Source organism: Amycolatopsis sp. WAC 01376 (assembly GCF_003947415.1).
Lineage (GTDB): Bacteria > Actinomycetota > Actinomycetes > Mycobacteriales > Pseudonocardiaceae > Amycolatopsis.
The window spans coordinates 393,769-508,059 of the sequence record NZ_QHKL01000002.1 but is presented as its reverse complement, the minus strand read 5'-3'; the positions used below and the strand labels follow the sequence as shown (position 1 = coordinate 508,059).

At 68.8% G+C, this 114,291-nt stretch carries 104 protein-coding genes (2 of these 104 cut by a window edge); 43 read left to right on the top strand and 61 right to left on the bottom strand.

Going from position 1 to position 114,291, the window contains the following annotated elements:
• Positions 1 to 263 carry the end of an acyl-CoA dehydrogenase family protein gene (locus DMH03_RS11655; RefSeq protein ID WP_125792016.1) on the top strand. The gene continues 946 nt to the left of window position 1, outside the view, so the window shows 263 of its 1,209 coding nt (coding positions 947–1,209); its start codon lies off the left edge, out of view; it ends in the stop codon at positions 261 to 263.
• A 210-nt stretch (positions 264 to 473) separates the two neighbouring features.
• A complete protein-coding gene (locus DMH03_RS11650; protein WP_233611447.1) occupies positions 474 to 1,442 on the top strand; it encodes an MASE1 domain-containing protein in 969 nt (322 codons plus the stop codon).
• A gap of 3 nt (positions 1,443 to 1,445) precedes the next feature.
• Here the strand turns inward: DMH03_RS11650 and DMH03_RS11645 are convergent, their stop codons facing one another.
• From DMH03_RS11645 to DMH03_RS11615, 7 genes are all read right to left on the bottom strand, one after another.
• Positions 1,446 to 2,501 (bottom strand): alpha/beta fold hydrolase, encoded by a 1,056-nt coding sequence (locus DMH03_RS11645; protein ID WP_125792014.1) that lies wholly within the window; start codon positions 2,499 to 2,501, stop codon positions 1,446 to 1,448.
• Positions 2,502 to 2,618: 117 nt separating this feature from the next.
• A complete protein-coding gene (locus tag DMH03_RS11640; protein ID WP_125792013.1) occupies positions 2,619 to 3,482 on the bottom strand; it encodes an SDR family oxidoreductase in 864 nt (287 codons plus the stop codon).
• A gap of 86 nt (positions 3,483 to 3,568) precedes the next feature.
• Entirely contained in the window at positions 3,569 to 4,075 is a 507-nt protein-coding gene (locus tag DMH03_RS11635) for a GNAT family N-acetyltransferase (protein ID WP_125792012.1), read from the bottom strand.
• A gap of 46 nt (positions 4,076 to 4,121) precedes the next feature.
• Positions 4,122 to 5,276 carry an acyl-CoA dehydrogenase family protein gene (locus tag DMH03_RS11630; protein ID WP_125792011.1) on the bottom strand — a complete coding sequence of 385 codons (1,155 nt, stop codon included), beginning with the start codon at positions 5,274 to 5,276 and terminating at the stop codon, positions 4,122 to 4,124.
• Positions 5,273 to 7,258: a biotin carboxylase N-terminal domain-containing protein gene (locus DMH03_RS11625; RefSeq protein ID WP_125792010.1), complete on the bottom strand. Its 1,986-nt coding sequence runs from the start codon at positions 7,256 to 7,258 to the stop codon at positions 5,273 to 5,275. Before DMH03_RS11625 ends, DMH03_RS11630 begins: the two co-directional genes overlap by 4 nt.
• A 2-nt stretch (positions 7,259 to 7,260) precedes the next feature.
• Positions 7,261 to 8,874: a carboxyl transferase domain-containing protein gene (locus tag DMH03_RS11620; protein ID WP_125792009.1), complete on the bottom strand. Its 1,614-nt coding sequence runs from the start codon at positions 8,872 to 8,874 to the stop codon at positions 7,261 to 7,263.
• 148 nt (positions 8,875 to 9,022) lie between these two features.
• The gene (locus tag DMH03_RS11615; protein ID WP_125792008.1) at positions 9,023 to 9,832 is read right to left on the bottom strand and encodes an SGNH/GDSL hydrolase family protein; all 810 of its coding nucleotides are present in this window, start codon (positions 9,830 to 9,832) and stop codon (positions 9,023 to 9,025) included.
• A gap of 151 nt (positions 9,833 to 9,983) precedes the next feature.
• On the opposite strand from DMH03_RS11615, the gene DMH03_RS11610 reads away from it, so the two are divergent.
• Complete coding sequence (locus tag DMH03_RS11610) at positions 9,984 to 10,574, top strand: TetR/AcrR family transcriptional regulator (RefSeq protein WP_199748836.1); 591 nt, start codon at positions 9,984 to 9,986, stop codon at positions 10,572 to 10,574.
• Positions 10,575 to 10,631: 57 nt separating this feature from the next.
• Entirely contained in the window at positions 10,632 to 11,129 is a 498-nt protein-coding gene (locus tag DMH03_RS11605; RefSeq protein WP_125792007.1) for a hypothetical protein, read from the top strand.
• Between the two features lie 181 nt (positions 11,130 to 11,310).
• Here DMH03_RS11605 and DMH03_RS11600 read toward each other — a convergent pair whose 3' ends face one another.
• From DMH03_RS11600 to DMH03_RS11590, 3 genes are all read right to left on the bottom strand, one after another.
• The gene (locus DMH03_RS11600; RefSeq protein WP_199748834.1) at positions 11,311 to 12,405 is read right to left on the bottom strand and encodes a homoserine O-acetyltransferase; all 1,095 of its coding nucleotides are present in this window, start codon (positions 12,403 to 12,405) and stop codon (positions 11,311 to 11,313) included.
• Entirely contained in the window at positions 12,402 to 13,703 is a 1,302-nt protein-coding gene (locus DMH03_RS11595) for a bifunctional o-acetylhomoserine/o-acetylserine sulfhydrylase (protein WP_125792006.1), read from the bottom strand. Before DMH03_RS11595 ends, DMH03_RS11600 begins: the two co-directional genes overlap by 4 nt.
• Positions 13,704 to 13,781: 78 nt before the next feature.
• On the bottom strand, positions 13,782 to 14,180 hold the full coding sequence (locus tag DMH03_RS11590) for a VOC family protein (RefSeq protein WP_125792005.1): 399 nt from the start codon (positions 14,178 to 14,180) through the stop codon (positions 13,782 to 13,784).
• Between the two features lie 57 nt (positions 14,181 to 14,237).
• Here DMH03_RS11590 and DMH03_RS11585 point away from each other — a divergent pair, with 57 nt between their 5' ends.
• The 3 genes from DMH03_RS11585 to DMH03_RS11575 all read left to right on the top strand — a co-directional run bounded on the left by DMH03_RS11585 (position 14,238) and on the right by DMH03_RS11575 (position 16,768).
• A complete protein-coding gene (locus DMH03_RS11585) occupies positions 14,238 to 14,588 on the top strand; it encodes a PadR family transcriptional regulator (protein WP_125792004.1) in 351 nt (116 codons plus the stop codon).
• Complete coding sequence (locus tag DMH03_RS11580; protein WP_125792003.1) at positions 14,585 to 15,022, top strand: VOC family protein; 438 nt, start codon at positions 14,585 to 14,587, stop codon at positions 15,020 to 15,022. Before DMH03_RS11585 ends, DMH03_RS11580 begins: the two co-directional genes overlap by 4 nt.
• Before the next feature lie 192 nt (positions 15,023 to 15,214).
• The gene (locus tag DMH03_RS11575) at positions 15,215 to 16,768 is read left to right on the top strand and encodes a CdaR family transcriptional regulator (RefSeq protein WP_125792002.1); all 1,554 of its coding nucleotides are present in this window, start codon (positions 15,215 to 15,217) and stop codon (positions 16,766 to 16,768) included.
• Between the two features lie 122 nt (positions 16,769 to 16,890).
• Here the strand turns inward: DMH03_RS11575 and DMH03_RS11570 are convergent, their stop codons facing one another.
• From DMH03_RS11570 to DMH03_RS11560, 3 genes are all read right to left on the bottom strand, one after another.
• A complete protein-coding gene (locus DMH03_RS11570; RefSeq protein ID WP_007033850.1) occupies positions 16,891 to 17,118 on the bottom strand; it encodes a hypothetical protein in 228 nt (75 codons plus the stop codon).
• A 117-nt stretch (positions 17,119 to 17,235) separates the two neighbouring features.
• Complete coding sequence (locus tag DMH03_RS11565; protein ID WP_125792001.1) at positions 17,236 to 17,655, bottom strand: pyridoxamine 5'-phosphate oxidase family protein; 420 nt, start codon at positions 17,653 to 17,655, stop codon at positions 17,236 to 17,238.
• Positions 17,655 to 18,596 (bottom strand): zinc-binding dehydrogenase, encoded by a 942-nt coding sequence (locus DMH03_RS11560; protein ID WP_125792000.1) that lies wholly within the window; start codon positions 18,594 to 18,596, stop codon positions 17,655 to 17,657. The genes DMH03_RS11565 and DMH03_RS11560 overlap by 1 nt, the downstream gene beginning before the upstream one ends.
• Positions 18,597 to 18,761: 165 nt before the next feature.
• Here DMH03_RS11560 and ald point away from each other — a divergent pair, with 165 nt between their 5' ends.
• From ald to DMH03_RS11540, 4 genes are all read left to right on the top strand, one after another.
• The gene (gene ald / locus DMH03_RS11555; RefSeq protein WP_125791999.1) at positions 18,762 to 19,877 is read left to right on the top strand and encodes an alanine dehydrogenase; all 1,116 of its coding nucleotides are present in this window, start codon (positions 18,762 to 18,764) and stop codon (positions 19,875 to 19,877) included.
• Between the two features lie 777 nt (positions 19,878 to 20,654).
• Positions 20,655 to 21,818 (top strand): ABC transporter ATP-binding protein, encoded by a 1,164-nt coding sequence (locus DMH03_RS11550; protein ID WP_125791998.1) that lies wholly within the window; start codon positions 20,655 to 20,657, stop codon positions 21,816 to 21,818.
• Positions 21,818 to 22,702: an ABC transporter permease subunit gene (locus DMH03_RS11545; RefSeq protein ID WP_125788415.1), complete on the top strand. Its 885-nt coding sequence runs from the start codon at positions 21,818 to 21,820 to the stop codon at positions 22,700 to 22,702. The genes DMH03_RS11550 and DMH03_RS11545 overlap by 1 nt, the downstream gene beginning before the upstream one ends.
• A gap of 125 nt (positions 22,703 to 22,827) precedes the next feature.
• The gene (locus DMH03_RS11540) at positions 22,828 to 26,550 is read left to right on the top strand and encodes an ABC transporter ATP-binding protein (protein ID WP_125791997.1); all 3,723 of its coding nucleotides are present in this window, start codon (positions 22,828 to 22,830) and stop codon (positions 26,548 to 26,550) included.
• Positions 26,551 to 26,840: 290 nt separating this feature from the next.
• On the opposite strand, the gene DMH03_RS11535 is transcribed toward DMH03_RS11540, so the two are convergent.
• Positions 26,841 to 27,029, bottom strand: a complete 189-nt coding sequence (locus DMH03_RS11535; protein ID WP_125791996.1) for a hypothetical protein — start codon at positions 27,027 to 27,029, stop codon at positions 26,841 to 26,843.
• A 141-nt stretch (positions 27,030 to 27,170) separates the two neighbouring features.
• Between DMH03_RS11535 and DMH03_RS11530 the strand changes: the two genes are divergently transcribed.
• On the top strand, positions 27,171 to 27,740 hold the full coding sequence (locus DMH03_RS11530; RefSeq protein ID WP_125791995.1) for a DUF4291 domain-containing protein: 570 nt from the start codon (positions 27,171 to 27,173) through the stop codon (positions 27,738 to 27,740).
• On the opposite strand, the gene DMH03_RS11525 is transcribed toward DMH03_RS11530, so the two are convergent.
• The gene (locus tag DMH03_RS11525) at positions 27,737 to 28,003 is read right to left on the bottom strand and encodes a hypothetical protein (RefSeq protein WP_125673926.1); all 267 of its coding nucleotides are present in this window, start codon (positions 28,001 to 28,003) and stop codon (positions 27,737 to 27,739) included. The two genes, DMH03_RS11530 and DMH03_RS11525, sit on opposite strands and share 4 nt — an antisense overlap.
• Before the next feature lie 373 nt (positions 28,004 to 28,376).
• On the opposite strand from DMH03_RS11525, the gene DMH03_RS11520 reads away from it, so the two are divergent.
• The gene (locus DMH03_RS11520) at positions 28,377 to 32,129 is read left to right on the top strand and encodes a multifunctional oxoglutarate decarboxylase/oxoglutarate dehydrogenase thiamine pyrophosphate-binding subunit/dihydrolipoyllysine-residue succinyltransferase subunit (protein ID WP_125791994.1); all 3,753 of its coding nucleotides are present in this window, start codon (positions 28,377 to 28,379) and stop codon (positions 32,127 to 32,129) included.
• A gap of 420 nt (positions 32,130 to 32,549) precedes the next feature.
• Here the strand turns inward: DMH03_RS11520 and DMH03_RS11515 are convergent, their stop codons facing one another.
• Together DMH03_RS11515 and DMH03_RS11510 are read right to left on the bottom strand one after the other, a co-directional pair.
• Positions 32,550 to 33,269: a hypothetical protein gene (locus DMH03_RS11515; RefSeq protein ID WP_125791993.1), complete on the bottom strand. Its 720-nt coding sequence runs from the start codon at positions 33,267 to 33,269 to the stop codon at positions 32,550 to 32,552.
• Positions 33,270 to 33,401: 132 nt separating this feature from the next.
• Positions 33,402 to 34,964, bottom strand: a complete 1,563-nt coding sequence (locus DMH03_RS11510; RefSeq protein WP_125791992.1) for a S8 family peptidase — start codon at positions 34,962 to 34,964, stop codon at positions 33,402 to 33,404.
• A 393-nt stretch (positions 34,965 to 35,357) separates the two neighbouring features.
• Between DMH03_RS11510 and DMH03_RS11505 the strand changes: the two genes are divergently transcribed.
• Positions 35,358 to 35,873 carry a GNAT family N-acetyltransferase gene (locus tag DMH03_RS11505; protein ID WP_125791991.1) on the top strand — a complete coding sequence of 172 codons (516 nt, stop codon included), beginning with the start codon at positions 35,358 to 35,360 and terminating at the stop codon, positions 35,871 to 35,873.
• A 78-nt stretch (positions 35,874 to 35,951) separates the two neighbouring features.
• Here DMH03_RS11505 and DMH03_RS11500 read toward each other — a convergent pair whose 3' ends face one another.
• The 4 genes from DMH03_RS11500 to DMH03_RS11485 are packed head-to-tail and all read right to left on the bottom strand — an operon-like array spanning position 35,952 to position 39,305.
• Entirely contained in the window at positions 35,952 to 36,851 is a 900-nt protein-coding gene (locus DMH03_RS11500) for an ABC transporter substrate-binding protein (RefSeq protein ID WP_125791990.1), read from the bottom strand.
• Positions 36,848 to 37,537: an ABC transporter permease gene (locus tag DMH03_RS11495; RefSeq protein WP_125791989.1), complete on the bottom strand. Its 690-nt coding sequence runs from the start codon at positions 37,535 to 37,537 to the stop codon at positions 36,848 to 36,850. Before DMH03_RS11495 ends, DMH03_RS11500 begins: the two co-directional genes overlap by 4 nt.
• Positions 37,534 to 38,217, bottom strand: a complete 684-nt coding sequence (locus DMH03_RS11490; RefSeq protein ID WP_125791988.1) for an ABC transporter permease — start codon at positions 38,215 to 38,217, stop codon at positions 37,534 to 37,536. The genes DMH03_RS11495 and DMH03_RS11490 overlap by 4 nt, the downstream gene beginning before the upstream one ends.
• Positions 38,217 to 39,305: an ABC transporter ATP-binding protein gene (locus tag DMH03_RS11485; protein WP_125791987.1), complete on the bottom strand. Its 1,089-nt coding sequence runs from the start codon at positions 39,303 to 39,305 to the stop codon at positions 38,217 to 38,219. The genes DMH03_RS11490 and DMH03_RS11485 overlap by 1 nt, the downstream gene beginning before the upstream one ends.
• Positions 39,306 to 39,396: 91 nt before the next feature.
• Here DMH03_RS11485 and DMH03_RS11480 point away from each other — a divergent pair, with 91 nt between their 5' ends.
• Together DMH03_RS11480 and DMH03_RS11475 are read left to right on the top strand one after the other, a co-directional pair.
• The gene (locus tag DMH03_RS11480; protein WP_125791986.1) at positions 39,397 to 40,800 is read left to right on the top strand and encodes a bis-aminopropyl spermidine synthase family protein; all 1,404 of its coding nucleotides are present in this window, start codon (positions 39,397 to 39,399) and stop codon (positions 40,798 to 40,800) included.
• 55 nt (positions 40,801 to 40,855) lie between these two features.
• Entirely contained in the window at positions 40,856 to 41,602 is a 747-nt protein-coding gene (locus tag DMH03_RS11475; RefSeq protein WP_125791985.1) for a DUF4190 domain-containing protein, read from the top strand.
• A gap of 96 nt (positions 41,603 to 41,698) precedes the next feature.
• On the opposite strand, the gene DMH03_RS11470 is transcribed toward DMH03_RS11475, so the two are convergent.
• Positions 41,699 to 42,859 carry an NADP-dependent malic enzyme gene (locus DMH03_RS11470; RefSeq protein ID WP_233611442.1) on the bottom strand — a complete coding sequence of 387 codons (1,161 nt, stop codon included), beginning with the start codon at positions 42,857 to 42,859 and terminating at the stop codon, positions 41,699 to 41,701.
• Between the two features lie 390 nt (positions 42,860 to 43,249).
• On the opposite strand from DMH03_RS11470, the gene DMH03_RS11465 reads away from it, so the two are divergent.
• Positions 43,250 to 43,855, top strand: coding sequence for a dTDP-4-dehydrorhamnose 3,5-epimerase family protein (locus tag DMH03_RS11465; protein ID WP_125791983.1), 606 nt, complete (start codon positions 43,250 to 43,252; stop codon positions 43,853 to 43,855).
• A gap of 1 nt (position 43,856) precedes the next feature.
• On the opposite strand, the gene DMH03_RS11460 is transcribed toward DMH03_RS11465, so the two are convergent.
• Entirely contained in the window at positions 43,857 to 45,464 is a 1,608-nt protein-coding gene (locus DMH03_RS11460; RefSeq protein ID WP_125791982.1) for a GMC oxidoreductase, read from the bottom strand.
• A 921-nt stretch (positions 45,465 to 46,385) separates the two neighbouring features.
• On the opposite strand from DMH03_RS11460, the gene DMH03_RS11455 reads away from it, so the two are divergent.
• A complete protein-coding gene (locus tag DMH03_RS11455; RefSeq protein WP_125791981.1) occupies positions 46,386 to 47,063 on the top strand; it encodes a hypothetical protein in 678 nt (225 codons plus the stop codon).
• A gap of 76 nt (positions 47,064 to 47,139) precedes the next feature.
• Here DMH03_RS11455 and DMH03_RS11450 read toward each other — a convergent pair whose 3' ends face one another.
• Positions 47,140 to 47,610, bottom strand: a complete 471-nt coding sequence (locus DMH03_RS11450) for a hotdog fold domain-containing protein (protein ID WP_125788396.1) — start codon at positions 47,608 to 47,610, stop codon at positions 47,140 to 47,142.
• A 62-nt stretch (positions 47,611 to 47,672) separates the two neighbouring features.
• Between DMH03_RS11450 and DMH03_RS11445 the strand changes: the two genes are divergently transcribed.
• Both DMH03_RS11445 and DMH03_RS11440 read left to right on the top strand, forming a co-directional pair.
• Complete coding sequence (locus tag DMH03_RS11445; protein WP_125791980.1) at positions 47,673 to 48,266, top strand: acid phosphatase; 594 nt, start codon at positions 47,673 to 47,675, stop codon at positions 48,264 to 48,266.
• Positions 48,266 to 48,745 carry a GNAT family N-acetyltransferase gene (locus tag DMH03_RS11440; protein ID WP_125791979.1) on the top strand — a complete coding sequence of 160 codons (480 nt, stop codon included), beginning with the start codon at positions 48,266 to 48,268 and terminating at the stop codon, positions 48,743 to 48,745. The genes DMH03_RS11445 and DMH03_RS11440 overlap by 1 nt, the downstream gene beginning before the upstream one ends.
• 68 nt (positions 48,746 to 48,813) lie before the next feature.
• Here DMH03_RS11440 and DMH03_RS11435 read toward each other — a convergent pair whose 3' ends face one another.
• Complete coding sequence (locus DMH03_RS11435) at positions 48,814 to 49,317, bottom strand: hypothetical protein (protein WP_199748831.1); 504 nt, start codon at positions 49,315 to 49,317, stop codon at positions 48,814 to 48,816.
• A 282-nt stretch (positions 49,318 to 49,599) separates the two neighbouring features.
• On the opposite strand from DMH03_RS11435, the gene DMH03_RS11430 reads away from it, so the two are divergent.
• Together DMH03_RS11430 and DMH03_RS11425 are read left to right on the top strand one after the other, a co-directional pair.
• The gene (locus DMH03_RS11430) at positions 49,600 to 50,526 is read left to right on the top strand and encodes a diacylglycerol kinase family protein (protein WP_125791978.1); all 927 of its coding nucleotides are present in this window, start codon (positions 49,600 to 49,602) and stop codon (positions 50,524 to 50,526) included.
• Positions 50,527 to 50,799: 273 nt separating this feature from the next.
• Positions 50,800 to 51,054 (top strand): WhiB family transcriptional regulator, encoded by a 255-nt coding sequence (locus DMH03_RS11425; RefSeq protein WP_026466945.1) that lies wholly within the window; start codon positions 50,800 to 50,802, stop codon positions 51,052 to 51,054.
• A 319-nt stretch (positions 51,055 to 51,373) separates the two neighbouring features.
• Here DMH03_RS11425 and DMH03_RS11420 read toward each other — a convergent pair whose 3' ends face one another.
• Positions 51,374 to 52,897, bottom strand: a complete 1,524-nt coding sequence (locus DMH03_RS11420; RefSeq protein ID WP_125791977.1) for a sensor histidine kinase — start codon at positions 52,895 to 52,897, stop codon at positions 51,374 to 51,376.
• A 106-nt stretch (positions 52,898 to 53,003) separates the two neighbouring features.
• Between DMH03_RS11420 and DMH03_RS43035 the strand changes: the two genes are divergently transcribed.
• Positions 53,004 to 53,078 (top strand): 50S ribosomal protein bL37, encoded by a 75-nt coding sequence (locus DMH03_RS43035; protein WP_369299112.1) that lies wholly within the window; start codon positions 53,004 to 53,006, stop codon positions 53,076 to 53,078.
• An 80-nt stretch (positions 53,079 to 53,158) separates the two neighbouring features.
• Here DMH03_RS43035 and rsrA read toward each other — a convergent pair whose 3' ends face one another.
• Together rsrA and DMH03_RS11410 are read right to left on the bottom strand one after the other, a co-directional pair.
• The gene (gene rsrA, locus DMH03_RS11415) at positions 53,159 to 53,482 is read right to left on the bottom strand and encodes a mycothiol system anti-sigma-R factor (protein WP_125791976.1); all 324 of its coding nucleotides are present in this window, start codon (positions 53,480 to 53,482) and stop codon (positions 53,159 to 53,161) included.
• Positions 53,479 to 54,117: a sigma-70 family RNA polymerase sigma factor gene (locus tag DMH03_RS11410; RefSeq protein WP_125792889.1), complete on the bottom strand. Its 639-nt coding sequence runs from the start codon at positions 54,115 to 54,117 to the stop codon at positions 53,479 to 53,481. Before DMH03_RS11410 ends, rsrA begins: the two co-directional genes overlap by 4 nt.
• Positions 54,118 to 54,307: 190 nt before the next feature.
• On the opposite strand from DMH03_RS11410, the gene ybaK reads away from it, so the two are divergent.
• Complete coding sequence (gene ybaK, locus DMH03_RS11405) at positions 54,308 to 54,784, top strand: Cys-tRNA(Pro) deacylase (protein WP_125791975.1); 477 nt, start codon at positions 54,308 to 54,310, stop codon at positions 54,782 to 54,784.
• 183 nt (positions 54,785 to 54,967) lie between these two features.
• A complete protein-coding gene (locus tag DMH03_RS11400) occupies positions 54,968 to 55,531 on the top strand; it encodes a hypothetical protein (RefSeq protein WP_125791974.1) in 564 nt (187 codons plus the stop codon).
• On the opposite strand, the gene DMH03_RS11395 is transcribed toward DMH03_RS11400, so the two are convergent.
• On the bottom strand, positions 55,481 to 56,089 hold the full coding sequence (locus DMH03_RS11395; RefSeq protein WP_125791973.1) for an alpha/beta family hydrolase: 609 nt from the start codon (positions 56,087 to 56,089) through the stop codon (positions 55,481 to 55,483). The two genes, DMH03_RS11400 and DMH03_RS11395, sit on opposite strands and share 51 nt — an antisense overlap.
• Complete coding sequence (locus DMH03_RS11390; protein WP_125791972.1) at positions 56,086 to 56,844, bottom strand: SOS response-associated peptidase; 759 nt, start codon at positions 56,842 to 56,844, stop codon at positions 56,086 to 56,088. The genes DMH03_RS11395 and DMH03_RS11390 overlap by 4 nt, the downstream gene beginning before the upstream one ends.
• Before the next feature lie 101 nt (positions 56,845 to 56,945).
• Between DMH03_RS11390 and rsgA the strand changes: the two genes are divergently transcribed.
• The 6 genes from rsgA (at position 56,946) to DMH03_RS11360 (ending at position 62,751) form a co-directional block, all read left to right on the top strand.
• The gene (rsgA, locus tag DMH03_RS11385; protein WP_125788387.1) at positions 56,946 to 57,956 is read left to right on the top strand and encodes a ribosome small subunit-dependent GTPase A; all 1,011 of its coding nucleotides are present in this window, start codon (positions 56,946 to 56,948) and stop codon (positions 57,954 to 57,956) included.
• Positions 57,957 to 58,017: 61 nt separating this feature from the next.
• A complete protein-coding gene (locus DMH03_RS11380; RefSeq protein ID WP_125791971.1) occupies positions 58,018 to 58,914 on the top strand; it encodes a hypothetical protein in 897 nt (298 codons plus the stop codon).
• Positions 58,915 to 58,940: 26 nt separating this feature from the next.
• Complete coding sequence (locus DMH03_RS11375; RefSeq protein WP_233611437.1) at positions 58,941 to 59,789, top strand: hypothetical protein; 849 nt, start codon at positions 58,941 to 58,943, stop codon at positions 59,787 to 59,789.
• A 467-nt stretch (positions 59,790 to 60,256) separates the two neighbouring features.
• A complete protein-coding gene (locus DMH03_RS11370) occupies positions 60,257 to 60,937 on the top strand; it encodes a hypothetical protein (protein WP_125791969.1) in 681 nt (226 codons plus the stop codon).
• A gap of 74 nt (positions 60,938 to 61,011) precedes the next feature.
• The gene (locus tag DMH03_RS11365; RefSeq protein ID WP_125791968.1) at positions 61,012 to 61,806 is read left to right on the top strand and encodes a hypothetical protein; all 795 of its coding nucleotides are present in this window, start codon (positions 61,012 to 61,014) and stop codon (positions 61,804 to 61,806) included.
• A gap of 60 nt (positions 61,807 to 61,866) precedes the next feature.
• Positions 61,867 to 62,751, top strand: coding sequence for an NAD(P)-dependent oxidoreductase (locus tag DMH03_RS11360; protein WP_125791967.1), 885 nt, complete (start codon positions 61,867 to 61,869; stop codon positions 62,749 to 62,751).
• A gap of 70 nt (positions 62,752 to 62,821) precedes the next feature.
• On the opposite strand, the gene DMH03_RS11355 is transcribed toward DMH03_RS11360, so the two are convergent.
• The gene (locus DMH03_RS11355; protein WP_125791966.1) at positions 62,822 to 63,313 is read right to left on the bottom strand and encodes a hypothetical protein; all 492 of its coding nucleotides are present in this window, start codon (positions 63,311 to 63,313) and stop codon (positions 62,822 to 62,824) included.
• A complete protein-coding gene (locus tag DMH03_RS11350) occupies positions 63,310 to 64,716 on the bottom strand; it encodes a wax ester/triacylglycerol synthase family O-acyltransferase (RefSeq protein ID WP_125791965.1) in 1,407 nt (468 codons plus the stop codon). Before DMH03_RS11350 ends, DMH03_RS11355 begins: the two co-directional genes overlap by 4 nt.
• 34 nt (positions 64,717 to 64,750) lie before the next feature.
• Between DMH03_RS11350 and DMH03_RS11345 the strand changes: the two genes are divergently transcribed.
• The gene (locus tag DMH03_RS11345; protein WP_125791964.1) at positions 64,751 to 65,530 is read left to right on the top strand and encodes an RNA methyltransferase; all 780 of its coding nucleotides are present in this window, start codon (positions 64,751 to 64,753) and stop codon (positions 65,528 to 65,530) included.
• Here the strand turns inward: DMH03_RS11345 and DMH03_RS11340 are convergent.
• A complete protein-coding gene (locus DMH03_RS11340) occupies positions 65,505 to 65,909 on the bottom strand; it encodes an HAD-IA family hydrolase (protein WP_125791963.1) in 405 nt (134 codons plus the stop codon). The two genes, DMH03_RS11345 and DMH03_RS11340, sit on opposite strands and share 26 nt — an antisense overlap.
• Before the next feature lie 112 nt (positions 65,910 to 66,021).
• Between DMH03_RS11340 and DMH03_RS11335 the strand changes: the two genes are divergently transcribed.
• Complete coding sequence (locus DMH03_RS11335) at positions 66,022 to 66,525, top strand: Rv3235 family protein (RefSeq protein WP_125791962.1); 504 nt, start codon at positions 66,022 to 66,024, stop codon at positions 66,523 to 66,525.
• Positions 66,526 to 66,593: 68 nt separating this feature from the next.
• On the opposite strand, the gene secA is transcribed toward DMH03_RS11335, so the two are convergent.
• The 8 genes from secA to DMH03_RS11295 all read right to left on the bottom strand — a co-directional run bounded on the left by secA (position 66,594) and on the right by DMH03_RS11295 (position 77,673).
• On the bottom strand, positions 66,594 to 69,425 hold the full coding sequence (secA, locus tag DMH03_RS11330; RefSeq protein WP_125791961.1) for a preprotein translocase subunit SecA: 2,832 nt from the start codon (positions 69,423 to 69,425) through the stop codon (positions 66,594 to 66,596).
• 235 nt (positions 69,426 to 69,660) lie between these two features.
• Positions 69,661 to 70,350, bottom strand: a complete 690-nt coding sequence (hpf, locus tag DMH03_RS11325; protein ID WP_125788376.1) for a ribosome hibernation-promoting factor, HPF/YfiA family — start codon at positions 70,348 to 70,350, stop codon at positions 69,661 to 69,663.
• A 543-nt stretch (positions 70,351 to 70,893) separates the two neighbouring features.
• The gene (locus tag DMH03_RS11320) at positions 70,894 to 71,532 is read right to left on the bottom strand and encodes a ComF family protein (RefSeq protein WP_125791960.1); all 639 of its coding nucleotides are present in this window, start codon (positions 71,530 to 71,532) and stop codon (positions 70,894 to 70,896) included.
• A 448-nt stretch (positions 71,533 to 71,980) separates the two neighbouring features.
• Positions 71,981 to 73,711, bottom strand: coding sequence for an LpqB family beta-propeller domain-containing protein (locus tag DMH03_RS11315; protein WP_125791959.1), 1,731 nt, complete (start codon positions 73,709 to 73,711; stop codon positions 71,981 to 71,983).
• Positions 73,708 to 75,390, bottom strand: a complete 1,683-nt coding sequence (mtrB, locus tag DMH03_RS11310; protein ID WP_125791958.1) for an MtrAB system histidine kinase MtrB — start codon at positions 75,388 to 75,390, stop codon at positions 73,708 to 73,710. The genes DMH03_RS11315 and mtrB overlap by 4 nt, the downstream gene beginning before the upstream one ends.
• Positions 75,391 to 75,433: 43 nt before the next feature.
• Positions 75,434 to 76,111 carry an MtrAB system response regulator MtrA gene (gene mtrA, locus DMH03_RS11305; RefSeq protein WP_005150760.1) on the bottom strand — a complete coding sequence of 226 codons (678 nt, stop codon included), beginning with the start codon at positions 76,109 to 76,111 and terminating at the stop codon, positions 75,434 to 75,436.
• 111 nt (positions 76,112 to 76,222) lie between these two features.
• A complete protein-coding gene (locus DMH03_RS11300) occupies positions 76,223 to 77,359 on the bottom strand; it encodes an NAD(P)/FAD-dependent oxidoreductase (protein ID WP_125791957.1) in 1,137 nt (378 codons plus the stop codon).
• Positions 77,356 to 77,673, bottom strand: a complete 318-nt coding sequence (locus DMH03_RS11295) for a bifunctional 3-phenylpropionate/cinnamic acid dioxygenase ferredoxin subunit (protein WP_125791956.1) — start codon at positions 77,671 to 77,673, stop codon at positions 77,356 to 77,358. Before DMH03_RS11295 ends, DMH03_RS11300 begins: the two co-directional genes overlap by 4 nt.
• A 153-nt stretch (positions 77,674 to 77,826) precedes the next feature.
• Here DMH03_RS11295 and DMH03_RS11290 point away from each other — a divergent pair, with 153 nt between their 5' ends.
• From DMH03_RS11290 to DMH03_RS11275, 4 genes are all read left to right on the top strand, one after another.
• The gene (locus tag DMH03_RS11290; protein ID WP_125791955.1) at positions 77,827 to 78,612 is read left to right on the top strand and encodes an IclR family transcriptional regulator; all 786 of its coding nucleotides are present in this window, start codon (positions 77,827 to 77,829) and stop codon (positions 78,610 to 78,612) included.
• A 251-nt stretch (positions 78,613 to 78,863) separates the two neighbouring features.
• A complete protein-coding gene (locus DMH03_RS11285; RefSeq protein WP_125791954.1) occupies positions 78,864 to 81,302 on the top strand; it encodes an FAD-dependent oxidoreductase in 2,439 nt (812 codons plus the stop codon).
• Entirely contained in the window at positions 81,299 to 82,444 is a 1,146-nt protein-coding gene (solA, locus tag DMH03_RS11280) for an N-methyl-L-tryptophan oxidase (protein WP_125791953.1), read from the top strand. Before DMH03_RS11285 ends, solA begins: the two co-directional genes overlap by 4 nt.
• Positions 82,441 to 83,553 (top strand): aromatic ring-hydroxylating dioxygenase subunit alpha, encoded by a 1,113-nt coding sequence (locus tag DMH03_RS11275; RefSeq protein WP_125791952.1) that lies wholly within the window; start codon positions 82,441 to 82,443, stop codon positions 83,551 to 83,553. Before solA ends, DMH03_RS11275 begins: the two co-directional genes overlap by 4 nt.
• A gap of 29 nt (positions 83,554 to 83,582) precedes the next feature.
• On the opposite strand, the gene DMH03_RS11270 is transcribed toward DMH03_RS11275, so the two are convergent.
• The 3 genes from DMH03_RS11270 to DMH03_RS11260 all read right to left on the bottom strand — a co-directional run bounded on the left by DMH03_RS11270 (position 83,583) and on the right by DMH03_RS11260 (position 85,633).
• Positions 83,583 to 84,215 carry a dTMP kinase gene (locus DMH03_RS11270; protein ID WP_199748893.1) on the bottom strand — a complete coding sequence of 211 codons (633 nt, stop codon included), beginning with the start codon at positions 84,213 to 84,215 and terminating at the stop codon, positions 83,583 to 83,585.
• An 84-nt stretch (positions 84,216 to 84,299) separates the two neighbouring features.
• Positions 84,300 to 85,067, bottom strand: coding sequence for a hypothetical protein (locus DMH03_RS11265; RefSeq protein ID WP_125791950.1), 768 nt, complete (start codon positions 85,065 to 85,067; stop codon positions 84,300 to 84,302).
• A complete protein-coding gene (locus tag DMH03_RS11260) occupies positions 85,064 to 85,633 on the bottom strand; it encodes a papain-like cysteine protease family protein (protein WP_125792888.1) in 570 nt (189 codons plus the stop codon). Before DMH03_RS11260 ends, DMH03_RS11265 begins: the two co-directional genes overlap by 4 nt.
• A gap of 250 nt (positions 85,634 to 85,883) precedes the next feature.
• Between DMH03_RS11260 and DMH03_RS11255 the strand changes: the two genes are divergently transcribed.
• Positions 85,884 to 86,921 carry a hypothetical protein gene (locus tag DMH03_RS11255; RefSeq protein ID WP_125791949.1) on the top strand — a complete coding sequence of 346 codons (1,038 nt, stop codon included), beginning with the start codon at positions 85,884 to 85,886 and terminating at the stop codon, positions 86,919 to 86,921.
• 63 nt (positions 86,922 to 86,984) lie between these two features.
• Here the strand turns inward: DMH03_RS11255 and ahcY are convergent, their stop codons facing one another.
• Positions 86,985 to 88,457, bottom strand: coding sequence for an adenosylhomocysteinase (gene ahcY / locus DMH03_RS11250; RefSeq protein ID WP_125791948.1), 1,473 nt, complete (start codon positions 88,455 to 88,457; stop codon positions 86,985 to 86,987).
• Between the two features lie 91 nt (positions 88,458 to 88,548).
• Here ahcY and DMH03_RS11245 point away from each other — a divergent pair, with 91 nt between their 5' ends.
• Positions 88,549 to 90,843 carry a hypothetical protein gene (locus DMH03_RS11245; RefSeq protein WP_233611435.1) on the top strand — a complete coding sequence of 765 codons (2,295 nt, stop codon included), beginning with the start codon at positions 88,549 to 88,551 and terminating at the stop codon, positions 90,841 to 90,843.
• Between the two features lie 44 nt (positions 90,844 to 90,887).
• Here the strand turns inward: DMH03_RS11245 and DMH03_RS11240 are convergent, their stop codons facing one another.
• The 3 genes from DMH03_RS11240 to DMH03_RS11230 all read right to left on the bottom strand — a co-directional run bounded on the left by DMH03_RS11240 (position 90,888) and on the right by DMH03_RS11230 (position 94,496).
• On the bottom strand, positions 90,888 to 91,592 hold the full coding sequence (locus DMH03_RS11240; protein ID WP_125791947.1) for an LPXTG cell wall anchor domain-containing protein: 705 nt from the start codon (positions 91,590 to 91,592) through the stop codon (positions 90,888 to 90,890).
• A 222-nt stretch (positions 91,593 to 91,814) separates the two neighbouring features.
• Positions 91,815 to 93,335, bottom strand: a complete 1,521-nt coding sequence (locus tag DMH03_RS11235) for an amino acid permease (RefSeq protein ID WP_125791946.1) — start codon at positions 93,333 to 93,335, stop codon at positions 91,815 to 91,817.
• Between the two features lie 246 nt (positions 93,336 to 93,581).
• Positions 93,582 to 94,496: a cation diffusion facilitator family transporter gene (locus tag DMH03_RS11230; RefSeq protein WP_125791945.1), complete on the bottom strand. Its 915-nt coding sequence runs from the start codon at positions 94,494 to 94,496 to the stop codon at positions 93,582 to 93,584.
• Between the two features lie 143 nt (positions 94,497 to 94,639).
• Here DMH03_RS11230 and DMH03_RS11225 point away from each other — a divergent pair, with 143 nt between their 5' ends.
• A complete protein-coding gene (locus DMH03_RS11225; protein WP_125792886.1) occupies positions 94,640 to 97,639 on the top strand; it encodes a BTAD domain-containing putative transcriptional regulator in 3,000 nt (999 codons plus the stop codon).
• A 73-nt stretch (positions 97,640 to 97,712) separates the two neighbouring features.
• Here DMH03_RS11225 and DMH03_RS11220 read toward each other — a convergent pair whose 3' ends face one another.
• The 6 genes from DMH03_RS11220 to DMH03_RS11195 form a co-directional block, all read right to left on the bottom strand.
• Positions 97,713 to 98,222, bottom strand: coding sequence for a hypothetical protein (locus DMH03_RS11220; RefSeq protein ID WP_125791944.1), 510 nt, complete (start codon positions 98,220 to 98,222; stop codon positions 97,713 to 97,715).
• 189 nt (positions 98,223 to 98,411) lie between these two features.
• Complete coding sequence (gene manA, locus DMH03_RS11215) at positions 98,412 to 99,665, bottom strand: mannose-6-phosphate isomerase, class I (RefSeq protein ID WP_125792885.1); 1,254 nt, start codon at positions 99,663 to 99,665, stop codon at positions 98,412 to 98,414.
• A gap of 66 nt (positions 99,666 to 99,731) precedes the next feature.
• Positions 99,732 to 100,823, bottom strand: coding sequence for a hypothetical protein (locus tag DMH03_RS11210; protein ID WP_125791943.1), 1,092 nt, complete (start codon positions 100,821 to 100,823; stop codon positions 99,732 to 99,734).
• Entirely contained in the window at positions 100,807 to 101,028 is a 222-nt protein-coding gene (locus DMH03_RS11205) for a Trm112 family protein (protein ID WP_125673982.1), read from the bottom strand. Before DMH03_RS11205 ends, DMH03_RS11210 begins: the two co-directional genes overlap by 17 nt.
• 52 nt (positions 101,029 to 101,080) lie before the next feature.
• A complete protein-coding gene (locus DMH03_RS11200; protein ID WP_125791942.1) occupies positions 101,081 to 102,436 on the bottom strand; it encodes a phosphomannomutase/phosphoglucomutase in 1,356 nt (451 codons plus the stop codon).
• Positions 102,437 to 102,508: 72 nt separating this feature from the next.
• A complete protein-coding gene (locus DMH03_RS11195) occupies positions 102,509 to 102,862 on the bottom strand; it encodes a DUF3499 domain-containing protein (RefSeq protein WP_073848429.1) in 354 nt (117 codons plus the stop codon).
• A gap of 116 nt (positions 102,863 to 102,978) precedes the next feature.
• On the opposite strand from DMH03_RS11195, the gene DMH03_RS11190 reads away from it, so the two are divergent.
• The gene (locus tag DMH03_RS11190; protein ID WP_125792884.1) at positions 102,979 to 103,410 is read left to right on the top strand and encodes a metallopeptidase family protein; all 432 of its coding nucleotides are present in this window, start codon (positions 102,979 to 102,981) and stop codon (positions 103,408 to 103,410) included.
• Between the two features lie 360 nt (positions 103,411 to 103,770).
• Here DMH03_RS11190 and DMH03_RS11185 read toward each other — a convergent pair whose 3' ends face one another.
• Positions 103,771 to 107,034, bottom strand: coding sequence for a glycosyltransferase family 2 protein (locus DMH03_RS11185; protein WP_233611432.1), 3,264 nt, complete (start codon positions 107,032 to 107,034; stop codon positions 103,771 to 103,773).
• A gap of 133 nt (positions 107,035 to 107,167) precedes the next feature.
• Complete coding sequence (locus DMH03_RS11180; protein ID WP_007028952.1) at positions 107,168 to 107,551, bottom strand: WhiB family transcriptional regulator; 384 nt, start codon at positions 107,549 to 107,551, stop codon at positions 107,168 to 107,170.
• A gap of 171 nt (positions 107,552 to 107,722) precedes the next feature.
• Here DMH03_RS11180 and DMH03_RS11175 point away from each other — a divergent pair, with 171 nt between their 5' ends.
• Positions 107,723 to 108,484, top strand: a complete 762-nt coding sequence (locus DMH03_RS11175; RefSeq protein WP_125792882.1) for a site-2 protease family protein — start codon at positions 107,723 to 107,725, stop codon at positions 108,482 to 108,484.
• A 4-nt stretch (positions 108,485 to 108,488) separates the two neighbouring features.
• Here the strand turns inward: DMH03_RS11175 and DMH03_RS11170 are convergent, their stop codons facing one another.
• From DMH03_RS11170 to mshB, 3 genes are read right to left on the bottom strand one after another with little or no spacing between them, the layout of a single operon-like run.
• Positions 108,489 to 109,280 (bottom strand): hypothetical protein, encoded by a 792-nt coding sequence (locus DMH03_RS11170; RefSeq protein ID WP_125791941.1) that lies wholly within the window; start codon positions 109,278 to 109,280, stop codon positions 108,489 to 108,491.
• The gene (locus DMH03_RS11165) at positions 109,273 to 109,698 is read right to left on the bottom strand and encodes a hypothetical protein (protein ID WP_125791940.1); all 426 of its coding nucleotides are present in this window, start codon (positions 109,696 to 109,698) and stop codon (positions 109,273 to 109,275) included. The genes DMH03_RS11170 and DMH03_RS11165 overlap by 8 nt, the downstream gene beginning before the upstream one ends.
• Positions 109,695 to 110,528, bottom strand: a complete 834-nt coding sequence (gene mshB / locus DMH03_RS11160; protein WP_233611431.1) for an N-acetyl-1-D-myo-inositol-2-amino-2-deoxy-alpha-D-glucopyranoside deacetylase — start codon at positions 110,526 to 110,528, stop codon at positions 109,695 to 109,697. Before mshB ends, DMH03_RS11165 begins: the two co-directional genes overlap by 4 nt.
• Positions 110,529 to 110,685: 157 nt before the next feature.
• On the opposite strand from mshB, the gene DMH03_RS11155 reads away from it, so the two are divergent.
• Positions 110,686 to 112,467 carry an ABC transporter ATP-binding protein gene (locus tag DMH03_RS11155; RefSeq protein WP_199748829.1) on the top strand — a complete coding sequence of 594 codons (1,782 nt, stop codon included), beginning with the start codon at positions 110,686 to 110,688 and terminating at the stop codon, positions 112,465 to 112,467.
• A gap of 224 nt (positions 112,468 to 112,691) precedes the next feature.
• Here DMH03_RS11155 and DMH03_RS11150 read toward each other — a convergent pair whose 3' ends face one another.
• Both DMH03_RS11150 and DMH03_RS11145 read right to left on the bottom strand, forming a co-directional pair.
• A complete protein-coding gene (locus DMH03_RS11150) occupies positions 112,692 to 113,624 on the bottom strand; it encodes an ABC transporter permease (RefSeq protein WP_125791939.1) in 933 nt (310 codons plus the stop codon).
• On the bottom strand, positions 113,617 to 114,291 hold the 3' portion of the coding sequence (locus DMH03_RS11145; RefSeq protein ID WP_125792879.1) for an ABC transporter permease. Its footprint extends 342 nt past the window's final position; 675 of the gene's 1,017 nt are visible here — the last part of the coding sequence; its start codon lies beyond the right edge, outside the window; it ends in the stop codon at positions 113,617 to 113,619. The genes DMH03_RS11150 and DMH03_RS11145 overlap by 8 nt, the downstream gene beginning before the upstream one ends.

Sequence of the window (114,291 nt, the reverse complement as noted above, 5' to 3'; positions counted from 1 at the left end):
TGGAGTCGGCGTGGATGGCCGACAACCGCAAGCCGAACTCGTTGCAGGCCTCGATGGCCAAGGCGAAGGCGGGCCGGTCGGTCGTCGAGATCACGCTGAAATGCGTCGAGCTCACCGGAACGTTGGGTTACACCGAGGAATCGCTGCTGGAGAAGTGGAGCCGGGACGCGAAGATCCTGGACATTTTCGAAGGCACGCAACAGATCCAGCAGCTGATCGTGGCGCGCCGGATCCTGGGCAAGACGAGCGCCGAGCTCAAGTAGCCTCCGTCCTGGACCGGGTCGCGCGGGGTCGTGAGTGGTAAGTGTCGTTCTAACGACACTTACCACTCACGACCCCCCGGCGCCCGTGCAGCTGCACGGGCCCTTTTTTCGTTTATTCCCAACAGAATGACAACACCATCAAGTGAACGGCCTTGGCGGCCGGACAGCGGTACTCTCTTAGCTTCCCAGCCCGCCAAGGCCGGAGTCGCGATGAGACAGCTCTCCCCTGCCGCACGCTGGCTTCTCATCGTCCTCGCCGTGACGATCTGCTACTTCGCGACCGCCCGGATCGGGATCCAGTGGGCGATCGTGCGCGAGCAGATCTCGCCGTTGTGGCCCGCCGCGGGGGTCGCGCTGGCGGTGCCGATGCTGCTGGGGCCGCGGTACTGGCCGGGGATCTTCCTCGGGGCCCTCCTGACGAACGTCGCCTTCGGCCCCTCGCCTGCCGCGGTCTTGGTGATCTCGTCGGGGAACACGATCGGCCCGATGCTGGCCTACGCGGTGATGCGGCGGCTGGGTGGCCGCAACCGGCTCGACCGGCTTCCCGACGCCGTCCTCCTGGTGGTGGTCGGGGCGATCGGCGGCACCGCCGTCAGCGCCGTGCTGGGCACCGGCGTACTGGTCCTCGACGGCGCACTGGTTTCCGGGGAGTTCTGGGCGACGGCGCTCGTGTGGTGGACCGGCGACGCGATGGGCGTCCTCACGATCACGCCGTTGCTGCTCCTGGCGCCGAGGTTCCGCCTGCCGAAGCGGGTTTCGCTCGCCCGCTGGGGAGAGGCGGCGGCGCTCGCGCTGGTCGGGCTCGGCACGGCGCTCCTCGCGTCCACCACCGTGTCCAAACTGTTCGTGGTCTTCCCGGTGCTCGTCTGGGCGGCGCTGCGGTTCCGGCAGGCAGGGGCGCTGATGTGCTCCTTGTGCGTCTGCACCTTCACGATCTTCGCCGCCATACACGGGCTCGGCCCCTACGGTTCCTACGAGCTGGCCGCCCGGATGCTGCACGTCCAGGCCTTCGACGCCACGGTCGGGCTGACGGCGCTCGTGTTGTCCACGATCGTCCTGCAACGCGATCGCGCGACCGCCGAGATCACCGACGCGTGGCACCGGATCACCGAAATGGTCGACCTGATCGAGCCGCGTCAGTCCTTGCGCAGCGCCATGACCCAGCGCAAGGACGACTGAGGCTCAGGCGACCTGTTCGTCGAGGAAGCGGTCGAGGTAGCGCCACGTGGTCCCGCGCGCCTTCCGGCCGGTCAGCACGCCCAGGTGCCCGCCGGGCGCGGTCTCGAAGGTCACCGACGGCGAGTTGTCCAGCAGTTCGGTGAGCCGTTCGACGGCCGCGCGAGGGGCGATCGTGTCGTTCTGCCCGGCGATGACGAGCGTCGGCACCTTGACCCCGGACAGCGCGATGATGCGGCCGTTGAGGTCGACCGTGCCCTCGGCGAGGTCGTTGGCGCGGAAGAACCGGTGGTAGATCTGGCCGAACGTCCGCCCGGGGTAGGCGATCATGTTGTCCATGAAGTGGTCGACGGCCTCGATCTGCGCCAGATAGTCCCGGTCGTCGAGATTCTTCAGGATGGCAAGGGGTTTGGTGATCTCCTTGCTGATCCCGGTCGCCCGGAAGACCCGGCTGACCAAATAGGACGGTGCGCCGCCGAGCGCCCGGTAGAACGGGGTCAGCAGGTGGCCGCCGGTGAGGTCCACCAGCGGGCGGAACGGGGCGATCAGCGGGATCGCGGTGAAGTCGAACGGCGACGCGATGGTCGCGATCGACTCGATCGGCAGATCGGGCTGGTCCGCGGCGGTCAGCAGGGAGAAGATCCCGCCGAGGCACCAGGCGACGACGTGCACGCCCTGGCCGCCGGAGTCCTCACTGACCTTGCGGATCGCGCGCGGGAGCACTTCCTCGATCCAGTGCTCGATGCCGAGGCGCCGGTCGGAGAAGGCGACGTTCCCGTAGTCGACCAGGTACGTGTTGCGGCCGCCGTCGACAAGGTGCTCGGCGAGGCTGCACCCGCGGCGCAGGTCGAAGCACAGCGCGGGCGCGGCCAGCGGCGGCACCAGCAGCACCGGCGGGCCCGACGCCGGGGCCTTGCCGTTCGTCAGCCGGTACAGCGAACGGTTCGGGCCCTGGTCGATCAGGACACGCGGCACCGGGCGAAGATCGGCGACCCCACCGTGCAGCACCTTCCCGACGACGTTCGACGCGGCGGCGGCGAGCCGTGCCGGGGGTGTGGCCATGGTGTGCCTCCTGAGGAATCAACGCGGTAAGACGTAATCTTGCCGCTTGGGAGCGCACGACTCAACACCCCGGCCGCCACAGGGCGTCCATTTCGGACAGTTGCTAGGCCGTACGAGTTAAGAATCGGCGTCCTTTTCCGCCGCCGGAGCACTCCGCGCGGCACGCGATTCGTACTCCGCGCGAGCACTGGAATGCGTTGCGGAGGACAGGATCTTGTCGCCGCCGAGCGCGCGGAGCAGTCCCTCGCCGAGGCGGCGTGGAAGCAGCCGTGTGATCCTGCCCATGGCGTCCAGCGATGCGGGAACGAAGACGTCGAACTTGGGACGGCGTAACGCATCGACAATGGCGTGCGCCACATCTTCCGGCTGCACCGACTTGAAGAACTTCGCCTCGCCGAGCCCGCTGGCCAGTTCCGTGCGGACCACCGCGGGCATCACGCAGGAGACCAGCACGCCCGTTCCGTGCAATTCCAGATGTACCGATTCCGACAACCCGACGACGGCGTGTTTCGTCGCGCAGTAGGTGGCGGCGCCGGGGAAGCCTGCCTTGCCCGCCATCGACGCGATGTTGACGATGTGGCCGGTGCCACGCGGGCGCATCCGCTTCACGGCTTCCCTGGTGCCGTGGATGACCGCGTGCAGGTTGATCTCGAGCAGCCTGCGGGTCGCCGCGTCGTCCTCTTCTTCGAGCGGCGCGAGCGGCATGATGCCCGCGTTGTTGATCAGCACGTCGATCGGGCCGACGCGCCGCCCGTCCTCGTCGAGGAACTCGGTGAAACCGCGCGTGTCGGTGACGTCGAGCGGCAGCGCCTCCGCGCCCAGTTCGGCGGCGGTCTTCTCGGCGAGGACCTGGTCCAGGTCGCCGATGACCACCTTGGCGCCGAGCCGGGACAGCGCCGTCGCGGTACTGGCCCCGATGCCCTGCGCCGCTCCGGTGATCACGACGACCTTGCCTGCCAGGGAACGTTCACGCTTGGCCATGCCGGTCTCCTCTGCGACTTCGCTGTCCGGGGCACTGTTGGCGATGTGTCAACTATGGTGCACCGGAAGCCGCGCGGACGCCAGTCCTACGGGCGCTGCTCGAACACCTGCCCGATCCAGCCCTTGACGTCGAAACGTTCCGTCGGCTTGAAGCCCTGGCTCTCGTAGTAACGCTGAAGGTCGCCGTCGCCGCCGGCCCAGCAGTCGACCCGCACCAGCCCGATGCCGCGTTCCCGCGCCTCGGCCAGCGCGAACTCGATCAGCCGCGAGCCGACCCGGTGACCCGCGAACCGGCGCGAGGTCAACAGCAGGCCGAGGTAGATCTCCGGCTCGTCGACCGGCGAAACGTGCGGAAAACGGTCACCGAAGATGGTCGCCCCGGCCGCCTGGCCGTCGACCTCGGCGATGTACAGCCCGGGCCCGTCGGCCATCCCGCGCACCCGCTCGATCCGCTTCGGGATCGTGGACCACGGCTCGGTCCCCCACTGCCCCGCGCTGCCGCGTTCGGCCAGCCACGCGACAGCCTCGTCGAACATGTCCAGCAGCGTTTGGAAATCCCCAGAACCACCCTTGCGGATGACGAAATCGCTCATGCTTCCGTTCTACAACATCATGAGGACGCGCGGGTGTTCTGTCGGGTCAGACGACGCCGAGGTGCCGTGCGATCAGCATCCGCTGCACCTCCGAAGTCCCCTCCCCGATCTCCAGGATCTTCGCGTCCCGGTAGAACCGGCTCACCGGGAACTCGTTCATGAAGCCGTACCCGCCGAAGATCTGCGTCGCCTCGCGCGCGTTGTCCATGGCGGCGTTCGACGCGACGAGCTTCGCGATCGATGCCTCCTTCTTGAAGGGCTCACCGCGCAGCATCTTCGACGCCGCCGCGTAATACGCCAGCCTCGCGGTGTGCGTGCGCACCTCCATGTCGGCGATCTTGAACTGGATCGCCTGGTATTCACCGATCTTGTGCCCGAACGCCTCGCGTTCCTTGACATACCGCAGGCATTCGTCGACGCAGCCCTGCGCGAGCCCGACGCTCAGCGCGGCGATCGCGACCCGGCCTTCGTCCAAAATGGACAGGAACTGGGCGTAACCGCGGCCGCGTTCCCCGACCAGGTTCTCGGCCGGGACGCGGACGTCGTCGAACGAGAGCTCGTGCGTGTCCGAGCAGTTCCAGCCGACCTTGGAGTACTTCGGCGCGACGGCGAAGCCCGGTGTGCCGGACGGCACGATGATCGCCGAGATCTCCTTGCGGCCGTTCTCCTTCACGTCGGTGACGGCGGTGACCGTGACCAGTTTCGTGATGTCGGTGCCGGAGTTGGTGATGAACGACTTGCTGCCGTTGATCACCCAGGTGTCGCCGTCGAGTTTCGCGCGCGTGCGGGTGGCGCCCGCGTCCGAACCGCCGCCGGGTTCGGTGAGCCCGAAGGCGCCGAGCGCGGTGCCGGCACACAACTCCGGGAGCCACTTCTGCTTCTGCTCCTCGGTGCCGAACCGGTGGATCGGCATGGCGCCGAGGGAAACACCGGCCTCGACGGTGATCGCGACCGAGGAATCGACGCGCGCCAGTTCCTCCAAGGTCAGGCAGAGCGCGAAGTAGTCGCCGCCCATGCCGCCGTACTCCTCGGGGAAGGGCAGGCCGAACAGGCCCATCTCGGCCATCTTCGCGACGATCTCGTACGGGAATTCCTCCCGCTCGTAGAGGTCGCCGATGACCGGGGCGACCTCGGAGCGCGCGAATTCCTCGACCGTCTTGCGCAGCGCCTCGTACTCGTCATCCAGTCGGAAGTCGATCATTGTCCATCCTTTTGGGGTGTCACAACGGCTACCGTCTCGTCCAGCGCGACCTGTTGGCCCACCCGGACGGGGAGTTCGCTGACCACGCCGTCGATCGGCGCGGTGATCGTGTGCTCCATCTTCATCGCCTCGACGACCACGAGCGGCGTCCCGGCGCTCACCACGTCACCGGCCGCGGCCTTGACCACCAGCACGGTTCCGGGCATCGGGCTGGTGACCGGTCCGGCGCCACCCGCGGCGCCGGCGGCCGAACGCAGCCTTTCGCGCTCGCCGATCGCGAAGCTGTGACCGTCACGCGCGAGCCACACGGTCCTTCCGGTCCCGACGGCGTGCCGGTACCGGTGGAAACCGGTGGGATGCCGGACTTCCAGCAGATCCCCCTCGCGTCGCGCGGAAACCCGCATGGGCTCGCCTCCGTCAACACTGACGAGCGCGTTCGCCGGAGTGCCCTGCACCCGCACGACGACTTCGGAGCTTCCCGACTTCAGCGCGAAGTCGATACCGCCGGAGGCGCCGAGCCGCCAGCCGTCGGGAACATCCCACGGATCGACGACGGAACCCTGCGGCTGCAAGGAAAGCAGCCTGTCGAGCGCCGCCGCCACGAAGAATTCCGGCGGTACTTCTTCGGAGACCAAAGTGGACAGCTGGCGATCGACGAGACCGGTGTCGAGCTTGCCGTCGCGGACGTCGCCGTCGGCGAGGAGCCCGCGGAGGAAGGCGATGTTCGTGCCGACGCCGAGCAACGCGGTGTCCGCGAGCGCCAGGTCGAGCCGGTGCAACGCGGCCGCGCGGTCCGGGCCCCAGGCGATGACCTTGGCCAGCATCGGGTCGTAGTTCGAGCCGATGACCGCGCCTTCGTTCATCCACGAGTCGACGCGCACGCCCTCGCCGGACGGTTCGCGGACCGCGAGCACGGTCCCACCCGTCGGGATGAAGCCGCGAGCGGGGTCTTCGGCGTAGACGCGGGCTTCGATGGCGTGGCCGTCGAGCCGGACGTCGTCCTGCGACACGGTGAGCACGGCACCGGCGGCGATCTTGACCTGCCACTCGACGAGGTCGAGCCCGGTCACGAGTTCGGTCACCGGATGCTCGACCTGCAGGCGGGTGTTCATCTCCATGAAGAAGAACTCGTCGGGCGCGGTGGCCGACACGATGAACTCGACCGTCCCCGCGCCGACATAGCCCACCGAGCGCGCGGCCTCGACCGCGGACGCGCCCATCTTCGCGCGCGTGGCTTCGTCGAGGAGCACGGACGGCGCTTCTTCGATGATCTTCTGGTGCCGCCGTTGCAGGCTGCATTCACGCTCACCGAGGTGGATCACGTTGCCGTGAGTGTCGGCGAGCACCTGGATCTCGATATGGCGCGGCGTGGTGACGAACCGCTCCATGAGCAGCGTGTCGTCACCGAAGGAACCCTTGGCCTCACGGCGGGCGGATTCGACGGCCGCGTCCACTTCGGACAGTTCGTTGACCAGCCGCATCCCCTTGCCGCCTCCACCGGCGGACGGCTTGATCAGCAGCGGGAACCCGACCTTCTCCGCGGCGGCGGCGAAACCGCCTTCCGGAATGTCCATATCGGACGCTCCGGGCACCACCGGGACACCGGCCTCGGACACCGTCGCCTTGGCGCGGATCTTGTCGCCCATGGCGTCGATCGCCGCGACCGGAGGGCCGATGAAGACCAGACCCGCCTCGGCGCAGGCGCGGGCGAATTCCGCGTTCTCCGCGAGGAAGCCGTAGCCGGGATGGACCGCCTGCGCGCCCGTGTCGAGCGCCGCCCGGACGATCGCCGGGATGGACAGATAGCTTTTCGCCGCTTCGGCCGGGCCGATGCGGACCGCGGTGTGCGCCTCCCGGACATGCCGGGCGTCGGCGTCCGCGTCGCTGTACACCGCGACCGAACGGATGCCGAGCCCCTGCAGCGAGCGGATCACGCGGACGGCGATCTCCCCGCGGTTGGCGACCAGAACCGTGTCGAACATGCTCACATCCTGAAGACGCCGTAGTTGACATCGGACAAGGGCGCGTTGGCCGCCGCGGACAGCGCGAGGCCGAGCACCGTGCGGGTGTCCGCCGGATCGATCACGCCGTCGTCCCACAGCCGCGCCGTCGAGTAGTACGGGCTGCCCTGCGCCTCGTACTGCTCGCGGATCGGATCCTTGAACGCCTCTTCGTCCTCGGCGGACCAGTCGCCGCCGCGGGCCTCGATGGCGTCCCGCCGGACGGTGGACAGCACCGACGCCGCCTGCTCGCCGCCCATCACCGAGATCCGCGCGTTCGGCCACATCCACAGGAACCGCGGCGAGTACGCGCGACCGCACATCGAATAGTTGCCGGCGCCGAACGAGCCGCCGATGACGACGGTCAGCTTCGGCACGCGCGCGCACGCCACCGCGGTGACCATTTTCGCGCCGTGTTTGGCGATGCCGCCCGCCTCGTAGGCGCGGCCGACCATGAAGCCGCTGATGTTCTGCAGGAACAGCAGCGGGATCGAGCGTTTGTCGCACAGCTCGATGAAGTGCGCGCCCTTCATCGCGGACTCGGCGAACAGCACGCCGTTGTTCGCGATGATGCCGACGGGGTGGCCGTGGATTCTGGCGAACCCGGTGACCAGCGTCGAGCCGTACTCCTTCTTGAACTCGCCGAACCGGCTGCCGTCGACGATCCTCGCGATGACCTCGCGGACGTCGTAGGGCAGGCGCGGGTCGGTCGGGACGACGCCGTACAACTCGTTCGGGTCGGCGGCCGGGGCCTCCGTCGGGAGGACGTCCCACGGGCGTGGCGTCCGCGGGCCCAAAGTCGACACGATCGAGCGAACGATGCGCAGGGCATCGGCGTCGTCCTCGGCCAGGTGGTCGGTGACGCCGGACTGGCGCGAGTGGACGTCGCCGCCGCCGAGTTCCTCGGCCGTGACGACCTCACCGGTCGCGGCCTTCACCAGCGGCGGGCCGCCGAGGAAGATGGTGCCCTGGTTCCGCACGATGACCGCTTCGTCGCTCATCGCGGGGACGTACGCGCCGCCCGCCGTGCAGGAGCCGAGCACCGCGGCGATCTGCGGGATGCCGCGGGCGGACATCGTGGCCTGGTTGTAGAAGATCCGGCCGAAGTGCTCACGATCCGGGAAGACCTCGTCCTGCCTCGGCAGGAACGCGCCGCCGGAGTCCACCAGGTAGACGCACGGCAGATTGTTGTGGAGCGCGACCTCTTGCGCGCGCAGGTGCTTCTTGACGGTCATCGGGTAGTAGGTGCCGCCCTTGACCGTGGCGTCGTTGGCGACGATCACGCATTCGCGGCCGGAGACCCGCCCGATCCCGGTGATGATCCCGGCCGAAGGCGCTTCGTCGTCGTACAGTCCGGTGGCGGCCAGCGGGGACAGCTCCAGGAACGGCGAACCCGGGTCGAGGAGGGTGTCGACCCGGTCGCGTGGCAGGAGTTTGCCCCGCTCGACGTGGCGGGTGCGGGATTTCTCCGTGCCCCCGAGCCGGGCGGCGGCGAGCCGCTTGCGCAGGTCTTCGACCAGCTCGGCGTGGGAGGTGACGCTGCGGGCGTACTCGTCGCTGCCCGGATCGGCCGAAGTGCTCAGTACGGGTGTGTCCATGGCTCCTCGTCGCCAAGTTAGCCGTCGTTAACTTGCCCTCGTAGGTTAACGCCTGCTAACCCGCTCTGTCCACCGCACTCCTCGAAGCGCGTGAAGGCCCCCTTCCCTCGGCTGACCCGAGGGAAGGGGGCCTTCACGCGCGAAACGATCAGCCGATCGCGGAGACCAGCGGGTTGTAGTAGCCGCCCCGCTGACCGGTGGCCGTCGGGTGGTACGAGTTCACGATCGGCCAGGTGAGGCTGTGCAGGTAATCGTTGGCCGACGAGCAGATGTTGTGCCCGGTGAAGGCAGGCCGCACGTCGACGAACTTCGCGCCGTTCGCGGCGGCGCGGGCAGAGAGCACCGACGCGAGCGTGTCGGAGCCCGAGTTGATCGCCGTGCGCTTGGTGTCGCTCAGCCCGACCGAGCACGAACCCGGCACCGTGTAGAAGCGCGGGTATCCGAGCACGACCAGCTGCGCGCCGGGCGCCTTGGCCTTGATCTTGCTGTAGACGTTGTTCAGCAGCCCGGGAAGTGTGTTGTTCACGTAGGTCTTCGCGGTGTTGACCCGGTTGATGCAGGTCTGGTCGCTGCCGGTGGTGCAGGTGGTCATGACGTCGGCGAACCCGGCGTCGTTGCCGCCGACCGAGACCGTCACCAGCGTGGTGCTGGAGGTGACGTTCGCGATCTGGTTGAGGACGTCGCCGGTGCGCGCCCCCGAGCACGCGGCGAACTTGAACGTGGTCCCGGCGTGGGCGTTGGCCCACAGCTGGGGATAGGCGTTGGCACTGCGCATGCAGTCGCCCGAGTTCCCGTAGCTGCCGGCACCGACGCCGGACGAGTACGAGTCACCGAGCGCCACGTAGTTGGTCGCCGCTTGGGCGGTGCCCGCGAGACCGAAGGTGGCAAGGACAGCGACCCCCAGGGCCGCGACTGAACGAGTGAAGGAAAGAGCTTTGATCCGAGCAGGGACGGCCATGGTCACTCCTTCGTGACAAGTTAACGAGACACAGCATTACCAGGTGGTAGCCACACGCAAAAGGGTCATTTCCCCAGGTAACCCGCTTGGCCCAGGCTGGAAGTACGGCCACGTGTTAGCGCTCGCTAACACGCGGCCTTAATATGGCCAGATGCCGGCGAACCCCACCCCACTCGTGAACGGCGAGAAGGCGAACAGGCGCGAACAGATCATGTCCGCCGCCGCCGAACTCTTCGCCCACCACGGGTTCCACGGCGTCGGCATCGACGACATCGGCGCGGCCGTCGGCATCTCCGGCCCGGCGCTGTACCGGCATTTCCGCAGCAAGGACGCCATTCTCGGCGAGATGCTGAACTCGATCAGCCGCTATCTTCTCGACGGCGGGACGGCGAGGGCGAGCCAGCGGGACGAGCCGGGCGAGGTTCTCGATGCACTGGTGAATTTTCACGTCGACTTCGCGCTCGCGCATCCCGCGTTGATCACCGTGCAGGAACGCAACCTCGCCAACCTCACCGACAGTGACCGCAAACAGGTCCGCGCCCTGCAGCGCCAGTACGTCGAGGTCTGGGTGCGCGCGATCAGCGACGCCGTCCCCGGGATCGGCGAGCGTCAGGCGCGCTCGGCGGCACACGCGGTCTTCGGGTTGATCAACTCGACGCCGTACAACCGCCATCTCGGTGACAGCGAACTGGCCGAGATGCTCTGCCGTCTCGCGCTGGGTGCACTGCACGCCGCGAAGTGACCACGTCCGGGTTTCGGCCTATCCCCACTTTTCCGTCCTCTGGTGTTTGATAGGCACGTGGAGCCGGACAGGAGCGAGTACGAGCGGAGGCTCGTCGAAAAGGCGCAGCGTGCGCTCGTGGCGATCAGCCTCGGGGAGGACGCCGAGGCGCTCGACGAGCTCTCGCCGACCGCCGTCGAGCCTCAGGCCCGCTCCGAAGAGACCAAAGAGCTCGTGATGATGCTGTTCGGCGAATGCAGCGCCATGGTGTCCACTCTCGGCGACGGCGGGAGCGCGCCGGTCAAGGTGCAGGTGTTCGACGAGGACGGTGAAGAGGTCTCGATCGACCAGGCCGACCCGCCCGTGCGGACGGCGGTGCGCACGCTGCTCGCCGAGGTGCACGGCAACAGCGAGGCCGCGCAGGAACAGGTCGAGATCGCGCTCGCCAACGCCGCGCCGGACGAGGTCGACAGCCTGGTGCTGCAGGCGCTGCGCTGGACGATCCGGTTGTCGGCGGAATGCCTGGACCGGGACCTGCCGGTGGCACCGTGGATCTCGGACGCCGTCGCGGACTAGGGCTTGGCTCCGCCGGGTGTCGCGAAAGCCACTCTCGCGACGTCTGATGTCCCCAAAGTGGCTTTCGCGACATGCTTGCCGACGGCTTGGGGCGACTGGTCGCCGAGCTTGAGCGGCTTCGGGAGCCGGCCAGGTTCCCGATGTCGCATTCGGGACGCTGAGCATCGCGAGTCACCGCGGCCTAATCGAGCAGGAGTTTCACCAGCCGCCCGATCTGCTCGGTCTCGATCAGGAACGAGTCGTGCCCGTAAGGCGAGGCGATGACGGCGAACTCCGCCCCGTCGATCCCGTCCGCGATGGCCCGCGACTGGTACAGCGGGTAGAGCCGGTCACTGTCCACCCCGGCCGCGACGGTGCGCGCGGTGATCCGGCCGAGCCCGAGCGCGGCGCCGAACCGCCCGCGGCCGACGTCGTGCGTGTTCATCGATTCGGTGAGCACCACGTAACTGCCGGCGTCGAACCGGCGGGAAAGCTTCCCGGCGTGATGATCCAAATAGGACTCGACGGCGAACCGCCCTCCGCGCAAGGGGTCTTCACCGTCTTGGTGGCGACGTCCGAAGCGCTGCGACAGTTCGGTTTCGCTGCGGTAGGTCGCGTGCGCGATGCGGCGTGCGATGCCGAGACCGGCGTCCGGGCCGCCGCCCGGGACGTCGTGATAGTCGCCGCCGTGCCAGCCCGGATCGGCGCGGATGGCGTGCAGTTGCGGCGCCGCCCAGGCGATCTGGTCGGCCGACGCCTGCGCCGTCGACGCGAGGACGAGCAGCGCCTCGACCCGGTCCGGCGCGCTCACCGCCCATTCCAGCGCGCGCATCCCGCCCATGGATCCGCCTGCCACCGCGGCCCACCGGCCGATGCCCAGCGTGTCGGCGAGGACGGTTTCGGCGCCGACCTGGTCCCGCACGGTCACGCCGGGAAACCTGCTACCCCAAGGCTTTCCGTCCGGATGCGGCGAAGAAGGACCGGTCGATCCCTGGCAGCCGCCGAGCACGTTCGGGACCACGACGAAGAACGCGTCCGTGTCGATCGCCTTGCCCGGCCCGATCAGGCCGTCCCACCAGCCGGGGCTGACGTGGCCTTCCTCCGCGGGACCGACGGCGTGGCTGTCCCCGGTCAGCGCGTGCTCGACGAGGATCGCGTTGGAGGCACTGGCATTCAGCGTTCCCCAGGTCTCGTACGCGAGCGTGAAAGGCAGCGTCCCGCCGGTTTCGAGCGGCTGGACGCCGGTGACGAACCGGCGACGGCCAGGCGGATCTCCCGCTCGCCACGCACCGGTCACAGAGCCGCCTTGGCCGCCCGGAATCCGGCCTCGAGATCGGCCTTGAGGTCCTCGAGCCCTTCCAGCCCGACGGCGAGCCGCACGAGACCCGGCGTGACCCCGCTGGACGCCTGCTCCTCGGGCGTGAGCTGGCTGTGCGTCGTCGAGGCCGGGTGCACAATGAGACTGCGCACGTCGCCGATGTTGACCAGTTGGCTGTGCAGTTCCGTACCGTCCACAAAGGCCCGTCCCGCTTCGGCACCGCCACGCAGGTCGAACGACAGCACCGCGCCGGCCCCCTTCGGCAGGTACTTCTTCGCGGCCTCGTGGTACGGGCTCGACGGCAGCCCGGCGTAGTACACCTTCTCGACCTCGTCGCGCTGCTCCAGCCACTCGGCCAGCGCCTGCGCGTTGGAAACGTGCCGCTCCAGTCGCAGCGAAAGCGTCTCGATCCCTTGCAGGATCAGGAAACTGTTCAGCGGCGCGATCGCGGCGCCGGTGTCACGCAGGATCTGGACGCGGGCCTTGGCGGCGTACGCGCCCGGGCCGAGGGCCTCCCAGTATTTGAGGCCGTGGTAGCTCGGGTCGGCCTCGTTGAAGCCCGGGAAGCGCTCCGGGTCCTTGCCGAAGTCGAAGGTGCCGCCGTCGACCAGCACCCCGGCGACCGTGGTGCCGTGGCCGCCGAGGTACTTGGTCGCCGAGTGGACCACGATGTCGGCGCCGTGCTCGATCGGGCGCACGAGGTACGGCGTCGGCACGGTGTTGTCCACGACCAGCGGGACACCGAATTCGTGCGCGGCGTCGGCGACCGCGCGGATGTCGAGCACGTTGCTGCCAGGGTTGGCCAGCGTCTCGGCGAAGAACAGCTTGGTGTTGGGCCGGACGGCCGTCTTCCACTGCTCGATGTCGTCCTGGTCCTCGACGAACGAGACCTCGATGCCGAGTTTCGGCAGTGTGTAGTGGAAGAGGTTGTAGGTGCCGCCGTAGAGCGCCGGGCTGGAGACGAAGTGGTCGCCCGCGTTCGCGAGGTTGAGGATGGCCGCCGTCGTGGCCGCGCTCCCGGAGGCGAACGCCAGCGCCGCGACGCCGCCTTCGAGCGCGGCAAGGCGCTGCTCCAGCACGTCCTGCGTGGGGTTGTTGATCCGGGTGTAGATGTTGCCGGGCTCGGCGAGGCTGAAGAGATCGGCGCCGTGCTGGCTGTCGCGGAACACGTACGAGGTGGTCTGGTAGATCGGGGTCGCCCGCGCGCCGGTGGCGGTGTCCGGCGCCGCACCCGCGTGGATCTGCTTGGTCTCGAACGACCATCCGTCCGCGCTCATCGCGATTCTCCTAGCGGTTCAAGGGTTTCGGCTGTTGTCACCGAAGCTAGCTCCGCCGAACGGAGCACCCAACTACTCTCAGGACGTGGGATTCTTTTCCTGAAGAGCGAACCTGTTGCCCTCCGAGTCGGTGAACATCGCCCACCAGCCCCACGGCTGCTTCTCCGGCCGCGCCGGGAATTCGACGCCCTTCGCCGAAAGCTCCTCATACGTCTTTTCGATGTCGTCGGCGTAGAAGAAGAAATTGCCCGTCGGGAGTTCGTCCCGCACTGCGAACCGCTTGAGGTCCTCCGGCGCCGTACTCAGGACGAGCGCCGTCGCACCATCGGCCGACGTCACCTCGACCCACCGGTTCCCCTTGTCGTCGTACGGCACGTCGGTGGTGACCTCGAATCCGACGACCTCGGACCAGAACCGCTTCGCCCGCTCCTGGTCGGTCACCCCGACGACGATCTTGTGCACACCCTGAATCGCCATGTCCGGCTCCCTTGTATCCATCATGGATATAACGAGATCGGAGTGTATGCTTCCCGGATGGCCGACGGCAACCCGCAGCTCACCCCCGCGGCGTTCCAGACCCTGCTGGCGCTGGCGAAAGGTCGCGCGCACGGCTACGCGATCATGGGTTTCGTCGACGAAGTGAGCGGCGGTACCGCCCAGCTCGGCCCCGGCACGCTGTACCGGACACTGGCCCGGCTCGTCGCCGACGGCCTGGTCGAAGAGGCCCCGGGCGCGAGCGAGGACCAGCCGCACGACTCGCGACGCCGTTACTACCGGCTGACCCGCGCCGGCCGCGACGTCGCCGCCCGCGAGGCGGAGTTCCTGAGCAGGCTCGTCGCCGTGGCCGGACAAGCCGGGCTGCTGAAGCGGGCGGAGTCGGCGTGAGCCGGGCGCTCGGGTTGGTGCCGCATCTGTTCGTCAAGGACGTCGACGCGTCGCTTCCCTTCTACGCCAAGGCGTTCGGTGCCGTGGAGCTGTTCCGCAACGTGCTGCCGAACGGCGTCGTGCTGTTCGTGGAACTCGCCGTCGGCGACGCGCGGCTACTGGTGAGCCAGGAGATCCCTCAGCTGGACGCGCTCTCGCCGTCGACCCTCGGCGGCACGCCGATGCTCCTGACCTTGGAGACCGAGGACCCCGACGACCTTCTGCGGCGCGCGGTGTTCGCGGGCGCGCGGGTGGAGGCGCCGGTCGAGGAGATGTTCTTCGGCGAGCGCTACGGCCGCATCGTCGATCCCGACGGGCATCGATGGGCGCTGACGACCAAACGGGAGCGGTTCACCCCCGAAGACATCGACGCGAGGACCCCACGCGAGGTCTGACGTGTGCGGTCAGGTGACCGGCGGACGTCTCCTCGGGTAGCGCGGCAGCGCGACGAGGAGACTTCACCGCGCCCGCCTCTTTGGGGCCGGAGGCCCACGAAAACGTGATGAAGGGGCACCTCGGCGCGCGACGGGAGCGATCTTCGAGACGGCCCCTGCGGCGCGTTTTCGTCAGCGGGCGCAAAATAAAGCATGGTTTCCGTGCGAAGCGTGGTCGATCGGGTCGGTCCGACGCTGTTGCACGCCCTCCAGATCCCCGAGGAGTCCCCCGCCGTCGGTGACGTCGTCATCGCCGAACCCGGCAACACCCTCGCCGCGGGCGACCTCGTCCTCGGCGTCGCGATCACCGAGACGTCGGACGCGGCCGAGCTCGTCAAGGTCAGCGCGTCGAAAGGTGCCGCCGCGGTCCTGCTGAAGCCGCCGCTCGCGGCGAAACCCTCGGTGAAGCGGGCGGCGAAGTCGGCGGACATCGCGTTGATCGAAGTGCGCTCGGCGACGTCGTGGGCTCAGCTCGTCTGGCTGCTCAGGACGGTCCTCGACGCGCTGGCCGACGAGTCGGACGCGCTGGAGGACGGCGGCGGCCCTGGTTCCGGCGACCTGTTTCGCCTCGCGGACGCCGTCGCTTCGGTGGTCGACGCGCCCGTGACCATCGAGGACACCAACTCTCGGGTGCTCGCGTACTCGGCCCGGCAGGATCTGACCGACTCGGCGCGCGTGTCCACGATCATGGGTCGCCGCATCCCCGACGACGTCCTCGCGCGGTTCCGGTCGCGAGGGGTGTTCCGCGAGCTTTCCCGTGGGCGGCAAACGATCTTCGTGCCCGCGCAGCGCGACGGCACGCTGCCCCGGCTCATCGTGCCGATCCGGATGGGCGGCGAACTGCTGGGCTCGATGTGGGCGGTCGTCGCGGGCCCGGTCTCCGACGAACGCGCGGCCGCCTTCGCCGACGCGGCGCCCGTCGTCGCACTGCACCTGCTGCGCCGCCGCGCGCACACCGATTCACAACGCCGGGTCTCGGCCGAGCTCCTGCGCGCGGTACTCGAAGGGAACGCCAGCCCGCGCAAGGCGATCGCGGAACTCGACCTGTCCGAAGAACCGCACCGCGTCGTGGTCGTGGAGGTCGCCGGCGGCGACGGCCGCGACGACGAGGGCCTGCGGCTCGCCCTCCTCGAACGGATCTCACAGGGCGTCGGCAGGCGGCCGGTGGCCACGGAACTCGGCGGCATGCTCTACGCGGTCGTCCCGGACGGGGACGGCTGGGCCGAACTCCGGGCCGCGCTCGAAGCCCTGCCGTCGTCGAGGAAGGGCGGGACACCACGGGCCGCGGCGGGATCGGCCTGCGAAATCGGCGAGCTCGCGAGGTCGCGTGTCCAGGCCGACGAGGCCCTGGGGCTGCTTCGCGCGAAGCTCGTCCCCGGCCGCGTCGTGGTCTTCGACGAGGCGTGGACGGCCCTTTCGCTGCACCGCGGAGCGACGGCGGCGAGCAGCGCGAAGGTCGCCGAACTCGGTCCGCTCGGCTTGTTGCGCGCGCACGACGAAGCCCACGAGAGCGGCTACGTCGACACGCTGTACCAATGGCTACGGCATCCCGGAGACCCGCGCGCGGCCGCGAAGGAACTCCGGATCCATCCCAACACCCTGCGGTACCGGATGCGGCGGCTGCTCGACCTCGTCCCGCTGGATCTCGACGATCCCGACGTCCGGCTGGCGCTGATCACGCAACTCGTTTCCCTGCGCTGGAGTTGAGTCCACTACAAACTGCTCAATACCGAACACTTTGTAGTGCGACAAAATCGTCTCCAGACGTCAGGAAAGGGTCTTTCAGGACGTAAAACGTCTTGAAAGACCCTTTCCTGACATCCGACGGTTCAGTGCGCGCTGGCGCGATATCCGTCCTCAATGGTCTGCCGTACCGCGGCGAGCAGATCGGCACCGGGGTAAAGCGGCAAAAGGACACCGGGGCCACCGTCGACCCGCAACGCGGCTTCGTAACCGTGCCCCGGGGTTTCGACCAGGCCCACGATGACATCGGCCGGATTGCCTTCGGTATCGACGGTGCGGACACGCCGCTCCCGCCGCCAATCCTGATTTGTCATGCGGAACAGAATGGCAGCTTACCGGCCAGTAAGATCAACATCTTGACTCGATCGTGCTGCATTTACCGTTTCGCAGGTTGCACGGCCGCGCCCACCCCCAGCGAACGCGGCCGTGCTTCACACCCGATAACCGAGGTCTTCGGCGACGAATCGCTTCGGCACCATCCGGATCCAGACGGTCCCTTTCACCTCGGGATCATCGTGCAGGTACGAACGAAAACGCGCATCCCATTTGCGTTCGTCTGGCCCGAGGTACCGGCTCAGCAGCCGCTGTCCACGGGGGACGTCGAAGGGGAGGATCTCCGCTTCGCCGCGCGCGAGCACTTGCCGCACCAGGCCCGTGCCGACGTCGCACACGTCGACGGTCACCGCGATCGACGGCGAATCGCGGACGAGGCGGGCCAGCCGCGCCCACGGTCCGGTGAGGATCCAGAAAGCCCGCTTCTCCCAGAGGTACCAGGTCGGGCGCACGGTCGGCCCGGCCGCGGCGACCCTGGCGGTGAGCGGCCCGGCGAGGAATTCGTCGACGTCGAACATCAGACCTCGAGCAACGTCTTGCCGATCGCGCCACGCGACTGCATGACCGCGTGCGCGTCCGCCGCCCGTTCGAGCGGGAACCGTTGACCGATCACGGGTTCCAGCCGTCCGGCGGCGGCTTCGGCTAGCGCGGACTCGGTGAACGCCCGCATCTCGGCCGGACCGCCGAGGCCCTGGATCACCGTGACCCCGCGCGCGGCGGCGTCCTCTTCGGACACCTCCGTCCACGAACCACTCGAAAGCCCGTAGATCAGCATTCGGCCACCGGGCTTGAGCAACCCGAACGACGTCGCCCCGATGTCGCCGCCGACCCCGTCGAACACGACGTCGACCTCGCCCGCCTTCGCCGCCCAGTCCGGCTCTCGGTAGTCGACCGCCAGATCGGCGCCGCGTTCCCGGACGTGCCCGGCCTTCTCCGGACCACCCGCCGCACCGACGACCTCGGCGCCCGCGGCCTTGGCGAGCTGCACGACCAGCCCGCCGACCCCGCCCGCCGCGGCCTCCACCAGCACCCGCTCACCGGGCCGGATACCCGCGGCGGTCACCAGCGCGGTCGCCGTGCGACCGTCGGCGAGGATCGCGACCGCCGCGTCGAGCGCCAGGCCGTCCGGCACCTCGAAGACGGACTCGGCGGCGACCGCGACCCGTTCCGCGTACGCCCCGGAACCGCCCGTCGAGGTCACGACGCGCTTGCCGACCAGGCCGAGGTCGGCCCCTTCGCCGACCGCGCTGATCACGCCACCGACGCCGTTGCCCGGGATCATCGGCAGCTCGCCTCGGAACGGCCCGCTCCCACCGGCGCGGAACTGCGTCTCGACGAAGGTGATGTTGGCGAACGCCACCTCGATCAGGACCTGGCCCGCTGCGGGCACCGGATCCGGGGCCTCGCCCGCGACGAGCACTTCGGGCCCGCCGAACTCTTTCAACCACACGGCTCTCATGAGCCCAAGGTGCAAGCTCCAGTTCACTGGAGGTCAAGCGATTGTGCTCGGAAAACCATGATCGGTGTCCAACCTTGTCGTGCGCACACGATGACACCGCCGTCCGGGTGGCTCACCGTGAGTGGCAGCACCTTTGTTCGCAGACCCGCCGCCAGGAGGCATCCCGTGCGTATCGCCGTCCCCCGTGAGATCAAGAAGCACGAATACCGGGTGGCGCTCACCCCGGCGGGCGTGCACGAACTGACCGGGCGGGGCCACGACGTCTTCGTGGAGGCAGGCGCCGGCTTCGGCTCCTCCATCACCGACGAGGAGTACGTCGCCGCGGGCGCGAAGATCCTCGCGACGGCGGAGGAGACCTGGGCCGAGGGCGAACTCGTGCTCAAGGTCAAGGAGCCGATCGCGGAGGAGTACCCGCGGCTGCGCGCCGACCAGGTGCTGTTCACCTACCTGCACATCGCCGCGGACCGGCCGCTGACCGACGCGCTGCTGGCCGCGGGCACCACCGCGATCGCGTACGAGACGGTGCAGACCCCGAACCGCGCGCTGCCGCTGCTCGCGCCGATGTCCGAGGTCGCCGGACGGCTGGCGCCGCAGGTGGGCGCGTACTCCCTGATGAAGCCGAGCGGTGGCCGCGGCGTGCTGCCCGGCGGCATCCCCGGCGTCCACCCGGCGCGCGTGGTCGTGATCGGCGGCGGGGTCGCCGGCCTCAACGCGGCGCGGGTCGCGCTCGGCCTCGGCTCCGATGTCGAGATCCTCGACACCAACGTCGACCGCCTCCGCCAGATCGACAACGACTTCGGCGGCCGCATCCGCACGGTGACCTCGAACGCGCTGTCGGTCGAGCAGTCCGTGCTGGAGGCGGACATGGTCATCGGCGCGGTGCTCGTTCCCGGCGCGAAGGCGCCGAAGCTGGTCTCGAACGACCTCGTCTCGCGGATGCGCCCGGGCAGTGTGCTGGTGGACATCGCGATCGACCAGGGCGGCTGCTTCGCCGACTCGCGGCCGACCACGCACGACGAGCCGACCTACAAGGTCCACGAGTCGGTGTTCTACTGCGTCGCGAACATGCCGGGCGCGGTGCCCCGGACGTCGACCTACGGGCTGACCAACGTGACGCTGCCGTACGCGGTCCAGCTGGCGGAGCACGGCTGGCACAAGGCGCTGCAGGCCGACGCTTCGCTGGCGAAGGGCCTCAACACGCACGCGGGCGCACTGACCAACGCCCCGGTCGCGGCCGCGCACGGGCTGCGCGCCGCGGACCTGGCCGACGTGCTGGCCTGACCCTCAAGCCACTCTCCCACGCGGGGGACCTTTGCCACCCCAGTGCGCAAAGGTCCCTCGCTCCTTTTGCGCCAGCCCGCGAGCCCAGTCCAGCCGCCCCCAATGCCACATCGGGGACACTCAGCGTCCCCAATGCCACATTGGGAGCACCGAACGCGCCGCCGGTACGCCACCTTCGCCTGCCCCAGCCCACGGTGCCCCGCACCACAGACAACTCACCAGCCACGGCGCACCTTGCCGCAGGCCACTCACCAGGCCACGGCGCCCCGCGCCCCAGGCCACCCACCAGGCCACGGCGCTCTGCGCCGTAGGCCACCCACCCGCCAACCGCAGCCGGACGCACCGTGGGGGTCCGGGGGGCTCGGCCCCCCCGGGTGATACGACGAAGCCCCACCTCGGGGAAGGTGCGCAAGCACCGACCAAGGTGGGGCAAAGGGGCTGAGGGCGGCCCGCTCGACCAGCCTGGGGGTCACTGGGAGCGGGCCGCCTCCTTCATCGTAGGTAATAAGTCGCCGTCGCGCTGCATGGGGTTGCCATGTCTTCGGAATTATTTCCTCACGAGACGCCGTCGTTGTCGGTGAATTTCCGCGCTTCTCGGCGCATATCCGGTAGTCAGCGGCCATTCGGCCCAGTGTCGGCTGCGCCGGAGGACGGAGTCGTCACCGCACGGAACGTGACGAAGGTCGCTTTCGCTGGATTGACCCCTTCCGCGAGTGCGGACCCACCCCGTGAGGCAGGATGTCGCGTGATCGGCCTTCGTCAACAAAAGGGGACGGTATGCACGACGGCAGTGGCCGCATCGCGGTGCAGAATTTGAGCAAGCAGTTCGGTGCGGTCAACGCGGTCCAGAATCTGAGCTTCACGGTGGAGCCCGGTTCGGTGACCGGCTTCCTCGGCCCGAACGGCGCAGGGAAGACGACGACGCTCCGGATGCTGCTCGGGCTGGTGACGCCCACGAACGGCACGGCGACCATCAACGGGCGCCCGCACGACCAGCTGGGGAATCCGGCTCGGGTCGTCGGTTCGGTGCTGGAGAACGAGGGTTTCCACCCGGGGCGTACCGCGCGTAATCACCTGCGGGTGTACTCGGCGGCGATCGGGATGCCGGATCAGCGGGTGGACGAGGTGCTGGGGCTGGTCGGCCTTTCGTCGGCCGCGGACCGCAAGGCGGGCGGGTTCTCGCTCGGTATGCGGCAGCGGCTGGCGCTGGCGACGGCGTTGCTGGGAAACCCGCAGGTGCTGGTGCTGGACGAGCCGACGAACGGTCTCGACCCCGAGGGCATCCTGTGGCTGCGGAACTTCCTGCGCGCGTATGCGCGTGAGGGGCGCACGGTGCTGGTCTCGAGCCACCTTCTGAACGAGGTGGAGCAGACGATCGACCAGGTCGTGATCATCAGCCAGGGCATGACCCGGTACAACGGCTCGCTGGACCAATTGCGCAAGAGCAACCAGTCCCGGGTGCTGGTGCAGTCGGCCGACGCGAGCGGCCTCGTCGCCGCGATGCAGGAGGCGGGCATCACGCAGGTCTCGCCGATGCCGGACGGCCGTGTCGCGGTGTCGGGTGCGACGGTGCAGCAGATCGGTGACATCTCCGCCAAGGCGAGCATCGCGGTCTACGGCATGCAGGAGGAGACCGCGGATCTGGAGCGGATGTTCTTCCAGCTGACGCAGGGCCAGTACGCCGCGCCGCCGCCCGGTTTCCAGCAGGGCCCGCCCCCGGGCTACCAGGGTCCGCCTCCGGGTTACCAGGGCCCGCCGCCCGGTTACCAGGGTCCGCCTCCCGGCTACGCGCCGCAGAACACGCCGCCGCCCGGTTTCGCGCCGCCGCAGCAGTTGCAGCAGCAGGGCCAGCCGCCGCAACAGCAGCAGTACCAGCAGGCGCCGCCTCAGCAGCAGGCGCAGCAGCAGGGCCAGAACGAGGGCTGGGGAGGCCAGGGCTGATGGGCAACCTGATCAAGGCGGAGTTCCGCAAGACGCTCACGCTCAAGGCGTGGTGGGCGCTGATGATCCCCGCGGTGGTCTTCGCTTTCGCGTTCGCCCTGTTCTGGGGCATGATCACCAACGATTTCAGTGACTTCCTCGGCCGTTCCGACACCCGTGAGCTGACCGAGGCGCTCGGCATCTCGACCGGCGAACTGCCCGTCGGCCTGCTGGCGCTCGGGCACGGCATCAACATCGGCACGATGATCCCGATCATCTTCGGTGTCTTCGCCCTCGCCGGCGAGTACACGAAGAAGACGATCACCACGACGTTCCTCACCGCCCCGAACCGCGTTTCGGCGTTGAGCGCGAAGATGATCACCTACATCGCCTGGGGCGCGATCTACGGCGTGATCATCGTGGGCGCGGCGAGCCTCGGCACCGTGATCACGGTCGACAGCGCACGCCTGCCGACGGCGGGCCAGTGGCTCGGCGTGCTCGGGGCGGGTGTCCTCGCGACCATCCTGGCGACGCTGTTCGGCATCGGGGTCGGCGCGGTCTGGCGCAGCGTGGTCGGCAGCATCATCACGCTGACCATCTGGATGCTCGTGGTCGAGAACGTCCTCGTGTTCGTCATGTTCGGTGCCGCCGACATCACCTGGCTGGGCGGCGTCCTGCCGAACGGCACGGTCAACGGCATCGTGGGCGCCATCGGCGCGGAGGCGTTCGGCGCCGCCGGCGTGAAGGTCCCCGGCCTGCAGGACGAGACGGCGTGGGCACTGCAGTACGCGGCGGGCGCTCCCGGCGCGTTCTCGTGGTGGGCCTCGGCGCTCATCTTCTTCGGCTGGACGATGGCGTTCTTCCTCGCCGGCTGGGCCGTGAACCAGAAGAAGGACATCACGTAAGTCACCGTCCACAAGCGCCATGAACGGTCCGTTACTTGCAAAATTTGCAAGTAACGGACCGTTCATGGCGTTCGGCCCTGCGCGAACCGGCCGGTCCTGTCGGTGGGGCCGCATAGGCTTGCGGGGTGACTACTGCTCCACCTCGTCCGCGTCAAGCGAGCCCGGCACGTGAGACGGCCCCGGCACCCACCGGAGGCTGGATCCGCCGCCTGGCCGCTTCGTGCTGGAAACATCCTTGGCTCGTCGTGCTTTCGCTGGGTGCGGCCATCATCGGCGTCGGGTTGCAGGCCGCCGGTCCGCTGCTGATCCGCGAGGCCCTCGACGACGCCGTCGCGGGCGACACCTCCCGTCTCGGCCTGCTCGCCGCCGTGATGGCGGTACTGCAGGTGCTGACCTTCGGCAACGCCTTCGCCCGCCGGTACGTCGGCGGACGGCTGGCCCTCGACGTCCAGCACGATCTGCGCCGCCAGGTGTTCAACGCGGTCTCCCGGCTCGACGGCGGCAAGCAGGACGCGCTGCGCACCGGCCAGGTCGCCTCCCGCGCGATCTCGGATCTGCAGCTGGTCACGTCGGTCCTGATGCAGGTGCCGCTTTCGGCGGGTTCGGTGATCTTCGCGCTCCTGTCGCTCGGCGCGATGCTGTGGATGTCGCCGACGCTGACCCTGATCGCGATGGTGGTCGCGCCCGCGATCGCGATCATCATGGCGGTGAGCCGGAAGCGGCTCTTCCCCGCGACCTGGGCGGCCCAGCAGCGCGCGGCCGACGTCGCGCAGCAGGTCGAGGAAACCGTCACCGGCGTACGCGTTGTGAAGGGCTTCGGCCAGGAAACGCGAGAAGTCGCGAAGCTTGAGAAGACGGCGAAGAAGCTCTTCGCGGAACGCATGCGGTCGGCGCGGCTGTCGTGCTCGCCGACGGCCACGACGGCGGCGCTGCCCGCGGCCGGCCAGGTCGCGGTGCTGGCCGTCGGCGGCGTCCTCGCGCTGAAAGGCGAGGTCAGCCTCGGCACCTTCCTGGCGTTCGCCACCTATCTGTCCATCCTGATCGGCCCGGCACGGATGATTTCGAGCCTCGTCGTACAGGCCCAGCTGACCAGGGCCGGCGCGGAACGGGTCAACGAACTGATCGACGCGCAGCCGGACGTCGTCGACAGCCCGGACGCGCGGCCACTGCCCGAAGGCCCGCTCGGCGTCCGCCTGGAGGACGTCTCCTTCGGCTACACGCGGTCGGATCCCGTGCTCGACGGGCTCACCCTGGAGGCCCGGCCGGGCGAAACACTCGCGCTCGTCGGCACCGCCGGTTCGGGCAAGTCGACGATCTCCTTGCTGCTGCCCCGGTTCTACGACGTGCACAGCGGTTCGGTCCAGGTCGGCGATCTCGACGTCCGCGACGTCCGGCAGCACGACCTGCGCAGCGTGATCGGCGTGGTCTTCGAGGAGGCGTTCCTCTTCTCCTCGTCGGTGCGCGACAACATCGCCTACGGCAGGCCGGACGCGAGCGACGAGGAGATCCGCGCGGCCGCCCGGGCGGCGGAGGCGGACGAGTTCATCCAGCGCCTCCCGGACGGATACGACACGCTCGTCGGCGAGCGCGGCCTCACGCTTTCGGGAGGTCAGCGGCAGCGGCTCGGCCTCGCCAGGGCGCTGATGACCGATCCGCGCGTGCTGGTCCTCGACGACGCGACGTCCGCCATCGACACGGTCACCGAGGCGGCGATCCACGACACGCTGCGTTCGGTCACCGCGAGCCGGACGACCCTGCTGATCGCCCACCGCCGCTCCACCCTCGCCCTCGCCGACCGGATCGCCGTGCTGGACAAGGGCCGCGTCGTCGACGTCGGCACCGAGGAGGAACTGCTGGCGCGCTGCCCGCTGTTCCGCGAACTCGTCGCGGGGCCGGGTGACGACGTCGAGGAACCGCACCGCTGTGAGGGCCTCGACTGCGGCCCCTCGGGAATCACCCCCGCCCTGTGGCCGGAGCAGGACAAGACCGACGAACTGGCGGGCGAACGCAAGGGCGCCGGCGGCGAATGGGACGTCGACCTGCCGCCGAGCGGGGAACTCCTCGAAGGCGTCCGGAAACTGCCGCCCGCCACGGACGTCCCGCGGCTGCCGGGCACCGACGTCACCGCGCCCGAACCGAAGTTCCGTCTCGGCCGCCTGCTGAAACCGGTGCGCGGCCCGCTCGCCGTGGTGATCGGGCTGGTCGCGGCGGACGCGCTGGCCACCATCGCGATGCCCGCGCTGTACCAGTACGGCATCGACAGCGGGGTGCGCGCCGGAGCGGAGGCGGTGATCTGGCTCGCCGCCGGGATCGGCGCTTTGGTGATCCTCACGGACTGGCTGGTGGTCTACCTCCAGACCAGGATGACGGCGCGGGTCGGCGAAACGGTGCTGTATTCGCTGCGCGTCCGCAGTTACGCCCATCTGCAACGGCTCGGGCTCGACTTCTACGAACGCGAACTGTCCGGGAAGATCATGACCCGGATGACGACCGACGTCGACGCGCTCTCGACGTTTCTGCAGACCGGTGTCGCGCAGGCCGTGGTGAGCGCGCTGACCTTGGTCGGGATCGCGGCGGCGCTGATGATCACCGACATCGGGCTGGCGGCGTACGCGCTCGCGGTGCTGCCGATCCTCGTCGTGGCGACGGTGATCTTCCGCCGGGCGTCGTCCAAGGCGTACACCGAAGCCCGGGAACGGGTGAGCGTCGTCAACGCGGACATGCAGGAGAACGTGAACGGGCTGCGGGTCGCGCAGGCGTACACCCGCGAGGAGCGGACGGCGGAGAAGTTCGCTTCCCGCAGCGACGAGTACCGGCGTTCGCGGCTGCGCGCCCAACGCTATGTCGCGACGTACTTCCCTTTCGCGGCAATGCTTTCCGGATTGGCCGAGGTCGTCGTGCTGATCGTCGGCGCGAACCGGGTCGCGGCGGGCACGCTGTCGGCCGGTGTGCTGGTGGCGTTCCTGTTGTACCTCGGCCAGTTCTTCTCGCCGATCCAGCAACTGTCCTCGGTCTTCGACGGCTATCAGCAGGCGCGAGTCGGCCTGACGCGCATCGGCGACCTCCTGCGCACGCCGACTTCCGTTCCCGCGGCGGAAAACCCGGTCCCGGTTCCGGAGCGGCTACGGGGCGAAGTCTCCTTCAAGGACGTCGATTTCGCTTACACCTCAACGGATGACCCCGCTCTGAAGCAGCTGACGCTGGAGGTCGCCGCCGGAGAGACCGTCGCCTTGGTCGGTGCGACGGGCGCCGGCAAGTCGACAGCGGTGAAGCTCGTCGCGCGCTTCTACGACGCGACAGGCGGCGTCGTCCGGATCGACGGAACCGACATCCGCGAGTACGACCTGGGCGCCCTGCGCACGCGGATGGGCGTGGTACCGCAGGAAGCGCATCTGTTCTCGGGGACCGTCGCGGACAATGTGCGCTACGGCAGGCCTTCCGCGACGGACGCGGAGGTCGAGGAGGCGGTCCGGTCCGTCGGCGCACTCGACGGTGTCGCCGCGCTCCCCGCCGGTTTCCACCAGCCCGTCGGTGAACGCGGACGCTCGCTTTCGGCCGGGCAGCGGCAACTCGTCGCCCTCGCCCGCGCCGAACTCGTGGACCCGGACGTCCTCCTGCTCGACGAGGCGACCGCGGCCCTCGACCCGTCCACCGAAGCCGCCGTCCTGCGCGCGACGGAACAACTCGCTCGCCGCCGCACGACGTTCGTGGTCGCGCACCGCCTCGCCACCGCCGCCAAAGCGGACCGGATCGTGGTGCTGGCCCACGGCCGGATCATCGAACAGGGCACCCACGCGGAACTGGTCGCCGCGGATGGCCACTACGCACGCCTGTGGTCACTGGGCTGACTCGGACCTCGTGAGTGGTACGGGCGTCTCTCGTGGCGGAACCCCGGCCGCGCGTCGTGTCGTCCATCCAGTCACGCGTGTCGTCCGCCGGATCACGCGTGTCGTCCGGTCAGTCACGCGAACTCGCCGGTACTGATCAAGTCGGTCGAGAGGGGAGGATTTGGGACGTCCAACGTCCCAAATCCTCCCCTCTTGCCGTCTACCACTCACGACATCCGCCGCCGCTCACCAGGAACGCGGCTCCGGCGATCACGTCGCGAAAGCCACTTTCGCGACGCGCGCCCGCCCTCTCACCCAGCCGGCAGATCCAGCTGGAATTGCGCCCCCGGAGCCGACGGCTCCCACCCCCGCGCGAGCGCCAGCTGGATCGCGCGTTCGACGTCCGCAGGCAGCAAGGCCTTCGACGGCACCCCCATGTAGTTCAACGGACGCGCGTGATCCGTCCGGACCACCAGCACCGCACCCCGCACCCCCTCCAATTCCACCCCGTACGAAAGGAAGTACCCGCCGTCCGATCCGTCGCGACCCCCTGCGCAGCAATGCCATGAAGCCAGCATGACTCCACGGGCAAGGGAATTCCGGTCGCGCGTGCACCCCCGCACCTGTCATCCTCACGACAAATGAACGAAGAGATCCCGGCGCGGCAGATCCGCGCCGTGCACACCGAAACCACGATCCGCGTCTATCAGGCGTACTCGCCGGCCATCGCCGGCGCCGCCGTGAAGGCGGGCACGTTCGTGCCGCCGTTCAAACGCGAACGCATGACCTGGATCAAGCCGTCCTTCCTCTGGATGGCGTATCGCTGCGGCTGGGCCGCGAAGCCCGGCCAAGAACGCGTACTCGCCCTCGACATCACTCGCGAGGGTTTCGCGTGGGCGCTCGAACACGCGGCGCTCAGCCACTACGACCCGGACGTCCACTCCGACCGGAAGACGTGGCAGGACGAGGTCAAGACCAGCCCGGTCCGCATCCAGTGGGATCCGGAGCGCGGCATCCGGCTCGGCGCGCTCAAGCACCGCTCGCTCCAGATGGGGCTGAGCGGCGAGGCCGTCGATCGCTATGTCGACAACTGGATCACGGCGGTCACCGACGTCACCTCGACCATGCGCGAGATCGGTGCCCTGGTCGCGGCGAACCGCATCGAAGACGCCGAAGCGCTGCTACCCGCGGAGCGCCCGTACCCCGGCTAAGGCCGCCACTTGAGGCCGCTCATCCCGGCGACCTCGAGGTCCTGAGCCGAAGCCCACCGGACGGTCCCCGGCCGGACGTGCACCCCGGCCGTCACCGCCCAGTCCGGCTCGTCGGGCTCGACGTGCTCCATCTCCTTGAAGTCGGCGAGCGTCGGCCAGACCGCCGAGCACGAGTCGCACATCAGCACGACCTTGCCGGACTCGGTGACCAGCGGGCGCACACGCCCCTCGTCCCAGAACGACGGGCACTCGTCGAGCCACATCGGCTGCCACCACCTCGCGGGCGATCGGCGGCCGGCACGACACCGGCCGCATCGTCCACCCAGCGAAGCCCCCTGACGTGAACTACAGGCTGTCCGGGCACGACCAGCGGGCCAACCTTCACCGACGAAACAGTGACCTGACCTGCACGGACGGTGAAAACGACAGCAAAGGTCCCTTGCTCCGCCGAACGGCCGAGCGCCCGGACGGCACGCCACATATTTTCGGTCTCTTGATCGAGACAGTGACCCATCACCTAGTGCGCCACGCCTCACACAGGCCAGTTCCATCACACGGCCGCGACCGAGGGGGTTAGCCTGGTAGGCGCATCAGCGGTGTTCAAGATCTCGAGACGGATAGAGGCGAGTCCAAGCCGTGTCCAGCAGCAGCCCTGCGTCACAATTCGGCCCCAACGAGTGGGTCGTCGAGGAAATGTACGACCAGTTCCTCGCCGACCCCAGCTCAGTCGATGCCGCCTGGCACGACTTCTTCGCGGACTTCAAGCCAACGCAGGCCGCGCAGACCAAGGCCGACGACGCGCGTCAGAACTCCGGAGACCCCGGCAATGAAGGTCCTGGCGCCAACGGCCAGGTCGCCAACCCGTCGCCCCAGACAGTCCGCAACGCCGAGTCCACCGCGAAGCAGACCGCGCCGAAGAACGCCCCCGCGAAGCCCGCACCGAAGACCGAGGCGAAGGCCACCGCGCCCGCGAAGGCCCCAGCGCCTGCGAAGGCGGCTGCGCCCAAGGCGGCTGAGAAGGCCCCGGCCAAGCCCGCCGAGAAGGACGCCGAGCCGGAGTCGAAGCAGCTCCGTGGCGCCGCGGCGGCGATCGCGAAGAACATGGACGCCTCGCTGTCCGTGCCGACGGCCACGAGTGTGCGTGCCGTTCCGGCGAAGCTGATGGCCGACAACCGCATCGTCATCAACAACCACCTCAAGCGCACGCGTGGCGGCAAGATCTCCTTCACGCACCTCATCGGGTACGCGATGGTCCGTGCGCTGAAGAACTTCCCGAACATGAACCGGCACTACCAGCTGATCGACGGGAAGCCGTTCGCGATCACGCCGGAGCACGTGAACTTCGGTCTCGCGATCGACATGAAGGGCAAGGAAGGCTCCCGCACGCTCGTCGTGGCCTCCATCAAGGCCACCGAGAACATGACCTTCATGCAGTTCTGGCAGGCCTACGAGGAGATCGTCAAGAAGGCCCGCAACGGCAAGCTGACCGCCGACGACTTCGCCGGCACCACGATCTCGCTGACCAACCCCGGCGGCATCGGCACCAACCACTCGGTGCCGCGGTTGCAGGCGGGCCAGGGCGCGATCATCGGCGTCGGCGCCATGCAGTACCCGGCGCACTTCGAGGGCACCAGCGAGAAGGCACTGGTCGACCTCGGCGTCTCGAAGATCATGACGCTGACCTCGACCTATGACCACCGCATCATCCAGGGCGCGGAGTCGGGCGAGTTCCTCAAGCGCATCCACGAGCTTCTGCTCGGCGAAGACGGCTTCTATGACGACGTCTTCACCAGCCTGCGCCTGCCCTATGAGCCGATCCGCTGGGTCGCCGACATCCCGGACGGCCCGGTCGACAAGACCGCGCGCGTGATCGAGCTGATCGACGCCTTCCGCATGCGCGGTCACCTGATGGCCGACACCGACCCACTGAACTACCGGCAGCGCAGCCACGCCGACCTCGACGTCCTCTCCCACGGCCTGACCCTGTGGGACCTGGACCGCGAGTTCCCGGTCGGCGGCTTCGCCGGCCAGGAGCGGATGAAGCTGCGCGACATCCTCGGCGTGCTGCGCAACTCCTACTGCCGCACCGTCGGCATCGAGTACACGCACATCCTCGACCCCGAGGAGCGCCGCTGGATCCAGGACCGCATCGAGGTCCCGCACGAGAAGCCGGACCCCGCGGTCCAGAAGTACGTGCTCTCGAAGCTGAACGCCGCCGAGGCGTTCGAGACCTTCCTGCAGACCAAGTACGTCGGCCAGAAGCGGTTCTCCCTCGAAGGCGGCGAGACGGCGATCCCGCTGCTCGACACGCTGCTGGACAAGGCCGCCGAGCACGAACTCGACGAGGTCGTCATCGGCATGCCGCACCGCGGCCGCCTGAACGTGCTGGCGAACATCGTCGGCAAGCCGATCGCGCAGATCTTCCAGGAGTTCGAGGGCAACCTCGACCCGGGCCAGGCGCACGGTTCCGGTGACGTGAAGTACCACCTCGGCGCCGAGGGCAAGTACTTCCGCATGTTCGGCGACGGCGAGACCAAGGTGTCGCTGACCGCGAACCCGTCGCACCTGGAGACCGTCGACCCGGTCCTCGAGGGCATCGTCCGCGCGAAGCAGGACATCCTCGACAAGGGTGGCGAGGGCTTCACCGTCCTCCCTGTCCTGATGCACGGCGACGCGGCCTTCGCGGGCCAGGGTGTCGTGGCCGAGACGCTGAACCTGGCGCTGCTGCGCGGTTACCGCACCGGCGGCACCGTGCACGTCATCGTCAACAACCAGGTCGGCTTCACCACCGCGCCCGAGCACTCGCGTTCGAGCCAGTACGCCACCGACGTCGCGAAGATGATCGGCTCGCCGATCTTCCACGTGAACGGCGACGACCCCGAGGCCGCGCACTGGGTGGCCAAGCTGGCCGTCGACTACCGCCAGGCGTTCCACAAGGACGTCGTGATCGACCTGATCTGCTACCGCCGCCGCGGCCACAACGAGGGCGACGACCCCTCGATGACGCAGCCGGCGATGTACGACATCATCGACACGAAGCGTTCGGTCCGGAAGACCTACACCGAATCGCTGATCGGCCGTGGCGACATCTCCGTCGAAGAGGCCGAGGCCGCGTTGCGCGACTTCTCCAGCCAGCTGGAGCACGTGTTCAACGAGGTCCGCGAGCTGGAGAAGCACCCGGCGAAGGCCAGCCCCTCGGTCGAGGAGGAGCAGCAGGTCCCGGCCAAGGTGCCCACCGCGACCACCGCCGAGGTCATCGAGCACATCGGCGACGCGTTCCTCAACGTGCCCGAGGGCTTCACCCCGCACCCGCGGGTCAAGCCGGTCATGGAGCGCCGCCACAAGATGTCCCGCGAAGGCGGCATCGACTGGGCGTTCGGTGAGCTGCTCGCCTTCGGTTCGCTGGCGATGGAAGGCCGCCTGGTGCGGCTGTCCGGCCAGGACTCCCGCCGCGGCACCTTCACCCAGCGCCACTCGGTGCTGATCGACCGCAAGACCGGCCAGGAATACTCGCCGCTGGCCAGCCTGGCCGACGGCCAGGGCCGCGTGATGATCTACGACTCGGCGCTGTCCGAGTACGCGGCGGTCGGCTTCGAGTACGGCTACTCGGTGGCCAACTCCGAAGCGCTGGTCATGTGGGAAGCGCAGTTCGGTGACTTCGTCAACGGCGCGCAGACCGTCATCGACGAGTACATCTCCTCCGGTGAGGCCAAGTGGGGCCAGCTCTCCGACGTCGTGCTGCTGCTGCCGCACGGCCACGAAGGCCAGGGCCCGGACCACACCTCCGGCCGCATCGAGCGTTTCCTCTCGCTGTGCGCGGAAGGCTCGATGACCGTCTCGGTGCCGTCGACCCCGGCGAACTACTTCCACCTCCTCCGCCGTCACGCGCTCGACGGAGTCAACCGGCCGCTGGTGGTCTTCACCCCCAAGTCGATGCTGCGCAACAAGGCGGCGACTTCGCAGGTCGAGGACTTCACCGGCCAGTCGAAGTTCATGTCGGTCATCGACGACGCCGTCGTCGACCCGTCGAAGGTGCGCAAGGTGCTCCTGACCTCGGGCAAGCTCTACTGGGAGCTGGTGGCCGAGCGGACGAAGCGCGAAGCGAACGACATCGCGATCGTGCGGGTCGAGCAGTACTACCCGTTGCCGAAGAAGAAGCTGCTGGCGGCGCTCGAGCGCTACAACGGCGCTCCCGCGGTCTGGGTCCAGGAAGAGCCGGAGAACCAGGGTGCGTGGCCGTTCTTCGGCCTGAACCTGCCGCGGAAGCTCCCGGAGGTGTTCGCCAGCCTGGATGTCGTGTCGCGTCGTCCGATGGCGGCACCGTCGGCGGGTTCGTCCAAGGTGCACGAGGTCGAGCAGAAGGCGCTGATCGCGCGGGCCTTCGACTGATCGCCTGACGTGAGCTGAAGGGGCCCTTCACCGCATCCCATGCGGTGAAGGGCCCCTTCGCTGCGTCTGATGCGCAAAAGGAGCCTCACCCGGCCCTTGACTGTCCACAAGGGACCCTTTTACGACACAGAGGTGCCCGATTTGGGTGACTTGCACGGTTTCGCGAGGGGGTCGTGAGTGATTTTTGTCGTTCTAACCCTCATTGCCACTCACGACCCCCCGCAGAACCGCACATAGCGGCATCAATCGGACACTCAATCGTCCGGTGGTGTCCCTTGTGGACACTGAAGCCCCGCCAGCGTCCAGAATCAAGCTCCACTACCGGCACCGTGCGGCCCCGCGACAGTGCAGGAATAGTCGCCTGACCTGCAAGATCTCGACTTTGCCGGGACCCTGCGTCTGACGCTGGGAAAACGTCCTTCAGCCGATCGCCTCGGAGGTCGCCTTGGCCAACTTAAGCGCGTTCTCCTTGCACACCGTCTGGTTGACCGTGCCGGACGGGTCGGGGCCGGTCACGATGATCTCGCCCTCGGCGTTGCCCTGATAGAACTTGATCTGGCACTGGCTCGGCGAGTCGAGCTTGGTGTGCACGGCTTTGGTCGACTTCGCCATGGTGGGGATGAGCACGCCGCCGTCCGTCACGGCGTTCTCGACACTCGCCTTGGCCCAGGCCTCACCGGCGCCCGACCCCGGCTCCTTCGACTTCGACAGGTACATCACGACGGTCGCCGAAGGCGCGTTGGGCTCACGCCAGCTGCAGGACGAGCGGGTGTAGGTGATGTCGTCGTTCGACGTGCTCGCCGGCTCCTCGCCCTTCGGCGTTTCGAGCGGCGGCAGGTTCCGTATCTTGCTCCCGATCCGCTCGCAGCCGGGCATGGAGGTGTACTTGTCCGGCGGACCGGTCTTCTTGGACGACGTCGGCGCCGCGGTCGGCGACGAGCGCGAGTCGTCGGACAGCAGCAGGAAGGCCGCGACCCCGCCACCGCCGAGCAGCACCACCGCGCCGACGACGAGCCCGACGATGAGTCCGGTGTTCGACTTCTTGGGCGGCGGCCCGTATCCGGGTGGCGGATACCCCGGATATCCCTGCGGCGGATACGGCTGCTGAGGTCCCTGCTGATAGGGCGGTCCGGGCTGCATGCGGAGAGGGTAAAGCCTCGCGAAGGTCCTTAGTGGACGAACGCCGCAACTGGGCGCCGAATCACTCTCCGGATACGGGAAGGCCCCCTTCCCAGCAGGAGGAAGGGGGCCTTCACGTACTCCGGATGTGGATCAGACGGTCAGCGACCAGCTGTTGAGCGAGCCGGTGTCGACCCGGTAGACGTCCTGCACCTTCAACTTCCAGGCGCCGTTGGCGGCCTCGGTCGAGACGTTGGCGGTGTAGGTGGTGTTGATGTTGTCGGACGAGTCGTTGCTCGAACCCTTCAGGCGGTACGAGCTGCCGTCCGGCGCGACCAGGTCGATGACGAGGTCACCGACGTAGGTGTGCGTGATGTTCACCGCGACCTTGGTGGTGGCCGAGGCGTTGCGGGCGCAGTTCGCGACGGTGATCGTGCTGGTCACCGCGGCACCGGCGTCGGGGATGGCGACGACGCCGCTGTTGGTCTGCGTGCCGCAGGGGGTCGGCTCGGGGCCGGGGCCACCGGTGCCGGTGTAGAGCAGCACGTTCGGCGAACCGGTGCCCGGGTTGGTCACCTTGTCCTTGGTGCCGTTGGCGACCAGGGCGTCACGGACCTGCTTCGGCGTGGCCGTCGGGTTGGCGGAGGCGTACAGGGCCGCCGCGCCCACGACGTGCGGGGTCGCCATCGAGGTACCGCTGATGGTGTTGGTGCCGTTGTTCAGCCACGTCGACGTGATGCCGCTGCCCGGCGCGAAGATGTCGAGGCAGGTGCCGATGTTGGAGAAGCTGGACCGCGCGTCCGTGTTCGTCGTCGAGCCGACGGTGATCGCTTCCGGCGTACGGGCGGGCGAGACGTTGCAGGCGTTGGCGCCCGTGTCGTTACCGGCCGCGACACCATAGGTGATGCCCGCCGCGATCGACCGCTGGACGGCCTGGTCGAGGGTGGTCGACGCGCCGCCGCCGAGGCTCATGTTCGCGACGGCGGGCTTGACCGCGTTCGCGGTCACCCAGTCGACACCGGCGATGACGCCGGCGGTCGTCCCGGAACCGGAGCAGTTCAGCACGCGGACGGCGACGAGCTTGACGCCCTTGGCCAGACCGTGCGCGGTACCGCCGATGGTGCCGGCGACGTGGGTGCCGTGACCCTGGCAGTCCGTGGCGTCGTTGTCGTTGTCGACGGTGTCACGGCCGTGGGTCGCGCGCCCGCCGAAGTCGGGGTGCGTGGTGAGGATGCCGGTGTCGACGACGTACGCGGTGACGTTCGACGCCGTGGTGCTGTAGCTGTACTTCTGGTTGAGCGGAAGGCTCTGCTGGTCGACCCGGTCCAGGCCCCACGACGGCGGGTTCAGCTGGTCCGCCGAGATCGAGACGGTCTGGTTCTGCTCCACGTAGGCGACCGCGGGGTCCGCGGCGACCCGCTTCGCCTGCTTTTCGGTCAGCGCACCGGAGAAGCCGCGGACCGAAGACGCGAAGGTCTTCTCGACCGTGCCGCCGTGGCGCTGGGTCACGCTCTTCGCGGTGGCTTCGACCGACGAGCCGTCCTTCAGCACGACGATGTAGCTGTCCTTGATCGCCTTGTCGCTACCCGCGTTGACGATCGAACCCTCCGCCGCCGACGCGACGGTGGTACCGCCCAGCGCCGTCAGCACGGCGACGGCCGCGGCCACACCGAAGGCGGGCAGTCGTCTCTTCAAGGTTCCCAGGGAATTGTTCAAGATATTCCTCCCAGGCAGGGTCGACCCACGGGCGTGAAATGGCCCGCCGGATCGTTGGGGTGACTCAGAGGTGAAGCGCGTTCCACTTAGGAGCGCAGGCTGAGACTAAGTCGCCGATTCACCCTAAGGAAGACCTTGCATTACGGACATCCCGGTAGTAGTGGACACGTCATCGACGCAGCTCGGGCACCGTTCAGCCCCCGCCTTTAGTCGCGTTTTGCGCCCGTACGGCCCACGAAGAATTGGGGATCCGCACATCCCGTGGTCGCTTTCCCGCCCACCGGCCGTTTCAGTGGCGTGAAAGTACACACGGATGGCCGCCTACTAAAGTCGCGACCTCGCCGGGCGGAAATCGATTTCCACCCTACCTTCGGATGGAGCACACTCGGGAGCATGCTGCTCCGACAGGAAATCCCGGCCGACCGCGAGGCGATCCACGCGGTACATCTGGCCGCGTTCGCGAAACACAGTGTCCCGGTGGTCGAGGCGAAACTCGTCGACGAACTACGGGAGGACGGCGACCTGATCGGCGCACTGTCCATCGTGGCCGAACGCGAGGGGAAGGTCGCCGGGCATGTCTGCTGCAGCCCGGCGAAACTCGGCTCCGACGAGAAGTCGACGGTGGGCCTCGGTCCGCTCGGTGTGCTGCCCGAGTACCACGTCTCCGGCATCGGCTCCGCGCTCGTGCACGCGGTTCTCGGCGCGGCGGACGCCCTCGGCTACGGCGCCGTCGTCCTGCTGGGCGACCCGAATTACTACTCCCGCTTCGGCTTCGTACTCGCCGCACAGCACGGGATCACGCCGCCGGTCGCGGAATGGGCGCCGCACTTCCAGGTCCGCACCCTTCGCGCGTACACGCCCGATCTCCAGGGCGAGTTCCGCTACTCCCCCGCCTTCGACCGCCTCTAGCCCCCGCCGCGTTTAGTCCTCTGGATGCGGTCCTTGCGCGTGCAACCACCGCATGCAGAGGACTGAACGCGTGGGGGGTCAGGCGGGCGCGAGGAGGTTGTTCCGGCGCAGGAACTCCTCGGCGACGTCGAGCGGGTTGCGCTTCTCCTCGCTGAACTGGACGTTCAACTCGGTCAATTGATCGGTCGTGAGCGCCGCCGAAACCCGGTTCAGCGCGTCGATCTCCTTCGGCGACAACGTCCCCTTCGCCGCGAGGGGCACGATGTTCTGCGCGGGGAACATGTTCTTGTCGTCCACCAGCGGCACGAACCCGTTCGCGGCGATCGACGAAGACGTGCTGAACAGGTCCGCGACCTGGATGTCACCGGACTTCAACGCGGCGACCGTGACCGGGCCGCCGGTGTCGGTCGTGCGGATCTCCGCGAACTCGCAGCCGTAGAGCGCCTTGATCTTGTCCTTCCAGCGGCTGCTCCACTGACCGGGACCGCCGAGCACGAGTTCCTTGCACCGCTTGCCGAGATCGGAGAAGGTCCGCACCCCGGAATCGGCGAGTTCCTTGCGCACCACCAGCAGGTCCTTGTCCTCCGCGGGCGCCTGTTCGAGGACCTCGAACCCGGACGGCAGCTTCTGCTTCAGCTGCGCGTAGACGTCCTGCGGCGTGGTGGCCTGCGTGTCCTTGTCGAAGTAGCGCAACAGGTTCCCGCTGTAATCCGGTACGACCGAAAGCGATTTGTCCTGCAGTGCCTTGACGACGACCTCGCGGCTGCCGACCGGCGGGCGCACGGTGACGTTCTCCGCGCCCGCGTTGCGCAGCGCGCCCGCGTAGATCTGGGCCAGCAGAAGGCTTTCCCCGACGTCGGACGCGCCGATGATGATGTCGCCGGTCGCACCGCCCTCCGCACCGCCGGCGAGCGGGTTGCCACAGCTCGCCGTGAGCAAAGCGATCCCGGCGAACAGCGCCGCCACCCTCCGCCTCATGCCTTCGCCTTCTTCCCGCTGGCGGCCTGCGCCAGCCGAACTCCCTTGGGCACCAGCAGCCGCTGGACGCCCGCCAGCGCCAGATCCAGTACGACCGCGAGCAACGTCGTCAGGAGCGCGCCCGCGACCACCTGCGGATAGTCCAAAATGGCCAGTCCGTCGAGCAGGAACCGGCCGAGCCCACCGAGTCCGACGTAAGCGGCCACGGCCGCCGTGGCCACCAGTTGCAGCACCGAGTTCCGCACCCCGCCGAGCACCAGCGGCAGCGAGATGGGCACCTCGACCTTCCACAACCGTTGCCAGCCGGTCATTCCGATGCCCTGCGCCGCGTCGACCAAGCCGTGGTCGGTCGCCTGCAAACCCGCGTACGTCCCGGCGAGGATCGGCGGGATCGCGAGCACCACGAGCCCGATGATCGTCGAGAGCTCGCTTTCGGTGAAGAGCAGGAACAGGAAGGTCACCAGCCCCAGCGTCGGCAGCGCGCGGATCGCGTTGCCGCCGCTCACCAGCAGCACCGCGCCCCGGCCGGTGTGCCCGACGTAGAGCCCGAGCGGGAGCGCGATGATCAGCGCGAAGACCAGCGCCAGCGCCGTGTAGCCGAGATGCTGCAGCAACCGGGCCGGGACGCCGTTCGTTCCCTGCCAGTGGGCCGGGTCCCCGAACCAGTTCAGGACGTCGCCGATCATTTCGCCCCCGCCGCGGTCGCCACCCGGTCCCAGGGTGTGAGGAGATCGCGAAGCTGCACCAGCAGCAGGTCGACGACCAGCGCGAGCAGCAGCGTCGCGACGATCCCGACGACGATCGGCGAGAAGTACTCGCGCTGGAAGCCGTCGGTGAACAGCACGCCGAGCCCACCGGTGCCGATCAGCGCGCCGACACTGACCAGGCTGATGTTGCTGACCGAGGCCACCCGGACGCCCGCCGCGAGCACCGGCACCGAAAGCGGCAGCTCCACGGCGAGGAAGCGGCGCGCGGGTTTGTAGCCGATGGCCGTGGCCGCGGCGACGACGTGCGGCGGGACCGCGTCGAGCGCGTCCAGCACCGGGCGCACGAGCAACGCGGCGGTGTAGACGGTGAGCGCCACGATCACGTTGACGCTGTCGAGGATCTTCGAACCGATGATGCCCGGGATCACCACGAACAAGGCGAGCGACGGGATCGTGTACAGCAGGTTCGACACGACGAGCAGTACGGAACGCGCCGCGGCGAACCGGTGGCCGAGCCAGCCCGCCAGCACCGCGATCAGCAGGCCCAGCACCAGCGGGACCAGCGAGAGATAGATGTGGTCGAGCAGGTCGCCGAAGAACTGCGAACGGTTGTTGGCGCTGCCCAGGTAACGACCGAGCTCCGCGAAGAAGTCGCCCATCAGGAGCTCAGCGACGGCGTTTCGATCACTTGGAGGACTTGCTGGGCTCTGACCACGCCGACGACCTTTTGGTCGGCGTCGACCACGACACCGAGGCTCGCGGGCGAGGAAAGCGCCGCGTCGAGCGCGCCGCGGATCGGTGCACCCTGGAGGTAGAGCGACCCGCCCGCGACGAGGTCGGTCTCGGCGAGCTCCCCGTCCACAGTGGACCCGGGACGCAGCCAGCCGCGCGGCTGTCCGTCGGCGTTGACCGCGACCCGCCACTCGTCGGCGGGTCCGGGGGCGGGCTTGCCGACCTCGACCCGCTCGACCTCTTCGACGACGATCCCTTCCGCCGACAGGAACGAAAGCCCGCGGTAGCCGCGGTCCTTGCCCACGAACGACGCGACGAAGTCGTCGACGGGGTGACGCAACACCTCGGACGGCGTGCCGTACTGCGCGAGCACCCCGCCGACGCGGAGCACCGCGATCTTGTCGCCGAGCCGCACGGCCTCGTCGATGTCGTGGGTGACGAACACGATCGTCTTCCCCAGCTGTGACTGGAGGCGCAGCAATTCGTCCTGCAGTTCCTCGCGGACGATCGGGTCGACGGCGGAGAACGGCTCGTCCATCAGCAGCACCGGCGAATCCGCCGCGAGCGCCCTGGCGACCCCGACGCGCTGCTGCTGGCCGCCGGAAAGCTGGGCGGGGTAGCGCTTGCCGAGTTCCGCGGGCAGGCCGACGGTTTCGAGCAGTTCGGCGGCACGCTTGCGCGCCTTGCCCTTGTCCCAGCCGGACAGCAGCGGCACGGTCGCGACGTTGTCGAGGACTGTCCTGTGTGGAAAGAGGCCGGCGTGCTGGATGACGTAACCGATGCCGCGCCGCAGCAGTGCCGGGTCGCCTTCGCTGACGTCCTTGCCGTCGAGCAGAACCGTGCCCGAAGTCGGCTCGACCATGCGGTTGATCATCCGCAGCGACGTGGTCTTGCCGCAGCCGGACGGCCCGACGAAGACGGTGATGGTGCCGTCCTCCACGGTGAGGTTCAGGTCGTCGACCGCGACCGTCCCGTCCGGATACCGCTTCGTCACGCCACGGAACTCGATAGTCACGCGTCTCTCCCCCTGTCTGGTCGAAAAACCGTAGCCCACATCCTGCCTGTTGGCACGGTGTCCCAGGGGGCGGGTCACTAGGCTGCTGGGCGTGAGTTCCTCCGTCGATGACGTCTTCGCGGCGCACGGTGTCCACGTGCGACCGCTCCATCAGGTGATTTCCCTGCTCCGGACGGATTGGCGTGATCTCGGCGAACTGGTCCGGCTCAGCACCGCGCCACGCCGGAGTGTCGAAGACGTCCTGAACGCGCTCGGCGACGACCTCGAGCGGAACGAGTCCCGCGTCCGGCTCGCCCCCGCCACCCGGGAGAAGTACGCGCGCTTCGAGGCACGGGACCGGAAATCCGATCCCGGCCTGCTGAAGACCATCACCAGCTACGTCGAGAACGTACCGGCGCCGCTGGCCGCGCTCGACCACGTGCAGGCGACGCCCGAGACCGTGCTGAACCGGGCTCTGTGGCTGGACGAGCGCTACGACCTCGCGACGGCGAAGCTGCTGTTCCTGGGTGACCATGACCTCACGTCGCTGGCCGTGCGCGCGTTGCGGCCCGACGCGGACCTCACCGTCGTCGACCTCGACGATCGTGTCCTCGCCTACATCGACGAACTCAGCGAGCGGTCGATCCGCACCCTGCACACGGATCTGCGCGTCGGCCTGCCACCCTCGGTGACCGGGCGGATGGATCTCGTGTTCAGTGATCCGCCTTACACCCCCGAAGGAATGGGCTTGTTCGCGGCGCGCGGGGTCCAGGCGCTCAGCGAACCCTCGGAGGGGCGACTGCTGCTCGCCTACGGTTACAGCCCGCGCCACCCCGCGCTGGGCGCGCAGGTGCAGCGGGCACTCGCGACGCTCGGGCTGACCTTCGAAGCGATCCTGCCGGACTTCAACCGGTACTTCGGCGCGCAGGCTATCGGGAGCGCGGCGGACCTCTACGTCTGTCAGCCGACCGCGAAGTCGAAGAAGAACCGCGGTGGCAAGGGAAAGGCCGCGATCTACACCCACGGCCCGCAGTCGGTGGAATCCGCGGGCGCGGCCAAGCCGTCGCTGCTGGACAAGCTGCACGAAACCGCCACGGAGGGCGGGCTGGCGCTGGAGTCGCGGCCGGTCGACTGGTCCGTTTCCGGGCCGGAGGGCGACGCGGTCGCGATGGATCTTTCGGCCGACCCCGGCCCGTGGCTGCTGCGGACCCTGCTGGGCACCAACGCACGACGGCTGGCGCTGCTGCTCCCGAACTCGCATCCCGATCTGACGAACGCCGAAGCGCAGGGCGCGCTCAACCGGCTGGTCGAGGCGAAGTACAAGCTGCGGCTACTGCGGAGCACCCCGGACAACCGGCACGCCATCGTCGTCGCGGACGCCGTCGAGCACCCGGACGAACTCCTGACCCGCGCGCACGCGCGGCTGGCGAACGTGTCGCTGGACGTGCCGTCGGACCTCACGGACGCGCGGCTGATCGACCTGCCGCGGCACCGGCTGGCGGAACTGCTCGGCTGAGCGGTGCTTCCGGCCTGTCATCGGAACTTCATGCGCTCTTCCTAGGTTCGGTCCCATGAACGAACCGCGAATGCCGATCGCGCAGCCGTACGGGTACGCCTACCCGCCCGGGCTTCCGCCGCACCACCCCAAGACCAGCGGCCTGGCGATCGCCACCCTCGTACTGGGCCTTGCCGGTTGCCTGGCACTGCCGTTGCTGCCCGCGATCATCATCGGCATCATCGCGCTCTCCCAGACCGGACCGGGGAAGCGGCCGGGCCGGGGCCTGGCGATCGGCGGCCTCGCGGCCGCCGGCTTCTGGGTCGTCGGCTGGATCGCCCTGCTCGGGAACACCATGGGGAACCCGGACCGCTACACCGCGAGCCCGCCGAACGCTCCGGGCACGTCGAGCGCGAGTTGCGCGACCCCGCCGTCCGGCCACGCCAACATTTGCACCTTGAAGCCGGGAGATTGTTTGCAACAGCCCGTGGCCTCTGCCACGAGCGTCGAACTCACCGCGTGCGGGAGCCCGCACACCACCGAGGTGATCGGAGCCTTCACCGCGACGGACGGCCCCTGGCCCAGTGGCGGAGAACTGAAAGCGGAAGCCTTGGAGCACTGTCAGCGGATCCTGGCCAAGAACGTGGACAAGCCGCGACTCGACGCGGAAGGTGTCTACACCGATCTGGGCTACTTGAAGCCTGAGCGCGAGCCCTGGAAGCACGGTGTGCGCACCGTCTTCTGCACGCTCGTCTCGCCCGACTCACAGCTGACCGGTTCCGCGCTGGTCCCCGGTGCCGATCTGTCCATCCCGACTGGCTGAGACGCGCAACCCCCACACGCTATGAACGGTCCTTTCCTTGCAAATTTTGCAAGGAAAGGACCGTTCATAGCGCTTGAGCAAGCGTGAAAGGGACCGTCACACCACGCCGTCGGCCTCGGCGGCCTTCGCGACGGCCGCGGCCACCTCGGGCGCGACCCTCGGGTCCAGCGGGCTCGGGACGATCCGGTCCGGGCCGAGGTCGTCCTGCGCGACGGCGAAGATCGCTTCGGCCGCGGCCAGCTTCATGTTCTCCGTGATCGCCCGCGCGCCCGAGTCCAGCGCGCCGCGGAAGACACCGGGGAAGGCCAGCACGTTGTTGATCTGGTTCGGGTAGTCGCTGCGCCCGGTCGCCACGATCTTGGCGTACCGCGACGCCACGGCCGGGTGAACCTCCGGGTCGGGGTTCGACAGCGCGAACACGATCGCGTCGTCGGCCATCCCGGCCAGCAGGCTTTCGTCGATGGTCGCCCCGGACAGGCCAAGGAAGACGTCGGCACCCTTCAGCGCCTCGCCGAGGCCGCCGCGCAGACCGGCCGTGTTGGTGGTCTCGGCGAGCTTCTGCTTGATCGGGTTCAGGCCCTCGCGACCTTCGTGGATGATGCCTCGCGAGTCGAGCACGGTGACGTCCGCGACGCCGGCGTTCTGCAGGATCCTGGCGCAGGCCACCCCCGCCGCGCCCGCTCCCGAGACGACCACGCGCTGGCCGGAGATGTCCTTGCCGAGCACCTGGTTCGCCCCGCGCAGCGCGGCCAGCGTGACGATCGCCGTGCCGTGCTGGTCGTCGTGCATGACCGGGCAGTCGAGGGCCTCCTTGAGGCGGTCCTCCAGTTCGAAGCAGCGCGGCGCCGAGATGTCCTCCAGGTTCACCGCGCCGAACGACGGGCGCAGCCGGACCAGGGTCTCGATGATCTCGTCGACGTCGGTGGTGTCGAGCACCAGCGGGATCGAGTCGAGTCCGCCGAAGGTCTTGAACAGGACAGACTTGCCCTCCATGACCGGCAGCGAAGCGCTCGCGCCGATGTCGCCGAGGCCGAGCACCGCCGTACCGTCGCTGACCACCACGACGAGCCTGTCCGCCCACGTGTACCGCTTCGCCTTGGCCGCGTCCTCGGCGATCGCACGGCTCACCTTCGCCACCCCAGGCGTGTACGCGACCGCGAGGTCACGGGGCGAGGAGATCGGGCGCGTCGCGGCCACGGAGAGCTTGCCGCCCTCGTGGCCCTCGAAGATCTCGGTGTCCGTCACTGGCGTGGTCATCGTGCTTCCCGTCATTGCTTCCGCCGTGTCTATGGACGGCGAAGTCTCGATTCGAGCGTAAGTCACTGGATTCTCCTGGGACTGCGAGCGGGGGAACTGGTGAATGGGCAGGCCGAAAAGGGCATGGCCCGGCCATCCGGGGTAACTCGTCCTCCGACACGGCAGCCCAGCGCGGTAGCGCCGGCCTGTCGGCGAAGCGTCCAATCGGCCATCGGTGCCGTGGGTGTGGCGACGGCCGCGGACGCAGCGGTCGGATCATTGTGACAGGCGTGCGGACCAGTGTGCCCCTCTGGTGCGGTTCATGTCACAAACCGGTCCGGCTTTCCGCAGCTCACGAGAGGTATAGCAAGACGTCCGTCCGGCTTGAGAACGGCTGGTTAGCATTGAGGTATGCAAGCCAGGCGCCTCGGCATCTCCGACTGTTTCGAGTTCACCCCTCGCGTTTTCCCCGATCACCGCGGCCAGTTCGTGGCGCCGTTCCAGGAAGAGGTGTTCGTCGAAACGGTCGGACACCGGCTTCGCCTGGCGCAGACCAACACCAGCGTTTCCCGGCGCGGCGCCATCCGCGGACTGCACTTCGCGGACACCCCGCCCGGGCAGGCGAAGTACATCTACTGCCCGAGCGGTTCACTGCTCGATGTCATCGTCGACCTCCGCGTCGGCTCGCCCACGTTCGGCGAATGGGCGTCCGTAGTGCTCGACAGCGTCGAGTACAAATCGGTCTACGTCGCCGAAGGCCTCGGCCACGCCTTCATGGCGCTCGAAGACAACACGGTCATGACCTACCTCTGCTCCGAGCCGTACAACCCGGCCGGTGAGCACGGCATCAACCCGATGGACAGCGATCTCGCGCTGCCATGGCCACAGGAGATCGAACCTGTGGTGTCTGAAAAGGACGCCGCCGCGCCCCATCTGAAAGAGGCCTTGGAGCAGGGATGGCTGCCGCGATACGACGATTGCGTGGCGCACTACGAGAAGTTGCGGGCCGCGAACTGAGCTAGCGCGCCAAGTCCTCCCGCAGCACCCGTTCCACGTTCCGCTCGGCCAGCGCGGTGATCGTGACGAACGGATTCACCCCGGTACTGCCCGGGATCAGCGATCCGTCGGTCACGTAGAGGTTCCGATAGCCCTTCACCCGGCCGTACAGGTCGGTGGCCTTACCCAGCACCAAACCACCCAACGGGTGATAGGTGAACCGGTTCTCGAACGACCGCGTATCCCCGAACAGGTCACTCCGGTAGATCGTGCGATTCGCGCGGTTGACCTTGTCGAACAACGACTTCGCCGCGTCGATCGACGGCTGCCCCTGCGCCGCGTTCCAGCGCAACCGCGCGGAGTCGGTGGCGGCGTCGTAGGTGAAGTGGCCGCGCTCGGGATTCTTCGTGATCGCCAGGTACAGGCTCAGCCAGGTCTCGATTCCGGCGGGCACCGGCGCGACCTCGGCGAAGACCGGGTTCACCGGGTCGTCCCACGCGTCGATGCCGAGCGCGGGCATCCCCGACTGCAGCGATCCGCCGAGATCCCACGCGTGGTTGGCGCGACCCAGCATCACGTTGCCGTTGGTGCCCCAGCCGCGGCCGACCTCGTCGTTCAGCTCGGGCAGCGTCCCGGTTTCCCGCGCCCGCACGAGCAGTTCCGTCGAACCGAGGCTGCCGGCACCGAGGAACAGGTACTTCGCGCCGAGTTGTTTCCTCGCCACGACCACGCCGTCCTCCGTGGTCTCGTGCACGGCGAGGACGTAGGTGCCGTCAGTCTGACGGGTGATCCCGCGGACCTGGTGCAGCGTCTTGATGGTCACGTTCCCGGTGCCCAGCGCGGCCGCGAGGTAGGTCTTGTCGAGAGACCGTTTGCCGTGGTTGTTGCCGTAGATGACCTCCGACGCGAGCGCCGACCGCGGCACCGTGCCGTCTTCTTCCCGCTTCATGTACTCGAAGTCGTAGACGCTGGGCACGAACACCGTTTTGAGTCCCGCTCGCGCCGCCGCCTTCCGGGAAACCCTTGCGTAGCGGTAAGAACGGCAGGTCTCGAACCACCGCTGATCGATGTGGTTCACGCCGAGGGCCTGGTTGGCCCGCGGAAAGTACGTCCCGTACATCTCGTCGGCGTCGACGGCGGGCAGGATCTCCTCGAAGTACGACCGCTTCGGGGTCACGGCCATCGCGCCGTTGACCAGCGAACCGCCGCCGACCCCTCGTCCGACGTAGACGGACATGTCGCCGTGGTTCACCCTGTCGAGGACTCCGGGATACCGCTTGATGTCGCGGTTGGCCACATCCAGCCACAGGAAGGAGGCGAGCGGGGCCTGCGTGCGGTCCTTGAACCACATGGCCCGCCGGTCCGGCCGGAGCATGTCGCAGAAGACCTTGCCGTCCGGCCCCGGGTCGGCCCACAACTTGCCCATTTCGAGCATGACCGTGGGAATCCCGGCTTCGCCGAGCCGAAGCGCCGTGACCGCGGCGCCGTAACCGGTGCCGATGACCACGGCCGTCGAGAAGCCCGGAGACGATTCTTGGGCCCGCGCGGTGGAAATCGTGGTGAGCCCGAGAGCCGCGGCGGAGTTGAGCGCGGTGAACCCGAGGAACTTGCGGCGTGACAGTGGGGACATGGGCCGATGATCGCCCGCCGTTCGACGCACCTTCAAGGTCGAATCCGAAGCAGATTCGCGTCAGCTGGGTAAACACCGTTTATTTTCACTCGAACGTGGCGATCCAAGGGCAATGCCACGTCGTACAAGTTGACCTTGAGCGGCTGCCGGTCTGCTCGATCAAGCCGGACCGGTCACCGGCAGCAGACCCGGGCGCGACTGTCCACACGGGACACCAGTCCGAATCTGGGCGCCCGATTTGGGTGCTTTGCGCAGCAGCGGGAGGGGGTCGTGAGTGGCAATGAGCGTTAGAACCAAGGGTGTCTTAGGTACCTACGTGGTTGAGGCTGAGGTTGATGCCAGGTCCCGGTCCGTGAAGGCCCCCTTCCCTCGGCTCAGCCGAGGAAACTCGACCTTCACACCTCCCCCCGGTACCCAAATGACTCCAGCCAGGCGCTCACGTGAGTTTTCGCGGTTCGTGGTGATGTCGTGAAGGGCCCCTTTGAGACGTTGAAGGTCTCAAAGGGGCCCTTCACGCGCAGAACCCGAGTACATGAAGGACCCCATCCTTGCGCCTAGGTACAGGAAGGGGTCCTTCATGTACTTCAACCCGGCATCACGTCATCACGCAAGAAGCGCCACAGGTCACGCAGTAGGTACCCAAGGGGAAGCTCGTTAGAACGACCTTTGCCACTCACGACCCCTTGACAGAAACGCCCATTTCGCCATCAATCGGACATCCAGTCACCGAAATGCGTCCACGGTGGACACCAGGAGCGTGCCGGCTCCCGTCGGCCAGGGCAACCGAGCGCTTGCGGAAACCGTCACCACTTATGGCCAGAACCCCGCCCAAGATCAACTTAAGCGACATGGCGATCCCAGGGGTCCCCTGGGGGCCTTCCCCGATGTGACCCAGGCCGCCGCGGGCCACTCTTTCGAGTCATGAGACGTCTTCTCGCCGCGACCGCGGCCGCACTGTCCGCAGCCGCCCTCCTCGCCCTTCCCGGCCACGCCGCCGCGACACCGTCGCCCGTGCCCGACTTCGACTTCTCCGCATGCCCGGCACCGCCCGCCAACGCCGACCCCGGGACCTGGCGCTGTGAAGCCTTTGTCTCCCAAGGAGTCCTGACCATCGGCGACCGGGAGATCCCGCTCGGGGAGATGCGCCTGACGTTCTCCGAAGGCGAGATCGACGGGAAATTCGCGCAGGTCTTCGGCGAACTGCGGCACGCGCCCGCCCGGATCCGCGGCACTTTCGGCGCGAGCATGCAGCTGAAGTACGGCGGCTACTCGGACTTCCAGTCGAACGACGAACGCCGCGGCGAGCTGGACCTCTACGCCGCCCTGCGACATCCCTTGCTGCCCAAGGAATGCACGATCGGCACCCTCGAAGCGCCGCTCCACTCGGTGGTCAAGGACGATCCCGCGGTGCCCTTCGAGGTGATCTCACAGAACCCGAAGACGGTGAAGTTCGGCGTCGTCGACACTCAGCTCGCCCTGCCGGCCACGACCGGCTGCGGCAGGCTGGCGCCGGTCGCGGACCAGCTGCTCGGCCTGCCGTCGCCGAGCGGGAAGAACACCTTCAAGCAGACGACCTACGTCCAGTTCAAGCCCCTCTGACCACCCGCGTTCAGTCCTCTGAATGCGGCAGTTGCACGCGCAAGGACCGCATCCAGAGGACCAAATGCGAAGGTGCTCACTTCTTCTTGGTCACCCAGATGGTGATGGTCGCGGTCACGACGGGCTTCCCGTTCGTGTCCGTGATCGTCACCGGCACGGGGAGCTCGAAGCCCTCGTCGCCGAATTCCGGCAACTCCGGCAGTTCGGCGACCGCGCGCAGACCCGTCTCGGCCTTCGCCACGTACTCGACCGTCATTCCCTTCGGCAGCCAGCGATGCGTCGCCGGGACGGTCGCCTCGGCGAGCATGCCCATGGCGATCTCGGCCAGGTTGCATGCCGCGATCGCGTGAAAAGTCTTGATGTGGTTGTAAACACCCCACCACTTCGGGGAGGTCACCTCGCACCGGCCGGGACGCAGGTCGCGCACCGTCGGGAGCACCGTCCGGAAGTACGGCACACGCAGGCACATCGCCGCCGAGAACAGCTGTTTGCCGACCGGCTTGCCCGCCAGCCGGTTCCACATCGCGTAGGTCGGATTCTGCGCCATCACGGTCTCCTCATCATGTTACTCACCAGTAGCATAACCGGACCGCAGGCTATATTCGCAACGTGGCACATCGGCTCTTCCTCCTCCGGCATGGTCAGACCGAGTGGTCCGTCAACGGACGGCACACCGGACGCACCGACATCCCGCTCACGGCCGCCGGCGAGGGGCAGGCCCGCGCGGCGGGCGGCACCCTGCGCGCGGTGCTCGGCGGCTCTCCCGCCCTCGTCCTTTCCAGCCCCCGCACCCGCGCGCTGCGGACGGCGGAGCTGGCCGGGCTGCGCGTCGACGAGGTCACCGAAGAGCTGGCCGAATGGGACTACGGCGACTACGAGGGCGTCACCACACCGGTGATCCGCGAGACCGTTCCCGGCTGGACGGTCTGGTCGCATCCGATCCCCGGCGGCGAAAGCGCGGAGGACGTCAACGCCCGCGCGGACAAGCTGATCGACCGCGTCCACGAACCGCTCGGCAGGGGTGACGTGATCCTCGTCGGCCACGGACACTTCAGCCGCGTCCTGGTCGCGCGCTGGGTCGGCCTGCCGTCGACCGCGGGCGTCCACTTCGGACTCGACCCGGCCGGCGTCGAGGTGCTCGGCGACGAACGCGGCGAGCCGCAGATCGAACACCTCAACCTGCTCCCCACGACGGAGGACTAGTGGACGACCGCATCCGGCGCATCCGCGAAGAAGACGTGGACGCCGTCGTCCAGCTCGTCTACGACCTCGCCGAGTTCGAACGCGCCCCGGACGAATGCCACCTCACGTCCGAGCAGCTGCGCACCGCGCTGTTCGGCGAGGCTCCCGGGCTGTTCGGCCACGTCGCCGAGGTCGACGGCGAAATCGTCGGCTACGCGCTCTGGTTCCTCAACTTCTCCACCTGGCGCGGCGTGCACGGCATCTACCTGGAGGACCTCTACGTCCGCCCCGAGCAGCGCGGCTCCGGCCTCGGCAAGGCGCTACTGGCCACCCTCGCGGCGGTCTGCGTCGAGCGCGGCTACGCCCGCCTCGAATGGTCGGTACTCAACTGGAACCCGGCGCAAGGCTTCTACAAGTCCCTCGGCGCGGTGCCGATGGACGAATGGACCGTCGACCGCCTCACCGACGAGCCGTTGAAGGCGCTCGCCGCCCAGGTCTAGCGAGCGCGAAGGCGTAACTCACGTGATCAGACACGTAACTCACGTGACTGGACGCCGCACTCGAAGATTCAGAGGTCCCGCTCTTCGCGTTCGCGACGCGCCGCACGACCCGCGGCGCCGTCGCGCTCGGCGGCTTCCTCCTCGCTCTCGCCGTCCTGCATCCCGAGCGCCCACGCGCGCGAAGGGCGGCGGAACAGCAGCACGATGACGGCGACGCCGATCAGCCCGAGCGGCACTCCCCACAGCGGCTGCCCGGACGGGCCCGCGCCGTACCAGCCGACCCCCACCAGGATCAGCGCGACGACCACACCGGGCGAGCGAGCCCACGTCTTCCCCATCGCCAGGCCGGCCGCGCAGGCCAGCGTTCCGGCGGCGAGGACGAGGTAGTAGGCGACCTCGGCCAGCAGGTTCTCCGGTCCGGCCTGGCCGTTGACCAGGAGCAGGATCGCGAACACGATCAGGGCGAGCCCCGGCGGCGCGGTGACGGCCCCGGCGAGGCGGACTTCACGGGGCGCGGGCGAGAGCTTGTCTGCGATGGACACGGCGAAACAGCCTTCCAGGCTTCCGGTCACGGCGCTCCACCAGGGCGGGTCACCGTACGTGAGCGCTTTCGATCGTATGCCACCCGGTCGGCCGGTTTCCCCGGACCGCCGTATGGGAAGAATTGGAGGCGTCGTCGATGAGCGGGCGGTCGGCCCGGGTGCACTTGTCACGACACGCTGTCATTCAGCGACAGTGAGGAGGGACGCCCGCCACAGGGGTCATAAGGTGCTGCTCCGAGGACGCACGTGCCATTGAGCTTCGCGTCACCTGACGCTCCCCTCTTCGGGCCGAAGAGGCTTACCCTGCGGTATGTGCGTGCCATCCTCGTCGTGAATCCCCAGGCCACCTCGACCACCGCCGGTGGCCGTGACGTGCTGGCGCACGCACTGGCCAGCCAGGTCAAACTCGACGTGGTGGAGACCGACTACCGCGGCCACGCGATGGCCGTGGCCCGGTCCGCCGCCCGCGACGGGATCGACCTGGTGGTCGCCCACGGCGGCGACGGCACGGTCAACGAGGTCGTCAACGGCCTGCTCGCGGACGCCGACGGCGATCCGGCGAAGATCGGCGACGTCCCCATGCTCGGTGTCGTGCCGGGCGGCTCGGCGAACGTCTTCGCCCGCGCGCTGGGGATCGCGCACGATCCCGTGGAAGCGACCCATCAGCTTCTCAACGCCATCGAGAACGACCGGAGCCGCAAAGTCGGCCTCGGGATCGCCGACGGCCATTGGTTCACCTTCAACGCCGGCCTCGGCTGGGCCGCCGACGTCGTCGGCCGGGTGGCCAAGCGACGGGGCAAGCAGACCACCGCGGGGCTCTATCTGAGGGCCGCCGTGGTGTCGCATCTGCGGCCTCCGCTCGGCCGTCCGCCCCTCACGGTCCGGATCCCGGGTGAAGAGCCCACCGAAGTGCTGACCGCTTTCGTGTCGAACACCGATCCGTGGAGTTACCTGGGGGACCGTCCCGTCCACCTCAACCCGGGCAGCTCGTTCGACACCGGACTGGGCCTTTTCGCGTTGAACGGTCTGGGATTGCCCACCGTGTTCAAGCATGTACGGCAGGCATTGCTCACGAAGAGCAACCAACGCGGACGACGTCTCCTTCGTCACGATGACCTGCCGATGATCCGCATAGACGCTGCTGAACCGGTAAACTTCCAGGTGGACGGCGACCTCGTCGGCCAGCGGAAGAGGGTGGAGTTCTTCAGCGTCCCGGGAGCACTGACGGTAATCGTCTGACGACCGGACCGCTGATCGCCTGCGGCAAAGTACGACCTGCCGCTCATCGACGCAGAACCTCCGCTCACCGCATCGGCCTTCCCTTCGGGAGGCTGTTTCGGAACGAAACCGCAGGTCAGAAGCGTCGCTCGGCCGGGTGAGCTGACTCACCGATCTTCAGAAAACCCTTGTCGAAACGGGTGCTTCGTGAAAGCATTCACAAGCACCCAAAAAAACGACCGCCATGACGACTATGGCGCGGTGTACCGCGCCGTTATGAAGGAGCTCAGAAACATGGACTGGCGCCATGACGCGGCCTGCCGAGACGAGGACCCCGAGCTGTTCTTCCCGGTGGGAACCAGCGGTCCTGCTCTGTCGCAGGTAACTCAGGCGAAATCCGTGTGCCACCGCTGCACCGTCGCTTCCGACTGCTTGGCCTGGGCTTTGGCCAGCGGGCAGGACGCAGGCGTCTGGGGCGGGATGAGCGAGGACGAGCGACGGGCCCTGAAGCGCCGTCGTACGCACATCGGCACGCGTACCTCCGCCTGAGTCTTTCGGACTCAGCACGCTTCATCGTATAACTCACAACTGAGCAAGACCCCAAGCTTCGGGAAACTCCCGCGGCGTAGTGGCTGTATGGCCGCGCGTCGTGAGGTGACACGTACCCGACTTGAGCTTAACAAGCGAGGCCGACACACCCCCACGGGGGTATGGCTTCACCGGACTTTCCCAAGTCCTCCCGCGGAACCGTTACAGGGCCGGCGCCAACTTTCTCTTCGGGCGCCGGCCCTAAAACGTGTCCGGGTAAGACTGTCCACAAGGGACGATCAAAAGGGACAGTCCACTCCGGACGCCGTGGCGGCGTGGCTCACAGCCGTCGCGACAACGGGATCCGCAACGCCGCTTCGGTTCCCGCACGGCGGCCGACGGTCTCCTCGGATTCCCCGCGCAGTCCGCGGATCGACAGCGAGCCGCGCAGTTCCGACTCCACCAGGGTCCGCACGATCTGCAACCCGAGGCCGTCGCTGCGTTCCAGCGAGAAACCCGACGGCAGTCCGCGCCCGTTGTCGCGGATGACGACGTCGAGCCAGCGGGCCGAGCGTTCCACCTCGAGTTCGACCTTGCCCGGCCGTCCGCCGGGGAACGCGTGCTCGATGGCGTTCTGGACCAGTTCGGCCAGCACCATCACCAACGGCGTCGCGATCTCGGCGACGACGACGCCGAACGAGCCCTTGCGCGAAAGCCCGACCTGCGATTCGGCCGTCGCGACCTCACCGACCATCGGGAGGACGTTGTCGAGCAGTTTGTCGAGATCGACCCGTTCGTCCACCGAGATGGACAGCGCCTCGTGCACCATCGCGATCGAGGAGACCCGGCGCACGGATTCGCCGAGCGCGAGCCGCGCCTCCTCGCTGGAGGTCCGGCGCGACTGGAGCCGCAGCAGCGCGGCGACGGTCTGGAGGTTGTTCTTCACCCGGTGGTGGATCTCACGGATGGTCGCGTCCTTCGACAGGAGGGCGCGGTCACGGCGCTTCACTTCGGTGACGTCGCGCACCAGCACCAGCGCGCCCGCGGCCTGCCCGGCGGGACGCAGCGGCAGCGCACGGAACAGCACGACGGCGCCACGGCGGGAATCCGCCTCCGTGCGGCTGCTGGGCTTGCCGTCGAGCGCCTCGATGATCCGGTGTGAAACCTCGGTCGCGTCGAACGGGTCACGGATGAGCGACCGGGTCAGCGGCGCGAGGCGCTGCCCGACGAGGTCGGATTCGTGCCCCATCCGGTGGTAGGCCGACAACCCGTTCGGGCTGGCGAAGACCACGGTGCCGGTCGGATCGAGGCGGATCAGGCCGTCGCCGACACGCGGGCTGGTGTGCGTGTCCGTCTGGTTCCCCGGGCTGGGGAAGGTGCCGTCGACGATCATCTGGCACAGGTCGCCCGCGCTGCCGAGGTAGGCGATTTCGAGCGGGCTCGGCACCCGCGAGGCCGCCAGGTTGGTCTCGCGGCTGAGGACGGCGATCACCGTGCCCGCGAACACCACCGGGATGGCCTCGCGGCGCATCGGCAGGTCGCGATACCAGTGTGGATCCTCTTCGCGGCAGATCCGCACCTCGCGGCTCGCCTTCGCCAGCTGCGGATGCTCGTCGACGGTGAACCGGGAGCCGACGACGTCCTCCGGATGGGCGGTCGGCGCCGTCGTCGGGCGCGCGTGCGCGACGCAGACGTAGTCGCCGCCGTCGGGCTGCAACTCCTCCGAGACGGCGACCCAGAGCAGGAAGTCGGCGAAGGACAGGTCGGCCAGCAGCTGCCATTCGGCGACCACGGTCTGGAGATGATCCGCGGCCTCGCCGGACAGGCCGGTGTTCTCCGCGAGCAGATCGGAAAGGGTGGACACGTCCCCATCCAAGCAGGGTGAGGGCCGCATGACACACTGGAGAGGTTGACCCTGGCCCAGCGGTGTCGTATCACCCCGCGAGGGCCACTCGGACGAGGAGTGAAACATGTCGAAGCGCGCCCGCAAGCGTCGCGACCGTAAGAAGAACGGCGCGAACCACGGCAAGAAGCCCAACTCCTGATCATTCGATCAGACCACGAAGGCCCCCGCACCGATCCGGTACGGGGGCCTTCGTGTGAGCTGAGCCGCGTTTACACAGTGCTAGTCAAAGGTCTGCTCGATTTTGACCTCGGTGCGTTCGATGGTGATCGCGCCCTTGGTCTGCACGGTCTGGCGGATCGAGGCCCGCAGCCGGGACTTGAGGTCGTCCGGCGCGTGGTCGCCGCCACACTTACGGGCGAGCAGCTGCTTGATGTGCTCGTCGATGCCGTATTCCTCGAGGCACGGCGGGCAGTCCTCGATGTGCTTGCGCAGGGCGGCGTCGCGCTCCTCGCTGCACTCCCTGTCCAGCAGCAGGTAAATGTCGGCGAGGGCTTCCTCGCACTTGACCTTGTCGTCCGCGCCGCTGCAGTAGTCGTCGGTCATCGCCCCGCCACCTCCTGCTGTTTGCCCGCGCGGATGAAGCCCCGCTCGCGGGCGACGTCGGCGAGCAGGTCACGGAGCTGGGCGCGGCCGCGGTGCAGCCGGGACATCACGGTGCCGATGGGCGTGTCCATGATCTCGGCGATCTCCTTGTACGCGAAACCTTCGACATCGGCGAGGTAGACCGCGAGGCGGAACTCCTCCGGCAGCTTCTGCAGCGCTTCCTTGACGTCGGCGTCGGGCAGGTTGTCCATCGCCTCGACCTCGGCCGAGCGCAGCCCGCTGGAGGTGTGATTCTCCGCCTTGGCGATCTGCCAGTCGGTGATCTCCTCGGTGGGCTGCTGCACCGGCTGGCGCTGACGCTTGCGATAGCCGTTGATGTAGGTGTTCGTGAGGATGCGGTACATCCACGCCTTGAGGTTCGTACCCGCCTTGAAGGACGCGAAGGCCGCGTACGCCTTCAGGTACGTCTCCTGGACGAGGTCCTCGGCGTCGGCGGGATTCCGGGTCATCCGCATGGCGGCCGAGTACAGCTGGTCGAGCAGGGGCATCGCGTCCCGCTCGAAGCGCTCGGCCCGCGCGGCCGCCTCTTCGGCGTCCGTGCCCGTGTCCGGCGCGGGATTCTGCGTGCTCGGCAAACCGTTCCCTTCCCGATCGGCGTCGATGCGCTTGTGCGCATGAGACGTCGACGAGTTTACGCGCGGACGGATCACCTGGCCGCCCGGCGTGCGCGGGATCAGGATTCGGGGAGCTTCGAGTGTGGTGGACACGTGGCTTCCAACAGTGCGGCCCGGCCGGGCATTCCCGGCGCGCTCGTAGACTCCGCCCATGGCAGGCAAGGGAACCCCGGCGACGGCGCTGCTGGCGAAGCAGAAAGTGACACACACACTGCACGCCTACGACCACGACCCGCGGGCCGAGTCGTACGGCCTCGAAGCCGTCGAGGCGCTGGGGCTCGACCCCGCGCGCGTGTTCAAGACACTGGTCGCCGAGGTCGACGGGAAACTGACGGTCGGCGTGGTCCCGGTCACCGGCCAGCTGGATCTGAAGGCGCTGGCGGCCGCCGCGGGCGGCAAGAAGGCGAAGATGGCCGACCCCGCCGCCGCGCAGCGCGCGACGGGATACGTGCTCGGCGGGATCTCGCCGCTCGGGCACCGGAGCCGGCTGCCGGTGGTGATCGACGCCTCGGCGGAGAAGTTCGAGACCGTGCACTGCTCGGCCGGACGCCGCGGCCTGGAGGTCGAACTCGCGCCCGGTGACCTGGTGCGGCTTACGGGTGCCGTCGTCGCCCCGATCGCCGGCTGACCTCCCCGCATTTAGTCCTCTGAATGCGGTAGTTGCGTGTGCAAGGACCGCATTCAGAGGACTAAATGCGGGGATGGGGTTCACCCTCGCGAGGGAGGGGGGTCGGTCCGCAGCGGGAAGATCACGCGGCCGCGCTCGGGAATCGTCATCGGCAAGCGAACGACGATTGCTGGGAGCGACGAAATGACCGAGACCGTGTCCGGTGTACCGAGATGGGCGAACCTCGCCGCCCACGCCACGCTGCTGGCGACGTTGCCGTCCGGGCTGTGGCGGATCGCGATGGGCCTCGGCGTCCCGGTCGGGTTCACCGCGCAGGGGCTGGTCGAGTTCGGCATCCCCGGCTGGGGCACGGCCTACGTCTTCGGCCTGAGCCTGCTCGCCGAAGCGCTCGCGTTCCTCACCCTCGGGCTGGTCCGGCCGTGGGGCGAGGTGTGGCCGCGCTGGATCCCGGGGCTGCGTGGCCGCCGGATCCCGCCGCTCGCGGCGATCCTCCCGGCCGCCGCCGGTGCGATCGCCCTGATCGCGCTGAGCGTCCAGGCGCTGTTCGGCTGGGCGGAGGCCGGTTCTTCGATGCCGCCGGGCAGCTGGGAGGACTCGCCGGTCTACGGCATCGTCATGGCGGCCTGTTACGCGCCGCTCCTGCTCTGGGGCCCGTTGCTGGCCGCGGTCACCGTGCATTACGCCCGGCGACGGCTCTCAGGCGAGCGGCCGCAGCACACGCTCCAGCCACTCGGCGGCCGCGCGTGACACGCCTTCCAGGTCCGCGCTGAGGTTGTGGTCGCCCTGGAGCACCACGATCTCGTGATGCGGCCCCGCCTTGGGCAGGCCGAACGGGTCACGCTCGCCCTGCACCACGAGCGTCGGGACCTCGACGGCGTCCAACTCGCCCTGCCGGGACTTCTCCGGCTTTCCCGGCGGGTGTTCGGGGAAGGCAAGGCAGAGCACCGCCACCGCCTGTCCCGCCGCGGCGGTCCGGCAGGCGACGCGGGCCCCGGAGGACCGGCCGCCGAAGACGATCGGGAGATCGTCGAAGTGTGCGGAGATCTCGTCGGCCACGGTGAGCCAGGCGGTGTCGAGTTGTGTGGCGGGTGCGGGAGCACGGCGGCCCGCCACCCGGTACGGCTGTTCGACGAGCGCGACGTGGACACCGGCCGCCTGCGCCGCACGGGTGACCGCGACCAGGTCCTTCGCGCCGATCCCGCCGCCGGCGCCGTGGCCGAGCATCAGCACCGCGATGCCCTCCTCGGCACAGTGCAGCTCGGCCCGCGCGGGGCCGTAGGCGGTGTCGATCTCCAGTTTCGTCATGACTTCGGCACGTCGAAGAGCGCGCTTTCGGCGGCTGGTTCGACGCGGTCCAGCAGCTGCGGGCCGTTGTTGCGGACGTTGTTGACCAGGCTGGACACCGGCCGCAGCTCGATCGTGTCGACCAGGTCCTCGGCGGGCGGGACGAGCAGGTCGGTGACGTCGGACCGGTCGGGGTCGAGCCAGGTGTCCCACTTCTCGCGCGGCATCAGCAGCGGCATGCGGTGGTGGATGTCGGTGAGCCTGCCGACCGAGTCCGTGGTGATCACGGAGAAGGTGATCAGCGGGTCGGCTTCCTTGTCGTCCTTCGGCCGCCAGGTCTCCCAGATTCCGGCGAACGCGAGCGAGCCGTCATCCGGTCCGGTCATGAAGAAGGGCTGCTTCTCCTTGCCGTCACGCCGCCACTCGTACCAGCCGTCGGCGGGGACGAGGCAACGCCGTGCGGAGACCGCCTTCTTGAACGACGGCTTCTCCTTGGCCGTCTCGGCACGCGTGTTGATCATCTTCGAGCCGACTCCGGGGTCCTTCGCCCAGAACGGGACCAGTCCCCAGCGCATCATCCGCAGCGACCGGACGGCGGGCTCGTCCTCGAGCACCGCGCCGTCGGCGTCCCGCGGATGCCGCTGCACCACGGTGGGGACGTCCTTGGTCGGCGCCACGTTGTGGTCGGTCCGGATCCGGCCCTCGGTCAGATCCACCGCGGCGAACTCGTCGATCAGCGCCGCGGGATCCTTGGTGGCGGCATAGCGCCCGCACATGCGAAAACCTCCCTGATCGACCGTCATCGTTACACGCCGGCCGGATGATGGCGAGCAGCATGGGATCATTGTTCCGCGGTGTTCGAAGAGCAGGAGGCGGTTTGGCTGGCAAGGACTGGCGCAGGCTGGACGAAACCGATGTGCGGATCCGTCCCGGCAAGGGCACCAGGCCGCGCAGCAAACGCCGTCCCGAGCACGCCGACGCCTCCACGGCGATGGTCATCGGCAAGGACCGCGGGCGCTGGACCTGCGCGATCGACTCGGATCCGGAGCGCGTCGTCACCGCGATGCGGGCCCGCGAGATGGGCCGGGTCTCGGTCGTCGTCGGCGACACCGTCGGCATCGTCGGTGACGTGAGCGGCAAGCCGGACACGCTCGCCCGAATCATCCGGGTGGACGAACGTTCCAGTGTGCTGCGCCGGACGGCGGACGACACAGATCCCTTCGAACGGGTGGTCGTCGCCAACGCCGAGCAGTTGCTGATCGTCACCGCGCTGGCCGATCCCCCGCCGCGCACCGGGTTCATCGACCGCTGCCTCGTCGCCTGCTACGCGGGCGGCCTCGAACCTGTCCTGTGCCTCACGAAGGCCGACCTCGCGAGCCCGGACGAACTCCTCGCCGGCTACGCGGGCCTCGACATCCCGGCCGTGGTCACCCGGCACGACGAGCATCCGGAGGAACTGACCGGGCGGCTCAAGGACCGGGTCACCGCGCTGGTCGGGCATTCGGGTGTCGGGAAGTCCACTTTGGTCAACCGGCTGGTGCCGGACGCCGGACTGGCGACCGGCGTGGTCAGCGCGGTCGGCAAGGGCAGGCACACGTCCGTCGCGGCGGTCGCGCTCCCCCTTCCCGGCGGCGGCTGGGTGGTCGACACGCCGGGCATCCGCTCCTTCGGGCTCGCGCACGTGACCGCCGACGACATCGTGCTCGCCTTCGAGGAGTTCGCCGAGGCCGCCGAAGAGTGCCCTTCCGGCTGCGGCCACCTCGGGCCGCCTTCGGACCCGGACTGCGCGCTCGACGACGTGGTCACCGACGGTCACGCCAGCCCGGAGCGACTGGGCTCATTGCGCCGGCTTTTGGGGTCCCGAGCTGGGCATGACGACGATCGGTAACTAATTCCGGGCTGGAGCGATAACCCGTTCGGATTAGATCAACTTTTTCTGAGGGGTCCACTTGAAGCGCGTAATCACGCTCGCCGCCATCACCACGGCCGCCGTCCTGGCGCTGTCCGCCTGCGGTGGCGAGAAGCAGCCCGGCGCGGCTGCCCCTGCTCCTTCCGAAGCGAAGAGCATGCTTTCGTCACCGCTGGGCGACGCGGTCCAGCTGGCCGCTCTCACCAAGGAGAGCACGACGAAGGCCAAGTCGTCGAAGGTCTCCATGGAGGCCTCTTCCGGCGGCCAGACCATGACCGTGACCGGTCAGGGCCTGTACGACGGCGAGAACAGCAAGTTCTCGATGTCGATGGACAGCGACGGCAAGAAGATGGACATCCTGTTCGTCGACAAGGCGCTGTACTTCAAGCTCGACGCCGCCGACAAGGCGGAGATGAAGACCGACAAGGAGTACGTGAAGGTCTCGGCCGACGGCCAGGACCCGATGTCGCAGCTGCTCGGCAAGATGATGTCGAAGGCCGTCAAGGACAGCGACCCGTCCCGCACCCTGGAGCAGGTCGCGAAGGCCGGGAAGATCACGAAGTCGGACCAGGTCCAGCTGAACGGTGAGCTGACCAACCACTACGTCATCGACATCGAGGTCGAGAAGGCGATCGCGCTCGTCGTGGGCGAGGCCGGTGTGCCGCTCCCGCCCGAGGCGCAGAAGCAGATCGACGCGAAGCTCAAGGGCAAGAACGTCACCATCCCCACCGAGCTGTGGCTCAACGCCGACAACCTTCCGCTGCAGGTCACCATGGACCAGACCGCGTTCATGAAGGCGCTGGGAGCTCCCGGTGAGGGCTCGGCGAAGGCCACGATCAAGTACACCGACTGGGGTACGCCGATCACCGTCACCGCCCCGCCCGCCGACCAGGTCGGCGACCTGGCGGAGATCATGAAGAAGGCCGGCGGCCGGTAGTGCGTCGCACTTTCAAAGCGGCAGCGGTGGCCGCGGCCCTGACCCTCGTGGTCACGGGCTGCGGCACCCGCCCGGCCGTGACGGCCGAGAACAAGGGTGGAGAGCTCGCGCTGGCCACCCCGTTCGCCGACGCGCTCGGCCTCGTCGAGGCGGCGAAGCAAGGCACTCGGAAAGCGAAATCCTCCAAGACGACCGTCGACGGGATGATGGGGACTTCCAAGGTCACGGGCACCATGGTGGCGTTCTACGACGGCGCGGCCTCGAAGATCGAGGCGAACATGACCTTCGACGGTGAAACGGGCACGTTGCGTCTGGTGGACCAGACGCTGTTCGTCAAGTTCCCCGCGGCGGAGAAAGCTCGGCTCAAGACGGACAAGGTCTGGGGGAAGATTCCGCTGAACAGCGAGGATCCTCAGACGAAGGCCGCGGGGAAGGCCCTGCTGAAGTCGTTCGAGATGAGCGACCCGGCGAAGCAGCTGGAGTTGGTCGAAAAGACCGGCCGCATCGTCAGGTCGGAGCAGACCCAGCTGGACAACGTCCCGGTGAACCACTACTTCGTCGAGTTCGACGCCAAGAAGCAGATCGAACTGTTCCTCGGCGACGACCTCTCCGCCGATCAGCGGGCGGAGGTCGAGAAGCGGCTCGCGGGCAAGGATCTGCGGGTCCCGGCCGAACTCTGGCTCAACGCCGAGCAGGTTCCGCTGAAGATGACCACGGACATGACCTCGTTCCTGAGGTCGATCGGAGATTCACCGGCCGGTGAGGCCAAGTCGACGTACACCTACAGCGACTGGGGCACGCCGGTGGACATCGCGCCGCCGCCCGCCGCCGAGGTGGGCGACTACGCCGAGATCATGAAGAAGGCCGGCGGCTAGCCTCCTGTTCGCACCTGAAGGCCCGCTTCCCTCGGTTCAGCCGAGGAAGCGGGCCTTAGTCGCATAACTGCTGGTCGGCTCCGCCGCCAGAGCGGGACAAGGCGAACGTGTCACGGCGGACCCGACAGGAGCGGGCTCCCGCAAGGAGCCTCACCCGGCTCTTGACTGTCCACAAGGGACCCTTTACGAGACGAATGTGCCCGATTTGGGCGATTTGCACGGTTTCGCGAGAGGGTCGTGAGTGATTTTTGTTGTTCTAACCCTCATTGCCACTCACGACCCCCTGCAGAACCGCACATAGCGGCATCAATCGGACACAGTCGCCTGACCTGCAAGGTCTCGACTTGCCCCTTCCCTCGGTTCAGCCGAGGGAAGGGGCCTTCACGCGTACCCCGACATTCGGACGGTGGAAATTCACGCGACAGGCACTACGGTGGTGGTACAGACCATTCACCCGAGGGAGTCCTATGCGTGCCACCGGATTCGCCGTCGTCTGTACCGCTCTCCTGCTGCTGGGCGGCTGCTCCGGCGGAGAGGAACCGGCGGCGCCACCCGCGCGGGACGCGGCGCAGCTGGCTTCGGCCGCCGCCGCGGGCACCCAGAAGGCGCGTTCTTCCAAGGTCGCGCTCGAGACCACCGCGGAGGACGGCCGCAAGGTCGTCGTCACCAGTTCCGGGCTCTACGAGGGGCCGAACAGCAAGTTCTCCATGGTCGCCGAGGTCGCCGGTGAGAAACGGGACCTGATCTTCGCCGACGGCGTCCTCTACTACCACCTGTCGGACGCCCAGCTCCAGGAGAACAAGACCGGCAAGGAATGGGTCAAGATCACCGCCGACGGCAAGGACGCGCTCTCGGCGGCCAACGGCGCGCTGATGACGAAGGTCGTCGAGACGATGGATCCGACCCGCACGATCGACCGGATCGCGAAATCGGGCAAGGTCACCAAGTCCGGACCGGCCGACGTGAACGGCACGGCCGCCACGCACTACGTCCTCGATCTCGGCGGCGCCCCCGCCGAGGTGTGGCTGGACGCCGAGCAGCGGCCGGTGCAGGTCAGCGTCGACAAGGCCACGGTGAAGTACGAGAGCTGGGCTTCGGACGTGGTGATCATCGCGCCGCCGCCCGAGGCGGTCGGCGACAGCCGCTGAGCCGTTCCCCCGATCGGGGCGAGGTCCGCGGCTGTGTTTCGCTTGGGGTGCCCGCACTGTGAAAGCAGGTCCTCATGCGAAGAACGGCCCTGTCGACCGTCGTGCTCGTCCTCGGCGCGCTGCTCGGCGCGTGCGACGGCGAGACCGTCTCGTTCGCCGACGCCCGCGCGCTCGCCGACGGGGCCATGTCCGCCATGAACGGCAAGGCCGCGAAGTTCGCCACGGACGTCACAGCGGGCACGATGCGATCGAAGAGCCAGGGGCAGGCGCGGGTCGCGGGGACGGGCACCGCGCTGGCCATGACCACGGACTTCCTCGGCGAGGCGCTCGAACTCCGGCTGGTCGACAAGACCGTCTTCGCCAAGGTTCCCGAGGCCGCCCGTGAGGACGTTCCCGGCGGGAAGCCCTGGGTCAAGGTGTCCCCCGACGGCGCGGACCCGTTCTCGCAGGTCGCCGGCGGCAGCATCGACCAGCTGGCGAAGCAGAACGATCCGGCCCGCGCGCTCGACCAGGTGCGGCGGGCGGGCACGCTCACCGAATCGGGGCACGTCGAACTCGACGGCGTGGCCGCCGAGCGCTACCGGCTCGACGTCGACATGGCCGCGCTGGGCGGTGACCTGCCCGCCGGGTTGTCGGCGGAGGCCGTCGGCGAGCTGCAAGGCAAGCTCGGGAAGATCCCCATGGAGGTCTGGCTCGACGACGCAAACCAGCCGCTGCAGATCGTGCTCGACCTCGCCCCCGTCCTCGCCGCTTCCGGCGTCCCGGACAGCGCGATGGCCCGGATCGTCACGCGTTACCGCGAATGGGGCACGCAGGCCGACATCCAGGCGCCGCCGCCGGAGGAGATCGGGGAGATCCCGGCAGGCTGACCCTGTCACGTTCCCCGGCGCCGTCTCGTCCCTCTTGTGAAGGCGACAGGAGGAATGAACATGCGCGTGATGGTGATCGGGGCGACCGGGGTGCTGGGGCGTCCGCTTGTGCGTCGGCTGCTGGCCGAAGGCCACGAGGTGAGCGGGCTGGCCCGCGATGTGGACCGCGTCGCCGCGGTGCGGGAGACCGGGGCGAAACCGGTGCAGGGCTCGTTGTTCGACGTCGATTCGCTGGCAGGCGCGCTGAACGGGCACGACGCGGTGGTGAACGTCGCGACGCGGATCCCGGACGCGCGCCACGCGATGACGTTGTCCGGCTGGGCCGAGAACGACCGAGTGCGGATCGAGGGCAGCCGGACCCTCGCCGACGCCGCCCGACGGGTCGACGAGCTGGGAATCGTGGTGCAGGAAGGGATTTCGTTCGTCTACGCCGACGGCGGCGACGAGGAACTCGATGAGGACGCCCCTCTCGCGCTGAGCGGCAACATCGCGTCTTCGACGGTGGCGCACGCGAACATCGCGGAACTGGCGGACGAGGGCCGCACCGCGATCCGGCTGCGGATCGGGCTCCTGGTCGGAGACGACGCGATGACCACGACGATGCTGGCGGCCGCGCGGCGCGGTTCGCCGCTGATCATCGGCCGCCGGACCGACTGGACCGCGCCGATTCACCCGGACGACGCGGCGGCGGGTGTCCTCGCGGCGCTGCGGGCGCCGAGCGGCGTCTACAACCTGGCCGCGGATCCGGTGCGGAAGCAGGAACTCGGCGAGGCGATGGCCGTCGCGGCCGGTGTCCGGCGGCCGCGCGCGGTGCCGAAGTGGCTGGCGAACCGGCTGGGCCTGATGTCGGTACTGGCGCGTTCACAGCGGGTCGTCTCGGCCCGGCTCACCGAAGCGACCGGCTGGCGGCCCGAACGCCCCGTGCCCGGCCCGTCCTGGTTCTGACGCGTTTCGTCCTCTGAATGCGGTAGTTGCGCGTGCAAGGACCGCGTTCAGAGGACGAAACGCAGACGGGCTACAGGAGTTCCAGCAGGAACGGGAGCTCTTGGGGCGCGTACCAGGCGAGTTCGTGGTCTTCGGCGTCGCCGAGGGTGAACTCCGCGTCCGGGTCGCCGAGGTCGGCCTGGTCGATCACCGCGGCGGCGGCCCGCACCGACTCCGCGGCCTCCGCGGCGTCGACGTGGATCGCGGCGACGTCGGCGATCTTCACCGGCCCGGACAGCCGGACGACGGCGGCGTCGAGGTCCGGGCGCAGCGTGACCTCCTCGATGTCGGCCGAGATCACCACCCGCCGCGGCTCGGGCTTCTCCTCGGCCTCGATCAGCCGGAGCGACGCCCTGGCGGCGTCGAGCAGCGCGGCGTACTCCAGTTCTTCGTCGGATCCGCTGGCGTAGGACTCCCGCAGCGCCGGGGTCAGCGCGAATCCCGTGCCGCTGCGTGCCCGGAACTCTCCCGAGGTTTCGAGCTCACGGAGCATCGCGATCGTCGCCGGTAGATAGACCCTCACCAGTGCGCACCCTTCAGCTCTTCCAACGATTCCTCGATCATCCCGGCGAGCAGGTCCACATCGGACACGGCCTTGCGGTCGCCGTTCAGTCCGAAGTAGACACCACCGTGATACGAGGTGACCCCGATCGCCAGCGCCTGATTGCGCACCAGCGGCATGACCGGGAACATCTCCACCATCTTCGCCTGTCCCGCGTAGAGCGGCACCTGCGGGCCCGGCGAGTTCGTGATCAGCACGTTGAAGATGCGCCCCGACATCGACCCGGCCGCCCGCGCGCCCAGCGAATGCAGCGTCGCCGGCGCGAAGCCGCCGACCGTCAGCAGCCCGCGCGCGGCGACCGAACGGCCGGAGTCGAGGTGGTCCGCCATCGCGTGGCCGATGTGCTGCAACCGCAGGACCGCGTTCGGCTCGCCGACCGGGAGATCCACGAGATAGGCGTCGACCTGGTTCCCGACCAGGGCGGGCGTCGAGTATTCGGCCGTCTCGGCGTCGCGGACGGCCATCGGCACCAGCGCGCGCACGGTGGTCGTCGCGGTCAGGTTCGAACCGCGGGAGAGCAGCCATTCCCGCAGTGCGCCGGTGATCGCCGCGAGTACGACGTCGTTGACCGTGCCTCCGTGGTCCGCGCGGACCTTGCGGAAATCCTCCAGCCGCGTGCGGACCACGGCGAACATGCGGCCGCCGGAGGTGCGGACGTTGAGCGGCCCGGACGGCGCCGGATGCACCATCGTCTTCAGCGCCGACGCGACGTCACCGACCGTTTCGGTGACCTTGCCCGCCATGGCGGTGGCGTCGTGGGCGATGGACCGGACGTTCTCCACCAGCTCCGTCGGCCGCTGCACGGTCTCGGCCACCGCGTCGAGGATCAGCTGCGTGCGGCTCGGTTCCCGGCGCGGATGCCAGTTGTCGTCGAACGGTTCCGGCTCCTGCGGGGTGGCGTCGAGGATCAGCTGGCCGAGCTCGATGGTCCCGAGCCCGTCCACGACCGACTGATGCGTCTTGGTCACCAGCGCGACGCGATCCCCCGCGAGCCCCTCGACGAAGTACGCCTCCCAGAGCGGCCTTCCCGGGTCGAGGCGCCTCGACATCAGGCGCGCCACGAGATCGAACAGCTGGCCGTCGGAGCCCGGCTGCGGCAGCGCGGACCGGCGGACGTGGTAGTTCAGGTCGAAGTCGACGTCGTCGACCCACACCGGCCGCGCGAGATGACCCGGCACCTCCAGCACCCGTTGCCGGTAGCGCGGCAGGAACGCCAGCCGCTGCCCGACGAGGTCCAGCAGCTGCTCATGGGTGAAGCCGTCGCGCGGTCGCTCGAAGACCGCCACACCGCCGACGTGCATGGGGGTCGAGTGGTCTTCCACGTACAGGAACGAGGCGTCGAGCGCGGAGAGGCGGTCGGGCATGGGCCGATCCTTACATAGTGGGACACTCGCCGGTGTGGGTGATGAGTCGGTGATCTCGCCGAAGGACCGGTTCCTGACGGTGTACGGGCGCAAACCGGTGCTCGAGGCGTTGGACGACGCGACGCTCGAGGTGGACAAGGTGATTCTCGCCGACACCGTGCGCGGGCCGAACGCCGCCGAGATCGAGCGTGCCGCCAAGGCCGCGGGGGTGCCGGTGCAGCGGGCGAGCGCGCACCGCGTGAAGGTGCTGGCCGGCAACGGCAAACAGGACCAAGGGGTGCTGGCCGACGTCGTCGCCCCGCGAATGCGGTCGCTGCACGCGGCCCTTTCCGACGGCAGGCCGCCGTCGCGGGTGCTGCTGCTCGACGGCATCACCACCCCGGCGAACGTCGGGATGATCCTGCGCACGGCGACCGCCGCCGGGCTGGAAGGTGTCGTGGTGCCGCGGCGTGGGGTCGCCGCCCTCGACCCGATGGTGGTCAAGGCTTCGGCCGGGGTCGCGTTCCGCGCGCCGGTGCTGCGGTGCGGCAGCGCGCGCGAAGCGGCCGAAATGCTCACCGAAGCGGGGTACGGCATCTACGCGCTGGGCGCTTCGGCACACAGTTCGGTGTTCGACGTCGAGCTGCCGCAGCGCGCGGCCTTCGTACTGGGCGGGGAGACGAACGGCGTCGGCGCCGAGGTCGGCGAACTGGTGACCGAATGGGTGTCGATCCCGATGCCCGGCGAGGTCGAGTCGCTCAACGTCTCGGCCGCCGCCGCGGTGCTGTCCTTCGAGCTGGTGCGCCGGGCTACGGCTTCGGGAACAAAGCGCTGAGCTCGGTCAGCGTCTCCTCGACCGACGTGTGGTGCACTCCCGCCATCCCGGCCGACACCGCGGCGCGGACGTTGTGCGCCGCGTCGTCGACGAACACGCACCGGTCGGCGGGCAGGTCGAGCAGCCCCGCGGTGAGCAGGTAGACCTCGCGTTCGGGTTTGGCCACGCCGACCTCGCCGGAGAAGACGAGCGCGTCGAAGAACGGGGCGAGCGACCGCTTGGCCTCGTCCGACGCGCCGGGAGCGTTCGACAGCAAGGCCGTTTTGATACCGCGTCCCCTGGCCGCCCGCAGATAGGCGTACAGCTCGTCCGCGCCGTCGTCCGTGAGCACCCCGACGTAGTCGATGACCAGCCCTTTCAGCACCGGCCCACCGTACACAAGCGATCACCGCACGGTTCATCCTCTCGGGCGGTCCCTGTCGCCGGTCGGCCCGCCACCGGTCCCTTACTTGCTGGGCGTGGCCGAGGGGGCCGCGGAGGGGGACTGTCTGATGGGTTCGTACGTACTGAGACCGCTCGAGCCGTTCGAACCGCCGTACCGGCTCGCCGGCAGGCCGGGCAGGGCGGTGCACCGGGTGGCGGCGCCGGACAACCAGCTCGTGCTCGATCTGCCGCTGTCCGGCGAAAAGATCGTGGAGGTACCGGAGCCACGGCCCGACACCCCGGACCGGCGGCAGGTCGGCAGGCTGCTGACCACCATCCTCGAAGCCTGCGACGGACGCCGTCCGGCGGTCCAGGTGCGGCCGATCCTCGACCCGGCGCTCCACAGCGCGCTGCTCGACCGAGGCCGGCGCCGTCCGCCGGGCGGCTACCGGCCGAAGTCGATCCACCTGTGCCATCCCGCGGACGGCGTCATCGAGGCCTGCGCGACCGTCGAACAGAACGACCGCTGCCTCGCCTTGGCCGCCCGCTTCGAGCGGACTCCGTCGGGCTGGGTGTGCACCCGCTTCCACCTGCTGAAGCCGCCGCGCCGGGTCTCCGCGCTCGCGGCCTGATGCGCGTGAAGGCCCCCTTCCCCCGGTTGAGCCGAGGGGAAGGGGGCCTTCACGCGCTTTGGGGTGCTTTAGCGGCGCGGGCCCTTCTTGCCCTTTTTCTGGGAGGCGCGCTGCGCGGCACGACGCTCCCGGCGGGTTCCGCTCTGGTCACCGCCGTCGCTCGCGCCACCGTCCGAATGCGACTCGACGCCGCCGTCCTCGGACGGGCCCGACATGGTCAGCCCGGACTGCGAACCGCCGCCGAGTCCCTTGCCCCGCAGGGCGGACGGCACGGATTCGGTGTCGGTCGCCGGACCCTGCGGCGGCGTCGGACGGGCGTGCCGTCCGTCGCCGTTGGCGGCCTGGCCGTTCCCGGAGCCGACACCGGCGGGCAGCGCGGACGCGGACTCCGGCGACGGCGTGGCGGGTTCGGCCTGCTCGACCTGGAGGTTGAACAGGAAGCCGACGGCCTCCTCCTTCAGCGACTCCAGCATCGCGCGGAACATGTCGTAGCCCTCGCGCTGGTACTCGATGACCGGGTCGCGCTGGGCGAGGGCCCGCATGCCGATGCCCTCCTTGAGATAGTCCATCTCGTAGAGGTGCTCACGCCACTTGCGGTCGAGCACGGTGAGCATCACCTGACGTTCCAGGCTGCGCATCGCGCCTTCGCCGACCTTGGCGTCGATCTCGGCCTCACGCTCGTCGTACGCGCGGTGGGCGTCTTCGAGCAGCGCCTGACGCAGACTGTCTGCGTCGAGGTCGTCGTCCTCGGTGAGCTCTTCCCAGGTGACCTTGACCGGGTACAGCGTCTTGAGCGCCGTCCACAGCTTCTCGTGGTCCCAGTCCTCGGCGTAGCCCGAAGAGGTCTCTTCGGTGACGTACGCGTTGATGACGTCGACCAGCATGTGCTCGATCTGCTCGCGAAGATCCTCGCCCTCGAGGACGCGCAGGCGCTCGGCGTAGATCACCTTGCGCTGCTCGTTCATGACCTCGTCGTACTTGAGGACGTTCTTGCGGATCTCCATGTTCTGCTGCTCGACCTGCGTCTGCGCGCTCTTGATCGCCTTGGAGACCATCTTGTGCTCGATCGGCACGTCGTCCGGCAGCCGCATGGTGGTCATGACCCGCTCGACCATCGTCGCGTTGAAGCGGCGCATGAGCTCGTCACCGAGCGACAGGTAGAACCGGGACTCGCCCGGGTCGCCCTGACGGCCTGAACGACCGCGGAGCTGGTTGTCGATGCGGCGGGACTCGTGCCGCTCGGTGCCGAGCACGTACAGGCCGCCTGCCTCGCGGACCTCCTCGGCCTCGGCCTTGGTCTCCGCCTGGATCTCTTCGAGCACCTTCGGCCAGGCGGCCTCGTACTCCTCGGAGTGCTCCACCGGGTCGAGACCGCGGGCGCGCAGCACCTCGTCGGCGATGATGTCCGGGTTGCCGCCGAGCACGATGTCGGTACCGCGGCCCGCCATGTTGGTGGCGACGGTGACCGCGCCCTTGCGCCCCGCGCGGGCGACGATCAGCGCCTCCCGGTCGTGGTGCTTGGCGTTGAGGACCTCGTGCGGGACACCCAGCTTGAGCAGCAGCTTCGACAGGTGCTCGGACTTCTCGACACTCGTGGTGCCGACCAGTACCGGCTGGCCCTTCTCGTGCCGCTCGGCGATGTCCTCGGCGACGGCCTCGAACTTGGACTGCTCGGTCTTGTAGATCAGGTCGGCCTGGTCGGCGCGGACCATCGGCTTGTTGGTCGGGATCGGCACCACACCCAGCTTGTAGGTCTGGTGGAACTCGGCCGCCTCGGTCTCGGCGGTACCGGTCATGCCCGACAGCTTGTCGTAGAGCCGGAAGTAGTTCTGCAGCGTGATCGTGGCGAGCGTCTGGTTCTCGGCCTTGATCTCGACGCCTTCCTTGGCCTCGATCGCCTGGTGCATGCCCTCGTTGTAGCGGCGGCCGTGCAGGATGCGGCCGGTGAACTCGTCGACGATGAGGACTTCGCCGTCACGGACGATGTAGTCCTTGTCGCGCTTGTAGAGCTCCTTGACCTTCAGCGCGTTGTTCAGGTAGCCGACCAGCGGCGTGTTCGCGGCCTCGTAGAGGTTTTCGATGCCGAGCTGGTCCTCGACGAACGCGACACCCTTCTCGGTGACACCGACGGTGCGCTTGCGGATGTCCACCTCGTAGTGGATGTCCGGCTTCATCAGCGGGGTCATCCGGGCGAACTCGACGTACCAGCGCGAGGACTGGTCGGCCGGGCCGGAGATGATCAGCGGCGTCCTGGCCTCGTCGATGAGGATGGAGTCCACCTCGTCGACGATCGCGAAGTTGTGGCCGCGCTGCACGCAGTCTTCGAGGCTCCACGCCATGTTGTCGCGGAGGTAGTCGAAGCCGAACTCGTTGTTCGTACCGTGCGTGATGTCGGCGGCGTACTGCTCGCGGCGGACCGCGGGCGTCTGGTCGGCCAGGATGATCCCGACCTCGAGGCCGAGGAAGCGGTGGATCCGGCCCATCCACTCGGCGTCACGTTTGGCGAGGTAGTCGTTCACCGTGATGACGTGCACGCCTTTGCCGGACAGCCCGTTCAGGTACGCGGGAAGCACCTGGGTCAGCGTCTTGCCCTCACCGGTCTTCATCTCGGAGACCTGGCCGAGGTGCAGCGCGGCGCCGCCCATCAGCTGGACGTCGTAGGGCCGCTGGCCGAGCACGCGCCAGGCCGCCTCCCTCGCCACCGCGAAGGCCTCCGGCAGGAGGTCGTCGAGGGACTCGCCGTCCGCGTGCCGTTTACGGAACTCGTCGGTCTTGGCCCGCAACGCGGTGTCCGAAAGTTCCTTGACGTCGTCTTCGAGGGTGTTGATGTGATCGGCGATGTGTCGCAGCCGCTTCACCATTTTGCCCTCGCCCGCGCGGAGCAGGCGGTTCAGCACCATCCGGTCGACCTCACTAGCTGATTGTGATCGCACCCGAGCCGGTCCCGGGCAATCTCGTACGCGGTGGTGCCGGGTAACGCACCACCGTCCGCCCCCATCGTAGGGAACACCCCGGTGTTCGCGCACGCACCGTCGGTCGGTACCTGACCGAGCGGGGGCGTATCCCGCCTGATCCGGACACGACGGCGGCCCGCACGGGACGCGTGCGGGCCGCCGTCATGGACGTAGGGGCCGGCTAACTCAGCCGGATGACGCCGTAGTCGAAGCCTCGCCTCCGATAGACGACGCTCGGGCACCCGGCGTCGGAGTCGTTGAACAGATAGAAGTCGTGACCGACCAGTTCCATCTCATAGAGAGCCTGGTCGACCGTCATGGGCTCCGCGTCGTGTTTCTTCTCGCGGACGATGCGACCGGGCTGGTGTTCGGTCACCCCGTCATCCCAGCGCTGCTGGGGCATCTCGAACTCTTCACCGCTCTCGACAGCGAAACCGTTGGCCAGGGGTTCGGCCTCGGGCGCTTCGAGTACAGCGGTTCCCGCAAGATGCCGGGTGTCGGTGGTCATACCACCGGCGGCCGCCATCGAGGTCGCCTCGGCGACGGATTCCGGGCGGCTGCGGCCGTAGTGCACGCGCCGGCGGTCGTGTGTCTTCCGCAACCTGTTTTCGAGCTTGTTCAGTGCGGAATCCAGCGCTGCGTAGAAGTCGCCGGCACACGCCTCGGCGCGTACGGCGGGGCCTCGGCCCTTCCCGGTGATTTCGACGCGCTGGCAGTTCTTCGACTGCCGGCGATTGGGCTCGTGGAAGAGCTCCACGTCGTAACGGATGACCTTCTTGTCGTAGCGCTCTAGCCGGGCCAGCTTTTCGCTGACAAGTGCCCGATAGTGGTCGGGCACCTCCACGTTGCGGCCCTTAACGACGATGTCCATACACGACCTCCCTCGCTGAAATGACTGCGAGCTGTAGATGTGTTCACTAGGGCGCCGGTAATGCGGGGACGAAGCCCGGATCGCGGGCGATGAGGGAACTCGGCATACGGTCACGACGTCTCGTGTCGGATGTCCGAGCGCGGACTCAGCGCGGCTCCGGCGCCAGGGACATGGGCTGGTCACCTCCCTGCCTGCCGGGATTGCTGATAGCGCTGCACGTTAGCTCTAACACGCCGCGAGCAACAGCCCCCGAGCCGGGGGATATCAGGACGTGAGACCTCGTCACCGCATGCGACGACAAGGGTGCGACCAGCGGGACAATCCGGCCTGTCGGGCGTCGTCCCCGTGATTTGTTTTCACGCGGACGGCGCAAGCCTTCGGACAGGAAAAAGCCGAGGGTGACGCTCTCGGGGGAAACCGCCGCCACCCCGGTGGAGTGGCGGGCCGTTGGAGTGTTCCCCGGAAGGTCCCTCATATCTCGTCAACGCCCATGTACCCATTCGCGTTCCCGATCATTCATCACTCTTGTAGGTGACGCCCCGATCACCCGGTGGCGGCCAGTGCGATCACCGCGGAAACGTGAATTCCGTTTACCCCCAAAAGGCGTGCACAAGCGGCGACGGTCGCTCCGGTTGTGATCACGTCGTCAAGAAGTACGACTCTCTTCGGACAGTCCCCGCGAAGGAGGCGAACGCGACCGTCGAGGTTCGCCGCCCGCTCGGCACGGGTGAGCCCGACGGCGTCGCGGACCCCGGCGCCGAGCTTGAGGACCGGCGCCACCGTCGCCGATTTTCCTTCGCTCGCATGCACTTTCGCGCATTCTTCGGCGACACGCTGGACGTGCGGTCCACCTCGGACACGCGACGCGTGCCGTCTCGACGGGACAGGGACGAGACAAGGGCCTCGCGGCTCGCCTGGCAGCTGCTCCAGGGCATCGGCGACCGCCCGCCCGAGGGACGGCGCGAGGTCGCGGCGGCCGTGTTCTTTGTAGGCGAGGATCAGGCGACGGGCTTCGTCGGCGTACCGAGCCAGGGCGTAGACGGGGACGAGACCGGCCGTCGGGCCTCGGGTGATCTCGCTGAGCGAACCCCAGACGGTCTGACAGGTCGCACAACAGGGCGCGCCCGGCACTCCGCAGGACGCGCAGCGGGCGGGGATGAGGAGATCGAGGATTTTGGACATGGGGCGAGTGTCGGCCGGGGCTCCGACAGTTCCGGGGTCCGTTATGTCGTGACAGGTCCTGTTTGGACACTTTCGGGCCTGAAGGGGCCAGTCATGACAGCAGTTCCGGAGAAGGCCGTGCGCGTTGCGGAGACACACCTTCGCCGCCTCTGACGCCTTCGCGCGCTACGCGCCTTCGCGTCGCTGCACACCTTCGCCTCTCCTGACCGTCCTAGCTCACCCTGGGGCGCGGTCCGTGAAGGCCTCCTTGAGGGACTCTGGGTCCCTCAAGGAGGCCTTCACGGACTTCCGGAGCCCAGATTTCGCTAGCGCCGCTAGGAAAGCTAGCGATACTAAAGGTCCCTTGCTCCCCCATCAGCGCCGCCGCGAAGACGGCGCCAAGTACATGAAGGCCCCCTTCCTTGCGCCTGACGCAAGGAAGGGGGCCTTCATGTACTTAGAAGAACGCTCAGCCCGGGTAGAACGGGTCCGCGTCGGTGACGGTGTGCGCCTGCGGCCGCCACACCTCGCCCAGTTCGGACGCGACCCACAGCCCACCCGCGTCCGCGACCAGGTTCTGCCTGCTCGGGGCCGCGGTGACGCCGTGCACCGGCGGGGTCAGGTTCGAGCCGCTGAAGGTGTCCATCCGCTGCCCGTCCAGCGGCACCTTGACCACCGGCAGGGTGCTCGACGAGGTCGCGGCGATCAGGTGGTCCTGGGTCGCCCAGTCGACGTCGACGACGTCCTTGAGGTCGCGTTCCTGCAGTTTCCGCGGCGCCCGCAGTGCCACCGAATCCGCCGTCCGCACGATCGAGGCGACCACCAGCTGCCCGTTGACGACCGCGGCCAGCCGTGAGCCGTCGCGCGAAAGCCGCAGTTCGGTGATCTGGCCGAGGCTGGTGAGCATGGTCGCGTCGACGCCGGCCTTCACCCAGCGGCCGTCTGCGGCCAGGGTGACCCTGGCGACGGTGTTGTGGTCGACGACCGTCCAGACCTCGCCCGAAATCCCGCCGCCGCCGCGGGCGACCGGCCGCCAGGTGGGGCGGCTCAGGCTGCCGCCGAACAGGTCCACCGAACCGAGGTCGTGCCCCAGTTCGCCGACCCGCAGCCACTGCCTGCCTTCGCGTTCTTCGACCACCGCGAGCCGTTTGCCGTCGACGGACTGCGCGGCGCTGACGACCTTGTACCCGCCGTTGCCCGCGGGCCCGCCGACCGGCGCCCCGTCGCCGAGCGACCGGACCCGCCCGTTCACGGTCATCAGTCCCAGCAGCTCCGAGTTGGGCGCGATGTCCACGTTGTAGTTGGGCAGTTCGCTGGAGCGCCAGTATTCGTGTTCGGGCACCAGCGCGGTGCCGTCGGCGAGCAGCCGGATCCGGCTCAGCGTCACCGTCTGCAACGAGAGGACGATCTGCGCGGCGATCAGGCTCCGGTCCGCGAGGCTGGCCCCGCCGACGCCGGTCAGGTTGATGTCCAGGGTCCCGTCGTCCGTGCTGCGGACGTTGGACTCGGTGGTGACCTGGTCGCCGAGGAGGTCCTTGACCGCGCCCTTCAACCCTTCCGACGGTCCCTGCAGCACCAGGTCCATCACCCGGCCGGGCAATCCGGCCTGCGGTTTCGCCGCGACGTACCGGAGGTCGGGGACGAAGGCGCCGGAATCCTGCGAGTAGAAGCTGATCGGCACCCGGAAGTAGTTGGTCGCGAAATCCTCGTCGATGACGGCGAGTTCCTGCGGCGGGTCCACGATCCGCCATTGGCCGTTCGGCTGCTTCCGCAGCTTGAACTGCTGCGAGTACTCGGCCTTCACCGGGATGAACGCGCTGTCGGGGCTCAGGTTGCCGAGTTTGAACCCGCGGACGTTCACCGTCTGTTCGTCCGGGTTCGCCGAGGGCGACGAAGTGTCGTAAACGGTGCCGAAGGTGTTGTCGATGATCGTCAGCCCCGGCGACGGCTTCCAGTTGCGGCGGGCCTCTTCGTCGAGGTAGACCCGCGCGTCGGCGTTCCCCGTACCCGGCGTCGCGGAGTTGCGGATGAACTGGCGGGTGACGGTCAGCGGGTCGATCCCGGCCACCGGTTCGGCGACGTCCGCCGGTGCCTGCCCCGGCTTTTCCCCGGGGACGGCGACGGGCTGGGATTCGAGCGGGATGTTCGCGCAGCCCGCGACCAGCAGGAACGCCGCGAGCAGGGGCAGCAGCCGCTTCACCGGCCCACCTCCTCTGGCTCGGCGAGGATCGCGTCGGGGGCGGGCCGGACCTCGAGCAGTCCGGACGACGACCCGTGCGGCTCGGTCCCCTGGTGATCGGGCGGTGGCAGGACCAGCGGGCTCTCCCCCATCGGCGTGTCCTGCTGCCGAGGCAGCACGAGCCGGAAGCAGGCGCCGTGGCCGGTCTCGCCCCACGCGTCGAGCAGGCCGCCGTGCAACCGGGCGTCCTCCTGGCTGATCGCGAGGCCGAGCCCGGTGCCGCCGGTCCGGCGGTTGCGGGACGGGTCGGCCCGCCAGAAGCGGTTGAACACCAGTTCCGCCTCGCCGGGCTGGAGCCCGACACCGTGGTCCCGCACCGTGATGGCGACCGCGGTCTCGTTGACCGCCAGTGTCAGCACCACCGGGTTCCCTTCGCTGTGGTCGACCGCGTTGGCCAGCAGGTTGCGCAGGATCCGCTCGACGCGGCGCGCGTCGACCTCGGCGGGCGCCTCCTCGTCCGGCAGGATCAGCTCGACCGAACTGCCCGCGTTGCCCGCGATCACCCGGACCTGTTCGACGGCCCTGGTCGCGATCGGCCGGACGTCGATCAGCTCGGCCGAAAGCTCCTCGACCCCGGCGTCGAGCCTGCTGATCTCCAGCAGGTCGCCGAGCAGCGCCTCGAACCGGTCGAGCTCGTCGACCAGCAGTTCGGTGGAGCGGGCGAGCCCGGCCGGGAACTGCTCGCGCGACGCGTGGAGCACGTCGGCGGCCATCCGGACGGTGGTCAACGGGGTGCGTAGTTCGTGCGAGACGTCGGAGGTGAACCGGCGCTGCAACCCGCCGAACTCCTCCAGCTGGCGGATCTGCCGCTGGATACTCGCGGCCATCTCGTTGTAGGACACGGCGAGTTTGGCGAGATCGTCCTCGCCGAGCACGGCGAGCCGCTGGTCGAGCTCGCCGCCCGCGAACTGTTCGGCCGCCGCGGCGGCTTGCCGGACCGGCCGGACCACCTGTCTCGTGACCAGGTTCGTGATCCCGGCCAGCAGGAGCAGCAGCACGAGACCGCCGACGAGCAGCGTGTTCTGCACGGTCGAGACGGTGTTCTGCTCGCTGGTCAGCGGGTACAGCAGGTAGAGCTGGAGCGGGTTGATCATCGTGGTCACCGGCGCGCCGACGATCAGATACGTCGTCTTGCCGCCGTCGGCCTCGGTGACCGTGTGCATCAGGTAGCTGACCTGCTCGGTCTCCACGAACTGGCGCAGCCGCACCGGCACCTTGTCGTACGGGCCCGCGGCGGCGGGCCTGCTCGACTGGTCGCGGCCTCCCGCGGCCAGCACCGGATCGAAGGTGCCCGCCGCCGATCCGGCGCCGTCCTTCGCGGTCGTGGTGCTGGTGATCTTCTTCAGCGCGTTGTTCAACCGCGCCGTCATCGCGTCCGAGGATTCGGTGCCGACGCCGACCAGCTCACTGGCCGCGGTCTCGACGACCGCCCTCGTCTGCGCGATCGCCGCGTTCTGCTTCGTCTCGAGCAGCCGTTCGGTGATCTGGTTCTGCAGCACCATGCCCAGTACGAACACCACGGCCGACGAGAGCGCCAGCGTGGACACGGTGACCCGGAACTGCAGCGAATGCCGCCACAGTTCGTTGAACGAGACGACCTTGCGGCGCACGAAAACCACGATGCGCCGGAGGTGGCGCATCGTGGTTTGGGCAAGCCTTCGCAAGCGTCCGCTCACGGGGTGATCACGGCGGGCCGGCCTTGTACCCGACGCCGCGAACGGTCAACACCACCTCCGGGTGTTCCGGGTCCTTCTCCACCTTCGAGCGCAGCCGCTGGACGTGCACGTTCACCAGACGGGTGTCGGCGGCGTGGCGGTAACCCCACACCTGCTCGAGGAGCACCTCGCGGGTGAACACCTGACGCGGCTTGCGGGCGAGCGCGACCAGGAGGTCGAACTCCAGCGGGGTCAGCGGGATGGCCTTGCCCTCCCGCGTCACCTCGTGGCCGGGTACGTCGATCGCGAGGTCGCCGATCGTCAGCGACTCGGCGGGCTCGGCCTCGGTGCGGCGCATCCTGGCACGGACGCGGGCCACGAGTTCCTTCGGTTTGAAGGGCTTGACCACATAGTCGTCGGCCCCCGACTCGAGCCCGAGGACGATGTCCACGGTGTCGCTCTTGGCGGTGAGCATCACGATCGGCACACCGGACTCGGCGCGGATCGCCTTGCAGACGTCGATGCCGTTCATCCCGGGCAGCATGAGGTCGAGGAGGACCAGGTCGGGTTTCAGCTCACGGAGCGCGGGCAGCGCACGTGAGCCGTCGGCGACGACGGCTGTGTCGAACCCCTCCCCACGCAGCACGATGGTGAGCATCTCCGCGAGAGCAGGGTCGTCGTCGACGACCAGAACGCGTGCCTTCATAAACCTATGTTCGCACTAGTTTCCCCGCGCAGGCGCGCGACCCGGCGATGTGACCACCAGAAAGATCATCGAATCGGGCAAATTGCTCCATCCGAGTAGGGTCTTCGGGCCCTAGAGAGCACGTCGGAGCCTGGTGAACGGCTTTGGGGAGTCGATCGCGAAGACGCCGGTCAGGACGTCGTCGCGGTGATAGGTCGCGACGAAGCGCTTCGAGGCGACGTCACCTTCGGCGATCCGCACGTCTTCCGTGGCCACTCCGGCGAATTGGAGCCGCCTTCCGTACTGATCGGACCAAAAGTAACCGTGTCGTGCGAAATGCGTGACGGTCGAACCGGCGAGCAGGTTCGCGACCGCGACGCGCGGCTGTTCGCCGGCCGCCGTCCAATGTTCGGCGCGGACCCGCCTGTCGCGCAGACGGCAGCGGTACCTGGCGACGTCACCCACCGCGATCACTCGGGGATTCGCTGTGACACAGCCGGAATCGGCCAGCACCCCGTCGTCGACGGCGATCCCGGAACCGGTCAGCCAGTCGGTGGCGGGCCGCGCCCCCACGCCGGCGACGACGAGATCGGCGCGGATCTCCCTGCCGTCGGCGAGCCGCACACCGGTGACGCGACCGGTCCCGGTGAAGCCGTCGACGGGAACGCCCGTGATCAGCCGGACGTCGTTCTCGGCGTGCAGTTCCCCGCAGACCGCGCCCATCCGCGCGCCGAGGACGGCGGCGAGCGGCACGGGCAGCGCTTCGATCACGGTGACCTCGTGGCCGAGCAGGCGGCAAGCGGACGCGACCTCCGCGCCGATGAATCCCGCGCCGATGACGGCCACCGAGGAAGGCCCCGCCACGAGATCCCGTTTCAGCGCGACGGCGTCGCCGAGCGTCCGCAAGGTGTGGACGCCGGTCAGATCCCTTGCCGCGCCAAGGGTTCTGGCCACCGCACCGGTCGCGATGACGTAGCCGTCGGCGGCGATCGTGGTGCCGTCGCCGAGCGTCACGCCATCCCGGCCGAACTTTTCGGCGCGGACGCCGAGATGCCATTCGGCGGACAGCGCGTCGAGGTCGTCCTGTCCGGCGAGCGCGAGGTCGTCGGCGGAAGCCTTGCCCAGCAAGAACTCCTTCGACAACGGCGGCCGGTCGTACGGTGGCTCGGCGCCGATCATCACCAGCCGTCCGTCGAAACCCTGGCCGCGCAACTCCTGTGCCGAACGAAGTCCCGCCAGCGAGGTGCCGACGACGGCGACCGATCTCAAGCGACTTCCCGGCGCGCCTCGGTGTCCACGTAGATCACGCCGTCGGCGACCACGACCGGATAGGTGCGCACGGCGTTCTTGGCGGGAAGACAGTCGGGGGCGCCGGTCCGCAGATCGAACCGCGCGGCGTGCAGCGGGCATTCGACGAAGCAACCCTCGATCCAGCCGTCGGCGAGCGACGCGTCCTGGTGGCTGCAGGTGTCGTCGAGGGCGTAGTAGCCGCCCTCGCTATGGAAGACCGAAACGGGCACAGGGCCGTCCAAGCGGACGGCTTCGCCTTCGGGCAGGTCGGAAACGGAGCAGGCACGGATCATCGGGGCCTCCGGGGAAAGGACCGACGGTTTGTTGATGTTGCGTATTACGAGACGGGACGTGCTCTGCGCAACAATCACCCCTGAGGGGCCGACGAGTCAAGGGATTCGCCCACTCAGCCGAGCGGATGCGGGCGAAACGGCTACTGTTGCGTCATGCGGAACCAGGACGCGGGGAACGCAACGCCCAGCCAGGTACAGTCCGTCGACCGCGCGATCAGCGTGCTGGAACTACTGGCGCGCAACGGGGAAACCGGGATCACCGAGATCGCGGGCGAGCTCGGCGTGCACAAGTCGACGGCGTCCCGCCTGCTGAGCGTCCTGGAGAACCGCGGCCTGGTCGAGCAGCTCGGCGAACGCGGCAAATACGCGATCGGCTTCGGCATCGTCCGGCTCGCCGGCGCCGCCGCCGGCCGGATGGACCTGGCGAAGATCGGCAGGCAGACCTGCCTGAGCCTGGCGGAGACGCTCGGCGAGACGGTCAACATCGCGATCGCCGACGACGGGGTCGCGATCAACATCAGCCAGGCCCGCGGCTCGGCCGCCATCTCCACCCAGAACTGGACCGGCCAGCGCACGCCACTGCACGCGACGTCCAGCGGGAAGGTGCTGCTCGCGCACCTTGGCGACGCCGAACGCAAACGTTTGCTCCGGCGGAAACTCGAACAGTTCACGCCCCGGACGATGACCGATCCGGAGCAGCTGACCGCGGAACTCGAAAGGGTCGCCGAGGACGGGTACGCGGCCTGCTTCGAGGAGCTGGAGCTGGGGATGCACGCGATCGCGGTGCCGGTGTACGGCCCCGGCGGCGAGGTCATCGCGGCGATGAGCGCTTCGGGCCCGTCGTACCGGCTTTCGAAACAGCGGGTGCGGCAGATCGTGCGGCCGCTCGCGGAGGCGGCGGCGGATCTTTCGGCGCAGCTGGGTCACTTCGCGGACTGACGCGACCTGCCCTCTCACGTCCCTCAGCGTGCTAGGAACGGTCCTTTCCTTGCGAAATTTGCAAGGAAAGGACCGTTCCTAGCACGCGCCGGTTGACAAGCGCGACCGTTTCGGCTCTTGACAGCGTGCCCGCACGTGCCGCACTTTGTTGCTGAAGACGGAACAACGTGCCTCATCCGCAACAGCGCCTGTCACCCCGATGCCCGTGTGTCCTTTGTGGACTCCTCCGGGCAGGCAGGAGGTACCCCACCATGCCCCCAGGACCCCGCGTCGTCGTGATCGGCGCCGGCATCGTCGGCTGCGCGCTCGCCGACGAGCTCACCGAACGTGGCTGGACCGACCTCACCGTGCTGGACCAGGGCGACCTGTTCACCACCGGCGGGTCGAGTTCGCATGCGCCAGGGCTGGTCTTCCAGACCAACGCCTGCCGCACGATGACGTCGTTCGCCCGGTACACCGTCGCCAAATACGGTGCGCTCGACCTCGACGGGAAGCCGTGTTTCCGCCCCGTCGGCGGGCTGGAGGTGGCCACGACGCCGGAACGGCTCGCCGACCTCAAGCGCCGTCACGGCTGGGCGGCCGCGTCGGGTGTCGAAAGCAGGCTGATCGAACCGGCCGAATGCGCCGCGCTGCATCCGCTGCTCGATCCGGCCAAGGTGCTCGGCGGGTTCCATATTCCCTCCGACGGGCTGGCCAAGCCCCTGCGGGCGGCCGAGGCGCAGGCCCGCCGGGCGATCGGGCGCGGCGCGAGGTTCCTCTCGCGCCAGAAGGTCGTCGGGATCGAACGGTCGGGCGGCCGGGTCACCGGCGTCACCACCGAGACCGGGAACTTCCGCGCGGACATCGTGCTCTCCTGCGCCGGGATGTGGGGGCCGTTGCTCGGCGAACTGGTGGACCTCACGATCCCGCTGGTCCCGATGGCGCATCAGTACGCGCGCACCAGCCCGCTGCCGTCACTCGCCGGGGTGACCGAGGAGGCCACCCGGCCGATCCTGCGGCATCAGGACGCCGACCTCTACTTCCGCGAACACGTCGACCGGATCGGCATCGGCGCGTACGGGCACCGGCCGATGCCGTTGCCCGCCGGGGAGATCGGGGCGGGCGAGGGCATGCCGTCGGAACTGGCGTTCACCCCTGACGACTTCGAGCCGTCCTGGGCCGCCGCCGTCGACCTGCTGCCGTCGCTGGGTGAAACGAAGGTCGAGGAAGGCATCAACGGCCTGTTCTCCTTCACCCCGGACGGTATGCCGCTGCTGGGCGAGCATCCGGATCTCGATGGCTTCTGGGTCGCCGAAGCCGTCTGGATCACGCATTCGGCCGGGGTCGCGCGGGCCATGGCGCAATGGCTGGTCGACGGACGGCCCGACGCGGATCTGCACGGCTGCGACCTCGCGCGGTTCGAGCGGGTGCAGCTGGCCCCGGACTACGTCATGGCGCGTAGCTGCCAGAGTTTCGCCGAGGTCTACGACGTCGTTCATCCCTTGCAGCCCATGGAAGAACCACGGCCGCTGCGAACGAGTCCCTTCCACGGGAGGCAAGCCGAGCTCGGCGCGTTCTTCCTCGAAGCGAGCGGCTGGGAACGGCCGCACTGGTACGAGGCGAACGCGGATCTCCCGGAGGTCGGCCTCATCCCGGAGCGCAACGACTGGGCCGCGCGGTACTGGTCGCCGATCGGCGGCGCCGAAGCGCTGGTGGCGCGGCAGCGGGTGGCGATGTTCGACATGACGTCGCTGAAACGCGTGGAGGTCACGGGTCCTGGCGCGTTGCCGTTCCTGCAGACGATGACCACGAACCAGCTCGACAAGAAGCCCGGTTCGGTCACGTACACGCTGATGCTCGACGAGGACGGAGGGGTGCGCAGCGACCTGACCGTCGCCCGGCTCGGTGCCGAGCGGTTCCAGGTCGGCCTCAACAGCCCGATCGACATCGACTGGCTGCGAAGGCACCTCCCCGGCGACGGCGCCGCGCAGATCCACGAGACGACTCCGGGCACCTGCTGCATCGGGCTCTGGGGCCCGCTCGCCAGAGCGGTACTGCAGCCACTGTCCACAACGGACTTCTCACACAAGGCCATCGGCTACTTCAAGACGAAGCAGGCGTACGTCGGCCAAGTGCCGGTGACCGCGATGCGACTGTCCTATGTGGGCGAACTCGGCTGGGAGCTTTACACGAGCGCGGACCTCGGCCGCCGGCTGTGGGACACGCTCTGGGAAGCCGGGCAGGCATACGGGATCATCGCCGCCGGACGGGACGCCTTCTCCAGCATGCGCCTGGAGAAGGGATACCGGCTATGGGGCACGGACGTCACCGCCGAACACGATCCGTACGAGGCCGGGCTCGGTTTCGCCGTGCGGATGGACAAGGGGTACTTCATCGGCCGCGACGCGCTGGCGGGCCGCTCGGAGGACACGGTCACCAGGAAGCTGACCTGCCTCACCATCGACGATCCGTACTCCGTCGTGCTCGGCAAGGAACCGGTGTACGCCGACGGCCGTCCGGCCGGGTACGTCACCAGCGCCGCGTACGGCTACACCGTCGGCAAGAACATCGCGTACGCCTGGCTTCCGGTGGAATTCGCCCAGCCGGACAGGTCGCTGGAGATCGAGTACTTCGGCGAGCGGATCCCCGCCGTCGTGGCGCGTGAGCCGCTGTTCGACCCCGGCATGACCCGGATCAGGAGCGCCGCATGAACCAGTACGACGTCATCGTCATCGGTCTCGGCGGGATGGGCAGCGCGGCCGCGTACCGGCTCGCCCGGCGAGGACAGCGCGTGCTGGGCATCGACCGGTTCGCGCCGGTGCACAATCTCGGGTCCAGCCACGGCGGCTCGCGGATCACCCGGCAGGCGTACTTCGAGGATCCCGCGTACGTCCCGCTCCTGCTGCGGGCGCACGAACTGTGGGACGGCGTCGAACGGGATTCCGGCCGGAAGATCTTCACCCGCTGCGGCGGCATCATGCTCGGCGGCCCCGATTCGCGGACGGTGGCGGGAAGCCTGGCCAGCGCCCGGAAATGGGAGCTGCCGCATGAACTGCTGGACGCGGTGGAGATCCGGCGCCGGTTCCCGACGATGCGCCCGGCGGACCACGAAATCGCGTTGTACGAGGAGAACGCCGGGTTCGTGGTGCCGGAAGGCAGTGTGGCGGCGCATCTCCAGCTCGCCGCCCGGGCCGGAGCCGAGCTGCACCACGAGGAGAAGGTCCTTTCGTGGCGGCAGACTTCCACCGGTGTCCGGGTCGGCACGTCACAGAACTTCTACACGGCGGGCCAGCTGGTGATCTGCCCCGGCGCCTGGGCACCGGAGCTGCTCGCCGAACTCGGCATCGATTTCACCATCGAACGCCAGGTCCAGTACTGGTTCGCGCCGTCGGGCGGGGCGGAGCCGTTCCGCGCCGGACGGCATCCGATCTACGTCTGGGAAGGCGAGAACGGCCGCCAGTTCTACGGTTTCCCCTCACACGACGACGCCGGGAGCGTGAAGGTCGCGTTCTTCCGCGGCGGCGAGACGTGCACGCCGGAGACCATCGACCGGACGGTGCACCCCGAGGAGGTCGACGAGATTTCGGGTTTCGTCGGGCGGAAGATGCCGTCGCTGCCCGGCGCGTTCCTCCGCGCGGCGACCTGCATGTACACGAACACCCCCGACGAGCATTTCGTCATCTCCCGCCATCCCGCCCACGATCGCGTGGTGGTCGCCTGCGGGTTCTCGGGGCACGGATTCAAGTTCGTCCCGGTGGTCGGTGAGATCCTCGCCGACCTGGTCGTGGACGGCACGACCGGGCATCCGGTCGCCCTGTTCGATCCCGCCCGGTTCGCCGGAGTCCCGAGATGACGAGCCTCATCCCGACACTCGGCGGCGGCTACTACACCGATCCCGTGATCTTCGCGGCCGAGCAGGAGAAGATCTTCGAACGCCAGTGGTTCTGCGCGGTGCGGGCGGCGGATCTGCCGTCGGCGGGCGACTTCCGGACCGTCCGGATCGGACGGGAAAGCGTGATCGTCAGCCGCGGGCGGGACGGCGGACTGCGGGCCTTCCTCAACGTCTGCCGCCATCGCGGCGCCCGGCTGTGCACCGAGGAGTCGGGCACGGTGAAACGCGCGTTCCAGTGTCCGTACCACGCGTGGACGTACGGGCTCGACGGAAAGCTGATCGCGGCGCCGAACCTGGCGAACCTCCCCGACATCGACCGGGCGGAGTACGGGCTGCACGCCGTGCGGCTGCGGGAATGGCTGGGCTACGCGTGGGTCTGCCTCGCCGCGGACCCGCCGTCGTTCGAGGACGGCGTCGAGGGCGCGGTGCGGGAACGGCTGGGCGATCTGGAATCGATCGAGCGCTACGGCCTCGACCGGCTCTCGGTCGGGCGCCGGATCACCTACGACGTCAAGGCGAACTGGAAACTGATCGTCGAGAACTTCATGGAGTGCTACCACTGCGCGACCATCCATCCGGAGCTGACCGAGGTGCTGCCGGAATTCGCCGACGGTTACGCGGCGCAGTACTACGTCGGGCACGGCGCCGAGTTCGGCGAGGACGTCGACGGGTTCACCATCGACGGCGGTTCGGGGTTCGACCGGCTCGGCGATGTCGCGACCGAGCAGGACAGGCGGTACTACGCGATCACCATCCGGCCGCAGGTGTTCGTGAACCTGGTGCCGGACCACGTGATCTTCCACCGGATGTATCCGCTCGCGCCGGACCGGACGGTCGTCGAATGCGACTGGCTCTATTCCGAGGAGGTCGTGGCGTCGGGCCGGGACGTGTCACGCTCGGTGGAGCTGTTCCACCGCGTCAACGAGCAGGACTTCGGCGCCTGCGAACGCTGCCAGCCCGCGATGGCGTCCCGCGCCTACCGCGGCGGCGGGGTGCTGATGCCGTCCGAACACCACATCGGCGAGTTCCACTCCTGGCTACTCACGTATTTAGAGGACGAAACGCGGTAGTTGCACGCGTAAGGACCGCATTCAGAGGACTAAACGCGGAGGAGGGACGTCGCGAGAGCGGGGGTGTCTACGCCGGCGACGCCGTCGAGAACGTGCCAGGGCGCGAGCCAGCCCGTCGCGGCGAGTTCGTCGTATACCACCGAGCACCGCTTCTGGAGCGCGTCGTCGGTCTCGAAGGAATCCCGCGCGCGGTCGGCGTCGCTCTCCGCGCGGCGCTGCGCGCGATCGGCGGCGACGTCCGCGGTGACCCGGAGCAGCAGATGCGCGACGGGCACCGGCAGGCCGAACCGGTCGATCTCCAGTTCCTTGAGCCAGCGCACGAACTCGCCGTCCGCACCCTGATGGAGCCGGGCGGCACCGTACGCCGCGTTCGACGCGACGTACCTGTCGAGCAGTACGACGTCGTGGTCGCCGAGCCGAGCGCGGATCTCGCCGGCCGCGCCCCGCCGATCGAGCGCGTAGAGCATCGCCATGCCGTAGACGGAGTCGGCGAGGTCGCCGTGGCCTCGGTGCAGTGCTTCCTTCACGAGGTCGGCGTGCACGCTTTCGCCGTAACGAGGGAACGCGATGGACGTGACGCTCGCCCCGGCCGCGTTCAGCGCACCGGTCAGCGCGTCGGCGAGGGTGCGCTTGCCCGCGCCGTCCAGACCTTCGATCACCACGAGTCGTCCCACGGGCCTACCTTAAGGCGCCTTGGTCGACCGGCGGGCCAGACGGGGTCAGCACACGTCCGGCCCACCGGTCCGCTAGGGGACGCGCCTCTTCGAGTGCAGGAAGAAGCCGGCGACACCGATGAGGAGCAAGCCGCCGAAGATCAGCAGCGGCACGAAGCCGGTGTCCTGCGCGTCGGGCGCGGGGCCGCCGTCGCCACGAGGCATCACTTGGGCGTTGTAACCGCCGGCCTTGCCCTCCTGGGCGTACGGCGAGTTCGCGAGCAGGGCGCCGTAGCGGCCGGAGACCGTCTTCTGGTACTCCGCGAGGGTGACCGAAGCACCGGCCGCGGAACCACTGGCGCCCGAGTCGAGCAGCGTCACCCGGCCGTCGCGCAGCGCGTACCAGGCGTCGACCTGGGGTTCGTGGAGCAGCGCCGCGCCGGCGGGCAGCCGCCGGGCCAGTGCGCTTTCCCGGTCGCCCGAAGCGATGTTGCCGACGCGCCAGGCGCCGTCGTCGCCGCGGACCGACCAGAGGGTCGCGGTCTGCCCGTCGGACGCCGTCACCGGGACCGCGACGTAGGCGAGCCGTCCGGCGACCGCGCCGTCTCCGGCGACGAAGTCCCTCGAAAGCTCGTAAACCGGGAAGGAATCGTCGGAGACGCTGACTGACGGCGTTTGACTCGAACCACTCGTCTGGGTGAGGAAGCGACCGATTTCGGCACGCAGCGTGGGGTCGTCCGCAGCCGCCTTCGCGGCCGCGAGATCTTCACTGGACAGGTGATCCGCGCGCGCTCCGGGCGCCGAGATCAGCAACGTGACCGCGACCAGCCCGGCGAGCCCGAGGAGACGCCGCGCGCTCATCGCCGGATCCCGGAGAGGGTGTGAGTCCAGGTGAAGGACTTGTTACCGGCGTAGAAGTCGTAGGTCGACCGGTTGTGGCGGCTCCCGGTGGGCAGTGGATCCCCCCACGAGACCCACTTCCGGCCGGCGTCGGCGCCGTAGAGCACGTGCATGTGACCGCCGCCCGCGGCCCAGCCGACCCGCGTCTGTACCGGCTTGCCCGCGCCGGTCTGCGCATGGACGGCGGCGAAGGGCACGCGGCCCTTGACGTAGTTCCCCGGGGAGGAGAAGCCGAGCTTGCCGAAGGCGCGCCGGACGTCGCCCAGCGTTCCCGGCTTGTCGGCGCACTCCCGGCGACGCTCGTCGTGGGCGATCCGGCAGAATTCGTTCTGGGTGAGGGCCACACCGTGGTGTGCCGCGATGGTGTTGCCGGAAGCCACCCAGCACCACTGGGACTTCTCCTGCACCTGCATGGCGATGGGGTGCCGGACGGCAGCCGGCGAGGGCAGCGCGCTCGCCGGGGTCTGGATCGCCAGCCACGCCGCCAGACTCGCGGCGCCGGCGGCGCAAACCCTGCTCGAGAACACAGGCACGACGGGCCTCCTGGTCACCATGGCGAACCAATGTGGTCACAACGGTGAACAGAAGGTTCACGCAGAGCAAGATGGGCACTCGGCGGAACGGACCGTTCCGGGGCGTTTCCACACCCCGGAACGGTCACTCTTCCGGGGTCAACCACCCCGAACGGGGGACGTAGTGTTCACAGTGCGCTGCTAACGTGAACGTTCCGCGGTGTTCACGCTCAGCGCACACACTGGTCTGGTGAAGGGACGAGCGGTGACACGAGACGGTGTCGATGCGTTCTCGGCGGGAGAGCATGCCTCGACTAGGGCCGACACCCCGACGATCATCGACGGCACGCGCCGTCAATCGCTCGAAGCCCTGCCCAAGGAGCTCGTCGAGGCCCTCCGCAGCGGCGAGTTCCACCACGCCCTGCGGCAGGCGATCGCCTACCGGGGGCTGTCCCTCGCCCGGCTCCGTGCCCACCTCGGGCTCCGCGGTGTCCAAATCGGACAGTCGACATTGAGCTACTGGCAGCGCGGATTGCGCCAGCCGGAGGTACCCAAGGCGCTCCCGGCCGTGCGTGCGCTGGAATCGGTGCTGCAACTACCCCCGGACGCGCTCGTCGTACTGATCGGACCGCGGACGACACGGGCGCGCGGGCATCAGATGGCCGCGTCCTTCCATGACATCCGGTCCGGCGACATGGGCTCGATCGTCGACCAGCTGCTGGCCGAACTGGGCGCGTACCCGTCGTCCAACCGCTACAACGCCGACCTCGAGATGCTCGCGGTGCACGACACGATCACCTTCGACGCCGCGCACCGGCAGGTCGGTCTCCAGACCCGGCTGGTGTGCCGGGCCCGGCGGCACGGCCCGGACCGGTACGTCACCGTCTACAACGGCGACCCCGGCTGCAACATCGGCGACGTCGAACTGATCACCGCCGAGGGCTGCCGCGTCGGCCGGATCCGGCGCAACGCCGAGGCCGAGACGATGGCCACCGAGCTGCTCTTCGACCGGAAGCTCGCCGAGGGCGAGATCCACGTGTTCTGCTTCGAGGTCCGCGACGATTCCGGCACCGCGTCGCCCGGCTACTTCCGGATGCTGCGGGACCAGTGCTCGAGCTATCTGGTGCAGCTCAAGTTCGCGCTCGGCGCGCTGCCCGCCCGCTGCACGCGGCAGTTCCGGACCCGCGACGACGCCGTGCCCGTCGAGTCCGAGGAGCTGCCGCTCGACATGGGCGGCGTGACCAGTGGTTTCTTCAGCGACGCCGGGCCGGGGCTGGCCGGCATCGAGGTCGAGTGGCGCTAGCGCGTGCCATGAACGGTCCGTTACTTGCAAATTTTGCCAGTAACGGACCGTTCATGGCAGCCGTCAGTACCGGTAGTGGTCGGTCTTGAACGGGCCTTCGACGTCCACGTCGATGTACTCGGCCTGCTCCTTGGTCAGCTTCGTGAGCTCACCGCCGAGCGCGTCGAGGTGGATCTTCGCGACCTTCTCGTCGAGCTTCTTGGGGAGGCGGAAGACCTCCTTGTCGTACTCCTCGTGCTTGGTGAACAGCTCGATCTGCGCGATCACCTGGTTGGAGAAGCTGTTCGACATCACGAACGACGGGTGCCCGGTCGCGTTGCCCAGGTTCAGCAGACGGCCCTCGGACAGCACCAGGATGCTCTTGCCGTCAGGGAAGACCCACTCGTCGACCTGCGGCTTGATGTTGATCCGCCGGATGCCCGGGTAGCGCTGCAGGCCCGCCATGTCGAGCTCGTTGTCGAAGTGGCCGATGTTGCCCAGGATCGCCTGGTGCTTCATCCGCGCCATGTGCTCGACGAGCACGACGTCCTTGTTGCCGGTGGTCGTGATGATGAGGTCGGCCTCGCCGAGGACGTTCTCCAGCTTCTTGACCTGGTAGCCGTCCATCGCCGCCTGCAGCGCGCAGATCGGGTCGATCTCGGTGATGATCACCCGCGCGCCCTGGCCGCGCAGCGATTCCGCGGCGCCCTTGCCGACGTCGCCGTAACCGCAGACGACCGCGACCTTGCCGCCGATGAGGACGTCGGTGCCGCGGTTGATGCCGTCGATCAGCGAGTGCCGGATGCCGTAGCGGTTGTCGAACTTCGACTTGGTCACCGCGTCGTTCACGTTGATCGCCGGGAACAGCAGTTCACCGGCCGCGGCGAGCTGGTAGAGCCGCAGCACGCCGGTGGTGGTCTCCTCGGTGACCCCGCGGATGCCTTCGCCGATCTTGGTCCACTTGCCGGTGTCGGCCGCGACCGAAGCACTCAGCAGCTGCAGGAACACGCGGAACTCGTCCGAGGTGTCCTCGTCCGGCGAGGGGACGACGCCTGCCTTCTCGAACTCGGTTCCCTTGTGCACCAGCATGGTGGCGTCGCCGCCGTCGTCGAGGATCATGTTGGGACCCTCTCCGTCCCAGGTCAGCATCCGCTCGGTGCACCACCAGTACTCCTCCAGCGACTCGCCCTTCCAGGCGAACACCGGAACGCCCTTGGGCTCCTCGGGCGTGCCGTGCGGGCCGACGACGATCGCCGCGGCCGCGTGGTCCTGGGTGGAGAAGATGTTGCAGGAGGCCCAGCGCACCTCGGCACCCAGTGCGACGAGGGTTTCGATCAGGACCGCGGTCTGTACCGTCATGTGCAGCGAGCCCGAAACCCGGGCTCCCCGCAAGGGATACACCTCGGCGTATTCGCGGCGCAGCGCCATCAGGCCCGGCATCTCGTGCTCGGCGAGGCGGATCTCCTTGCGGCCGAACTCGGCGGCCTCGAGATCGGCGACGGCGAACTCGATGCCGTTGCGGGTGTCGTGCCGCTTGGCAACGCTTTCGGGGGTCATATGCGCGCTTCCTCCAAGGTTGGATGACATCGGAACAGTACCGTTGTCGGCTCAGTCCCCACTGAACGGTTTGGAGGCCTTCACCGTGGTCATGCCGGGTCCCGACACCCGCGTCGTCGAAATACGCGTACCCGGGCTAGTGGGCACGAGCGGTGAAAGCCTGCTGGATTCGACGTCTGTCGTCGACGTCGCGGGCGACGGCATCGGCAGGCTGATCCGGCCGTCGGACCGGCTGCGCCGTCCCGCTCCCGGTCCGGTGCTGCCCGCGCTCGGCCGTTCGATCCCGCGCATCCTCGAAGGCTACCTGTGGAGCGGGATGACCTCCGGTGGCGCGGCGAAGGCGACGTGGGCGCTGCTGTTCCCGTTCTCGCTGGCGAACGTCGCGCATTGGATGCTGCCGCCGGTCCCGGAGGGCAGGCGGTCCGCGGCGGTGCTCGGCGCGGTTTGCCGAGGGCTGCTGCGGGTGGCCTCGCTGCTGCTGACGATGTTGCTGATCAGCCAGCTCGCGGTGGTCTCGCTCGACCTGTTCGCCGCGCAATGCCTCGCCCCGGGTTCGTCCTGCCTCGAAGGGGCGCCGTCGTTCCTGCGGGACTTCGCGCCGCTGCGGACCGCGATCGGGGTGGTCCCGCTGCTGGTGCTGATCTTCGTGCTCGACCGGATCCCGTCGTCGGACTGGCGGTCACGGAACAAGCGGCACCGCGCCCACAGTTCGAGCCCGCTGCAACCGCAGGACCTGCCGCGGACGCCGGGCCTGCGCACGCTGCACACCGTCGCCGCCTTGACCTGTGTCGCGCTCCCGTTGCTCGGCGGGCCGTTCCGGCTGCCGACGGTGACGTTCGACCTGATCGTCTGGATCTGCGCGCTGGCGCTCGTCCTCGCCGCGCTGGTGGCCTCGACGGTCGGCTTCTCCGCCGGACCGGTGATCCGGGGCGGGGTGATCGCGGTCGCCGTCGTCCTGGTCGGGATCGCCGTCGTACGCCGGACGCCGCTGCCCGCGGGTCTGCCGGGCGGCGGGCTCGGCGGAGCGGACGGGACGGTCGAGGCGCTTGGCGCGGCGATGGTCGCGGTGACCTTGCTGTTCGCGCTGGTGCTCGCCCCGGCTGCGCTGCTCGGCCGGTCGGCCTGGAAGCATCTGCCGCACCGGCTGCGGCCCTGGCTCGGTGGCTGGGCGGCGGCGCCGGTCGTCGCGCTGGCAGGCCTGCTCGGCGGCGGTTTCGGCGCCGGGCTCGCGGTCGCGCTGCGGCAGCTGGTCGGCGCGACCGATCTCCGGCTGCCCGACACCTACTCCCTGGTGACGGTGCTGTGGGGCGCCGGGCTCGCGCTCGCCGTCGTGCTCGGCGTGCTGGGCTTCGCGGTGGCCGTCCCGCTGCGCCGGTTGCGCCGCGGCATCCCGAAGATCGTCGCGCTGATGGAGATCGACAAGGCGCAGGAAGAGGAAGCCGCGAGTGCGTGGGCCCGCGCTTCGTGGGAACGCAAGCATCTGCACCATCTCGCGCTCACCGTCGCGCTGGCGATGGCGGCGGGCGGCGGCGCACTCCTGGTGCTGCGCTTCGGTTTCGGCCCGCTGCCCGACTGGTTCAAACCGATTTCGGCGATCGGCGTGTTCGCGCTGGGCGCGATGGCGGCCGGGCTGCTGCGCGTCGTGTTCGCCGCCGCGACCACCCCCAAGCGCAGCCGTCACCTCGGCGCGCTGGCGGATCTCGTGTGCTTCTGGCCGCGTGCCGCCCATCCGACCGTGCCGCCGAGTTACGCGCTCAGGGTCGTCCCGGAACTCGCGGACCGGGTCAAGGAGCATCTTGCCGAGCCGGGCACGCGCGTCGTGCTGTCCGGGTACAACCTCGGCAGCCTGCTGACCGTGCTCGCCGCGGCGCGGGTGATCGCCGATCTGCCGCCGGAGGACCGCGACCGCGTCGGACTGCTGACCGCGGGCTCACCCCTGCAATGGGGTTATCAGCGCGCTTTCCCCGCGATGCTGCCGCAGGAGCAGCTCGCCGGGTTGTACGAGGATCTCGACGGCCGCTGGCGGGCGCTGTGCCGCGGCACGGACATCTTCGGTGGCGGAGTCACGACGTGGCGGCATCGCGTGGTGTCCGGGAAACTGCTGGGCGACGGCTATCTGCCCGGCGGCGGGACGGGGCCGCTGGCCGCCGAGGCCGACGAGCAAGGCGTCCTGGTGCTCGGCGGCGACCACTGGCTGCCCGACCCGATGCGCGGGCCGACCGGACGGCATCGCTGGGCGCCCGGCGTCCTCAAGCACACGGATTACGTCGTCGACGCCGAATGGGACAACGCCGTCGCGATGGCCGCCGGTCTCGGCCGCCCCCGCCCCACGAACCCTTGGGGCGAGCAGGGATCGCTGTTCGGGGACTTCCCGCAAATGCGCTGAAGGCCCCCTTCACGAGGAAGAGGGCCTTCAGGCGTCAGCTAGTTTCAGTCGGCCTTGCGACGCACGCGCAGCAGGACCAGGACGCCGGCACCGGCCAGCACCAGCAGGCCACCGGCCCACAGCAGCCAGGCGTTGTCGAAACCGGTGTCCGCGAGGCCGCCACCGTTGCCACCGTTACCGTCGACCGCGGGGGCCGGGGCGGTGGTGCTGGTCGGGGCTTCGGACGTCTGGGACGGCTTGTCCGTGGTGGTCGGGGCCGAAGTCGGCGGCTTGGCCGTCGAGGTCTTCGTCGGCTCGGACGGCTTCGGCTGCTCGGTCGGCGGCGTCTTCTTCTCGCCGCAGACGAACCAGTGGCTGATCTGTGCCTGCTGGTCGCCCTTGTTCAGCGGCGAACGCAGCTGCGTCCACGGCGGGTTCTCGGGCAGCCCCTTCTCCCCGGGAACGTAGACGTTGTAGCCGTGGCCGCCCTTGACCACGATCGCCGTGACGGTGACGCCCTTGGCGACCTCGGTGATGTTGAGGTGGATGTCCTTCTGCGTGCCGCCGGTGAAGGTCAGGTCCGAAGTGGGCAGGACCTTGCCGGGCAGCTTGGCACCTTCGCAGGTGGTGGCGTTCTCAGCCACGACCTGGGTGGCGCGGTCGTCGCTGCGGGTCGCGAGGGCGGTGCCCGCGGTGCCCAGCAGGGCTGCGGTGGCGAAGGCGACGACGGTGACGGCGGAGCGGACGCGCCGTCTGGACTTGATCTGCATTCAGAGCTCTCCTGTACCGATCGGGGGACAAACGAGCAAAGCGTGGCGCCTCTTTGGAGGGATGAAGGTCGACTCGCGGTAGGTCTGCACGAGTCCCGTTCACCCGTCAGGGGGAAGCAGAGACCGGACGCTATCGCACACCGATTTCACACCGAAACCGGGGCCCCCGACAAAACGGCCCACCATCCACAAAGGAATGGTGGGCCGCCGAAACGAGAAAGATCAGTCCGGAACGGACGTCGGGACCTCTTCCTTGTTCTGCTTGCCGAGCAGCGAGTTGCGACGGCTGTAGGCGAAGTAGATGACGACGCCCAGCGCCATCCAGGCCAGGAACCGCAGCCACGTGAGCACGGTCAGGTTCAGCATCAGCCAGAGACAGGCGACGATCGCCAGGATCGGGATCAGCGGAACCAACGGCACGCGGAAGGCGCGGGGCAGATCGGGCCGGGTCTTGCGCAGCACCAGCACGCCCGCGGAGACCAGAACGAAAGCGAACAGCGTCCCGACGTTGACCATTTCCTCGAGTTTGTCCGCCGGGAAGAACGTCGCCGCGACCGCGACCAGCCCGCCGACGACGATGGTCGCCCGCTTCGGCGTGCCGTTCTCCCCGGTCTTCGCGAGGCTGCGCGGCATCAGGCCGTCACGCGACATCGCGAAGATGATCCGGATCTGGCCGAGCATCAGCACCATGACGACGGTCGTCAGCCCGGCGAGGGCGCCGACGGAGATGATGTTGGCCGCCCAGTCGACGCCGTTGACCGCGAACGCGGACGCGAGCGTCTTCTTGCCGCCGTCACCCGCCGAGGTGGCGAGTTCCTTGTAGTTCACCATGCCGACGACCACGAGTGACACGGCGACGTACAGCACCGTGACGATGGCGAGCGAACCGAAAATGCCGCGGGGCACGGCCTTCTGCGGGTTGCGGGTCTCCTCGGCGGTGGTCGCGACGATGTCGAACCCGATGAACGCGAAGAACACCAGCGACGCCGCGGCCAGCAGGCCGAAGACGCCGAACGAACTGCTGCCGCCACCGGCGAACAGCGAGAACAGCGACTGGTCGACCCCGGTGGACGCCGACTCCGCGGCGGACTGGGCCTCCGGGATGAACGGGGTGTAGTTCGAACCCTTGATGTAGAAGATGCCGAGCACGATCACGAACAGCACCACCGCGACCTTGATCGCGGTGATCACCATGGAGAAGCGCGAAGACAGCTTCGTGCCGACGGCGAGCAGCGTGGCCAGTACGAGCACCACGAGCAGGGCGCCCCAGTCGACCGGGATCGGGCCGAGCTCGAACGTCGTCTTCGTGCCCTTGCCGAAGATGTACGAGAGCACGGTTTCGAGGTAGGCGGACCAGCCCTTCGACACCGCGGCCGCGCCGACGGCGAGTTCCAGGATGAGGTCCCAGCCGATGATCCACGCCATGAACTCGCCGAACGTGGCGTAGGAGAACGTGTACGCGCTCCCGGCCACCGGGACGGTCGACGCGAATTCCGCGTAACAGAGGGCGGCCAGCGCGCAGGCGATGGCCGCGAACACGAACGCGAGCGAGACCGACGGCCCCGCGAAGTCACCGGCCGTGCGCGCGGTGAGGGTGAAGATCCCGGCACCGATGACGACGGCGACACCGAAGACGGTGAGATCCCACGCGCTCAGGTTCCGCCGGAGCTTCGTCCCCGGCTCGTCGGTGTCCGCGATGGACTGCTCGATGGTTTTCGTACGCCACAGACCGTTTCCGGGCACCCTTGACCTCCTACACCTGACTGCGGTTCAAGGGACCCTATCGCCCGGCGGTGACGGCAGCGCGGTGGGAGAGCAACCAAGTACCCGGAGGTCGCGGCGGTAATCGGCGGTGTACGGACAGTTGCTCCGGGCCCGTTCGTGAAGCGACTGCGAAACTCTCGTAGATGTCATGAAAGGGTCGTTCAGGACGTTTTTCGTCCTGAACGACCCTTTCATGACATCTGAGGAGCGAACCGCCGGCCGGGCTCAGGCCAGTGCGCGATCCAAGTCCGGCTCCAGGTAGATCAGCTTCGCCGTCGGCACCTTCGCGCGAACACGCGCTTCGGCGTCGTCGATGGCTTGCGCGATGTCGGCGGTGTCCAGCCCGGGCACCAGCGCGAGCTTCGCGGCCACCAGCATCTCGTCCGGGCCGATGTACAGCGTGCGGATGTGGATGACCCGCTCGACCTTGCCGGCGGCGAGTTCGTCGACGATCGCGTCGAGGTCGGTCTCGGTGGCGCCTTCGCCGATCAGCAGGCTCTTCATCTCGATGATCAGGATGATCGCGATGATCCCGAGCAGCACGCCGATCGTGACGGTGCCGATGCCGTCCCACACCGGGTTCCCGGTGACGACCGACAGGCCGACACCGGCGAGCGCGAACACCAGGCCGAACAGCGCGCCCGCGTCCTCCAGCAGGACCACCGGCAGCTCGGGCGTCTTGGCCTGGCGGATGAACGCCCACCAGCCCGCGTCGCCCTTGATCTTCTTGGACTCCTGGATCGCGGTGTAGAAGGAGTAGCACTCAAGCCCGATCGCCACCACGAGGATGCCGACGGCCACCAGCGGCGAGGTCAGCCCTTCGGGGTGCGAGATCTTGTGGATGCCCTCGTACAGCGCGAACACCGAGCCGAGGCTGAAGAGCATCAGCGCGACGATGAACGAGTAGAAGTACCGGTCCCGCCCGAAGCCGAAGGGGTGGGTGCGCGTCGCCTTGCGCTGCGAGGTCTTCTGTCCCAGCAGCAGGAGGCCCTGGTTCGAGGTGTCCGCGAGCGAGTGCACGGACTCGGCGAGCATCGAGGACGATCCCGTGATGAGGAAGCCGGTGAATTTCGCGATCGCGATTCCGGCGTTCGCCACTAGCGCGGCGATGATCGCCTTGGTTCCGCCACCTGCAGACACGTGCAACTCCCCGGATGGTGTCCCGATATGCCGGGTTCGAAGGCTAGCAGTGCAGATGAGCCCGTACGCGCCGGGCGGGACAGGTCACAGAATTGTCGGGCCCCCTCGCTAGTGTCGCCCCTCTCATGACCTGGGAGGTGCCCGTGCCGCGATTCGGCGTGCTCGGACCGTTGACGATCGAGAGCCCATCCGGGCGGCGGACGACGCCGCGCGGCGATCATCAGCGTGCCCTGCTGGCCGTCCTGCTGCTGAACGCGAACTCGCCGGTCCCGGTCGACGCCCTGGTCGAGACCCTCTGGCCGGAGACGCCGCCGAAGTCGTACTCCTCGAATCTGCACACGTACGTCTCCCGTCTGCGGGCCCGCTTCGAGGGGCTGGAGATCGAGCGGGATCCACACGGTTACCGGCTGATGGTCGAGCCCGGCGACCTCGATCTGCTGTCCTTCCGCGAAGCCGCCGACGACGGGAAGGCCGCGGCGCGGGCCGGCGATCCGGCGGCGGCCGCGGGGCACTACCGCCGGGCGCTGGCGGAATGGCGCGGACCGGTCCTGTCCGGACTGCACATCCCCCGGCTCGACGCGGACGTCGCCCGGCTCGAGTCGGAACGGCTCGCCGCCTTCGAAGACTGTGTCGACGCCGAACTGTCCGACGGCAGGCACGGCGAGCTCACCGGCGAACTCCAGGCGATGATCACCGAACATCCCCTGCGCGAGCGGCTGGCCGCGCAGCTGATGATCGCGTTGCACCGCGCCGGGCGGCAGGCCGATTCGCTGGCCGTCCACCGCGATCTGCGTGCCACCCTCGTCGAGGAGCTCGGCGTGGAACCCGGCGCCGAGGTCCGCCGCGTGCACGCCGCCGTGTTGCGCGGTGAGGATCCGGTGCCCTCGGCCAAGCCGGCGCCGGTCTTCCCGATCTGCCAGCTGCCGCCGGACATCGCGGATCTCGCGGGCCGCGAAGACGAGATCGCGAAACTTTCCGGGTTGCTCGGCGATGGCGCGGGAGTCCCCGTCGCGGTGATCACCGGCCAGCCCGGCGCGGGCAAGTCCACCCTCGCGGTCAGCACCGCGCACAGGCTCCGCCGGTCCTTTCCGGACGGGCAACTGTTCGTCCCGCTGGCCGGCGCCTCCAGCCCTCGCGACCTCGCCACCGTCCTCGGCGACCTGTTGCGCGCGCTGGGCGTCACCGGCCCGGCCATCCCGGACGACGTCGACGCCAGGGCGGCGGTGTATCGCGGCCGCCTCGCCGATCGGCGGGTCCTCGTGGTGCTCGACGACGCCGCGAGTCCCGATCAGGTCCGCGCCCTGCTGCCGGGAACGCCGGGCAGCGCCGTCCTGATCACCAGCAGGCGGCGGCTTTCCGGGCTCGCCGGGGCGGATCGCCTCCACCTCGCACCGCTGTCCGGCGCCGAGGCGATGGCCCTGCTGGCACGGCTGGCCGGGCCGGACCGCGTGGGCGCCGAAGCCGCGGACGCGGAGCGGATCGCCAAGGCCTGCGGCAATCTCCCGCTGGCGCTGCGGATCGCCGGCAGCAGGCTCGCCATGCGGCCGGGGCTGGCGCTCGGGAAGCTCGCCGGGAAGCTGGAAGACGAGGTCTCGCGCCTCGACGAGCTCCAGGTCAGCGATCTCCAGGTGCGCGGCAGCATCGCGTTGAGCTATCAGGCGCTGAGCCCGGCGGCGCGGCGCGCCTTCCGGTTGATCGGCCGCTGCCGCACCCTCGACCTGCCCGCGTGGGCGGTGTCGGCCCTGATCGATGATGAAGGCTCGGACGAGGCCATCGACGAACTCGTCGAGGCCAGCCTGCTCGAAGCCACCGGTCTCGATCCGACGGGTGAGCAGCGGTTCCGCGTGCACGACCTGGTGCGGGTGTTCGCCACGGAACTCGGCAGGGAACTGGAGACCCGCGCCGAGCGGGTGGCCACCGTCGCGAAGGTGTCGGACGCGGCGTTGTGCCTCGCCGACACGGCGGCCCGCCGCCTGCCGAGGACGGTGCCGATGCCGTTGTCGGATCACGATGTCCCCGTGCAACCCCTGGCAGGCGAAGTGGTCGAGCGGCTGCTGCGTGATCCCGGCACCTGGTTCTCGGTGGAGCGGGCCAACCTGGTCGCCGCCGTCTCGTCGCTGTGCGCCGTCGGCTGGCGGCGGAAAGCGTTGCGGATACTGGAAAGACTGAGCGCGTACCTGTACTTGCACAGCCACTACACCGATATGCGGACGGCGTACGAGACGTTGCGCGACGCCGCCCGCGAGGCGGACGACCGGCACATCATGGTCATCGCCGAGGCGAATTTGGCGGTGCTGCTGCATGTTCGCGGCGAGTACGAACGCGCCGTCGAGGGCTATCGCGAATGTTCGAAGGAATTGGCGGAGCTGGGCGATCTGGCCACGCAGGCGTGGGTGGAGACCAATCTGGCGCACAGCCTGGTCGGGCTCGGCCGGGCCGGGGAATCGCTGCACGCCGCGACCCAGGCCCGCGAACTGTCCACTGTGGAGGATTCCGGAACCCACGCGCGGCGAGCGGAATCCGCCGCGCTGCACAGACTGGGCAAGATCTCCGAAGCGTTGGAGATCGATCGCCGGATCCTCGCCCAGGCGCGCGAAAGCGGTGACGAGCGCCAGCTCGGTGTTGCCCTGCAAGGACTTTCGTGGTCGCTGATGCTCGACGGGCGCCCGGAGGAGGCCTTGGAGACGATCGAGGAATCGGTCCGGGTCCTGCGGCGGACGACGGCGAAATCGGCACTGGCGAAGTCGTTGCGCACCCAGGGCGCGATCCTCGCGGGCGCCGGACGGCGTGACGGCGCGGTGAAGGCCTACGAAAACGCGCGGCGGCTGGCCGGAGCGCTCGAAGAACGGCCGAGGGAGCTTTCCTGTACGCGGGCGATCGCCGCGAGCTGGATCGGCGACGGCCGGGCCGATCGCGCGATCCCCGTGCTGCGCCGCTGTCTCGACGAATTCCGTGCCATGGGCGGGAAACCCGCGACCGGCCTCACCCTGCACGTGCTGCGCAGGGCGTACGAGGCCGTCGGGGAAACAGAAGCGGCCGAGGCGGCGGGCGAAGAGGCGAAGCGATTGGAAGTCCCCCACGACGCCAACGCTTCGACCCTCGTCCGGTTGCTGTTGTCGCTCACCGAACCCGCCCCGGCCTGACCGAGCGGTGCCCGACCCCTCAGACGGGCACCACCCGGAAATCATCATCGGTCCGCAATCACCATCAGTCCGGTCACAGAGCGGCGAGCCGTGGTTCACGCCGTCCGGCGGAGAACCAGGCCAGCGCGATCACCAGCACCCCGTTGGCCGCGGCGTCCCACACCGGCGCCGAGGCGGGCCCGAGTCGCGCGACCGCGAACACGTTGATCAGCCCGGCGACGGTCAGCATCACGCGGACGGGCTGGGTGCCCGTCACCACCAGCGCGGCGGTGAGCAGGACCTGCGCGCCGAGCGAGACGAGCACGACCAGCGGGAGGTTCAGCCTGCTCTCCGCGCCGGCGGCGAGGCCGTGCAGGCCGGAGCCCGCGGCTTTGATCGACTCGATCGCGTCGCCGGCGAATCCCGCCAGCGCCTGCGCCGAACCGGCCAGGTCTTGGCCGCTCGGCAACGGAAGCACCAGGTCGACGACCGGGACGAGCGCGGTCACGACGGCGAGTCCGAGCGTGGCGAGCAGAGCGGTGGGGCGCGCGGAAACCGGCACCCGGTAAGCGCGTCCGCTCGCCGCGTCGGGATGGGAAGTCACTACTGCTGCTCCTTGGCTATCGACATCCGGGACGAGCCGACGCCAAGCGCCGGGTCACCCCTTCGGGCGATAGTTGCGGAAGCCGCCACACGGAACGCACACACTTCGGCCAAGCGACTCCGCATTTAGTCCTCTGGATGCGGTCCTTGCGTGTGCAAGTACCGCATCCAGAGGACTAAATGCGAGGAATCAGCAGGTGCCGGCGGTGGCGCGAAACACCTGGGTGCGCTCAGCGGAAAGCGGCCGCACACGGACGGCGGGGTCGGCGGCCGGGAGCCAGACCGACTGGCCGCGGCGGAGCTCGACCTGTTCGCCGTCGTCGGCCGTGACCTGCAGGCCACCGGCGGTGCACAGCAGGATCTGCGGGCCGACGTCGTGGACGGCGACCTCGCCGCCGTCCCCGGCCTCCCATTCGATCCGCGACAGCTCGAACTCCGGCGCGTCGGTGCGGTACACCGACAGGCGCCGGTCCGAGGCGGTCTTTCCCGCCGAGGGCCCATCGGCGCTGCCGCTCTGAACCGGCATCTCCCCGCACGCGAAGTCGACGACGCGGAGCAGCTCCGGCACGTCGACGTGCTTGGGGGTCAGTCCGCAGCGCAGGATGTTGTCCGAGTTCGCCAGGATCTCGACGGCGGTGCCGTGCAGATACAGGTGCAGGTTGCCGGCGGGCAGGTAGATCGCCTCGCCCGCGCTGAGGGTGAGCCGGTTGAGCAGCAGCGCCGCGAGCACCCCCGCGTCCCGCGGATGCGCTTCGCCGAGTTCGAGGATGGTCCGGCATTCGACGTCGAACTCGCCGTGCCCCTGGACGTGCTTCACACACGAATCGAGGACTTCGGGCAGCAGTTCGTCGAGCGCGGCCTGCGGCAGCGTGATCCAGGTGGTGAACAGCGCGCGCAGCCCGGCCGGATCCGGCTGGGCCTCCAGCAGCACCGCGTACTTCGCCAGCCCGGGTGTTTCGATCGCCTTCAGCAGCGACATCGTGCGTTCCGGGTCACGGAAGCCCGCCAGCGCGTGGAACTCGGTCAGCGCGCAGACGAGTTCCGGTTTCGCCGTCGGATCCGGGTAGTTGCGGTTCGAGGCGTCGCGCGGGATCCCCGCCGACTCCTCGCGCGCGTACCCCTCCGCCGCCTGCGCGGCCGACGGGTGTGCCTGCATCGAAAGCGGCTCTTCGGCGGCGAGGATCTTCAGCAGGAACGGCAGCCTGCCGCCCCAGCGTTCGGCGCAGGTCGTGCCGAGCTGGCCGACCGGATCGGCTTCGACGAGTTCCAGCAGGCTCCGCTCGGTGCCGTCCGGGCCGATGACGTGGGACGGGTCACCGGGGTGGGCGCCCATCCACAGCTCCGCCTCCGGATGCGGCGCCGGCACCGGACGCCCCAGCAGCTCGGGGATCGTCGTTCTCGATCCCCACGCGTAGGGCCGCACGGCATTGCGCAGCAGCTCCACTGTCACCTCAACTCCTCGCCGGGCACGGGTGGTGCCGGCCCTCATTGCTTACGTCGCGCTCGGGACTCACGCCGTTGCGGGCGTGTACCTCCCGGCGCCGCCGATGCTGCCGACGGCCAGCCCCAGATAGACCGCGGCCAGCTCGAAACGCAGCGCGAGAACGGCCGCACGCACGATCTCGTCCGTTTCGATCTCTTCGGCCGGGGCGATCACATCCGCACCGGGCAGCAGGTCTTCCGCCTCATAACGGGCCGCGTCCGCGGCCGGTCCCGTCCGAACCGAGAGGAGCAACACCCTCGGCGCCGAACCGTTCCCCTCCTCCGGGTCCGCGAAGATATCGCGATCCCGGCCGCCGGACAACGCCGCCCGCCGCAAGGCGGGCCTGGCCAGCGCCTGGCGGTAGTCCTCCGCGTCACAGACGACGGCGGCGTGCGCGGCGAACGCGTGGGCCGCGTGCTCGCCGAGGGCGACGGCGACCGGGTCCAGCCCCCACAGCAGCGGCTGCCGGTCGGCCATCTTCAGCGCCATCGCCTTGGCCGGGTTCGCGAACGAATCCCTGGACAGGTAGTCCTTCTCTGCTTCCGCGTCGAGGTGGTCGGCGAGCTGCTCCAGGTCGGCCACGAGCAGGCCGAGCGCGTTCGCGGTCAGCAGGGCGGCCGCGAGACCGCGCGGGAAGGCCATCTCCGGCGGAACCGGGATCCTCGGCGCGAGCAGCAACCCCTTGCCCGCGACGGCGGCGGCCACCGGGCCTTCCGCGGGCGCGGACAGCACGACCGTCGCCCCGAACCGAGCGGCACGTTCCAGCGACGCGGCCAGCTCGCGGTCACCGGCGTCGTCGGTGTGCGCGAAGACGACGTCGAGCGCGCCGATCCAGCTCGGCACCACCTCGGCGACGACCACCGGCACCGGGCACGACGGGGCGAGGAGCGCGGCGATCAGCCGGGTCAGCGTCCGGCTGACGCCCGGCCGGTCGATCAGCACGAGCGAGCGCGGGCGGCCGACGTCCAGTCGATCGCTCAGCTCGAGTTCGGCCGCGGCTTCGGCCGTCGCCCGGACCTGGGCGCCTGCCATCGCGGCGGCACGGAGAAGCCCCGCGGTGTCGGCCTCGGCCAGCCTCGCGGGATCGTCGAGCAGGGAATCGTCAGGGACCGTCGGCATGATCGCCATCCGGGGTCGTCGGCTCGGTGGCTTCGTCCAGCAACAGTACCGGGATTCCATCACGGACCGGATACACCCGACCGCACTCGGTGCAGGTCAGCGCGTCGGCTTCCGGGTCGGCCGTCGTCCCCGGCCGCAGCGGCGCGTGATCAGGGGACGGGCAGGCCAGGATCTCCAGCAACTGTGCGTCGAACGTGACGGCCATGGTTACTCCCTACCTGTGGGACGTCTCGATGTGTGTTTTCACGACACATTCGTTACCCACGGACGATCGCCAATACGTCTTCGGTCAGCGCCCGGACGGCCTCGGCGTCGGCGGCCTCGACGTTCAGGCGGAGCAGCGGCTCGGTGTTGGACGGGCGCAGGTTGAACCAGCCGCCGCCGGGAAGCTGCACGGTGAGCCCGTCCAGTTCGTCGATTTCGACCCCTTCGCGGGCGCCGAACGCGTCCTTGACCGCCATCATGCGCGCGACCTGGTCGTCGACCGTCGAGTTGATCTCACCGGAGGCCGCGTAGCGCGAGTACTCCGCGGTCAGCTCGGACAGCGGTCCCGTCTGCTCGCCGAGGGCGGCGAGGACGTGCAGCGCGGCCAGCATGCCGGTGTCGGCGCGCCAGAAGTCGCGGAAGTAGTAGTGGGCGGAGTGCTCGCCGCCGAAGATCGCGCCGGTCTTGGCCATCTCGGCCTTGATGAACGAGTGCCCGACCCTGGTGCGCACCGGTTTGCCGCCGTGCTCGGCGACGATCTCCGGGACACCCTTCGACGTGATCAGGTTGTGGATGATGGTGCCGCCCGGCTCCTTCTCCAGCTCCCGGATCGCGACCAGCGCGGTGATGGCGCTCGGCGACACCGGCTCACCGCGCTCGTCGACGACGAAGCAGCGGTCCGCGTCGCCGTCGAAGGCAAGACCCGCGTCGGCGCCTTCTTCGCGCACCTTCGCCTGGAGGTCGACGATGTTCTTCGGGTCGAGCGGGTTGGCCTCGTGGTTCGGGAAGTTGCCGTCGAGCTCGAAGTACATCGGCACGACCTCGATGGGCAGGCCCCCGAAGACCGTCGGGACGGTGTGGCCGCCCATGCCGTTGCCCGCGTCGACGACGACCTTCAGCGGGCGGCTGCCGGACAGGTCGACGAGTTTGCGCAGGTACGCCGCGTAGTCCGCGAGGACGTCCTTCTCGGTCACCGAACCGCGCTGGCCTGCGAAGGCGGGCACGCCCTGCTCGACGGTGTCGCGGATCTCCGCGAGACCGGAGTCCTGCCCGACCGGGGCGGCGCCGGAGCGGCACAGCTTGATGCCGTTGTACTGCGCCGGGTTGTGGCTGGCGGTGAACATGGCGCCCGGCAGGTTGAGCGATCCGGACGCGAAGTAGAGCTGGTCGGTGCTGGCGAGGCCGATCGACACGACGTCGAGGCCCTGCGAGGTCACGCCGTCGGAGAAGGCGGCGGACAGCTCGGGCGAGGAGTCGCGCATGTCGTGACCGATGACGATCGCGTCCGACTCGGGTTTGATCAACAGGGCGAAGGCCGAACCGAGGTCGCGGACGAGTGCCGCGTCCAGCTGCTCACCGACCACGCCGCGAATGTCGTAGGCCTTCACGATGCCCGAAAGGTCTGGCACGCCTGCTCCCCGCCAATAGTCTCGTTACAACGCCCTCTGGCGCGCTCGAAAGCCTACCGGCGGTCCCCCGCGTCAGGCTCGGCCGGGCAGGACGCGCAGGTGGCCGCGCCTGCCGGAGGGGCCCTCGGGTTCGGGCTCGGGCGCGGGCTTGTCGGAACGGCCCGCTTCACGCACGGCCTCGGCCAGCGCGGTCAGCTCGTCGGCGGACGGGTCCGGAGCGGCGAAGGCCCCTTCGTGCCGGACGACTTCCCAGCCCTTGGGCACGGTCAGCCGGAGGGCGTGGGCTTCGCAGAGGTCATAGGAGTGCGGTTCGCTCGCGGTGGCCAGTGGCCCCACGACGGCTGTCGAATCGCTGTAGGCATACGTGAGCGTGGCGACAGCGGGTTCGAGACAACCCGTTCGCGAACACTTTCGTACGCTCCGCACGATCGAGAACGATAGCGCGTCGCGGGCCGGGCGTACCGGCGACACGCGCTTTGATTCGCCGAGCGCGTACCCTTCGGTTCGTGGCGACGGCTCGTGATTCCCGACAGCGACGGCGGATGCGCCGGGACCGGCACGGCCGGGGCCTGCGCGGAGCGCTGTATCCGTCGACCCTTCCTGCCGCCGCTAGCAGGGCGGAAAGGTTCGACGCGCTGGTTTTGGACGCGCTCGAACCGATCGAAGCGCGGTGGCGGCACGAGCTGACGAAGCTCGACGTCGCCGTCGACGACGTCCCCGAAGTTCGCTCGGATGGCGCACCGACCGGAGTGGACGGCGTGTTGCACGACGGCGCCGTCCCGCTGTCGCGGCTCGTGCCCGCCGGCGTCGACCGCGCCGGCCTCCCGACGCGGGCCCGCATCGTCCTCTACCGCCGCCCCCTCGAAGCGCGCGCGAAAGACCCCGCCGAACTCGCGGAACTCGTCCACGACGTCCTCGTCGAACAGGTCGCGGGCTACCTGGGCGTCGAACCCGACGTCATCGAAGGCGAATAACCCTCACCCTCCGCACCCCAGCCCCCGCCCTTCCCCGGGGGGCGTCCCCAGCCCAGCGTATCGCAGGGTAGCGACGGGACCTGCGGAAACGGGACCGGAGGGCGAAGTTGTCCACAAGCGGAAAGGGCTGTGGACAACTCCAGAGAGAGGCCGGACGCTGAAAGCGGGCGCCCCCAATGTGGCATTGGGGACGGTGAGTGTCCCCAATGCCACATTGGGGGCATCCGGCATCAGGGGGCATCCGGCATCAGGGGCTGGCCGGGGCTGGAGCAGGAGCTCGGCAGCGCGAGCGTCCTGAAGGGCACCTTTGGGACGCTCAACGTCTCAAAGGGCACCTTCAGGACAGCGAAGCCGAAAGCCTCAAGAAACCCTGGGTCGCCTCCGCGTAGGCACGGCGGTCAGCAGCGTGAACAGCACCGCCGCCACCTGCGCCAGCAGCAGCAGGTTCCGCGTGGTGCCCTGGTGCTCCACCACCACCTCCGAAGGCGTAGGCGGCACCGAGACCGCGACCTGGTGGCCCCAAGCCCGCACGATCGGCACGGCTTTGCCGTCCACGCTCGCCTGCCAGCCGGCCTCGAACTCCGCGGCCAGCACGAGCAGCCGCCCGGTCGGCCCTTCCGAGACGCGCACCCGCACGTCCGGCAGCCCGGCCTGCACCGGAGCCACCCCGGGCGACGCGCCGGGCGCGCCCTTCCCGGTCACGGCGGCCTGCGCCAGTTCCGGGGAGATCAACGCCACCTGCCCACCGGCCGGCACCAGGCGAAGCACCGGACGCCCGTCCGAAGTCGGCGCCGCCGGGGCGACCAGGTCACGCGCGAGTTCGACGAAAGCACCGCCGTCGGCACCGCTCGGCAGAACGACATACGAGACCCCCGAGGCCAAAGCCGCCGCGAACGCCTGTTTGACCGCGTCCGGCGAGCCTTGCAGAAGGTCCCGGCGCCACGAGGCGAGCCGATCGGCGCTGCCCGGCGTCGGCGCGAGTTCGTCGTCGCCGAAACTCGGCAACCGCCCACCGGTCTGCCGGGCGAGGTCACCGATCACCAGCACCGAACGCCCGCTCGCGGCCAGCTCCGCGGAAATCTCCGGAGCGAGCGAAGGACGCTCACCCGAACGCAAAGGTCCTTCCCGTCCGGCGACGACCGCACCGGTCGCCAGCGCGAGCAGCACCAGCACCCCGGCCACGGCCGTGACCTTCGCCAGCCACGGCGCCGGGTCGACACCGGACCCGCCCCGCTGCCAGGTCGCCAGCACCGTCCACAGCAATCCCGCGCTGATCACCAGCAGCGGCACCCCGGCGTACCCGGTCGCGCGCGCGCCGCCCGACATCGGCGTCACCGCCACGAACCGCACCGCCACGAGGCCGAGCACCCCCAGCACGACGACCGCGACACCGCCGCCCGCGCCCTTCGACGGCCGGACGACCAAGGCGACGATCGCGGCCGCGACCAGCGCCACCCCGATCGGCCACGCGCCGGGACCGCCAGGGTCCAGTCCGGCGAGGTCCGCCCCGGACGCGGCCGTGGCACCACCGCCGAGCCCGTGCAGCAGCAGTTCCGGATGCCGCAGCAGCACACTCGGCCACGGCAGCAGCAACGCCAGCGGCAGGAAGACCACGATGCCGACCGACGCGATCCGCCGCGCGAGCCCGGTCGGCGAAGGCAGCACCACGAACCCGATCACCAGGCCGACCACGGCCAGCGCGTGCGCCAGCGGCGAGAAGGCGCCGATCAGCGCCAGCCCGATCGCGCTCAGCGCGGAAACGTGCAGCCATCGCGAGTCCGCGCGGACCAGCAGCCCGACGATGCCCGCGATCACCAGCGGCAGCAGCAGATGCACGACGACGACGTCGAGCCGTCCCTGTGCGACCGAAGCCGTCGCCGCGGGAAGCACGCCGTACGCCGCAGCGACGACGGCCCGAACCCAGCGACGCACGCGAAGGTGCCGAGTGGCGGCGTACGCGCTCAGGGCGGCGAGCGGGATGTCGCCGATCAGCAGGATCGCGACCAGCGCCGCGGGTCCGCCGATCGGCGTGAAGATCGCGCCGAGGGTGCCCAGCACCGGCAGCGTCGCGGGCGCGGGACTCGCCGTCCCGCCGGCGACCGCGTGCCACGGCGCGAGATACGACGACCAGATCTCGCCGAGCCCGCCGACCGGCAGCAGCTTCCCGCCGAACAGATCGAGCCCGAGCCGGGAACCGTTGATCACCAACGCGAGCGCCGTCAGCGCCACGAGCACGATCACCGGCGGCGCGAACACGGTCGCGCCGAGCACGCGCTTCCGGTCGACCTCGACGAACACGAGTTCCGGTTCCGGCCGCCTGCCGCCGTCACGCGGCACCGGGGACGGTTTCGGACCCTCCGAAGTGGATTTCTCGGGAACCGCGACAGCGACGACCGCGCTGGGCCGCCGCAGACCCGTCCCCCGCGAGCCGACCCCGCGCATCGCGCCCGCGGGCAGCGCGCCAGGGCCGACGGGACGATCCTGCCCGGCCTTCACGGCCTCCGGCGGGATCCAGGCCCCTTCCTGATCCGCGCTTTCAGGCACCGTCCCGAGCGCGAAATCCCGTTCCACCCCACGCCGGACGAGGCCGACGACACCGGCGCGGACGGCGTTGCGCAGCCGCGTCATCCGCCCGGTGAACAGACCGCGGACACCGCCGGTCTTCCGGCGTCCGGCGCGGGCCGCGCGCAGCCCGCCGACGGCGCGCAGCAGGTACCAGGTGGCCGCGAGTTCCGCGCCCGCCTCGCCGGTGCGCCGCAACAGCAGGAACGCCAGCGCCCGCAACACCGCGAAGACCGGAATTCGAAAAAGGCCGAACCAAAAGGACAGTGGGGAGCAATTGACGAGGAACACCCGGAGCCCGTGCGCGCGGTTCGCCGTCGCGAGGGGAAGGCCGAGGGCGTCCGGTTCGCGTTGCCCGGTGCTGAGCGCGCGAGCGTGCCGGAGCCGGGCCGCCGGCACCGAAAGCACGCGGCCGCCGGCGGCGTTGGCACGCCAGCCGAAGTCGAGATCCTCGCGCAGCAAGGGAAATCCGGGGTCGTAGCCGCCGAGGTCGTGCCAGACTTCGCGCCGCACCAGCGATCCCGCGCTCGGCACGGCGAGCACCGCGGTGTCGGTCTCATCGGGTGAGATCTGCTGCCGGTGGCCGATGGCGTCGGTCGACAGCCCGGCTTCGACGATGAGCCGCGGATCGCTCCAGTCCACCGCGAGCGGACCGAGCACCGTCGCCTCGGGCTCGTTTTCGGCCGCTGCCAACAGATTTTCGAGACAGTCGGGTTCCGGCGCGCAGTCGTCGTGCAGCAGCCAGAGCCAGCCGCCGGGGTCACCCCAGCGTTCGACGGCGTGCTCGACGGCCTCGCCGACGGCGGCGCCGAAGCCGACATCACGGGAAAGTGTGAGAATTCCGTCCAAGACCGGCGCTTCGCCGACAGACGCCGCGTCGGCGAGGATTTGCGCGGTCCGGTCAGTGGAACCGGTGTCGACCGCGAGGATGTGCCGCGGCCGGACGCCGCTGCGCCGCAGCGCGGAAAGCGCCAGTGGCAACCAGTTCTCGCCGTTGTGACAGACCACAATGGCCAGTACGGGGACCGTGCGCAGCGCAGGTGACGCGGCAGTGCGAGACAACGGGCACTCCAGATGTGGCGGCGAAGTCGAGTGCCGCCACCCTACGACGCGACCCTGTCACCCGTTGGTGGCCCCACTATGTGGAAGCGGGCGGAAGCGATCTCCGGCGCACGGGGGCCACCGGAGATCGCCGTCACACAGCTCGCTTTTTCAGTTTCCTACGCTCACGTTCGGAGAGCCCGCCCCAAATACCGAACCGCTCGTCATGCGCGAGGGCGTACTCGAGGCACTCGTCCTTGACCTCGCAACCGAGGCAGATCCGCTTGGCTTCGCGGGTGGAGCCGCCCTTCTCCGGGAAGAACGCCTCCGGGTCCGTCTGCGCACAGAGGGCCCGTTCCTGCCAGTCCTGCTCTTCCGCGGAGGCATCGTCGAAAAGCTCGGTGAGATCGCCCAGTTGCTGCTCCGGGACCTCACCCCAACCCACGACTTGCCCCCATTCCCTTCCATCTGCTTCCAACCGCACGTCCGCCTCCTCGCTGTCCACGCACTCCCCAGGCTGGCGGTGTTGAAACACCATCCGCCGCCCCCTTCCAGCGACGAATGACATCACTGTGATTACACCCGTGTAGTGCGGTCAGGTCAAGCGGAGTAGCGAGTTCGGGGGATACCCGCGCCCCATCGCGCAAGGGGACACGCCGAGAACTTCACATCGGGCATACGGAAGACTGGAGGGGTGCAGAGATCAGCAGTGCGGCCAAGCCCGATCTTCCTCGGCATCCTCGCGGTCACCGTCCTGGGCGGTGTACTGGCGGCTTTCGGTGACACGACCACTATTTCCAGCCAGAAGTACGACCCGCTCATCATCATCGGTGTCGTCTTGCTCGTCGCGGGCGGCTGGGTCGCGTCACTGACGCTCCACGAGTTCGGCCACGCGGTCGTGGCGTTCCGCGGTGGTGACAGCAGCGTCGCCCACAAGGGTTACCTGTCCATGGACGTCCGGAAATACACGGATCCGGCACTGTCCATCATCCTGCCGTTGGTATTCCTCTTCATCGGCGGCATCCCGCTGCCGGGTGGCGCGGTCTGGATCGAACACGGACGGCTGCGGTCGCGCAGTGTCCAGTCGTGGGTTTCGCTCGCCGGGCCGCTGAGCAACCTCGGCGTCGGCGTGGTGCTGACGCTTCTCGTCGCGCTGGTGCCGATGTCGTCCGGTCTCGTGATCGGGATCTCGTTCCTGGCGCTGCTTCAGATCGTCACGTTCATCTTGAACATCCTGCCGATCCCCGGTCTCGACGGCTGGGGCGCGATCGAGCCGTACCTTTCGCCCGGCGCGCGCGAGTTCGGCGCGAAGGCCCGGCCGTGGGCGCCGCTCGTGCTGTTCGCCGTGCTGTTCCTCGTACCCGGAGCCAGCTCGTTGCTGTGGCAGGGGTCCTACGCGGTCTTCGACTCCGTCGGAGGGTTCACGCTCGCCGCCCAATATGGACAAGACGCGTTCATGTTCTGGAAGTGAGCGATCACTTGCCTTCGGGGTGCTCGGTGAACCATTCGTGCGCCCGCTTCCAGACGCGTTTGAGGCCGGACCGCTCGCCGAGGTAGTCGCCCGCCATGCCGACCACCGGCAGCTTCCCGAGCGCACGGTGGAAAAGACGGCCACGAGGCCGCTTCTCGAGTTCGTCGACGATGCCCAAAAGTCCCCGCCCGAGCCGCCACAGCGTGCCGGCGGCCGCCTTCAGGGTGACCTTGCCGTGCTTCTTCTTCGCGTCGTCGAGTTCTTCGGTGAGCTTCGCCGCTTCGTCGTCTTCGGCGGCCTTGTCGTGTTCGGCGTGTTTGCCCGCCGCGATCACCGGATCGATGTCGCGTTCGAAGAGCACCCACGCGATCAGCCGGACCCGGGCGCCGACGTCGGTCACGCCGTACTCCCCCGCGATCGCGCACAGCAACATCCCCTGCGCCGCCGAGCCGAGCGCGTCCTGCACGGGCAGCCGGTCGGCGAGCGCGCCGCCGAGACCGGGGATCGCGGTGATCAGCGCGGTGAACCGGCCGACCCGGTTCACCCACCAGTCGGTCCGCTGGTAGTTCGACATCTCGGCCCACGCCGCGGTGCCGGGCACCTTCACCGAGGTGATCCCGTTGAGCAGCTTGTCCTTCAGCCCCGGTTCGACGCCGTCCAGATCCTCGTGGCGACGCCCCCTGGCCTGCAAGCCGAACGGATCCGCGTCACGCAGCGCGTCGACCATCGGCCCGCAGGCGCGGACGAACGGCCGCAGCACCGCCACGACCTGGCGGTCCGAAATCGCTTCACCCACTGCTGACTCCCTTCGCGACCTTCGCCGCATTGCCCAGACCGCCACCCAGCGCCAGTGCTCCCGGCAACGCCCCGCCGCCGATCAGCAGCAGTGCGCGCCAGTCCTGTATCAGCACCAGATCACCACCGGGACCGGTCACGCCCATTCCGAGTACGACTAGTACCCAGACGAGCAGCGGAATCACCGAAAAGGAGGGCCGCACCACTTTCGCGGTCGTCCGCACCAGCAACGGGGTGGTGATCACCGCGAGCACCACGGTCACCGGCATCGGGAAGTCACCGAGCTTCGGCAGCACGATCCCGTCGAGCCGGAGCGGCAGGAAGAACAGTTCGAGCAGTCCGAGCAAGAAGGCGTCGAAGGCCAGCAAGGCGAGCAGCAGGCGCTGTCGCGAAGTGAGCGGCGGTGACGGCTCGGTCACTTCGCGAGTCCCCCGAACAGATCGGCCGCGGCACCTTCGGCCGGTCCGTGGGCGAGCACGAAGTACTCGTTCGGGGTGATCGGCTGCGCGACGTCGTTGCTCAGCGCGAAGTGGTCGGCGAGGGCGGGCACGCTGACCTGGGTCTCGTGCGCCCGCAACGCGGCGGCCTTCGCCGGGATGTGCGCGCCGACGTCGAGGACGGTCGTGATGGTCTCGTCCGGCGTCACCGGCAGTTCGCCGTCTTCCGGGACCTGGAACGACGAGCGTCCGCGCAGCGCGGCGAGCCCGGCCGCGACCGCGTCGCGAGAAGAAACAGTGTGGAAGACCCGCTCGACCGACTCGGCCTTCGGCGCCGCGGCCATGGTGACCTCGTGCGCGCGGATGTGGTCGGGATGCCCGTAACCCCCGAAAGCGTCATACGTGACGACGACCTGGGGCCGGACCTCGTCCAGGATCTCCGCGAGCTGAGCCGCCTGCTCGTCGAGGTCACCGCCGGAGAACGCGCGCGGATGGGCCGCGGACGGCGTCCCGGCCATCCCCGAGTCACGCCAGCGGCCGATGCCGCCGAGATACCGGTGCCGGGAGACGCCCAGCGCCGCGCAGGCCGACGCCAGCTCGCCCGCGCGGTAGCCGCCGAGCTGATCGGAAGCCCACGAACCGAGCCCGCCGAGGGACGGCGGGATGATCTCGCCTTCCTCACCGAGAGTGCACGTGACGACGGTCACTTCGGCGCCTTCCGCCGCGTAGCGCGCGATGGTGCCGCCGGTGGTGATGCTCTCATCGTCCGGATGGGCGTGTACGAGGAGCAATTTGGGCCGGTCGGAGATCACGGCTTGAAGACTAATTCGAACACGGCGCGCTTTCCTTTATAGGGTGTCGGGAACGGAAGCCCCGAGCACCGACCTTAGTCGGGCGACTCTCGGTTATCCTCGCGCGAGTCATGGCCGATGCGCCGTGACCATATGTACCCCCACGAAGGGCATCTTGGTGAGCACTGAAGCAGCATCGTCGGACCTCGGCGGCGTGTCGGGTTCGGTTCTGTCCATCTCCGACCTCAGCGTCTCGTTCCCGACCGACGACGGCGTGGTCGACGCCGTCAAGGGCATCGGATTCGACGTCAAGCCGGGCGAGATCGTCGCGGTGGTCGGTGAGTCCGGTTCCGGCAAGTCGGTGACCTCGATGTCGGTGCTCGGGCTGCTCCCGAAGACGAGCCGGATCGCCGGCGAGCTTCGCCTCGGCGACCGCAACCTGGCCGACCTCAAGGAGAAGGACCTCCAGAAGATCCGCGGCAACCAGGTCGCGATGATCTTCCAGGAGCCGATGACCGCGCTGAACCCGGTCTACACCGTCGGCTGGCAGCTGCGCGAGGCGCTCCGCTCGCACCAGGACATCTCGAAGGAAGCCGCCGACAAGCGCGCCATCGAGCTGCTCGAGATGGTCGGCATCCCGAACCCGCCGCTGCGCTTCAAGCAGTACCCGCACCAGCTCTCCGGCGGTCTGCGGCAGCGCGTCGTCATCGCGATGGCGATCTCGTGCGACCCGAAGGTGATCATCGCCGACGAGCCCACCACGGCCCTCGACGTCACCGTGCAGGCGGAGATCCTCGGCCTGCTGCGCAAGCTGCGTGACACCCTCAACACCGCGATCGTGCTGATCACGCACGACATGGGTGTCGTCGCCGACCTCGCCGACCGCGTGGTCGTGATGTACCAGGGCAACATCGTCGAGCAGGCGCCGGTGCGCGACCTGTTCGCGTCGCCGCAGGTGGAGTACACCCGCAAACTGCTCGCCGCCGTTCCCGTGCTCGGCCAGCGCCCCGAAGGACGCCGCCTGCTCGACGACTCCGGCATCGACGCCGACAGCGACGAGGCCTCGAAGATCGCCGAGGAGATCCGGCTCGCCGACGCCGAGCTGGAAGCCGTGATCGAGGCGGACGCCCCGGCGCTCGAGATCAAGAACCTCGTGCTGGAGTACCCGGGCCGCCGCGGCCAGGCGAAGAACCGCGCGGTGGACGACGTCTCGCTGAGCATCGCCAAGGGCGAGATCGTCGGCCTGGTCGGCGAATCCGGTTCCGGCAAGTCGACGGTCGGCCGCTGCGCGATCCGCCTGCTGACCCCGACCTCGGGCACCGTGTCGATCGCGGGCAAGGACATCACGAACATGTCGAACAAGGAGCTGCGCCCGCTGCGCCGCTACTTCTCGATCGTGTTCCAGGACCCGGCGTCCACACTGGACCCGAAGATGACCATCGGCGAATCGATCGCCGAGCCGATGGTGCTGCACAAGTTCCTGCAGGGCAAGGCCCTGAACGAGCGCGTGGCGTCCCTTTTGGACAAGGTCGAGCTCGGCGGCCACTACCGCAACCGGTACCCGCACGAGCTGTCCGGCGGCCAGCGCCAGCGCGTCGCCATCGCGCGGGCGCTCTCGCTCGACCCGGCGCTGCTGATCGCGGACGAGCCGACCTCGGCGCTGGACGTGTCGGTGCAGGCCCGCGTGCTGGACCTGTTCCTCGACCTGCAGCGCTCGCTGCAGTTCGCCTGCCTGTTCATCAGCCACGACCTCGCCGTCGTCGACCTGCTCGCCGACCGCGTCGCGGTGATGCAGTACGGCAAGCTGGTCGAGGTCGGCACGCGTGACCAGGTACTGCACTCGCCGCGCGAGGACTACACCCGTCGCCTGCTGTCGGCCGCTCCGGTCGCGGACCCGGTGCTGCAGGCCGAGCGGCGTGCTGCCTGGCAGGCGGGCAAGCTCGCCCCGGTGGCCGACTGACCTCTGGCTCTCTACGCGAAGGCCCCCTTCACCGCGTCTGACGCGGTGAAGGGGGCCTTCGCGTACTTGGGGGGCTTTGGTGAGCGCTTCTCAAGTGTCAGGAAAGGGTCGTTCAAGACATTTTTCGTCTTGAACGACCCTTTCCTGACACTTGAGAAGCGCGTGAAGGCCCCCTTCCCTCGGCTGAGCCGAGGGAAGGGGGCCTTCACGCGCTAAAGAGGGCCTTACGCCTTCATGCGGCGCTGGCGCGGGTCGAAAGCGTCCCGCAGGCCGTCACCGATGAAGTTGATCGTCAGCGAGATCAGCACCAGCACGACGAACGGGCCGAAGAACAGCGCCGGCCGGTTCTGCAGCTGCGAGTAGTTCTCGAGGATGACGCGGCCGAGCGAGGTGTCCGGCAGCTGCACCCCCAGCCCGATGAAGGACAGCGCCGCCTCGATCAGCACGGCCTGCGCGATCGCGAGGGTCGCGTTGACCGTGATGAGGCCGACCATGTTCGGCACCAGGTGCTTGAACACGATGTGGAACGTCCCGGCGCCGGACGCGCGGGCGGCGTCCACGAACTCGCGCTGGGACAGCGACATCGACTCGGCCCTGGCGATACGGGCGATCGGCATCCAGCCGAAGGCCGCCAGCACCATCGCGACGATGTACCAGCTGCCACCGCCGAACACCTTCGCCAGGATGGCGGCCGCGGCGATCTGCGGGACGATCAGGAACAGGTCCGTCACGCGCGAGATGGCCGAGTCGGTGAAGCCGCGCAGGTAGCCGGCCATGGCACCGAAGACGGTGCCGATGGTGGTGGCGACGATCGACACGATGAGCGCGATCAGCAGCGAGTACTGGGTGCCGCGCAGGATCTGCGACACCATTTCCTTGCCGACCTGCGTCGTGCCGAGCGGGTAGTCCCCGCTGGGCTTGGCGAAGGACGGGAAGGAGCTGTCCTCGTAGCTGTACGGCCAGAAGATCGGCATGATGATGACGGTCAGCACGAGCAGCAGCAGGATGCCCGTGCAGATCATCGCCAGCTTGTGCCGGAGGAACTTGCGCAGGACCAGCTTGCCCTGGCTCCGGGGCTCGGGCAGTGCCTCGTCCGGAAGCTTGCCATCGGCGGACTTGGAGTCTTCCGCCGCGATAAGGGAGTTCAAGTCAGCCAACGCGAATCCTCGGGTCCAGGATGCCGTACATCAGGTCGGCGATCAGGTTGGCGACGATGATGCTGCTGGCGATGAGCACCAGCCACCCCATCATCACCTGGGTATCGCTCTTGGTCACGGCTTCGACGAGCAGCTTGCCCATGCCATTCCAGTTGAACACCGTCTCGGTGATGATCGCGCCCGAGAGCACGGCACCGAAGTTGACGGAGAACAGGGTGGTCACCGGGATCAGCGCGTTCCGGAAGGCGTGGCGGAAGATGACCCGGCCGTTGGCGAGCCCCTTCGCGCGTGCCGTCCGCACGTAGTCCGCGTTCAGCGTCTCCAGCATCGAAGCGCGCTGGAACCGGCTGTACGCGGCGAAGCTGATCGCCATGATGGACAGTGTCGGCAGCAGATACGCGCCGACGTAACTGGCAAGGAAACCGCCTGGACCGTCGAAATTGAGCGATTCCGGGCTCGTGGTGCGGATCCACGGGTTACCGAGCACATCGGACAGTCCCAGATCCCGGACCCAGCCGTTGAACTGGATCGCGTAGCCCTTCAGCACGATGGCGACACAGAAGATCGGCATCGAGAACAGCAGGAAGGCCAGCGTGGTGGCGATGTAGTCGAGGATCGAGTACTGCTTGACCGCCGCGACCACACCGACGAGGACGCCGAGGACGAG

Excerpts from the sequence above, each read along its gene's own strand:
- DMH03_RS11650 (WP_233611447.1), top strand. The coding sequence starts at position 474 with ATGAGACAGCTCTCCCCTGCCGCACGCTGGCTTCTCATCGTCCTCGCC.
- DMH03_RS11645 (WP_125792014.1), bottom strand. The coding sequence starts at position 2,501 with ATGGCCACACCCCCGGCACGGCTCGCCGCCGCCGCGTCGAACGTCGTC.
- DMH03_RS11640 (WP_125792013.1), bottom strand. The coding sequence starts at position 3,482 with ATGGCCAAGCGTGAACGTTCCCTGGCAGGCAAGGTCGTCGTGATCACC.
- DMH03_RS11635 (WP_125792012.1), bottom strand. The coding sequence starts at position 4,075 with ATGAGCGATTTCGTCATCCGCAAGGGTGGTTCTGGGGATTTCCAAACG.
- DMH03_RS11630 (WP_125792011.1), bottom strand. The coding sequence starts at position 5,276 with ATGATCGACTTCCGACTGGATGACGAGTACGAGGCGCTGCGCAAGACG.
- DMH03_RS11625 (WP_125792010.1), bottom strand. The coding sequence starts at position 7,258 with ATGTTCGACACGGTTCTGGTCGCCAACCGCGGGGAGATCGCCGTCCGC.
- DMH03_RS11620 (WP_125792009.1), bottom strand. The coding sequence starts at position 8,874 with ATGGACACACCCGTACTGAGCACTTCGGCCGATCCGGGCAGCGACGAG.
- DMH03_RS11615 (WP_125792008.1), bottom strand. The coding sequence starts at position 9,832 with ATGGCCGTCCCTGCTCGGATCAAAGCTCTTTCCTTCACTCGTTCAGTC.
- DMH03_RS11610 (WP_199748836.1), top strand. The coding sequence starts at position 9,984 with ATGCCGGCGAACCCCACCCCACTCGTGAACGGCGAGAAGGCGAACAGG.
- DMH03_RS11595 (WP_125792006.1), bottom strand. The coding sequence starts at position 13,703 with ATGAGCGCGGACGGATGGTCGTTCGAGACCAAGCAGATCCACGCGGGT.
- DMH03_RS11590 (WP_125792005.1), bottom strand. The coding sequence starts at position 14,180 with ATGGCGATTCAGGGTGTGCACAAGATCGTCGTCGGGGTGACCGACCAG.
- DMH03_RS11585 (WP_125792004.1), top strand. The coding sequence starts at position 14,238 with ATGGCCGACGGCAACCCGCAGCTCACCCCCGCGGCGTTCCAGACCCTG.
- DMH03_RS11575 (WP_125792002.1), top strand. The coding sequence starts at position 15,215 with ATGGTTTCCGTGCGAAGCGTGGTCGATCGGGTCGGTCCGACGCTGTTG.
- DMH03_RS11570 (WP_007033850.1), bottom strand. The coding sequence starts at position 17,118 with ATGACAAATCAGGATTGGCGGCGGGAGCGGCGTGTCCGCACCGTCGAT.
- DMH03_RS11565 (WP_125792001.1), bottom strand. The coding sequence starts at position 17,655 with ATGTTCGACGTCGACGAATTCCTCGCCGGGCCGCTCACCGCCAGGGTC.
- DMH03_RS11560 (WP_125792000.1), bottom strand. The coding sequence starts at position 18,596 with ATGAGAGCCGTGTGGTTGAAAGAGTTCGGCGGGCCCGAAGTGCTCGTC.
- DMH03_RS11550 (WP_125791998.1), top strand. The coding sequence starts at position 20,655 with ATGCACGACGGCAGTGGCCGCATCGCGGTGCAGAATTTGAGCAAGCAG.
- DMH03_RS11545 (WP_125788415.1), top strand. The coding sequence starts at position 21,818 with ATGGGCAACCTGATCAAGGCGGAGTTCCGCAAGACGCTCACGCTCAAG.
- DMH03_RS11530 (WP_125791995.1), top strand. The coding sequence starts at position 27,171 with ATGAACGAAGAGATCCCGGCGCGGCAGATCCGCGCCGTGCACACCGAA.
- DMH03_RS11525 (WP_125673926.1), bottom strand. The coding sequence starts at position 28,003 with ATGTGGCTCGACGAGTGCCCGTCGTTCTGGGACGAGGGGCGTGTGCGC.
- DMH03_RS11515 (WP_125791993.1), bottom strand. The coding sequence starts at position 33,269 with ATGCAGCCCGGACCGCCCTATCAGCAGGGACCTCAGCAGCCGTATCCG.
- DMH03_RS11505 (WP_125791991.1), top strand. The coding sequence starts at position 35,358 with ATGCTGCTCCGACAGGAAATCCCGGCCGACCGCGAGGCGATCCACGCG.
- DMH03_RS11500 (WP_125791990.1), bottom strand. The coding sequence starts at position 36,851 with ATGAGGCGGAGGGTGGCGGCGCTGTTCGCCGGGATCGCTTTGCTCACG.
- DMH03_RS11495 (WP_125791989.1), bottom strand. The coding sequence starts at position 37,537 with ATGATCGGCGACGTCCTGAACTGGTTCGGGGACCCGGCCCACTGGCAG.
- DMH03_RS11490 (WP_125791988.1), bottom strand. The coding sequence starts at position 38,217 with ATGGGCGACTTCTTCGCGGAGCTCGGTCGTTACCTGGGCAGCGCCAAC.
- DMH03_RS11475 (WP_125791985.1), top strand. The coding sequence starts at position 40,856 with ATGAACGAACCGCGAATGCCGATCGCGCAGCCGTACGGGTACGCCTAC.
- DMH03_RS11470 (WP_233611442.1), bottom strand. The coding sequence starts at position 42,859 with ATGACCACGCCAGTGACGGACACCGAGATCTTCGAGGGCCACGAGGGC.
- DMH03_RS11465 (WP_125791983.1), top strand. The coding sequence starts at position 43,250 with ATGCAAGCCAGGCGCCTCGGCATCTCCGACTGTTTCGAGTTCACCCCT.
- DMH03_RS11460 (WP_125791982.1), bottom strand. The coding sequence starts at position 45,464 with ATGTCCCCACTGTCACGCCGCAAGTTCCTCGGGTTCACCGCGCTCAAC.
- DMH03_RS11455 (WP_125791981.1), top strand. The coding sequence starts at position 46,386 with ATGAGACGTCTTCTCGCCGCGACCGCGGCCGCACTGTCCGCAGCCGCC.
- DMH03_RS11450 (WP_125788396.1), bottom strand. The coding sequence starts at position 47,610 with ATGGCGCAGAATCCGACCTACGCGATGTGGAACCGGCTGGCGGGCAAG.
- DMH03_RS11425 (WP_026466945.1), top strand. The coding sequence starts at position 50,800 with ATGGACTGGCGCCATGACGCGGCCTGCCGAGACGAGGACCCCGAGCTG.
- rsrA (WP_125791976.1), bottom strand. The coding sequence starts at position 53,482 with ATGACCGACGACTACTGCAGCGGCGCGGACGACAAGGTCAAGTGCGAG.
- ybaK (WP_125791975.1), top strand. The coding sequence starts at position 54,308 with ATGGCAGGCAAGGGAACCCCGGCGACGGCGCTGCTGGCGAAGCAGAAA.
- DMH03_RS11400 (WP_125791974.1), top strand. The coding sequence starts at position 54,968 with ATGACCGAGACCGTGTCCGGTGTACCGAGATGGGCGAACCTCGCCGCC.
- DMH03_RS11395 (WP_125791973.1), bottom strand. The coding sequence starts at position 56,089 with ATGACGAAACTGGAGATCGACACCGCCTACGGCCCCGCGCGGGCCGAG.
- DMH03_RS11390 (WP_125791972.1), bottom strand. The coding sequence starts at position 56,844 with ATGTGCGGGCGCTATGCCGCCACCAAGGATCCCGCGGCGCTGATCGAC.
- DMH03_RS11370 (WP_125791969.1), top strand. The coding sequence starts at position 60,257 with ATGCGTGCCACCGGATTCGCCGTCGTCTGTACCGCTCTCCTGCTGCTG.
- DMH03_RS11365 (WP_125791968.1), top strand. The coding sequence starts at position 61,012 with ATGCGAAGAACGGCCCTGTCGACCGTCGTGCTCGTCCTCGGCGCGCTG.
- DMH03_RS11360 (WP_125791967.1), top strand. The coding sequence starts at position 61,867 with ATGCGCGTGATGGTGATCGGGGCGACCGGGGTGCTGGGGCGTCCGCTT.
- DMH03_RS11350 (WP_125791965.1), bottom strand. The coding sequence starts at position 64,716 with ATGCCCGACCGCCTCTCCGCGCTCGACGCCTCGTTCCTGTACGTGGAA.
- DMH03_RS11335 (WP_125791962.1), top strand. The coding sequence starts at position 66,022 with ATGGGTTCGTACGTACTGAGACCGCTCGAGCCGTTCGAACCGCCGTAC.
- secA (WP_125791961.1), bottom strand. The coding sequence starts at position 69,425 with ATGGTGCTGAACCGCCTGCTCCGCGCGGGCGAGGGCAAAATGGTGAAG.
- hpf (WP_125788376.1), bottom strand. The coding sequence starts at position 70,350 with ATGGACATCGTCGTTAAGGGCCGCAACGTGGAGGTGCCCGACCACTAT.
- DMH03_RS11320 (WP_125791960.1), bottom strand. The coding sequence starts at position 71,532 with ATGTCCAAAATCCTCGATCTCCTCATCCCCGCCCGCTGCGCGTCCTGC.
- mtrB (WP_125791958.1), bottom strand. The coding sequence starts at position 75,390 with ATGCGCCACCTCCGGCGCATCGTGGTTTTCGTGCGCCGCAAGGTCGTC.
- mtrA (WP_005150760.1), bottom strand. The coding sequence starts at position 76,111 with ATGAAGGCACGCGTTCTGGTCGTCGACGACGACCCTGCTCTCGCGGAG.
- DMH03_RS11295 (WP_125791956.1), bottom strand. The coding sequence starts at position 77,673 with ATGATCCGTGCCTGCTCCGTTTCCGACCTGCCCGAAGGCGAAGCCGTC.
- DMH03_RS11290 (WP_125791955.1), top strand. The coding sequence starts at position 77,827 with ATGCGGAACCAGGACGCGGGGAACGCAACGCCCAGCCAGGTACAGTCC.
- DMH03_RS11285 (WP_125791954.1), top strand. The coding sequence starts at position 78,864 with ATGCCCCCAGGACCCCGCGTCGTCGTGATCGGCGCCGGCATCGTCGGC.
- solA (WP_125791953.1), top strand. The coding sequence starts at position 81,299 with ATGAACCAGTACGACGTCATCGTCATCGGTCTCGGCGGGATGGGCAGC.
- DMH03_RS11275 (WP_125791952.1), top strand. The coding sequence starts at position 82,441 with ATGACGAGCCTCATCCCGACACTCGGCGGCGGCTACTACACCGATCCC.
- DMH03_RS11265 (WP_125791950.1), bottom strand. The coding sequence starts at position 85,067 with ATGAGCGCGCGGCGTCTCCTCGGGCTCGCCGGGCTGGTCGCGGTCACG.
- ahcY (WP_125791948.1), bottom strand. The coding sequence starts at position 88,457 with ATGACCCCCGAAAGCGTTGCCAAGCGGCACGACACCCGCAACGGCATC.
- DMH03_RS11245 (WP_233611435.1), top strand. The coding sequence starts at position 88,549 with ATGCCGGGTCCCGACACCCGCGTCGTCGAAATACGCGTACCCGGGCTA.
- DMH03_RS11240 (WP_125791947.1), bottom strand. The coding sequence starts at position 91,592 with ATGCAGATCAAGTCCAGACGGCGCGTCCGCTCCGCCGTCACCGTCGTC.
- DMH03_RS11210 (WP_125791943.1), bottom strand. The coding sequence starts at position 100,823 with ATGCCGACGGTCCCTGACGATTCCCTGCTCGACGATCCCGCGAGGCTG.
- DMH03_RS11205 (WP_125673982.1), bottom strand. The coding sequence starts at position 101,028 with ATGGCCGTCACGTTCGACGCACAGTTGCTGGAGATCCTGGCCTGCCCG.
- DMH03_RS11190 (WP_125792884.1), top strand. The coding sequence starts at position 102,979 with ATGCGCCGGGACCGGCACGGCCGGGGCCTGCGCGGAGCGCTGTATCCG.
- DMH03_RS11180 (WP_007028952.1), bottom strand. The coding sequence starts at position 107,551 with ATGGTGTTTCAACACCGCCAGCCTGGGGAGTGCGTGGACAGCGAGGAG.